Raw genomic sequence first — 92,865 nt, 5'->3', positions numbered from 1 at the left:
ACCGGTGGCAGAAGCCCAGACGCATCAGTGCCAGGCGTTCGAGCCCGGCTTGGAGCGTTGCCGAGGCCGGCAACGGGGTGGCGGATGCAGGCAGCGCGATCGGGAACATGGAAACTTGGACGGGGTCACGCCGGCCCAGCGCCAGCGCATGGCGCGCAGCCGCGGCCTCCACCAGCTCAAGGCTGTGCGTGGGCACCAGCGTGATGCTCGACGTGCGCCCCGGCGCGTGCCCGGATCGGCCCGCGCGCTGCACCAGCCGTCCCACGCCCTTGGCCGAGCCGATCTGCAGCACCTGCTCCACGGGCAGAAAGTCCACGCCCAGGTCCAGGCTCGACGTGCAGACCACCGCCTTGAGCAGGCCGGCCTTGAGCCCGTTCTCCACCCAGGCACGCACCTCCTGGCCCAGCGAGCCATGGTGCAATGCCAGGGTACCCGCCCAGTCGGGCCGTGCCTCCAGCAGCGCCTGGTACCAGCGCTCGGCCTGCGAACGGGTGTTGGTGAACAGAAGTGTCGCACCACCTTTCGGATGCCGGCTGTCACTTGCCACCGACTCACATCGCTGCGTTGCAGTCCTTGCCAATACTTCCGGTATTGGCTGCGGACTGCGCCTTGCGCTGTGAGCCGATGGCAGCGTGCCATCTTCGGCATCCGAAAGGTGGTGCGACACTTTGGACGACGCACACGCCTCGATGGACTCAACCACCTGCGGCAGCAGCGCCAGGCCCATGTGGCCGGCCCAGGCAAAGCGGTCCACCTTGGCGGGCAGCATCACGTCCACCCGTAGCGCCTTGTCAATGCGGCCCTGCACCAGCACGGCGGGCGGTGCGGCGGTGGCGCCCTGCACCGGGCGGGGCAGCAGCGTGTCCAGCGCCTCCTGCAGGTTGCCCAGCGTGGCCGACATGCCCCACACCTGCAGCGCCGGGTTCCAGCCCGACAGGCGCGCCAGCGCCAGCTGCGCCTGCACGCCGCGCTTGTTGCCCACCAGCTCGTGCCACTCGTCCACCACCACCAGCTGCACATGGCGCAGGCGCTCGTGGGCATCGGCCCGGGCCAGCATCAGCGACACGCTTTCGGGCGTGGTCACCAGCAGCGTGGGCAGACGGCGGTCCTGCGCGGCGCGCTCGCCGCTGGCCGTGTCGCCGGTGCGCAGGCCGCTGGTCCAGTCCGGTGCCAGGTCGGGCAGGGGGGCCTGCAGCGCACGCAGCGTGTCAGCCGCCAGCGCGCGCATGGGGGTGATCCACAGCACCGTGAGCGGCGGCGCTACAGCACGGCGTGTGCGCAGGGCCGTGCGCGCACTGGCGTCTGCCGTGGGTACCACGGGCGCGCCTGCCAGCGCCAGGTGCTGCAGCGCGCCCAGCCACACCGCATAGGTCTTGCCCGCGCCGGTGGTGGCATGCAGCAGGCCCGACCGACCCTCGCCCATGGCGCGCCACACCTCTTGCTGAAAGCCGAAGGGCTGCCAGCCGCGCGCGGCCATCCACCCTGCAGCCGCACTTGCGGCCACTGTGGGCAGCGGCTTGCGCGGGCGGCGGGCCGTGCTCATGCGGCGGCGTCCTGCCCCGGCAAAAGTGCCATCAGCGTCTGCAAGGTATCGGCCTCGGCCACGGTCTTGTCCTGGCGCCAGCGCAGCATGCGCGGAAAGCGCACCGCAATGCCGCTCTTGTGGCGCGGGCTCTTGCCGATGCCTTCGAACCCGAGCTCGAACACCATGGTCGCATCCACGCTGCGCACGGGCCCGAAGCTTTCGCGCGTGGTCTTGCGGATGATGGCGTCCACCTGCCCGATCTCCACGTCCGTCAGGCCCGAATAGGCCTTGGCGAACGGCACCAGCTGGCGCTCGGGGTCTTCGGGCGGCCCGTTCCACACGGCAAAGGTGTAGTCGCTGTACAGGCTGGCGCGGCGGCCGTGTCCGCGCTGGGCGTAGATCAGCACGGCGTCCACGCTCATGGGATCGATCTTCCACTTCCACCACACGCCCACGTCCTTGGTGCGGCCCACGCCATAGTGCGCCTGGCGGTTCTTGAGCATGAAGCCCTCGGTGCCCATGCCGCGCGCGGCCTCGCGCTGGCGCGCGAGATCTTCCCAGTCATTGCCCTGCAGCAGCGTGCTCAGGCGCAGGGTGTTTTGCGGCGCGGGTGCAATGGCAGCCGCGTCGGGCTGCAGCAGCGTAGCCTCCAGCAGTGCGCGGCGCGCCTGCTGGGGCTGCTGGCGCAGGTCCTGGCCCGCATGTTCGAGCAGGTCGTAGGTCACCAGCACCACGGGCAGCTCGCGCAGCAACTTGGGGCCCAGGGTCTTGCGGCCCAGGCGCTTTTGCAGGTCGGCAAAGGGGCGGGGCTGGGGCTCGTCGGGCAGCCACACGAGGATCTCGCCATCGATCACCGTGCCATCGGGCAGGGCCGCCATCGCGGCATCGGCCAGCTCGGGGAAGCGGTCGGTCACCAGTTCTTCGCCGCGCGACCACACCCACACCGCGCCGCCCCGGCGCACGATCTGCGCGCGGATGCCGTCCCACTTCCACTCCACCAGCCAGTCGCCGGGCGGGCCCAGCAGTGCGGGCATCTCGGCCACCGGCTGGCTGAACGGGTGGGCCAGGAAGAAGGGGTAGGGCTGGCCGGCCATGCCTGGGTCCGCCGCACTGCCCGTGTCGCCGTCCGCAGCTTCCTCCACAGGCGCCACCAGCGCGCTGTAGTCGCCCGCCTGCGGCTGCCGGCCGATCTGCGTGTAGCCCATGATCCGGTGGGCGATGCGCTTGGGATCCAGCGCGCTCACGGTGGCCAGCGCCTGGGTCACCTGCAGACGCGACACTCCCACGCGGAAGTTGCCGGTGATGAGCTTGAAGTACACGAAGCGCTGCTCCGGCGCCAGCATGTCCCACTGCGTGCGCAGCCGGGCATCGGCCTCCTCGGGCGGCAGGGCGCGCAGGGGCAGCAGCTGGGCCATCCACTCGGCCAGCGGCAAATCGACTGGCTGGGCGGGCGCAGGCAGCAGCAGGGCCAGCGTTTCGGCCAGGTCCCCCACGGCCTGGTAGCTCTCTTCAAACAACCACTCGGGCAGGCCCGACGCCTCCTGCGCCAGCGCCTTCAGGCGCTTGGTGGGCACCATCTGGCGCGGCTTGCCCCCCGCCAGGAAGTAGGTGGCCCAGGCCGCATCGGCGGGCGGCGCCACGCGCAGGTAGGCCACCAGCGCCGCCAGCTTGGCAGACTGCCCGGTGGTGGCATCGAGCGCCTGGAACAGCTGGGCAAAGGCCTTCATGCAGCGGCCTCGGGTGCCGGCGCATCGGCCTGTGCTGGCGGCGCAGCACCCGCATCGTCCTCGTTGTCGTCGGCGCCGTACTCGGTCGCGAACACCTGGGCATCGAGCCCCTGCTCGCACAGCCAGCGCACCATCACCTCGGTGCTGCCGTGGGTCACGATGATCCGCTCGGCCCCCGTGGCGCCGATGGCCTTCTGCAGGCTGGGCCAGTCGGCGTGGTCGCTCATCACGAAGCCCCGGTCCACCCCGCGGCGCCGGCGCGCGCCGCGCACCAGCATCCAGCCGCTGGCAAAGGCATCGGAATGCTCGCCAAAGCGCTTGAGCCAGGGCGTGCCAGCCGCCGAAGGCGGTGCCAGCACCAGCGCGCGGCGCAGCTCGGCCTTGGTGACCCCCGGGTCCGTCACGCGCAGCGTGGGCGGCAGCGTCACCCCTGCTGCGCGGTACACCGCATTGAGCGGGTCCACCGCGCCGTGCACGACGATGGGGCCGATGCCCGCGTCCACCCCGTGCAGCAGCCGCTGCGCCTTGCCGAAGGCATAGGCATACAGAACGCTGGCCTTGCCGGCAGACGCATTCGCGGCCCACCAGGCATTGATGTCGGCGAACAGCACAGGCTGCGAGGGCCAGCGGTAGATCGGCAGGCCAAAGGTCGATTCGGTGATGAAGGTATGGCAGCGCACCGGCTCGAACGGCGGGCAGGTGCCATCGTCCTCGAGCTTGTAGTCGCCCGAGGCCACCCACACCTGGCCGCCATGCTCGACCCGCACCTGGGCCGAGCCCAGCACATGCCCCGCCGGGTGCAGCGACAGGCGCACGCCGTGGTGGTCGATGGTGTCGCCGTAGGCCAGCGTTTGCAGGGCTATGTCCGCCCCCAGCCGGTTGCGCAGCGTGCCCTCGCTGTCCTGGTGCGCCAGATAGTGCGCCGAGCCCATGCGCGCATGGTCCGAGTGCGCATGCGTGATCACGGCCCGGTCCACCGGCCGCCAGGGGTCGATGTAGAAATTGCCGGCCGGGCAGTACAGGCCTTCGGGGCGGTGGACGATCAGGTCGCTGCTGGGCATGGGCGATGCATCGTAGGCGGCAAGCCAAAGCCGGGGAGCGGGCTAGGTTTTGTGAAACAGGATTTTGTCACTAGAATTTGAATGAAAATGGCCTCTAGCGCTTATTCCATAAGCGCTAGTAGCTATGAATATGTGAGTAACCTGATGATGACCATTCCTTTCGAGCCGAATGGCATCCCTTCACCCCATCTTCCTGCGCATACCCTCCCTGTCTGCAGGCCAACACCGCTTTTGTATGCACACCGAATTCGCCGGTCCGTCAGACGCGCCCGCCATTGCTGCGGTGCTGCGCGAGGCCGCGCAGTGGCTGGTAGACCACCAGCAACCGCTGTGGGCCGTGTCTGATTTCAGCGATGCCAGCGTGCAGCAGGATGTAGATGGCGGGCTGTATGTGGTTGCCAGAGCGGGCGGCGATGTGGCAGGCGTGGTGCGATTTCAGCGTGAGGACCTGGCCTTCTGGCCGGATGCCGAGCCGGGCACTTCCGCGTTTTTGCACAAGCTGGCAGTGCGGCGCGCCTGGGCGGGGCAGGGGGTGTCTGCTGCATTGCTGGCGTTTGCGCGCGAGCACGCCATCAAGGGGGGGCTGCGCTATCTGCGGCTGGACTGCGTGGCCGACCGGCAAGCGTTGCGCACGCTGTATGAGGGCTTTGGTTTTACCCTGCACGACTGTGTGTTCAAAGGCCGCAGAGAATTTGCGCGGTACCAGATCGTGTTGTAGGCCGCGCCTTTTTGCCATACAGCAAAGGAGCCATGTATGTGTCGTGTTGGTGTGTTCTTCCGGCTCTTCCTGTTCTTCGTGTCGTGTGGGTTGGTGGCTGCCATGGCGCCGTCTCTGGCGTCTGCCCAGGTGGCCGACAGCGCGGCCCCGCGCACCAACGCCTTCAACGACCCGTTCGTGCAGGTCACCAGCGCGCTCCCGCAATGCCCAGTGCCCGAGGGCCCGCTGTACACTGAGGCCGAGGTGCGCGAACTGGCCCATGTGCGCTCACAGCATGGCGGCAGCTGCCACCGCGTGGGGCGCTGCCGCCTGCCCAACTCGTATCTGTACGACGCAGAAATCATCCCGCGCGTTCAGCGCTACATCCGCGAGGAAGGCCGCTTTGACGACACCAGCGTGTGGGTGCTGGGCGAGCGGCGCCTGGTCACGCTCAAGGGCTGCGTGCAGTCACAGACGCAGTCCGAAGCCTTGGAGAAAGCGGTGTGGTTGGTGGACGACGTGATGGGTGTCATCAACCTGCTGCAGGTGGGCACTGCGCGTGGTGCGGCGCGGTATCCGCTGGCGGTGCCGTAGAAGTTTTCAACATGCACGGTTCCCTGCGCTTATCGCAGCCGCAGAGATTGCGCAATCGCCCTGGTGGCGGATGAATCACCGGCGCCACACACGACTTGGCGGGGCTTGGGCTGGCCCGCATCCTGCTGCATATTGCCGGTTCTCCATTCTTCATTCACGAAGGACCACTTCATGCAATTCAAGCTCTCCTTGCTGGCGGCCACCACCCTGGCCCTGGCAACCGTTGTGTTACCCACTGCGTCGGCAAAACCGTTCAAGTGGGCCGGCTCCAGCGACATCCAGACCATGGACATCCACTCGCAGAACAGTGCTCTGGGCAACGGCATCCATGCCGCGGTGTACGAGTCGCTGGTGATGTTCAACAGCCGCACCCTCAAGGTCGAGCCGCTGCTGGCCACGTCGTGGCAGCAGGTCACGTCGACACAGCTGCGCATCAAGCTGCGCCAGGGCGTGAAGTTCAGTGACGGGTCGGTTATGACAGCGGATGACGTGGTCTATTCGCTGCAGCGCGCGATGAGCAAAACGTCGACGTATTCCATCTACACCCAGGGCATGGACCGCATCGCCAAGGTCGATGGCGAGACGATTGACATCTTTTTGAAGAACCCCAACCCCGTTCTGCTCAACCAGCTGACCGAGCTGCGCGTGATGAGCAAGGCCTGGGCTGAAAAGAACAACGCCGTAGAGCCCAAGGACATCAAAGCCAAGGACGAAACCTATTCGCACCGCAATGCCATGGGCACTGGGCCGTTTGTGCTCAAGGAATGGGTGCCCGACCAGAAGATCGTGTTTGCTGCCAACCCCAACTGGTGGAACGCAGGCAAGGCCGAAGGCAACGTGACCGAGATCACCTACACCCCCATCAAATCCGAAGCCACACGCATCGCTGCGCTGCTGTCGGGCGAGGTGGACATGGTGCGTGACACCAGCATCCAGGACCTGGCGCGCATCAAGGCCAACCCCAACCTCAAGGTCATGGAGATGGTGGAGAACCGCACCGTGTACCTGGCCATGGACCAGTTTCGCGACGAGCTTGTGGGCAGCAACATCAAGGGCAAGAATCCGCTCAAGGACCTGCGCGTGCGCAAGGCGCTCTACCAAGCCATCGACAGCGCCACGCTGCAGCGCGTGACCATGCGCGGCATGTCCAAACCCACGGGCGCCATGGTGTCGCCGCTGGTCAACGGCTGGACAGACGCTGTGGACCAGCGCCTGGCTTACGACGCCAATGCCGCCAAGGACCTGCTGGCCCAGGCGGGCTACAAGGACGGCTTTGAGGTGGACTTTGCCTGCAGCAACAACGCCATCGTGCAGGACGAAGAGCTGTGCCAGGCCATCACCTCCATGTGGTCACGCATCGGCGTGAAGGCCAAGCTGCGCACGCTGCCCGCCGTCACCTACTACCCCATGGCCCAGCGGCATGAGGCCAGCATTGCCCTGCTCAGCTGGGGCGTGCCCACGTTCGATGCGCTGTACACCCTGCAGTCGCTCACCCGCACCAAGACCACCGGCGGTGACGGCAACTACAACCTGGGCCGCTACAGCAACGAACGCATGGACTACGTTGTGGACCGTGTGAAGACCGAAACCGACCTGCCCGTGCGCAACCGCCTTTTGACCGAAGGCCTGCAACTGCAAAACGACACCGTGGCCCACATCCCTCTGCACAACCAGATGCTGGCCTGGGCGATGAAGAAAAACGTGGAGCTGGTGCAGCGGCCGGACAACCGCATTGACTGGCGGCTGATCCGGGTGAACTGAGCTGCCTCGCTGACGCGCACGGCCTGATCGATGCAGGCAAGGCAGCTGCCCTGCCGATCTGGCGTGCGCTTGAGTGTGCCGGATGGCGCGGCAAAGCTTCGGCGCAGGGCGAACCGTTGCACCCCGGCGGGCGCCTATCGTGAAGGCCTTCGCAACCCAATGCCACGAGCCCACCATGATCACCTGCTTCATCCGCTACGAAATCGACCCCTTCCAGCGCGACCTGTTTGCCGAATACGCACGCCGCTGGGGACAAATCATCCCCCGCTGCGGCGGCCATCTGCTGGGCTACTTTTTGCCCCACGAGGGCAGCAACTACGAAGCCTGGGGGCTGATCGGATTTGATTCACTGGCTGACTACGAGGCCTATCGCGCCCGTCTGCGCACCGACGCCGAAGGCCGCGCCAACTTCGCCTGGGCGCAAGAGCAGCGCTTCATCCTGCGCGAAGAGCGCACTTTCACCCAGGGCGTCGAAGGCACGCTGGGCCTGCCCGCGCACACCACGGCGCTGCCGCATGCCGGAGCCCCCGCATGATGGCCGTGATCTTCGAAGTGGTTCCCGCACCCGGCCAGAAAGAGGCCTACCTGGCCGCCGCTGCTGCACTGCGCCCGTTGCTGGAGCAGGTGGACGGGTTTGTCTCCATCGAGCGATTTCAAAGCCTGAGCGAACCGGACAAGCTGTTGTCCCTGTCCTTCTGGCGCGATGAGGATGCGGTGGCCCGCTGGCGTCAGCAGGAGTCACACCGCAGCACGCAGGCAGCGGGGCGCGACCATGTCTTTGCGGACTACCGCCTGCGCGTGGCGGCCGTGGTGCGGGACTACGGGATGCACGACCGGACACAGGCGCCTGCGGATTCGCGGGCGGTGCACGGGCCGGGCTGTTGAACGCCGTCTTTCAGCGCAAACGGTGCGTTGCAACAACCTGCCCCAGCGGCGAGTACTCGATCCGCTGGTCCAGCACGCCATCCAGATCGGTGTCCATCTCGGCGTGGGTCAGCTGCTGGGTGCGGTAGTACTCCACACGCAAATCTTTGTGAGATTTAGGGTCCACCACACGTATCGTTTGCAGAACACCGTGGGGTAAGTAGTGACGCAACTCTGGATAGCCGTCGCCATCGGCGTCGATCTCCTGAGACTCCAAAACGTTTTTTGCAAACCGCATGCGGGCTTCAAAGCTGCCGTTGAAGTCGTCGTCTGACTCTCCGGTGGTCGCGGCGCCCTTGCTGTCGTACTTCACAACGTGGTCGATCTTCCCGTCGAAGTTCCGGTCCATCTCCATCTTCAGCGGGCGGCCGCTGACCGAGTAGCTCCACATCTCATCTGCCACGCCGTCGCGGTTGTTGTCCGCTTCGTCAGATATCAACGGTGCCTGCAGTGCGATCCACACACCCAGTCCTCCGATAAGGCCCCCCACTAAGGCGCTTGCGGCGACAGCGCTGCGAAAGCGCCGTTCGCGCACGGCGGGTTGCGCCTGCGCAGCAGCGTCAGTCGCTGGGGGTTGATTAGTTTCCCACTGCATCAATGCGGTGCGCGCTTGGACGTAGTCTGCTTCGTCCACCTCCAGACGAACAATGCCGGTCATGGGGAGGCCACCAATGGCCGATTGAGAGTAGTTCCCTTCGACGTGTGCGGCGATGCCCTGCTGTTCCAGCAAGGCCTTGAGCATGTGGGCTTCTATTGTGTTTGCGGGTTCGTAGACGGATCGCATGTGGAGGTGATGTGAGTATTTCGTGAAGGTTGGGCGTCTGCCCACAGGCAGTCAGTCACGCCGGTAGGCGCTGGCGCTATAGGTATCCCGAGCGCAGCGCGTGCGCCCACTCCGGGCGCAGGCGTTGTGCTGCAAGTTTTGCCATAGGCTCGTGGTCGTAGGGCACGCAACGGTGTTCGCATAGCCATCCGCGAGAACCCCGCTCGATGATGGCGTACCGTGCTTCGGGCGATCCTGTCTCTACCGCATGGACAACCGGATGGTCGTCGCGGTAGGCCTGCAAACCTACACTGCCCGGGTTGACCAGCAGTTGCGCGCCCAGGCGCACCGAGCGCGGAATATGGGTATGCCCACAGGCGATCACCGGCGAGGCCTCGCCTGCAGTGCGTTCTGCGATCTCCGCCGGGCGGGCCAGGCGCAGGGCCGATCCGTCCAGCGTCTCCAGCAGGTATTCATGGTCGCTGCGTGGCGATCCGTGACACAGGAACACCTCGTCGTCCAGACGTACGCAGGGCTTGAGCGTGCGCATCCAGGCAAACTCGGCGTCACCCAGTTGCGAATGCGCATAGGCATCCGAGGGGCCGCCGTGGCCGGGGCGCAGTTGAAGCACCTGCCGCTCGTGGTTGCCCGCCAGCGACAGCCAGCCAGATGCCATCAGCCATTGCGCCGTCTCGCGCGGCAGCAGCGGGCCGGAGAGGTTGTCGCCCAGGTTGACCACCTGGTCGGCGCCGCGGCGGTGGATGTCGGCGGCTACCGCTTCGAGCGCCGCGAGGTTGCCGTGGATGTCGGAGACGAGGGCGATGCGCATGGTGGGGGCTTCAGCAGGCTGGCACACCGCCACCCATGCCAAAATATGAATGAAAACAGCCTCTAGCGCTTATCCAATAAGCGCCACTAGCTATCAAAATAGTAGTTATTGATCAGCGCTTGCTTGGAGCATGCCGCAAGTTACAGCGCAAAAATCTTCCCGGGATTCAGGATGTTCTTCGGGTCCAGCGCCCGCTTGATGGCGCGCATCATGTCCACGGCCCCCACACCGGTTTCATCCAGCAGAAAGCCCATCTTGTGCAGGCCTACGCCGTGCTCGCCGGTGCAGGTGCCGCCCATGCTCAGCGCGCGGGCCACGAGCTTGTGGTTCAGGTCTTCGGCCGTCACACGCTCTTCAGGGATGTTGGGGTCCAGCAGGTAACCAAAGTGAAAATTGCCGTCGCCCACGTGGCCGACGAGGAAGTAGGGGATGCCACTGTCCTCGGCCTCTTGCACCGAGTCGAGCAGGCAGTCGGCCAGGCGGCTGATGGGCACGCAGGTGTCGGTGCTGATGGCACGGCAGCCGGGGCGGCTCTGCACGGCGGCAAAGTAGGCGTTGTGCCGCGCGGTCCACAGACGGGTGCGTTCCTCGGGTGTGCTGGCCCATTCAAAGGCATTGCCGCCGAATTCGCTGGCGATGTCCTGCACCGTCTCGGCCTGCTCCTTCACGCTGGATGGCGACCCGTGAAACTCCATCAGCAGCATCGGTTCTTCGCGCAGGGTAAGTTTGCTGTGGGCGTTGACCATGCGCACCGTGTGGTGGTCGATCAGCTCCACGCGGGCGATGGGCACGCCCAGCTGGATGGTCTGGATGGTGGTGCGCACGGCGGCCTCGATGCTCGGGAACGAGCAGATCGCGGCGCTCACCGCCTCGGGCAGCGGGTACAGGCGCACGGTGATCTGCGTCATGATGCCGAGCGTGCCTTCGCTGCCCACCATCAGGCGCGTAAGGTCGTAGCCCGCGCTGCTCTTTTTGGCGCGGGTGCCAGTGTGGATGACTTCGCCGCTGGCGGTGACCACCTCCAGTGCCAGCACGTTCTCACGCATGGTGCCGTAGCGCACGGCGTTGGTGCCACTGGCGCGCGTGGCGGCCATGCCGCCGATGCTGGCGTCGGCACCGGGGTCGATGGGGAAGAACAGGCCGGTGTCCTTGATGGCATCGTTCAGCGCCTTGCGCGTGATGCCGGGCTGCACGGTCACCGTCAGGTCTTCGGCGTTCACGATCAGCACCTGGTTCATGCGGCTCACGTCAATGCTGATGCCCCCCTGCACGGCCAGCAAATGGCCTTCGAGCGACGAGCCCGCGCCATAAGGGATCACCGGCACTTCGTATTGGCTGGCCAGTTTGACGGCGTCCACCACGTCCTGGGTGTTCTGGGCAAACACCACGGCCGAAGGAGGCGGCGCCTGGAAGGAGCCCTCGTCCCGGCCATGCTGCTCGCGCACCGCCTGGGCCAGAGAACACTGAGCACCGAAGCGGACCTGCAGCGCATCGATGAGGGCCTGCGGCACATCGCGCAGGTTGATTTCGGGCAGAAGGTGGGCGGCGGCGGTGGGGGCGTTCATGGTCTGGGTCTCCTGAAGAATGGTGTGCCTGGGGGGCGGGCCGTTGTCTCAGAAATGGCTGGATCTGCGGCCGGGGCGCGGCATACACTGATCTCACACTTTACTTCAGAGAGGGAAATCCTATGGCTACAGCCAGTGTGGGTACTTGCCTGTCAGGCGCCTGGAACCTGTTCAGCAAAAACGTCGTGACCCATGTCGTCGCCACCTTCCTGGTGGCGGTGGTGGTGGGCATCAGCGCGGGGCTGTTGGTGGGGCCGATGCTGGTGGGGTACATGCGCATGATTGCCAAAGAGCACAACGGGGAGCCGGTGCAGATCGGCGACGTGTTCCGCGGGTTCGATGATTTTGTGCCGGCGTTCGTGGCCGGGCTGATCAGCACGCTGGTGCTGACGCTGGGCTTCTTTCTGTGCGTGATCCCGGGGCTGCTCATTCTTGCGCTGCCCACGGTGGCGCTGTATCTGGTGGCGCAGGGCGAAAAAGACGGTGTTGCCGCGTTCAACCAGGCCTGGAGCATCGTCACGAAGAACCTCGGCTCTGCCTTTGTGTGCGCTTTCGTGCTGGGCATCGTGGGCAGTCTGGGGTCGCTGCTGTGCGGCGTCGGCGTTTTGCTGACAGCGCCGTTGTCGATGATCGGCTCGTACTACATGGCGCGCCAGCTGGTCGGCGATGAACCCGTCCGCATCGAGCTGCTCTGACGCGGCTCCCCGCGGCTGGGTGCCGCTGCGCACGCCACAGCGTTTGCAGCGCCTCGGCGCGGGGTTGCTGCTGTCCTCCGCGATGGCCGCCACACCGTGGTGGCTTGCCAACCGGCTCAGCGTGGGCTGCGCGTTTCGCGCACTCACCGGCCTGCCATGCCCCCTGTGCGGCGGCACGCACGCATGCGCGGCATTTGTGCAGGGCGATTGGGCCACGGCGTGGTCTGCCAATCCCGGTGCCGTGGGGTTGTTGGTGGTGATGGCCCTGGTGGCTGCGCAATGGGCCGCGGAAGGCCTGGTTGGCTGGCGCCGGGTGCGCCCCTGGCCCTGGGCGGGGCCGGTGGCGGTACGGGTGGTGATTGCCGGGCTGCTGGCGTCGTGGGCAGTGAGGCTGGCTGCCCTGATCTGAGCCCGGGCGCACCAAGGCTGGTGCGCAGCGCTCGCTGCCGGTGCGTGGCCGCTGTCCGCAAGATGTGGCCACACAGCCTTGATGCGCCACTGTGGTGCATCCAACTTGTATACCAGTTGGCACGGAACCTGCAATCGGTGGACAGCAATGACCACCGCCACCGAGATCAGCAACCGCATCATCGAAGCCGTGATGGCGCAAAAGCTCGCCCCCGGCTCCCGCCTGGGCGAGCAGCAGCTGGCCATGCTGTTCGACTGCAGCCGCACCATCGTGCGCGAGGCGCTCACGCGGTTGTCCACGCGCGGCATCGTTACCGTGAGCGCGCGGCGCGGCTGGTACGTGATCGAACCCTCGGAAGACGAGGCACGCGAGGCCTTCGAGGCCCGGCGGGTCATCGAACTGGGGCTGCTGCACCAGCTCAAGACGGTGGACAAGGCCGCGGTGCGCCAGCTCAAAAGCCACCTGCAGCGCGAAAAGGCTGCGCTGGCAGGCAGTGACATTGGTGCACGCAGTTTTCTGCTGGGCGACTTTCATGTGTGTTTGGCCGAGTGCCTGGGCAACACGCTGCTGGCCGACACGCTGCGCGACTTCACAGCGCGCACCACCTTGATCGCCATGCTCTACCAGTCGTCGCACGACGCCGCGCAGTCCTGTGCCGACCATGTGCGCATCGTCGAAGCGCTGGAGGCAGGCGACATTGCGCGTGCCGAATCGCTCATGTCGGACCACATCGGCACCGTGCAGTCGGCCCTGCGTCTGCAGGCCAGCAGCGACCCGCTGGCCGAGTTGCGCGATGCGCTGGCGCCGGTGCACAAAAGCCCCGGGCCTGCGGAGAGTTCTGCCCCACCGTTACCGCGCAAATCCAAAGCTGCGCAGGGCAGTGCAGCGACAACTCCCGCCAAGGCCTCGCGCAAACCCCGCCTACCCCGTCTACCCCGCAATTCCGTTTCCACCCCGCCCGCGTCACCCGACGACACATCCACCTACTTAGGAGCCTTGCTATGACCTCCCTCCGCGCCTCTGCTTCGACTTCCTCCCTTCGCCGCCTGACCCTGGGCGTGCTGGCCGCTGCGGGCTTGTCGGCCGCGCTCATGGCACCCGTCGCGCACGCACAGAACGCGCTGGACAACATCATGAAGGCCAAAGAGATCAAGATCGCCATCCCCACCGACTACCCGCCTTACGGCTTTGTCGGCACCGACCTCAAGCCCCAGGGCCTCGACGTGGAGATGGCCAACTACATCGCCGCCAAGCTTGGGGTGAAGGTTGAGCTGATCCCCGTGACCAGCGCCAACCGCATCCCTTACCTGCAAACGCAAAAGGCCGACCTCGTCATCTCCACACTGGGCAAGAACCCCGAGCGCGAGAAGGTGATCGACTTTACCTCCGCGTACGCGCCGTTCTTCCAGGCCGTGTTTGCCAGCAAGAGCCTGTCGATCAAGAGCTTTGCCGACCTGACCGGCAAGTCGGTGGCCGTGACGCGCGGCGCCATGGAAGACCAGGAACTGGCCAAGGTTGCACCCCCCGGCGTGGATGTGAAGCGCTTTGAAGACCACGCGGCCAGCATCTCGGCCTTTGTGTCGGGCCAGACGCAGGCCATTGCCACCAGCGCCTCTACGGCCGGCACCATCATGGTCAAAAACCCGAACCTGGCGACCGAATACAAGCTGCTGCTCAAAGACAGCCCCAACTTCATTGGCGTGGCGAAGGGTGAAGACAAGTTGCGCCTGCGGGTGAACGAGATCATTGCCGAAGCGCGCAAGTCCGGCGACATCGACAAGATGTCCAGCAAGTGGCTGGGCCGCCCCTCGGGCGACCTGCCCCTGTGATCACACGGTCCTCTGTCCGCTGAACCAACGGGCCCGCGGCGCGACAAGCGCTGCGGGGCAAACGCACCATGCTGATCGCGCTCGACTTTTCTGACGTGTTGTCCTCCTGGCCGCTGCTGGTGCGCGGCGTGGTGTGGACTATTGGGCTCACCGTGGTGGGCACGGCGCTGGGCCTGTTGCTGGGCACCCTGTGCGCCTGGGCGCGCGCCCGCAACCTGGGGTCGCGTGCGCTGCCACTGCGCTGGCTGGTGGCCAGCTATGTGGAGCTGGTGCGCAACACGCCCTTCATCGTGCAGCTGTTCTTCCTGTTTTTTGGCCTGCCTGCGATGGGGGTCAAGCTGTCGCCCGAACTGGCTTCGGTGCTGGCCATGGTGATCAACCTGGGCGCGTATTCGGCCGAGATCATCCGCGCGGGCATCGAGGCCACGCCCCGTGGGCAGATCGAAGCCGCCGAGAGCCTGGCGCTGACCCCGGGCCAGACCTTTCGCCGCGTGGTGCTGCCCCCAGCGCTCATGAAGGTGTGGCCCGCCATGGTGAGTCAGATCATCATCGTGATGCTGGGCTCTGCGGTGTGCGGGCAGATCTCCACGCCCGAGTTGAGCTACGCGGCCAACCTGATCTCCAGCAACACCTTCCGCGCGTTCGAGGCCTTCATTCTGGCCACGCTGGTATACCTGGCGCTGTCGATGCTCACCCGCCGCCTGCTCATGTGGGTGGGTGCTCGTTTCCTAGTCGGGAGGTAACACCCCATGGTCGAATTTTCGTTGTGGGACATCCTGCGCAACCTGCTGTTTGCAGCCCGCTGGACGGTCAGCCTCTCGCTCATCGCCTTCGTCGGCGGCGGCCTGGTGGGACTGCTGCTGCTGGTGCTGCGACTGTCCAAGCTGCGGGGCATGGACCGCGCCGTGGGCGCCTATGTACAGGTGTTTCAAGGCACGCCGCTGCTGATGCAGCTGTTTCTGGCGTACTTTGGCATCGCATTGTTTGGCATCAAGACCTCGCCGTGGACGGCTGCAGCCTTTGCGCTCACGCTTTACACCAGCGCCTATCTCACCGAGATTTGGCGCGGTTGTGTGGCCTCCATCCCCAAGGGCCAGTGGGAGGCCGCGCAGAGCCTGGCGCTGAGTTTTGGCGAGCAGTTGCGCCACGTCGTGCTGCCCCAGGCGCTGCGCATCGGGGTGCCGCCCACAGTGGGATTCTTGGTGCAGGTGATCAAGGGCACCGCGCTGGCGTCGGTGATCGGTTTTGTGGAGCTGACCAAGGCGGGCAGCATGATCTCCAACGCCACCTACCAGCCGTTTCTGGTGTATGCCTGCGTCGCTCTGCTGTACTTTGTTTTGTGCTTCCCGGTGAGCCTGGTGGCGCAGTCCCTTGAAAGGAAACTCCATGGCAATCGCCACTGAAACCGGCACCTTTACCACTTCACCCGCTGCAGATACCGCAGACACCGCACCCGTGGGTCGAACCATTGTCGACATCACCGCGCTGCGCAAGTCCTACGGGTCCAACGAGGTGCTCAAGGGCATCGACCTCAAGGTGCAAAAGGGCGAGGTGATTGCCATCATCGGCAAAAGCGGTTCGGGCAAGAGCACGCTGCTGCGCTGCGTGAACGGGCTGGAGGAGTTCCAGGAAGGCGCCCTGAGCGTCAATGGAAAAAAATTGCTGCACGAAAGCGCCACTGCCATGCGCGAACTGCGCCAGCAAGTGGGCATGATTTTTCAGAGCTTCAACCTGTTTCCGCACCTGAGCGTAGGCCGCAACATCATGCTAGCGCCCACACTGGTCAAGGCGCGCGACAAACAAGCCGCTACAGAACAGGCGCGCAAGCTGCTGGAGCGTGTGGGACTGGCTGAAAAGTTTGACGCCATGCCCGATCAGCTCTCAGGTGGTCAGCAGCAGCGCGTAGCCATTGCGCGCGCACTGGCCATGGAGCCGCAGGTGCTGTTGTGCGACGAAATCACCTCGGCGTTGGACCCGGAGCTGGTAGGCGAAGTGCTGCGCGTGGTGGAGTCATTGGCGCTGGAAGGCATGACGTTGATGATGGTCACGCACGAGATGGCGTTTGCTCGCAAGGTGAGCGACCGCGTGATCTTCATGCATCAGGGCCGTGTGCATGAACAGGGCACGCCCGCCGAGTTGTTTGGCAACCCACAGACGCCGGAGCTGCAGCAGTTTTTGTCGTCGCTGCACGATTGACGTGCCGGTTGACGAGCACCCGCTCATGCCGTCGCACACGTAGAAAAGCCTGCCCACGCCCTGGAGTTCCAGCGCGGGCAGGCTTCCGGGCCGAAGGCCCTCAAACGATGCGAGTAACACCTTGGCAAGGCAGATGCCAAGGTGCTGGTGTGTCAGTGATGGATCAGGAGTTGGCGCCCTTCCCAAACTCTTCGCGCGACAGCGTGCCGTTCTGGTCGGTGTCGAGTTCTTTGAACCGCTGGCCGATGGCTGGGAGCTTGGCGGTTTCCTTTGCGGTCAGTTGACCATCCTTGTTCGCGTCAGCGCGATCAAAGGCTGCGGTAGCCGCCAAAGGCGATGAATTCGAACCTGGGCCTGATGAAAATTTTGGGGCCGCCTGCGGAGAAGACTTTTCTGACGGCCCAAATTGAGGCGAAGGCGAGGAGGTCTGTCCTTGTGCCTGCAGTGCGCCCGCGCCGCCCAAAGAAATGGCTGCAAAGAGCATCACGCTGCGCGTGTCGAACCGGGTGCGTTGTTGCTGTGCTTTCATGGAAGCTAAGCTCCTTCGAAGTTGAACAGGGTTGCATTGCACCGCAGCATCGCCCGGGAGGCCAGCACTCTTGCCTGCTGTTGCGCAGACCTACATTTCCCAGCGCCGTGTAACCCGTAGGGCGTCGTTTATGTCGGTTTGCAGGGAGGATGTAGCCAAAAGTAGGTGGGCTTTGTCGTCGGAAAAAGCAGGTGCAATGTGGGCTGCGATGGTGTTTCCCCAGCGCCGCCGCTTGTGCGCTGGCTGACTGGCATGCCGGTGCAAGTCCTACAAGCCAAGGCTGTGCAGGCCAAAACAATGAACCCAAGCATTTCGCTTGTTTTCGAGTTTTGACCACCCAAGGAGCCTTCCATGCAAAAGCAAACCATCTTCGCCGCCCTGGCCACTCTGGCATGTACTGCGGCGCTGGCGCAAGCACCTGCCAGCGTCAATGCGCGGCCCCCGTCCGAAGTCAACCCCACCGCATCGGGTGGCGCTGCAGCCGCTAACGCCCAGAACAAGGTAGATATGCGGACCAGCCAAAGCAGCACTGCACCCGCGAACCCTGCCGCCGGTGATGGCCGAGCAGCGCCCGTGGCTGAGATTAATCCCAGCGCTGCGGGCGGCAAGGCTGCAGCTACAGCGCAAACACGCGTGAACACACGCTTGATGGACAGCAACGGCGATGGAACGGTGTCACGACAAGAATGGGACACTTACCATGCCAGCGCGTGGAACAGCATGCGACCCACCAACACGGGCGTCTCCACAGCGGACATCGACAAGCTCAACCGCACCCCGATGACGAACTGATCCAGCTACAAGGTGCGCCGCGCCTCACCCGCCATTGGAGGCGAAACGAGGTTCGACAAACACAGCCCTGCACACTGCGTGCAGGGCTGTGTTGCTTTTGGTGCCAGAGCGGCACGGGTTCCAATACCTACCCGCAAAGCGGGCGGTTGCAGCGGTGACGGAGAATCTCCCGATTGCTGACCACCTTGGTGGTACTTCCACCGAATCCACTCCCCACTCTCTGAGGCACCGCCATGGGAAACCGACTCACACAAATCGCCACCCGCACGGGCGATGCCGGCACCACCGGTCTGGGCAATGATCAGCGCGTCTCCAAGAACAGCACCCGCATCCACGCCATGGGCGACGTGGACGAGCTCAACTCCCACATCGGCCTGCTGCTGTGCGAACCCTTGCCCGACGATGTGCGCAGCCTGCTCGTGCAGGTGCAGCACCAGCTGTTCAACCTGGGCGGCGAGCTGTCCATCCCCGGCTACGAACTGCTCAAGGCCGAGGCCGTGCTGCAACTCGACGAAGCGCTGGCGCACTACAACGCATCGCTGCCACGCTTGCAGGAGTTCATCCTGCCCGCAGGCACCCGCGCTGCATCGCAGGCCCATGTCTGCCGCACCGTGGCCCGGCGCGCCGAGCGCGTGGTGGTGGGCCTGGGCAGCGAGGAAACCCTGAACGACGCGCCGCGCCAGTACCTGAACCGCCTGTCGGACCTGATGTTCGTGCTGGCCCGCGTGCTCAACCGCATGGATGGTGGCGACGACGTGTACTGGCAGAGCGAGCGCTTGGCCCGATCTCAGGCCGCGGACAACTGATCGCCACGGATCTGTTGCGCAGACCTCAGGCCATTCCCAGCATGCGCGCCAGGTTGTTGTCGCTGCGCTCCTGCTGCAGCGTGATGCTGTGCTCCAGCGCCAGCAGATGCGCTTCCATCTCGCGCGCCGCACCGTCGGCGTCGCCCTGGGCGATGAGATCCACCACGCGTTCATGCTCTTCGTGCTCGCACGAGGCCTTGCCGGGTGGCTCGTACAGCGCCACGATCAGCGAGCAGCGCGAGACCAGCTCCATCAGGTAGCGCTGCAGCACCGGGTTGCGTGCCAGCTCGGCCAGTCGCAGGTGGAAGGCACTGGCCAGCCGTGCCCAGGCGGGCTGCGTGAAGCGGTGCATGGCATCGTGCTCCTGCGCAAGCTGCTGGCGCAGCGAGGCGATGTCCTCGCGCGTCGCATGGCGCGTGGCCAGGCGCACGATGGAGCCTTCGAGCGCGCGGCGCGCCTCGAACACCTGGCGCGTCTCCTCGGGCGTGGGCTCGGCCACGATGGCGCCGCGGTTGGGGCGCAGGTCCACGATGTGGTCGTGCGCCAGCGCCTGCAGCACCTTGCGCACGGTGGCGCGGCGCACGTCGAACAGCTCGCACAGCGAGGCCTCGGGCAGCTTGGTGCCGGGCGTCAGGCGCTGGGTCATCACGCTTTCGTACACCGTGTTGTAGATGCGTGTTTCCACGTCGTCGCCCGTGCGCAGGCCCGGCAGGCCGGGCAGGTCGCTTTCCTGCAGTTGCGCGGCCGCCTTGAGCGGCACTGCCGCAGGGGATTGGGTCGAGGTGGTGGCCCGCAGTGGCTTGGCGCCGGCGCGGGGAGTTGTCTTGGTGGCCATGGTGTTCGCCCGGAATGCCTGCTGTCTGTCGTCGCGCGGCCCGGCGGATGTTGTTGCCCCCATTGTCGCGCCTTCAGAGCCTGCCGTCCTGCAGCGCTTGCCAGACCTGCACCGCCAGGCGCACCAGGGCCAGGTCGCTGCCCGCCGGGCCGATCAGCGACACCCCTGCGGGCAGGCCACCGGCCGTGGCCAGCGGCAGGCTCACCTGCGGCAGTCCGGCCAGCCCGGCAATGCAGCAGATGCGCAGGGTGCGCGCGCGGATGGCATCGATCTCGGTGCCGCCGGCGCTGCGCAGCGGCGCCACGCTGGCGGCCGAGGGAACGATCAGCACCGTGCCATTGCCGACGAGCGCACGCACCTGGGCGCGGGCGGCCTGGCCTGCGGCGCGCGCCGCCCCGGCGGCCTCGGCCGTGACCTCTGACGCGGCCTGCCAGCGGCCGGCAATGGCGTCTTCGAAGCCGGGCGCGTTGGCCGCGATCCATGCGCCATGGGCCTGCCAGGCCTCATGGGCGCCCCAGGCCACATAGTGGCGGCGCCAGTCCTCCAGCGAACTGCCCTGGGCTGCCGTTGCCGCGCCCGCCCCCTGGGGCAGGATTCTGGCGAGCACTTCCCCCACGCGGGGCAGCAGTGCGGCCACCTCGGCGTCGGCCACGGCAGCCGCGTCCAGCAGCACGACCGCGCGCGCCGCCGCGAAGGAGGTGGCAGGCAGCAGTGCCTGGGCCACACGTTCGAAGGTGCCTGCATCGTGCGCGAACCAGGTCGCGGTGTCGAAGCTGTCGTGCAGCGGCACCAGGCCTTCGCGCGACACCAGGCCATGCGTGGTGCGCAGCCCCCACACGCCGCAGTAGCTGGCTGGCACGCGGGTGGATCCACCCGTGTCGGTGCCCAGCGCAAAGTCCACCAGCCGCGCGGCCACTGCCGCGACCGAGCCGCTCGACGAGCCGCCTGGAATGCGCTCGGGCGCTGCGCTGTTGAGCGGCATGCCGTAGTGCAGGTTGTGGCCGTGGATGCTGTAGGCCAGCTCGTCGGTGACGACCTTGCCGCACAGCGTGGCGCCGGCATCGAGCAGGCGCTGCACCACCGGGCTGTGCCGGTCGGGCAGGGCATGGCTGGCCAGCCAGGCGGGGTTGCCCGCGCCCGTGGGCTGGCCGGCCACGTCGAACACGTCCTTGGCGGCAAAGCGCAGGCCGACCAAGGGGCCGTCGGGCGCCCCTTCGATCACGAAATGGCCATGGGGCACCCAGGCGTTGACGATGTCGGTGAAGGGCAGGCCGGGGGAAGCGATGGGGTGGTGCATGGGGCGGGGCTCAGGCAGAAGGGAACAGGGCATCCACGTGCCCGCAGATGGCGCCGGGCGTGGTGAACCACACGGCACCTGCATCGCGTGCGCGGGCCACATGCTCCAGCGCGCGGCGCAGGTGCCGCAGCCGGTACGGCTGGCCCACCAGATAGGGGTGCAGGGCGATGCCCATCACCAATGGCTGTGCGGTCGATTGCTGCAGCATCTCGTCGAAATTGTCGACAATCATCTGCGCGAAATCCTTGCCGTCGAGCTGGCGCGCAATGATCATCGGGATGTCGTTGAGCTCCTGGGGGTAGGGAATCGACCACAGCCGCTGGCCGCTGCGCGTGTGCATCGGCACGGGCTGGTCATCGTGCGCCCAGTTCAGGGTGTAGCGGTAGCCTGCCTCGGCCAGCAGGTCGGGCGTGGTGGGGCTCTCGGAGATCCAGGGCGAGAGCCAGCCCGTGGGCGCGCCGCCGCTGGCCTGTGCGATGCGTTCGCGGCAGGCGGACAGCAGCGCGGCTTCCTGCGCCTCGGCGAAGTCGCCCTGGCGCTCGGAATTGGTGTGGCCGTGGCCGATCAGCTCGTCGCCACGCGCTGTACAAGCGGCCAGCAGCTCGGGGCAGTGCTCGTACAGCGCAGTGTTCAAAATGCAGCCGGCCGGCAGGGCCAGCTGGTCGAACAGCTCCAGGCAGCGCCAGGCCCCCACGCGGTTGCCGTACTCGCGCCAGCTGTAGTTGAGCACGTCGGGCTCGGGTGATGCCGGGCCGATGCGCGCACCCAACCCGCCGCCAAAAGCGAAATGCTCCAGGTTGAAGCCCAGGTAGACCGCCAGACGCGCGCCGTTCGGCCAGGTGTAGTCGGGGCGGCGGGTGATGGGCGTGTAGCCGAAGCGCCCATGGGAGGGCAGGGGGCCATCGCCGTAGATGCTGGTGATCATGCGCCGGCACCTTGGGTGGGCGACCAGGGCGCGGCCAGGCCGGCACGCACCAGCAGCCATTCGGCGCTGTCGTTCCACACGTCCATGCGCACGATGAGGCCGCGCTGCAGCACGTAGCGGTCCACATAGCGGTTGCCCTCGAACGGCGTGCCATCGGGCCAGGCGCCGTAGAGCGTGCCCGTGTTGTAGACCACGGCCTCTTCGTGCGTGGCACCGGCCACGACGTCGGTGCTCTCGAACTTCTTTTTCACCCAGGCATAGCGCGTGGCGTTGAAGGCGCTGCACTCGGCCGGCTGGCGCATGGGTCGCCCACCCGTGAAGCGGATGGCCAGGCCCGGCGCGACGAAGCGGCTGGCGGCCGCAGGGTCCGGAATCATCACCAGGCGCAGGAACTCCTCGACGATGGCGCCGGCGTCCTGGGTGGGTGGTGTGTGTGCTTGCTGCTGCATGTTGGTGCTCCTGATCGCACCACCGGAGTGCGAAATATTGCGGGGGCTGCTTCGGGATGGGGCGGAACGCGGTGAACTGCCTCTGGTTTTTATTGTCAGCAAAGTGTGTGCCAGATTGTCGACAATGAAATATCAATAAAGTTGCCAATGGATATTGGTGTTTGTTGACATTGGCACGTTGCTTGCTGGTGGAGCCTCCCGAGGCGGACCGACACCCGCCCACCGATCCGTTCATCCCCGTCCACCCGCCACTGCAGGAGAACCGCCATGCCTTTCACCACCCGCCGCCGCTTTGCCGTCGCCACGCTCGCCACTGCGGCCTGGGCCGCCCTGGGAACCATGGGCGCCGCCCATGCCGCCGAACCGATCAAGGTCGGTCTGGTCACCGCCCTCTCGGGCCAGTCGGCACTGGCGGGGGACGCCATCACGCGCGGCCTGACCATCGCCATCGAGGAGATCAACGCCAAGGGCGGCCTGCTCGGCGGCCGCAAGTTCGAACTGGTGCGCCGCGACGACGAGGCCAACCCCGCCAAGGGCGTGACGGCTGCGCGCGAACTGATCTACAAGGAAAAGGTGGCCGTGCTCTTCGGCGGGCTGGACACGCCGGTCTCCATCGCCATCGTGCAGCTGGCCAACCAGGAGAAGGTGCCCTTCATGGGCCCCTGGGCCGCAGGCACGCCGGTCACCAAGAACGGCGCCAAGCCCAATTTCGCGTTCCGCGTCTCGGCCGTGGACGAGATCGTCGACCGCGGCATGCTGGCCTATGCGCAAAAGACCTTCAACGCCAAAAACCCCGGCATGATCCTGGTGAACAACCCCTGGGGCGAGTCCAACGAGAAGGGCCTGACCGCAGCGCTCACCGCCAAGGGCATGAAAGCCGCCGGCATCGAGAAGTTTGGCGACAGCGACGTGGACGTGGTGCCCCAGCTCACGCGCCTGAAGGCCGCCGGCGCCGACGCGCTGTTCCTGGTCGGCAACGTGGGCCCTTCGGCCCAGGTGGTCAAGTCGCTGGACCGCATGGGCTGGCAGGTGCCCATCGTCTCGCACTGGGGTCCTGCGGGGGGGCGCTTCACCGAACTGGCCGGTGCGAATGCCAAGAACGTGCATTTCGTGCAGACCTACAGCTTCTTCGGCAAGCAGGGCCCCGTGGGCGAGAAGGTGCTGGCGGCCCTCAAGGCCAAGTACCCCGAGATCAAGGGCCCCGACAACATCACCCCCGCGGTGGGTGTGGCCAACGCCTACGACGCCATGCAGCTGGCGGCGCTGGCCATCGCCCAGGCCGGCAGCACCGAGGGCGATGCCGTGCGCCAGGGCTTCTACAAGATCGGCAAGTACGACGGCCTGATCAAGGGCTATGACAAGCCCTTCAGCGAAGCCAACCACGACGCCCTGAGCGAGAACGACTACGTTTGGGCGCAGTTCATCGGCAACCGCATCCTGCCAGTCGGCCTCGAAAAATAAGCCCTGCACGCCTCGCGGTCCCGCGCCCTGCGTGGCGCGGGATCTCTCCTGCCTTTTCTCTCTTCTTCGATCACCACGATGCTCTTTCTCTCCGCCCTCATCAGCGGCATCGGCCTGGGCAGCATGTACGGGCTCATGGCCCTGGGCTTTCACGTCACCTTCGTCGTCTCCGGCACCGTGAACTTCGCCCAGGGCAGCTCCATGATGCTGGGCGCCGTGCTCACCTACGGCTTTGCCATGGTGCTGGGCTGGCCCATGGCGCTGGCGGTATTGCTGGCGCTGCTGCTGTGCGCGCTCTATGGCCTGGCCGTGGAGTTCTTCGCGGTGCGCCCCTTCGCACGCCGGGGCTCCGACGCCTGGCTCATGGCCACCGTGGCGCTGGGCATCGTGGTCGACAACCTGGCCATGTTCACCTTCGGCAAGGAGCCGCGCAGCCTGCCGTCGCCGCTGGCCCAGGCACCGATGACGCTGGGCGACATCGGCCTGGGCGTGTACCCGCTGCAGCTCCTCATCCCGGCCATCGGCCTGGTGCTGGCCGCCGTGCTGCACTTCGTGGCGCGGCGCACGCGCTGGGGCACGGCCATGCTGGCCGTGGTGCAGAACCGCGATGCGGCGCGGCTCATGGGCATCCCCATCGGGCGGGTGGTGTCGGCCGCGTTCGCGCTGTCGGCCGTGTTCGCCGGCGTGGCCGGCGTGCTCATCGCGCCACTCGTGAACGTGCAGTCCGACATGGGCACGCTGTTCGGCCTCAAGGCGTTTGCGGTCGCCATCCTGGGCGGCATCGGCAGTGCCTGGGGCGTCATGGCCGCAGGCCTGCTGTTCGGTGTGGCCGAGGCGCTGATCACCTCCACGCTGGGCTCGGGCTACACGCAGATCCTCACTTTCTCGCTCGTCATCGTGGCGCTGGCCGTGCGGCCCAACGGGCTCTTCGGGCGTGCCCTGGTGCGCAAGGTATGAAGACGATTTTCTCCTCCGTGCAGAACGCATCCTCCCTTCCTTCGTCCGCGCGCGGACTGGCCATGCCCACCCTGCTCGTGCTCACGGCGCTGGGCGTAGCCGTGGGCCTGGCGCTGGCCACGCAGGTCAATGGCTACTACGTCTTCGTGCTGGCCAACGTGGCGCTGCTCGCGTTGGTGGGCATCGGTCTGAACGTGCTGCTCGGCCTGTCGGGCCAGGTCTCGTTTGGGCACGTGGGCTTCTACGCCATCGGCGCCTACGCCGTGGCCATTCTCACCACCAAGGCCGGCTGGAGCTTCTGGGCCGCCTGGCCGGTCGCTGCCGTGATGGCCGGCGCCATGGGCGCGCTGCTCGCCCTGCCGGCGCTGCGCGTCAAGGGCCCGTACCTGGCCATGGTGACGATTGCCTTCGGCCTGATCGTGGAGCACAGCGCGGTGGAGATGCGCGAGCTCACCGGCGGGCAGAACGGCATCATGGGCATTGCCGCACCGGCATTGGGCATCGATGCGCTGCGCGGCGAGCGTGCCATCGCAGTGCTGGCCATCGTGGCCGTGGCGGTGGCGCTGCTGGCCTATACGCGGTTGTCGCGGGGCGCCTGGGGCGCCGCGTTGCGCGCGGTGCGCGACTCCGAGACGGCGGCCGAGTCCATCGGCCTGAACCCGCTGGTCGTGAAGACCGTGGCGTTTGCGGTGTCGGCCCTGCTCGCGGGGTTGGCGGGCGGGCTGTATGCGCCGCTGTCGGGCTTCGTCACACCGCACAGCTTCTCCTTCCTGCAGTCCATCCTGTTCGTGCTGGTGGTGATGATCGGCGGGGCGGGCAGCATCGCCGGGCCGCTGGTGGGCGCGGTCATCGTCGGCTTGCTGCCCGAGCTGCTGTCCAGCCTGGAGGAATACCGCCTGCTGTTCTTTGGCGCGCTGCTGCTGGTGGTGCTGTGGGTGGCGCCACAAGGCCTGGTAGGGCTGCTGGCGCGCCTGCACCGCAATGCGCCGGCCAGCGCGGATGCGGGCACCGCATCAGGCGCTGCCTTGCCCACCCTGAAACCCGAGGGCAGCCGTGCGCTGAGCGCGCAAGGCCTGTCCATGGTGTTCGGCGGCGTGCGCGCGGTGAGTGAGCTGTCGTTCGCCGTGCGGCCCGGTGCCGTCACCAGCCTGATCGGGCCCAACGGCGCGGGCAAGAGCACGGTGCTCAACATGCTCAGTGGCTTCTACACCCCCACCAGCGGCGGCGCGCTGCTGGGCGCCGAGCCGCTGCAGGGCCGGGGCGCCTGGCGCATCGCCCGGGCCGGTGTGGCGCGCAGCTACCAGACCTCGCAGCTCTTCGGCTCGCTGAGCGTGCTCGACAACGTCGCCCTGGCGCTGGCACGCGGTGGCCTGGGCCCCTTGCTGGGCGATGGCCGCGTATGCTCGCCCGGTGCGCGGGACGAGGCGCGCGCCCTGCTGGCCTGGTGCGGCTACCGGGGCGCCGTGCAGGTGCCGGCCGCCGACCTGGCCCACGTGGACCGGCGCCTGGTGGAGATTGCCCGCGCACTGGCCCTGCGGCCCGAGGTGCTGCTGCTCGATGAGCCGGCCGCCGGCCTGTCCACCGAGGACAAGGACCAGCTCTCCGCCCTGCTGCGCCGCATTGCCGACCAGGGCGTGGGCGTGCTGCTGGTGGAGCACGACATGGCGCTGGTGATGGGCCTGTCGGACCATGTGGTGGTGATGGAGTCGGGCCGCCACCTCGCCGAAGGCAGCCCTGCCGAGGTGCAGGCCCACCCCGCCGTGCGCAAGGCCTACCTGGGCGATGGCGCCGGTGGTGCCGTGGCGGTGCATGCCGCCGCAGCGCGGGCCCTGCTGGCCGATGCCCCCGAAGTGCTGGGCGTGGGCCGCCTCACCACCGGCTATGGCGCCGAGCCCGTGCTGCACAGCGTGGACCTGCGCGTGCGCCAGGGCGAGATGGTGGCGCTGCTGGGCGCCAACGGCGCGGGCAAGTCCACGCTGATGCGCACCCTGGCGGGCCTGCACCGGCCGCTGTCGGGCGGCATCCACATGGACGGCGTGGAGTTGGGCCCGTTGCGCGCCGAGCAGATCGTGGCGCGCGGCTTGGTGCTGGTGCCCGAGGGGCGCCAGGTGTTTCCCGAGCTCTCGGTGCTCGACAACATCCGCCTGGGCGCCTTCCTCCACCCCGAGGGTCGCGAGGCCCGGGTGGAGGAGATGCTGCAGCGCTTTCCGCGCCTGCGCGAGCGGCTGCACCAGCGCGCCGGCCTGCTCTCGGGCGGCGAGCAGCAGATGCTGGCCATTGCCCGCGCCCTCATGAGCCGCCCGCGCGTGCTGTTGCTCGACGAGCCTTCGCTGGGCCTGGCGCCCAAGGTCATCGAAGAGCTGTTCGCCTCGCTGGCGCGCCTGCGCGACGAATCCATGACCCTGGTGCTGGTGGACCAGATGGCGGCGCTGGCGCTGTCGCTGGCCGACCGGGCCTATGTGCTGGAAGGCGGGCGCGTGGTGGCCCAGGGCACGGCGGCGGAAATTGCCGCCAATGACGCCCTGACCCGCGCCTACCTCGGTGGTGGACATTGAATTGAACGCCATGGACGACCCCACTGCCATCAACCTGCCCGATGTCCTCGCCGAGGTCACCGCCGCCTTTGCGCGCTACGAGCATGCCCTGGTCCACAACGAGGTGGAGGTGCTCGATGCCCTGTTCTTCCACGGTCCGAACACCGTGCGCTACGGCGCCACGGAATGCCTCTACGGCATCGACGCGATCCGCGCCTTCCGCAGCGGCCGTTCGGCGGCCGGCCTGGCGCGAACGCTGCGCAACACCACCCTCACCACCTACGGGCGCGACTTTGCCACCGCCAGCACCGAGTTCACGCGCGAAGGCAGCGCGCGCACCGGCCGCCAGCAGCAGACCTGGGTGCGCATGCCCGGCCAGGGTTGGTGTGTTGTCGCAGCCCATGTATCGTTGATGGATTGACCGACAAACGACTGACCGACCGATACCCAGGAGACTTCTCGATGTTGCACAGCCTGCAAAGCCGCGGTGGCATGGTCACCGCCCCCCACCACCTGGCCGCACAGGCCGGCGCCGCCGTGCTGCGCGAGGGTGGCAACGCGGTGGAGGCCATGGTCGCGACGGCTGCCGCCATCGCCGTGGTCTACCCGCACATGAACAGCCTGGGCGGTGATGGCTTCTGGCTCATCCACACGCCCGGCACGGCGGCCCCGGTCGCAGTGCGCGCCTGTGGCGGCGCGGCGCAGGCGGCGGACGCGGCCTTCTACCAGGCGCATGGCGATGCGGCCATCCCCACGCGCGGGCCGCGCGCGGCGCTCACCGTGGCCGGTGCCATCGGCGGCTGGGCCGAGGCCCTGGAAGTGGCGCGCGCCTGGGGCGGCAAGCCGCTGCCGCTGTCCCGCCTGCTCGAAGACGCGATCCGCCATGCGCGCGAGGGCATGCCCATCACCACCTCCCAGGTGGAGCTGACGCGCGCCAAGTGGGCCGAGTTGGAGCATGTGCCCGGCTTCGCCGCCGCCTTCGCGCCCGAGGGCCAGCCGCACCGCGGCGACACGCTGCGCCAGCCGCGCATCGCCGCCACCTTGCAGCGCCTGGCCGAGGCCGGGCTGCACGACTTCTACCGCGGCGACCTGGCGCGCAGCATGGCACGCGACCTGCAGGCCCTGGGCAGCCCGCTGGCGCTGGCCGACCTGGAGGGCTGGCACGCCCAGCAGGTGACACCGCTGTCGGTGCAGTTGTCGGCCGGCCGCGTCTTCAACCAGCCGCCGCCCACGCAGGGCGTCTCGTCGCTGGCCATCCTGGGCCTGTTCGACCGCCTGGGCGTGGGCCAGGCCGAGGGCTTCGACCACGTGCATGGCCTGGTGGAATCCACCAAGCGGGTCTTCGCCTGGCGCAACCGGCACGTGGGCGACCCGGCCTTCATGCGCGCCGACCCGGCGGCTTTCCTGCAGGCGGCTTCGCTCGACGCCGAGGTGGCACGCATCGACAAGGTCCGCGCTGCGCCCTGGCCCGAACCCACGGAGCCCGGCGACACGGTGTGGATGGGCGCCGCCGATGCCCAGGGCAACGTGGTCAGCTACATCCAGAGCATCTATTGGGAGTTCGGCAGCGGCATCGTGCTGCCCGAGACGGGGCTGCACTGGCAGAACCGCGGCGCCTCGTTCACGCTAGGTGCCGGGCCCAACCAGCTGGCGCCCGGGCGCCTGCCGTTCCACACCCTCAACCCGGCGCTGGCGCATCTGAAAGACGGGCGCGTGCTGGCCTACGGCACCATGGGCGGCGAGGGCCAGCCGCAGACCCAGGCGGCGGTGTTCACGCGCCATGTGCTCTTCGGCCAGGACATGCAGGCCGCGGTGACCGCGCCGCGCTGGCTGCTGGGCCGCACCTGGGGCGACCATTCCACCAACCTCAAGCTCGAATCGCGCGCGGACCCGGCCCTGGTGGACCAACTGCGCGCCGCCGGCCACGACGTGCAGGTGGTGGGCGCTTTCGAGGACATGATGGGCCACGCCGGGGCGGTGGCGTTCCACCCCGACGGGCGCATCGAGGGCGCGACCGACCCGCGTGCCGACGGGATCTGCGCGGGGGTTTAGGGTTGGGTAGACGGCTTTAGCGCGGCGCCAGGATCGCCATCGTCAGCCGCGAAACGCAGGTCAATTCCCCCGCCTCATTCACCATCTCGATCTGCCACACCTGTGTGCTGCGGCCAATGTGCACCGGCCGCGCCGTGCCGGTGACCCAGCCACTGGTGGCAGAGCGCAGGTGGTTGGCGTTGATGTCCAGGCCTACCGCGTTGTGCCCCTCGGGGCTGGCGTAATACGCGCCGATGGAGCCCAGCGATTCGGCCAGCACCACGCTCACCCCGCCATGCAACAGGCCAAACGGCTGCACTGTGCGGTGGTCCACGGGCACGCGTCCCCGCACAAAGTCATCGCCCAGTTCGGTGATCTCGATGCCCAGGTGCTGGGCGGCGGTGTTGTGGTTGGCAGCGTTGAGCGCGGCGAGGGTGGCGGACTTTTTCCAGATGGGCATGGGAGGCAATCTCGGTCAGGCAGAAAGAGAATCAGTTCAAAGCGGGCCATTGTGCCCACTCGGCCCCTACAACTGCCGCACTGAGCCTCCGCGCTAAGGGACGCGGGGCGCTCTCAGCACCCATCACCCCACCATACGGCCGTTGGCGCCCATCACGCCCAGGTCCAGAAAACGCGAACCCACATACGGCGCGCCACCGGCATAGTCGATGGACAGACCGCCCAGATCATTGCTGCGGATGCCCGCCAAGGCGGTGCGCAGCTTGGCGCGGGTCAGGTCGCGGCCAGCGCGCTCCAGGCCGTCGGTCAGCACGCGGGCGTTCACATAACCTTCAAAGCTGCGGGCCGAGAATTCCTGGAAGCCCAGCGCGCGCATGGCTTTTTGGTAGTCGCGCACCACGGCCACGCTGGTGCGGCCGGCGTCTGGCAGCACCATCGACAGCGCAATGCCCGACGCCTTGCCGCCCAACTGGCGCAGGTTGTCGCCGCTCAGGGCCACACTGGTGGCGGCCAGCGGTGTGCTGGGCGACACCTTTTTGAACTCGTTGACCAGCGTGGCGGTGATGTCGCCTGCCGTGCCCAACAGCACGGCAGTGGCTTTGGCCGCAACGGCCTTGCCCACCACGTCGGCTACCTGAGCGCCCTGCGCATCCAGCTTGAAAGCCTTGGGCACTGGCTGCTTGGCGGCGGCCATGGCCTTGTTCACGTCGGCCAGAAACTCGCGGCCAAAGGCCGTGTCCTGGTACACGATGGCCAGGTCGGTCATGCCCATGGACACCAGCTTTTGCGTCAGGCGCTGGGCTTCATCAGCGTAGCTGGCGCGCACGTGGAACACCGAGCGGTACTCGGCCTTGCGCAGCGAGGTGGCGCCGCTTTGAGGGGCCACATAGGGAATCTGCGCCTCGTCCACCAGGGGCATGATGCGCTGGTTGTTGGCCGTGCCCATGCACGAGATCAGCGACACCACATTGGCATCGGCAATCAGCTTGCGCACGTTCTCTTCAGAGCGGGCGGCGTCATAGCCGTCGTCCATTGCCAGCAGCTTGATCTCGCGGCCGTGGATGCCCTTGGCGTTGGCCTGCGCAAAACCGGCGTCCAGCCCCTGCTTGAGTTCCTTGCCCAGGCTGGCCAGCGCACCGCTGGTACCCAGCGAGCAGCCAATGGTTACCACTTTGGCGTCCATGAGGTCTTGCACACCCACGGCGCGGGACGAAGTGGCCAACAGCAGGCCGGTGCTTGCGGCCACAAGGGATTGGGTGAACTGGCGACGTTGCATGGCAAAAACTCACAGACAAAAAGCAACCAGCCCCGGGTGGGGGCTGGTGGGGGTGGGCAGAGGGGAGGTTGATAGACCTAGGGAAAACCCTGATCTTATCTGCCCAGGCTGGCAATTGGCTGTCAGGAACCAACGGAATGGGGACACCCGGCGCGGCAGGTGCGGTACAGCGACACCAGTCCGTTCGGGCTTGGCCTGTGGGCGGGCGCATCTCGACCACCGGTTAGCATCGGCGCCAGTTGCAGGTGCGCGGCATGGCTGGCGCATGCTGCGCCCCCGCCCTTCAACGTTGACCCGTTCATGAACTCTGCACCGTCCTGCCCGTCCTGCCGTCAGCCGATGCAGGTCCACCGGTTCACCAGCAACCAGGGCGAACCTCTGGAGCTGGACATCTGCTTTGCCTGCCAGGGGCTGTGGTTTGACCGGCATGAGAACCTCAAGCTGTCGCCCGCATCGGTGGTGGAGCTGTTCCGCGTGCTGCATGAACACCGCACCGACCAACACCAGCCCCTGGCCGACCCCATGGCCTGCCCGCGCTGCAACACCACCCTGGCCAAAGGTTTTGACGTGGTGCGCAGTGGCCGCTACATGATTTACCGCTGTGGGCGCCAGCACGGGCGGTTCAGCGCGTTCTCGTCCTTCATGGTCGAAAAAGGCTTTGTGCGCCACATGACGCGCCCCGAGATCGACGACCTGGCCAGACGCGTGGGCGCCATCTACTGCACCAGTTGCGGCGCCCCGGTGGACATCCGCAAGGACCACGCCTGCCCCTATTGCCGTGCCGCTTTTTCCCTCATCGACCCCCAGGCCGTGGTCAACGCCCTGGAGGGCTACGCGCAAGCCAGCGCCCGGGTGCCTGCGGGCACGCCGTCGTCCCCGCAGGTCGACATTGGCGATGCCTTGGTCGCCCTGGAGCGCGACCGCACACGGGCGGAGCGCGAGCGGCAGAAAAAGGCGTTCACCAGCACCGCCGACGCGTCAGATGCCGGGTTCACCGGCGACCTGCTGGCCGCGGGGGTGGAGATGGTCTGGGCGTTGATCAAGACCAGAAGCCATTGAGTCTGCTCACGCTGCGGTGAACCGCAGCGCGGGGCCGCCCCATACACGCTCGCTGCGGGCGGACATTGCCCACGCGCAGGGGGATGCGTCCACAATGGGGCAGGCCTGCGCCCTGGGCCTCCCGCATCCCACCCACCGTGGCGCCTCTTCGCCACCCGAGGAGAGCCCCATGCCGCAGCCGCCGCCCCCCAGCCGACGACGCTCCGCCTACCCACTGCGTGCACAAAGCACGCCCGCGCAACACGAGGATGGCAGCACCGACCAGCCCTGCCTGCTGGAGCGTGCCCAGCTCCACGCCGTGCCCAGCACCTTGCTCATCCCCCTGGCGGCCCGCGCGCATGGCGGGCGGTACTTTGCGTGGCTGGCCTGCCAGGACGCGGTCGCCACGAAACTGCTGGCTGAGCTGGGCGCAGACGTCAACGCCTACCTGGACGACCTGCCCACGGTGCTCAACGTGCTGTGGCGCACGCGGGCGATCAAAGAGGTGGGGCGGGCATTTTTTGCCGATCATCCGCAGGCGCTGGGCGTCAACCTGGGCTGCGGGCTCACGCACCATTTTCAATGGCTCGACGCGGGGGCCAACCACTGGCTGGACGCAGACCTGCCGGAGGTGATGGCGCTGCGCGAGCAATTGCTGCCGCTGTGCTGCCCACGTGCGCGGCATGCCCAGGTGGACCTGACCCAGCCCGGCTGGTGGAAGCGGCTGGGGCTGCCAACGAAAACCGATGCGCAGCCGGTGCTCCTGGTTTGCGAAGGTGTGCTGATGTACTTGCAGCCCGCGCAAGTGCACGCCGTGCTGGCCGAGTTTGCGCAATGCGCGCCTGCAGGTTCGCGCATGGTGCTGGATGTGCTCACGCGCCAGGCGGTGGGTCGTGCATCTGCCAATGCCAGCGTGGGGCTCACCGGGGCAGAGTTTTGTTGGGGCGTCGGCCGCATGGCCGAGCTGGAACAGGTGCATCCGCGCCTGGCGCTGCTGCGCGAGCAGAGCGTGTCGGAGTGCTACGGCTGGACGGGCATCGCGCTGGACATGTTGTGGCGGCCCTGGCTGGGTGCGCCGCTGTATGGCATGGCCACACTGGGTGTGGAGGATGGCTCCGCCTGAGCCGCGACCCGCTCGGTGTCACCGCCGGAGGCTGCAACTCTTCGATGCCGTCCAAGCCTGCGCAGGCAGGCTTGGAGCCGCGGCATCTCAGCCCCTGAGGGGGACGCCACCGGTGGCCTGGCAAAGCCAATCCCCAGTGGCACCGGCTTGCGCCGCTCCGGTTGCGAATGACGTGCTACTGCCTGGGCGCCAGTGCGCGCACCCATCGTGGCGGTTGGCCCGTCAACTGCCCCACGATGGCCGCCTGCAGCGGCGGCAGGCGCCGCGCGCCCTGCAGCACCCATTGCCGCAGCAGGCGCGGCACCGGGCGCGGGTCGGTGTACAGCCGCACGATGGCGTTGGTGCCCTGGTACATGGGCCAGGCGTGCCGGTGGTGGCCGCGGGCGTACGAGGCCAACGCGTCGGCGCTGCCGATGTCCTGCCTGCGCTGCCGGGCGGCCACCAGCGCGGTGGTCAAACGCTCGACACCGGCCAGGCCCAGGTTGTAGCCATGCGCGGTCACCGGGTGCATGCCCACGGCAGCGTCGCCGAGCAGTGCGCAGCGCGGGCCCACAAAGCGCTGGGCATACACGGCGACCAGCGGGTAGGCGTGGCGCTCACCCACCAGCCGCATGGGCCCCAGCCGCGTTTTGAACTGCGCCTGCACCTGGGCCGCAAAGGCCTCGGGGTTTTGGGCCATCAGCACAGCGGCGTCGGCCGCAGCCGCTGTGACCACCACGGAACATAAGGCGTGCCCGTCCAGCGGGTCATCGGGCAGCGGCAACACGGCCAGCGTGCGTTCGTAGCCAAAACACTCGTGCGCCACGCCGCCATGGGGCAGCGCATGGCGCATGCGGCAGACGATGACGGTGCGGCCAAAGTCCGTCATCTGCGCGCCGATGCCCAACTGGCGGCGCGTGGCCGAAAAGCGGCTGTCGGCGGCTACCAGCAGCGGGGCGTGCAGGCGCTCGGTTGGGGTGCCGCTGGTGGCGTTGTCGGTTGATGCGGTCACGCAGTCCAGTTCGGCCTGCGCGCCCAGCGTGGCCACACGGGTGACCTGGGCGCGGGTGACGATGCGTACGCTCGGTGTGCGTGCGGCCACTGCGTAGGCGCTGCGGCGCAACGCGTGGTTGGACACGATGAAGCCCAGCGGCTCCGTAGCCGCAGCGCCGACGCACTGGTTGCCCGGCGCGCTCCGTGATGCACTCAGCTGCAACGCACTGTGCTGACCCAGCGGGCCGTCGTGCACCTGCGCCTCGCAGATCGTGCCCACCTCATGGTCGGCCAGCTGCGCCCAGGTGCCCAGCCGCTCCAGCGTGGCGCGGCTGGGGTGGGTCAGCGCAATCTCGCGGCCATCGGGCGCGGGCTGGGCCAGGGCGCTTTCGGGCTGCTGTTCCACCACCGTGGCGGTGAAGCCTGCCTGCGCCAAAGAGATGGCCAGCGACAGGCCCGCCGGGCCGGCGCCGACGATGAGAACGTCGCTGTGAAGGGTCATGGCAAGAACAACGCAAAGAAAGGGGTGCGTGCCATTGTGGGCGGGTGGGGTGGAGCAGGCTTTGCCCTGCATCAACCTGCCCCGTCAAGCGAATGACGCTATAAATTAAATAGCTATCAGCGCTTATTGGATAAGCGCTAGAGGCCAAAAACACTTGAAATTTGGCCGCCAGACAACCGACGGGCAAGCCTCTCAGGTCTTGGCTGTTTTGCGCGGTGTCTTGCCCGCTTTCTTGCGTGCGGGCGCCGACTTCTTGCCGCCGCGCAAATGCAGCACCCAGGTCACCACCAGCCACAGGTACGACACCAGCACGCTGTACGCCGCCACCCACGCCAAGGAACCCGGCGCCGCGATAAGGGAGCGCGGGTTGGCCAGGGTCTTGAGCAACTGCAGCGTGCCCGTGCCCAGCACCGGGTTGGCCTGCGCGCTGCCCGAACGCGCCATGCGGGCCGCCATGAAGATGAAGAACTCCATCAGCAGCGCGCCCACCACAAAACACGCCAGCAGCGCCATCAAGTGCGCCAAGGCCCGCCGGTCGCCCTTGGCCAGAAAGTAGATGGCCGACACCAGCACCAGCGCGGGCAACAACCAGACCAGTGCGGGCCAGGCGGACATGAGCATTTGCATGGGGGAGGGCGGGTTCGAGTGAGCAGGGAGGGGTGTGGCCACCTCGCGGCGCGGGCTGCGCCACGGGGTTTGGCTGCGGATCATAGACGCAGCCGCGGGCCGTGCTGCGCCGCCCCGCGGGTTGTCCAGCGCCCCGGTTTCGACGACGATGCGCCGCTGCTGCCTACAAGCCTTCTCCATTCCCCCAAGGACCGTGCCCATGAAAGCCAAAGAACGAGATGCACTGCTGTACCTGTTGAAAACCCGCTTCACCCAACACCCCCAGCGGCACCCGGGCCTGGACTGGGCCAAGGTGGCGGCCCAACTGGATGGCAACGCCGCGGCCCTCAAGGCGCTGGCGCTGATGGAGGCGTCGGGCGGTGAACCCGATGTGATCGGCCATGACGGGGCCCGTGGCGAGGTCCTCTTTTGTGACTGCGCTGCCGAGAGCCCGGCCGAGCGCCGAAGCCTGTGCTATGACTGCGAGGCCCTGAACGCGCGCAAGGAGAACAAGCCGCAGGGCAGCGCGTTGCAAATGGCTGCCGAGATGGGCATTGCTCTGCTGGATGAGGACCAATACCGCGCACTGCAGGCGCTGGGCGAGTTCGACGTGAAGACGTCCAGCTGGTTGGCCACACCGCCCGCGGTGCGTGCACTGGGCGGTGCGCTGTTTGGCGACCGGCGCTATGGCCGCGTGTTCGTCTATCACAACGGTGTGCAGTCGTACTACGCGGCGCGGGGGTTTCGGGGGTGTCTGTGGGTGTGAGAAAGCGCGGTCTGCCGCAGCAGGGCGGCCCGCGTGCAGCGGGGTTTGAATGCTATAATTTGTATAGCTGTTGGCGCTTATGCAGCAAGCGCTAGAGGCCAAAAACACTTAAAAATATCAACCCGCCGCCAAGGCGATGTACTCGCACCCGCGCCCGCACCGTGGCCCCCAAACGACATCACAGCGCCCCGATGCCATGGGTGTTTGCAGCAGCAGCAATCCGCAGAAGCCCAGGGTTGCTAAGAGCGGCTCACAAAACTCAGCGAAGCGGTTCTGGCTAGGCGCTGCGTCGCAGGCAGTACGGCTAGTACGACAAGGCGCGGCAACGACGCCAGAAGAGTTTTGTTAGCCAATGGGATGGACGCCCCCACCCTAAACGGCATCGAAAGTGCCACAGTGGAGATGTCAGTTCTTCCACTTGAACCAGCAGGAGCGTCCACCATGAAGATTACAACCATTGGCATCGATTTGGCCAAGAATGTGTTTCAGGTCCACGGTGTGGATGAGCACGGCAAAGCCGTGTTCAACAAGCCGCTCAAGCGCGAACAGATGGCCGCCTTCTTCGTGAACCTGCCGCCCTGCCTGATTGGCATGGAAGCCTGCGGCAGTGCCCACCACTGGTCGCGCAAGCTTCAGGGCATGGGCCACACCGTGCGCCTGATGGCACCCCAGTTCGTCAAGCCTTATGTCAAGACCAACAAGAACGATGCGGCCGATGCGGCTGCCATCTGCGAAGCCGTCACCCGCCCGAGCATGCGCTTCGTACCGATCAAGAACGTGGAGCAGCAAGGCGTGCTGGCCCTGCACCGGGTGCGCCAGGGCTTTGTCAAGGCCCGCACTGCACAGGCCAACCAGATCCGGGGCTTGCTGGCCGAGTTTGGGGTGATCGTTCCCCAAGGCATAGGCCACATTACCCAACGGGTGCCAATGCTCATTGAGGATGCCGCCAACGAGTTGCCCGGCGTGTTTCGACTGTTGATACAACGTCTGCTCGACCATCTCAAGGAGCTTGACCGCCAAGTGCAGGAGCTGGAGGCACAAATCGTGGCCTGGCACCGCCAAAGCGACTTGAGTCGCAAACTCGGGCAGATCCCCGGCATTGGCCCCATCACGGCCTGCGCGCTGGTGGCCTCGCTGGGGGATGCAAAGAACTTCAAGGATGGTAGGCAGGTGGCGGCCTGGCTGGGGCTGGTGCCACGCCAACACTCCAGTGGGGGCAAACAAAACCTGCTGGGTATCAGCAAACGGGGCGACACGTATCTGCGAACCTTGTTGATCCACGGTGCGCGCTCAGTGATCTATCACGCGCAGAACAAGGGACAGGGCAGCGCGCAGTGTGGCTGGCTCCATGGTGTGCTGCAGCGGCGCAACAAGAACGTAGCGGCGGTGGCGCTGGCCAACAAGAATGCCCGCGTGGTGTGGGCCTTGCTCGCGCATGGCAGGAGCTACGAGGCGGGCTACGTACGAGAGTCGGTCTGAGCAACCAGCGCCGGCACGACAAGAACGAGGAGCGGGAGAAAACCAACCGATTGCTCAAGCAATCATGAAGTGATGGCAAGACAGGTCAGACCGTGGTGGATGAAATCCGATTAGAGCGTGGCACTTCGAGTGCGTTGAGCCGATAGGACCTCCATCAGCGACTCCCATCAGGGACCGTGGCTCGCGCCACAACAAGTCCGGATATACGGGTGCAATCTTTACCTTCTTGGCAGCAGTGAGTGAGGGCTTGGCTTATTCGGGGCGTCCATATACGCTCTAAGCGTGCTGTCAATTCGGGGACGGCCCGGCATGGTCAGCCTGGGGGCGCACTGGTACGCTGCGTCGCCATGGAGACAACCACACCCACCACCCCGCCCTTCATCCCCCAGATCCGTCTGTACCAGAACTGGCTGCGCGACGAGCGCGGCCTGCAGTTCGACAGCTACGACGCGCTGTGGCGCTGGTCCACCACCGATCTGGACGCCTTCTGGCAAAGCGTGTGGGACTACTTCCAGCTCGAATCCCCCACGCCCCACACCGCCGTGCTGGGCAAAAACACCATGCCCGGCGCGCAGTGGTTCCCCGGGGCGCAGTTCAATTACGCCCGCCAGGCGCTGCGGCATGTGGATGCCGCGCACGCCGCAGGGCTGCCCGCCATCATCAGCCGCAACGAAAAAGGCCACCACCGCGAGCTGAGCTGGCCCGAGCTGCGCCGCCAGGTCGCGTCGCTGGCGTTGCACCTCAAAGCCCAGGGCATCCAGCCCGGTGACCGCGTGGCCGCCTACCTGCCCAACGTGCCCGAGGCCATGATCGCCTTCCTGGCCACGGTCAGCATTGGCGGCGTGTGGAGCATTTGCGCGCCCGACATGGGCACACACGCCGTGCTCGACCGCTTCCGCCAGATCGAGCCCAAGGTGCTGATCAGCGTGGACGGCGTGACCTACGGCGGGCGTGACCACGACCGCACGGGCGTGCTGGCCGAGCTGCGCGCCGACCTGCCCAGCGTGCAGCATGTGGTGTTGCTGGGCACCCTCGATGCTTCTGTTTCGATAGCTGGTTGCGCAAGCTGGACAAGCGCTACGGCCCGAAATGATGCAGAAACTGCGGCATTCGAGCCGATGTGGCTGCCGTTTGACCACCCGCTGTGGATCGTCTACTCCAGCGGCACCACGGGGTTACCCAAGCCCATCGTGCACGGCCACGGCGGCACGGTGCTGGTGGCGCTGCAGCTCAAGGTGCTGCACAACGACATCGGCTGCAGCTACGCGCCCAACAGCTTGGGCGAGCGCTACCACTGGTACAGCTCCACGGGCTGGGTGATGTGGAACGCGCAGCTGTCGGGCCTGCTGTCGGGCACCACCTGCGTGATCTTTGACGGCAATCCCGGCGGCAGCAAAGACCACCCCGACTGGGGCGTGTTGTGGCGCTTTGCGGCCGAGACGGGCGTGACCTTTTTCGGTGCGGGCGCGGCGTTTTTTGCCAACTGCAAGAAGGCGGGCATCACGCTGGCGGACCATGGCGACCTGAGCCGCATCCGCGCGTTGGGCACCACGGGATCGCCGCTGTCGCCCGAGGTGCAGCAGTGGGGCACAGCGCAGTTCGAGGCATTGGGCACGTCTGATATCTGGTGGAACAACATCTCCGGTGGCACCGACTTTTGCGGCGCCTTCATCGGCGGCCACCGCGAAATGCCGCAAGTGCCCGGCGAGATGCAGTGCCGCATGCTGGGCGCGGCGGTGGAGTCCTGGAATGCCGAGGGCTTGCCGGTGATGAACGAGGTGGGCGAGCTGGTCTGCGCACAGCCCATTCCGTCCATGCCCCTGTACCTGTGGGGCGACAAGGATGGCAGCCGCTACCTCTCAAGCTACTTCGACATGTACCCCGCAGGCCACGGCCGCAAGCCCGGTGGTGGCGACGGCCCCCCGAGCATGGGCGCAGTCTGGCGCCATGGCGACTGGCTCAAGATCGGCGCCAACGGCGGTTGCGTCATCTATGGCCGCAGCGACGCCACCATCAACCGCCACGGCCTGCGCATGGGCACGAGCGAGATCTACAGCGCGGTCGAATCCCTGCCCGAAGTGCTCGACAGCCTCGTGGTCGACCTGGAATACCTGGGCCGCGAAAGCTACATGCCGCTGTTCGTGGTGCTGCGCCCCGGCAGCGTGCTCGACGACACGCTTCGCGGTCGCATCAACGGCGCGGTGCGCACGGCGCTGAGCCCGCGTTTTGTGCCCGACGATATTTTTGCAGTGGCCGAAGTGCCGCGCACGTTGAGCGGCAAGAAGCAGGAGCTGCCGATCAAGAAGTTGCTGCTGGGCCAGCCCATCGAGAAGGTGGTCAACAAGGACGCGATGGCCAACCCCGGGTGCCTGGACTGGTACGTGGCGTTTGCCGCCGAGCGCAAGGGGCAGCCCGTCTGAACCACCAAACCACTGAATCAACGGGGCCGCTTGCACCGCGCCGGGTACAACAGGCGGCCATGCCCTACACGCGGCGGGTGCCGTGGGGGCCAGACTAGATCGGGCAGCACCACGGTGCGGCCCGCCATAATGCGCGACCCCGCCACGCGCCTTGCAGGAGAAACTTGCCCATGACCACACCCTCCCATCCCAAACGTTTTTCGATGATCCGCGAGTTCCATCTGGCCGACTGGTTCACGCTGGGCAACGCCGTCTGCGGCGTGGGCGCGCTGTTCTCGGTGATGTCGTACCTGGAGACGAACGACGTGCTGCACGTGTACTTCGCGTGCGCCTTGGTGCTGGCAGCCCTGATTTTTGATGTGCTGGACGGCCGCATTGCGCGCTGGCGCCAAAAGAGTTCGGCCATGGGCCGCGAACTGGATTCGCTGGCCGACGTGATCTCGTTCGGCGTGGCGCCCGCCATCATTGCCTACGGTTGTGGCATGCAGGGGCTGTACGACCGCGTGGTGCTGGCCTACTTTGTGGCCTGCGGCGTATCGCGTCTGGCGCGTTACAACGTCACCGCCGAAACCCTGTCGGGCGAGGACGGCAAGGTCAAATATTTTGAAGGCACGCCCATTCCCACGTCCATCGTGCTGGTCGCGCTGATGGCGCTGGCAGCCTATATGGGCGCCGTGCGCGAGAACCTGTGGTTTGGCCAGGTGGTGCTGGGCGGCTTCACGCTGCACCCACTGGTGCTGGTGTTTGCGGTGTCGGGGTCGTTGATGATCAGCCGGATTCGCATACCGAAGTTCTGACCCCCGGGGTTACGTGGAGCCTCGGGCTGCCGCCCCTGCCACTGCACTGTTCGCCGGGTCGGTTTTCCCTTTTTGATCTTCTTTGGGTCTGCCCGCCATGTCCCTGCAAAAAATTGCTGCTTTTTCTGACGGCGCTGTGGGTGGCAACCCCGCCGGTGTCTGGATGGGCGAGGCCCTGCCAACGCCCGCAGAGATGCAACGCATCGCGGCCGACGTCGGGTTTTCGGAAACCGCGTTTGCCGCGCCACAGGGCAGCGGCTGGCGCGTGCGCTACTTTTCGCCCGAGTCCGAGGTGCCGTTTTGTGGGCACGCCACCATTGCCTTGGGCGCCGCGCTGGCCCAGCGCGCGGGCGATGGGGTGTTTGCCCTGTCGCTGGCGCACGCCCAGATCACGGTGGAGGGGCGCCGCGACGGCGATTTGGTGCAAGCCGCGTTGCAGTCGCCGCCCACACGCAGCGGGCCGCTGGCTGATGGGCTCCTGAACCGCCTCCTCACGCTGTTTGGCATCGCGCCTGCCGACCTCGACCCGCGCATTCCTCCCGCGCTGATCCACGGCGGCGCGGACCACGCCGTGCTGGCCCTGCGCAGCCGCGCGGCGCTGGCGGCCATGCACTACGCGTTGGACGCAGGCCGCACGCTGATGCTGGACGCGGGGCTGGTCACCATCGTGCTGGTGGTTGTGGAGTCAGACCAGTTGCTGCACACGCGCAACGCGTTTGCCTCGGGCGGGGTGCTGGAAGACCCGGCCACGGGCGCTGCGACGGCCGCCCTCGCGGGCTATCTGCGCGACCTGGGCTGGCCGCATGACGGCGCCATCGATGTGGTGCAGGGGGAAGACATGGGCATGCGCTCGCGCTTGCGGGCCGAGATCGAGCCGGTGCCCGGCAGCTCCATCCGCGTATCGGGCACGGCGCGGTGGATGCGCGGTGATGAATAGATAAATGTGAATACTATGAAAATAGTAGCTACTAGCGCTTGCTGAATAAGCGCTAGAGCCTGTTTTGACTCATATTTTGAATCCTGCGCTGCATCAGGCTGCCGCCGCAGGCCGCCGGTTCACCAGCACGATGCCCGCCGCCACCAGCACCAGCGCGGCCACCAGCCCGGGGGTGATGGGCTCGCCCAGCCACCACGCGCCAAACAGCAGTGCAAACACGGGTGTCAAAAACACAAACACCGAAATCTTGGTGGCCGGGTAGTGGGCCAGCATCCACATCCAGGCCAGGTAGCTCACAAACGCGCCCACCAACGCCTGCACCAAGAGTGAGCCCCAGGCAAATGCGCTGAACTGCAGCGTCCAGGTTTCCCCCAGCGCCAGCGACAGCCAGGGCAACGCCAAGGCGCTCACCCCCACTTGGTACAGCAGTTGTTTGGCAGGCGCCACGCGGGCCAACGGCGTGGTGCGGATGACCACGGTGGTCAGCGCCCACATCAGGCCCGCCGCCAGCCCCAGCAGGTCGCCCAGCCAGGCCTGCGGCAACGCGGCGTTGGCGGGGCCCAGCAGCCCGTCGCCCAGCGCCAGCCCCACGCCCACAAACGCAGCCGCCAGGCCCAGCCACTGCCAGCCCTTGAGCCCCTCGCCCGGAATAAACCGTGGCAGCAGGATGGCCACCCAGAACGGCGCGGCATACAAAAACACCGTGAGCCGCGACGCGGTGGTGTATTGAAGCCCCAGGTAGATGCACGCAAATTCGCCCGCAAACAGCACACCCGCCAGCAGCCCGGCGCGCAGGGCGCCCACAGGCTCGGCGGCGCTGGACAGCCGCACCCCGCGCCACAGGCACCAGGCCGCTACCGCCACCGTGGCTATCGCAAACCGGACAAAGGCCTGAAACGCGGGCGCCACCTCGGCCACGGTGGCCTTGACCAGCACTTGCTGAAAGCCCCAGAACATGCAGCAGGCCAGCAGCAGGCAGACGGCGAGGGAGTCGATATGGGTTTTGCGGGAGGACAGGGGCATCGGGCGATTATCGAAGGGACGCACCGTGTGGCCAGTCGCCAGCGTGCCGCGGACGGGGTGCAGGTTGCTTGCTGCAGCCTCGGGTTGGTTCAGGGTTGGTCCTACAAGCGCTGTGACGTTGGCAGCACGCTGTGGGACGAAGGCGAGGGTTAAGGTCTTGCCTGGGGTCAGCCCGTGGCGTCTGCCTCGGCTTTCAAGCCGTTTTCCGGACACCGGCCCCCAAGGAGCAGAGATGAAAGACCCGAACCATTCCCCCAAGCTGGTTGACTTATGGCGCAAGCGCTGGTGGTCGGGCGCCGCCGTGCTGGCACTGGCAGGGGGGTTGATAGGGCTGTGGGTGTGGACTCAGCAGGTCGGTCAGACAGCGACGCCCCCAGGCGATGCGCCAGCGCCTCAAGTCTCGCAGGCACCGCCCGTGCCACTGCGGGCGCAGTTTGGCGATGAACCCGCCTCGGCAGATGCCCGCCAGATCGCCAGCTGGGCTTTGCATTCAGGGGACAACCAAAACCTTGCGGTGGTGGTGGTCGACAAAAAGGATGCGAAGGTCTACGTGTTTGACCGCGACGGCGAACTCCAGGGCGCCGCACCTGCGTTGATGGGGTCGGCCGTCGGCGACCACAGCGTTCCCGGTGTGGGCGACAAACCGGTGGCCCAGGTGCTGCCCGAAGAGCGCACCACACCGGCAGGCCGGTTCATCGCGGAAGTCGGCTTGAACGCCAATGGCGAAGATGTGGTGTGGGTGGACTATGGCGCGGCGGTGTCCATGCACCGGGTGCGGGCCAACGTCAAAGCCGAGCGTCGGCTGGAGCGGCTGGCCTCCAGCACCGCTGCGGACAACCGCATCTCCTTCGGTTGCATCAACCTTCCGGTCTCTTTCTACGAAAAAGTGCTGAGCCCCCTGGTGCGTGGCACGGGCGCGGTGGTGTACGTGCTGCCCGAGACCCAACCGGCAACCGCACTTTTTGGCGCCTATGACGTGCCTGCGCGGTGATGCCCATGGACCCACGGCGTGCGCGGGCGTGTTGCACAGGGTGTTTTCGGCGTTTGATGGCAAAACCCACGCCGAACAGGCCCGTCCCTGTCCCACACGCGCTGCGGTCTCGGGCTGACGTGGCGCCCGCCGCAAACAACTAGTCTGGGTACAGCTGGCGACTTTGCTGGCGAGTTCCAAATTCACCACACACTCAAGGAGTCTCCACATGACTGCATCGAACACACTGAAGACATTGCTCGCGGGCCTGGCTACCGTCGCCGTTGTTGGTACCGCCATCGCGCAGGGCACACCACCCACCACCGCAAGCCCCAACGCCGCCACGGGCGCTGGCCAGCAAAGCTCGCAAGGCACGCCGATGGGCACCACAGGTGTTGGCGGAGGGGGCGCGGCGACGCCGACCACGCAAGCCGCTCCGGCGCCTGCCACTCCGGCACGTGCCGCTGCGGCCCCCGTAACCACAGACACGACCATGTCGAGCTCCGGCGGTGCAACGACCCGCCCCATGCGCGCTGACCGCAACTAAGCCGGGAACCGGGCGACAACAAGAATGCCGGGTACGCCCGGTTTTTTTGTGCGTGCGGACGCGCGAATGGCCAGCGAAGATGCAGTGAACAAGCGCTTACGTGGCCCCACGGTACACTTTGCGCCTTCTGAAACAGGTTCCCGCGCTCCATTCCACGCCCCCTATCCATGGCCCTTACGACGTCGGCCCAGGCCCGCACCAGCTTTGACCTGAAAAGCGCCTCGCTGCCCGTGGTGGCCGTGGTGCTCAAAACCACCGACGCTGCATTGTTTGCAGCCGATCTGGCCGACCGCGTGGCAGACGCCCCGGGATTTTTTGACCACGACCCGGTGCTGATTGACCTGGCGCCCGTGCGCGAGGCCGAAGAACCCATCGACTTTGCCGCCATCGTGGCCCTGCTGCGCAGCCACAGCACCCTGCCCGTGGCGGTGCGCGGCGGCAACGCAACCCAGATGGAAGCCGCGCGCGCTGCCGGCCTGGCCGCAGCGCCCGATGCGCCCCCCGCCCGCGTTGAGGCGGCTGCAGCCGCAGAGGTGCGCGAAGTGGTCCGTGAAGTCGAGGTCGAAGTGGTGCGCGAAGTGCCTGTGGCCGGACCCGGCACCATGGTCATCGACAAACCGCTGCGCTCCGGCCAGCAGGTGTATGCGCGCGGCGGTGACCTGGTGGTGATGGCCGTGGTCAGTTTTGGCGCCGAGGTGATTGCCGACGGCAACATCCATGTGTATGCCCCGCTGCGTGGCCGTGCCATTGCCGGGGCGCGTGGCAACACCGAAGCCCGTATTTTTTCTACCTGCATGGAGCCGCAACTCGTCTCTATTGCAGGCATTTACCGCACCACCGAAACCGCGCTGCCCGAAGAAGTGGCTGGCAAACCGGCCCAGGTGCGGCTGGAGGGCGAAAAGCTCATCATCGAGCCGCTGCGCAATCCTGTTCGTATCAACCCCAGAGAGAATTGATTAAACCCATGGCCAAAATCGTCGTCGTGACCTCCGGCAAGGGTGGTGTGGGCAAAACCACCACCAGCGCCAGCTTTGCCACCGGCCTCGCCCTGCGCGGCCACAAGACCGCCGTGATCGACTTTGACGTCGGCCTGCGCAACCTGGACCTCATCATGGGCTGCGAACGCCGCGTGGTGTATGACCTCATCAACGTGATCCAGGGCGAGGCCAACCTGAACCAGGCGCTCATCAAGGACAAGCAGTGCGACAACCTGTTCGTGCTGGCCGCCAGCCAGACGCGCGACAAGGATGCGCTCACGCAGGATGGCGTCGAGAAGGTGCTTAAAGACCTGGCGGCGATGGATTTTGAGTACATCGTTTGCGACTCGCCCGCCGGCATCGAAAGCGGCGCGCTGATGGCCATGCACTTTGCCGACGAGGCGCTGCTGGTGACCAACCCCGAAGTGTCCAGCGTGCGCGACTCGGACCGCATTCTGGGCATGCTGGGCAGCAAGACCAAGCGTGCCATTGACGGTGGTGAGCCCATCAAAGAGCACCTGCTCATCACACGCTACAACCCCAGCCGCGTGCAGGACGGCCAGATGCTGAGCCTGGAAGACATCCAGGACATCCTGCGCATCAAGCTGATCGGCGTGATCCCGGAATCGGAAGTGGTGCTGCAGTCGTCCAACCAGGGCACGCCCGCCATCCACGCCAAGGACACCGATGTGTCGGAGGCCTACAAGGATGTGATCGACCGCTTTCTCGGCGCCACCGACAAACCCCTGCGTTTCATCGAAGCGGAAAAACCCAGCTTCTTCAAGCGCCTGTTCGGGAGCAAATAAGCCATGGCTTCTTTCCTGTCCTTCCTGCTCGGCGAGAAGAAGAAAACCGCCAGTGTTGCCAAAGAGCGCCTGCAGATCATCCTGGCGCACGAACGCAATGGCCGCAACGCGTCCGAACCCGACTACCTGCCCGCGCTGCAACGCGAGTTGGTGGCGGTGATCTCCAAATACGTCAAGATCAACCCTGAAGACCTCAAGGTGCACCTGGAACGCCAGGACAACCTGGAAGTGCTGGAAGTCAAGATCGAGCTGCCCGACACGGTGCGCTGAGGCGGTAGCCCGCCCCGATGACAAGCCCCACCCGCTTTCGGCGGCGTGGGGCTTTTTTGCGCCCGCCGGGTTCGGAAATTGCTAGGGAATTAAGGGTTAACCCTAGGATTTCCCATGGTCTCCGAAACAAGCTGGAAACTCAGCGGGCAGCGCGCCCGCAACCACGAAGGCGTCACCCGCGGGGCGCGGGCGTTTTGCGCATTGGCCGCGGTGCTGGCGTTTGGCTGGTGGGCGCAGTGGCAGACCGAGCTGATGCCGGTGCTGCTGGGAGTGATCGCCAGCGCCCTGACCGAAACCGACGACAGCTGGCGCGGGCGCCTGCGCGCGCAGTTGCTGGCACTGGGGTGTTTTTGCCTCATGGCGCTGGCGGTGTGGGCCACGGTGGCCACGCCCTGGGTGCTGATGGTGGTGATGGCGGGGGCCGCCTTTGCCTTGACCCTGCTGGGGGCGTTGGGTGAGCGCTACCGCGCCGTGGCGTTTGGGTCGCTCGTTCTGTTCATTTATGCCGCGTTGGCGGCGCACACCAGCCAGGTGGCAGCAGTGCAGGCCACGCCGCTGATGCTGGGCGGCGCTGTGTGGTACGGCCTGGTGTCCGTCGTGTGGAGCGCGGTGATGCCCCGCGCGCCTGTGCGTTACCGGCTGGCCAGGTTGTATGCGGTGCTGGGCGAATACCTGCGGCTGAAGGCGCTGCTGCTGGAGCCCGTGCGGGAGACGGACCTGGAGGGTCGCCGCATGGCGCTGGCGCTGCACAACGGCCGGGTGGTGGACGCCCTCAACGCGGCCAAAGAAAGCTTGGCCAGTCGCATTGGTCGTGGCGCGCCACCCGCCTGGATGCACACCGCCATGCACCAATACTTGGCCGCGCAAGACCTGCACGAGCGGGCGAGTTCATCACACGAGCATTACGACCTGCTGGCGCAGTCGTTCTTTCACAGCGATGTGTTGTACCGCTGCCAGCGGGTGCTGACGCTGCTGGGCGAGCAGGCGCTGAAGCTGTCGGTGGCGATTCAGGAGCAGTCGTGGCCGCAGCACTGGGGGGTGACCAGCCGGGCCATCGAAGACATGCAGGCGGCCATCGCCCACCAGGATGCGAGCGCGGCAACGGATGCGGCAGCGGCCTGTGGTGCTGATGCTCCGGTATCTTCGGCCCGGCCCTTGCGCTCTCTGCACGCCCTGGGCCACAACCTGACCGCCATGGCGGGCGTGTTCGCCGGTGCGCTGAGCCCGCGGGAAAAGGGGGTGGAAGACACCGCCGACAGCGGCGTGGACTACGCCCTGCTGGATCGGGAGCCGCGCACCCTGGGCGATGCCTGGGCGCGTGTGCGGGCGCAACTGCATGCCCAGTCGCCCTGGTTGCGGCACAGCGTGCGCCTGAGCCTGTCCCTGGTGGCGGGTTTTGTCGTTATGCAGGCCACGGCAGACCCGCATGGCTACTGGATTTTGCTCACCATCGTGTTTGTGAGCCAGCCCCAGTACGCCGCGACCCAGATGCGGCTGGTGCAGCGGGCCAAGGGCACGGCGTTGGGGTTGGCGCTGGGGTGGGCGGCGATTCAGCTTTTTCCCGCAGCGCTCGTTCAAGCGGGATTTTTGGTGTTGGCCGGGGCCTTGTTCTTTGGCACGCGGCACACCCGCTACGTGCTGGCCACGGCGGCCATCACCACGTTGCTGTTGCTGGGTTTTCACCAGATGGGCATGGCCCAGGGGGTGATCCTGACCCGATTGCTGGACACCGCAGCCGGGTGCCTGATTGCCGCTGCGGCCTCGTGGCTGGTGCTGCCTCACTGGCAGTCACGCCAATGGCCGCATCTGGCAGCGCAAGTGTTGCAGACGCAGGCCTTGTACCTGCGCGAAATTCTGGCGCAGTACCAGACGGGCAAACGCGACCATCTGGTGTACCGCCTGGCACGGCGCAATGCGCACAACGCCGATGCAGCGTTGTCCCATTCGTACAGCGCCATGCTCAAGGAGCCCCTGCGCGTGCGGGGCAACGCCGCGGTGGTCGGCAACTTTCTGCGGCTGTCGCACACCCAGCTCAACTACCTGTCGGCCCTGGGGGCGCAGCGTGCCAGCGGCGCGCTGGAGCCTATGGACGATGCAACGCAACAAACTGCGCGGCAACTGCTGGTATCGCTGCAGCACCTGGCGGGCGAGCTGGAGAGTGCCCAGCAACAATTGCCCAGTGCGGCGACAACCAGGGCGCGTGCTGCCCCGGCGGTTGCGCAGGTGCTGCGCGAGTTTGGTCCCCTGGGTGTGTTGCCGCCAACGGCTCATGCAACGGCGCCCCACAGCCTGATGGCTGCGCAGCTGGCGCTGGTGGGCAAGGTGTTTCCGCAGTTGCAGGAGCAGGTTTGGCAACTGGTCGATCATCCCTTGCCGGGGCCTGCGGGTTCTGCGGCGGCTGTCGGTTCAGTGGGCCAGCGGTAGGCCCGTTTTTTCTGCGGCGATGACTTACCAGCCCCAGAGCAGGCGCTTGGCGATCCAGCCCTTGGGGCCGCCGTCTTGCTGCACTCTCACCCAGTCTGGGCGTCGCTCCAGCGTGCGCAGCACCTCGCCGTGTTCCGCCCGCCCCACCACGCGGCTGCGGGTGCCGGGGGCGCTGCGAATATTGGCCACGCGGCTCTTCACAATGTGGTGGGGTGTTTTGTTGACCAGCGGCCGGTAAACCCAGCCGGTGTCATTCTCAAAGTCGCGCACCTTCAGCCATTGACCGCTGCGCCCCGTGACTTCCAGCGGAAACCCGTGGCTCAGTGACCACAGTGTGGAATGCTGGGTTCCCGCACCGGACCGCATATTGATCTCCGGTTTGGCCACACTCACCATCTCTCGGGCGTGCGCGCCCGCGCCACAGACGGCGAGGGTGATGGCAATCAGAAGTTCGGGGAGGCGTCGGGGCAAAAGCATGGGGCTCCAGTTCAATACAGGGCAGACCGCCCGGCGCGCGCCCATCGCGCACCGCAGCGGCAGCCCCCGCATTTTTTCAGCCTCAGACTTCTTGTCAAAGTGCGGGCCTTGCCGCACCGCGCTGCATGGTTATGCGGCGCGCTGTTTGCAGACTACAGCGGATGCTCTGTGTAAAAACGGCCGCCGTGGTACAGCAGCGGCGGCACGCCTGCGCGGTGACTGCACCGCTCGACCTCGCCCACAAAGATCACGTGGTCGCCTTCTTCGTAGCGGCTGCGGTTGAAGCATTCAAAAGTGGCCGCGCAACCCGCCAGCACTGGCGCGTCGCTGATGCCGGGGCTGTGTTCCACGCCGCTCCAGCGGTCGACACCCCGTGCGGCAAAACGCTCGGCCAGCGCTTTCTGGTCGGCGGCCAGCACATTGATGGCGTAGTGAGACCCGTTGGAGAACACCGGCAGGGAGGCCGCGGCACGTGCCAGGCTCCACAGGACCAGCGGGGGGTCGAGCGACACCGAGTTGAAGGAGTTGGCTGTGAGCCCGATCAGTTCGCCTTGCGCATCGCGTGCGGTGACGATGGTCACGCCCGTGGCAAACATGCCCAGTGCATCGCGAAACTCGCGGGTGGAGAAACTGGGCGGGCGGGCAAGGGCAGGGCGGGGCAGGGGACGGTTCACAAAAAGCAGGGCGGGGCCGCCATCAGCAGGGGATGGAACTATTATGGAGCGCTGCCCGCGGCTGCGCTGTTGCGGGGTTTACATCTGTTTGTCACCGCATGGCCCTTCTTCCCACCTTCACCACCCTGGGCTCTGGCCCGACCGTGCTGATGCTGCATGACGCAGACGGCGACCACCTCACGTTTGCTCCTCAGGTCGAGACATTGGCCAGCGCGGGTTACCGCGCCGTAGCCTGGGACATGCCGGGGTATGGCTACAGCGCGCCGATTGAGCCCTACACCTTCAAAAGCTTGGCAGAAAGCTGCCTCACGCTGATCGACGCGCTGCAAGGTGGACCGGTCACCCTGGTGGGGCATGGCATGGGTGCCATGGTGGCGCTGGAGGTGGCGGTGCGCAAACCATCGGCCGTTGGGCGGCTGGTGCTCTGCGCGGGCGGGCCCGCACTGGATGCGCAGGCCACCGAAGACTGGGTGTCGCCCCGCCTGCAGGCGCTGGACGCAGTATTGGCTGCCGGAGGCGGCATGGAGGCACTGGCGCAAATGCTGGTGCCGCAGTTCGTCGGCACTGGCGCCCTGCCCGAAGGCGTGCTGCTGGCGAACCACGCGCTGTCCAAGGTGTACGCGGGCAGCTACCGGCGGGCGCTGGAGGCGATGCCCACCTTTGCCCGCGGGGCTGAGGCGCTGGCGCGCCTGCATGTGCCCACCTTGCTGGTGGGGGGTGAAGATGATCGCTGCACGCCCACCATCGCCCTGCAAGCGCTGGCCCAGGTGCTGCCGGATGCCCGGCATGTGAGCCTGCCCCACGTGGGCCATTGGCCGCAGCTGGAAGACCCCGAAGGCTTTGACGGTGCGTTGCTGGATTTTTTGGCCACCCGGCGGATACTGCATTGACCAAGGACTGGAGCCCGTCGGTGCAGGAACCGAAACCGTTGCGCAGCGGCGCTCGTTTTTTGATTCCAGGCGGGATGGCACCCACTCTGGCAGGCGCCCTGCTGGTTGGTTTGGCCGCAGTCGGTGTGTGGATCGCACCGGGGGGCGGTGATCTGGAGCGCGGGGTGACCGCGCAAGGTACCAGCGCAGGGGTTTTGAAGCCACCTTCCTCTGACGCACCACAGGCCAGCTCGGCGGCCGCTTTCCCGGCGGCCTCCGCCCCCCGCGCGGCGGAAGTTTCCGGCCCAGGGGCGTGTGATTTGTTGCTGCATCGCATGCCGACGGTGTCGCGCACGCAATGCAACGAGGCCCGTCTTGTGCCCAGTGGTGCCCGTTCGGTGCAGGGCACGCCGTTGTTCTGGCGCGATGTGCCGCCTGCGATGGTTCGCCAGGATGCGACCGAGGCGCCGCTGCGTGTGATGGTGGTCGGGGCCATCCATGGGGATGAGTTAACGGCGGCCTCGCTCGCGCTGCGCTGGATTGCGCTGGCCGAACAGGCGGGCCGACCGGTGCACTGGCGGTTTATCCCGGTGCTCAACCCCGATGGCCTGTTGGCCAAGCCCGCGACACGGGTCAATGCCAGCGGGGTAGACCTGAACCGCAACTTCCCTACGCCCGGCTGGGCGCAGGACGCCCCCCGGTACTGGGAAAAACGCACCCGCCGCGACCCGCGCCGCTGGCCGGGGCCTGCGCCGCTGTCGGAGCCGGAGTCCGCGTTTTTGCACGCGCAGATGGCAGAGTTTCAGCCCCAGCTCATCGTCAGCATCCATGCGCCCTATGGGGTGCTGGACTTTGACGGGCCTTTGGCGCCCCCCGCGCGGTTGGGGCGCCTGTGGCTGGACCAGGTGGGCATCTTCCCGGGCTCGCTGGGGCACTATGGGGGTGTGCACCGGGGCATGCCGGTGGTGACCATCGAGCTACCTCATGCCCTCGATATGCCGCAGGAGGCGGAAATTCAATCCATGTGGCAAGACCTGCTGCGCTGGATGGGTGAGCACTGGCCACAGGTAGACCCCGGGCCCTCGTCCTCGCGTTAGATCGGGGGCACGGTCACTGGGCCCCGGGCGTCCGTGAAATGGGTAGCCGCTGCCGCAACGGCTTGTGCATCGGCCTGCACCGCGCCGGGTGGCCCGCCTTTGCCCCACAGCGCGCCGCCCCAGCGCATGTTCAGGAACTGGGCGCACAACACGACGGAGTCGATCATCGGCTGCGCTTTGGCGCGGTCGCCGCTGGTGGTGATGAGCGACAGTGTTTTGCTGCCCATGGGTTCTTTGAAGGCCAGGCCCGGAACGCGCATCCAGGCGCTCCAGTGGTCCAGATAGGTCTTGAGCGGCGAGGGAATGCTGAACCAGTAAACGGGTGCCACAAACACGATGTGGTCGGCCGCCAGCGTGGCGTTCAGCAAGGTTTTCATGTCGCCTTCGGGCGGCGCGTAGGTGCCCGCGGTGTGGCGCTGGTCCACAAAAGGCGGCAGATCCATGCGTGCCAGATGCAGCCAGGTTTGTGTGGCCTCGGCGGGCAGGGTGGCCGCTGCCTGGCGGGCCAGCCATTCGGTGTTGCCGACCTGGCCGGGCTCGCGGGTGGAGGTGGTGAGGAAAAGGGTGTGGTGTGCAGACATGGCAGGGATCGTAACGGCCCCTGCCGGTGCTTGCGGGCATTCAGGTGGCCGCGAAGGTGCGCGGTGCCCGCACCGTTTCGGCGCCCAGAAAGCCGAAGTTCATCGCAGGTTGTCCACCGCTGATCAGCTCAGCCAAGGCTTTGCCAGAGCCCGCGCCGTGGGTCCAGCCCAGCGTGCCGTGGCCTGCGTTGACCCACAGTTTTCCCAGCCGTGTGCGGCCAATGAAGGGGATGTTGGTCGGCGTGGCGGGGCGCAGGCCGGTCCAGTATTGCGGGTCACCGCCTTGCTCGGGCGTGCGGGTGTCGCACACGCCGGGCAGGATTTCTTCAATGCGGCGCGACAGCATGTGGCAGCGGGCCTTGGCCACCGCGTTGTCGAGCGACAGGTCATACCCACCCAGTTCGATGGTGCCCGCCACGCGCAGCACATTGCCCAGGCGGCTCATGGCGATCTTGCGCCCGTCGTCGATGGTGGACACCTGGGGCGCTGCCTCCGGGCGGAGTAATGGAAAAGTGGCGCTGTAGCCCTTGCCGGGGTAAATCGGCAAGTCCACACCCACGCTGCGCAACAGCGGCGCACTGTAAGAGCCGCAAGCCACAACGATGGCGTCACCTTTCAAAATGAAGTCTTTTTTGCCTCCAGCGCTTGACTGGATTGGCGTGACAGCTACGGAATCAATAGCATTGCCGATTTTGTTCAAGCGCAGCACATCGTGGCCGTACAGAAACTGCGCGCCGCGCGCCGCGCACCGGCGGGCCAACTCCTGGGTGAACACGCGGGCGTCGCCGCTTTCGTCGGTGCTGGTGTACGTGCCGCCGGTGATGTGGTCGCCATAGGCCTTGAAGGCGGGTTCGATCTGGAGCAATTCTTCGCGGCTGACCAGGCGGCGCTGCACGCCATGTTTGCGCATCAACTCCACAGCGTGGCCTGCAGCGTCAAACGATTTCTGGTCGGTGTAGAAGTGGGCAATGCCACGTTCCAGCCGGTTGTAGTCAATGCCGGTGGTGGCGACGAGGTCCTTCAGGGCCGCATGGCTATAGGCGCCCAGCGCCACGATCTGCTGCACATTGCGCTCAAACGCGGCGTCGTTGCACTGCGCGAGGAACTGCAGGCCCCAGCGCCATTGTTGCCATCCTTCACCAAAGGGCATCTGCGGCCGGAACAGCAGCGGCGCTTCCTTGTCGAACATCCACTTGAGCGCCTTGAGCGGCGCTTCGCGGTTGGCCCAGGGCTCGCAGTAGCTCACCGAGATCTGCGCCGCATTGGCAAAACTGGTTTCGAGCGCTGCATCGGGCTGACGGTCGACCACGATGACCTCGTGGCCGCGCTCCAGCAGGTGCCACGCCGTGCTGATGCCGATGATGCCGGCGCCCAAAACAATGGTTTTCATGGCGCGGAGTGTGCGCGACATTGCGCGCAACTAAAAGCAAAATTAAACTTACTCCAAAAACATCAGCGCACCTAATAAAGCGCGCTTCGGAGACCCCCCTTTTGTTCAAGCGAAAGACCATGAGCACCTACGATCCTGCCGCCCTGGAATGCCTTGCCGCCATCGTGGAAGAAGGCGGATTCGAGCGCGCCGCCCAGCGCCTCAACGTCACACAGTCCGCCGTCTCGCAACGCCTGCGAGCCCTGGAGGCGCAGGTGGGCTCCGTGCTCATCGTGCGCAGCCGCCCGCTGCGGCCCACATCGGCGGGGCAACTGCTGCTCAAGCACACCAAGCAACTGCGTCTGTTGCGTGCCGACCTGGAGCGCGACCTGCACGAACTGGCGCCCAGTGCACCGGGCAGCACGCGCGAGGACGAGCGCATTTCCATCGCCATCAATGCCGACAGCATTGCCACCTGGGCCATGGGGGCGCTGCACGACCTGGTGCGCCAGCGCCTGCCGCTGGAGATCATTGCCGACGACCAGGATTTCACGCAGGAGTGGCTGCGCTCAGGCCAGGTTCTGGGGTGCGTGACCACCCTCAAGCAGGCCCTGCGGGGCTGCAAGATGGTGCCGCTGGGGGCCATGCACTATGTGGCGGTGGCGTCTACCGCTTTTGCCCAGCAATATTTGCCGCAGGGGCTGACCCCGCACAACTTTCGGGAGGTGTCGTTTCTGTCGTTCAACCGCAAGGACGATATGGCGGCGGAATTCGTCGCGCGCGCGTTCGGTTTGAAGCGTGTAGCGCTCAACCATCTGTTCGTGCCCGGTACCGAGGCGCAAATGCGCGCGGTGGCCGCGGGCTGGGCGGTGGGTGTGGTGCCAGAGCTGATGGCGCGCACTGCAATAGCCGATGGCAGCATGGTGGACCTGGCGCCGGGCCGGACGCTGCCGATTCAGCTGTACTGGCACTGCTGGAACCTGGAGTCCGAGCTGCTGGATGTGCTGTCGGCAGCGCTGACGGGTGCGGCAGCGGTTTCATTGGTAGCGTGACACGGCCCGTCAAACGGTTGCCCGCGGCACGATTCCTGCAGACCAAAACGTGAACGACGTAGTTGCATTGCAACTTAGTCATTTATTTTTTTACTGCAATGTATAAAATGAACGCTATGCAAACGCCGCAACCCAAAATCTCGTTCAAAGAACAGATGCACCAGGCCCGCGAGGACGCCATCCTCCAGTCCGCCTGCCGTCTGCTGGGCGAAAAAGCCTTCGACGCCATGACCATGGACGACGTGGCCAATGCCGTGGGCATTGCCAAGGCCAGCCTGTACAAACATTTTTGTAGCAAGGAAGAGCTGTGCAGCGCAGCGATGGTGCAGATTCTTGGGCGCGTCCAGACTTATCTGGCCAGCCTGCCCGCAGAAATGCCCCCCATAGAGAAGCTGCATGCGCTGGTGCGCTGGTCACTGGAACGGCTGTTGACCAACGAGATGCCGCTGCTTCCCAGCCGCAACTCCACCTTGCGCGCGGTGCTGATGGCCAATAAAGACTATCTCAATGGTCTGGTGGCGGTCAGCGACCAGATCGGCGAATGGATCACGCAGGCCCAGGCACAGGGCGTGATCAGCGCCTCTTTGCCGCCGCTGGTGGTGCTGTACACCTTGTATGCCCGGGCTTGCGACCCCGTGGTGAGCTTCCTGAAAGAAGGTGGTCAGTATTCGGACGACGAAATTGTGGACTTGGTCGTACGCACCTGCTTTGATGGGTTGGCCGCACGCTAACGGCAAGCGTTTGCTCGCCGGTCATCGTAAAAAAGCCCGGCATGCCGGGCTTTTTTACGGGGCAGTTCTGCCATAACGTCTATGGCGTGCGCGTGCTACTTGGGCAGGATCACCTTGTTCACCACATGGATCACGCCATTGCTAGTGAACACATCGGCGGCAACGATGTTGCTGGTGCGCTGGTTTTGATCGGTGATGACCAGGCTGGAGTTGACCGTGAAGGTTTGCCCTTGCACTGTTGCGATGGCCGTGTTGACAGGCACTTCCGCCTTCAGCACGCGGGCAGGAACGAGGTGGTAGGTCAGCACCGAAGTCAGCAATGCCGTATTGGCCAGCAGCGCCTCTTTGGTCACACCCAGTTCTGCCAGCAGCGCGGCAAACGCCGCATTGGTGGGCGCAAACACGGTGAACGGCCCGGTGCCTTGCAATGTGCTCACCAGTCCCGCAGCCGCTACGGCTTCTACCAAGATGCTGAAGTCTGGCAAGGCCATGGCGGTGGCGACGATGTCTTTGTCCGCAGGCAGCAACACGCGGTCGACCAGGTGGACCACGCCGTTGCTGGCCTGAATATCGGTAGCCGTGATGGTCGTTACACGGTTGCGCCCATCGGTGATCTTGAGGCCATTGGCCGACTCGATCTTGAAGAAGCCACCCGACACCGGAGTGATCGCCTTGCCCAGAGGCACGTCATTGCGCTGGACCTTGCTGCCCAGCACGTGGTACGTGAGCACCGCCGTCAGCAGGGGCTTGTTGGCCAGCAGCGCATCTTTGGTCACGCCCAGTTCGCCCAGCAGCGCGACAAAAGTCGCGTTGGTGGGGGCGAACACGGTGAGCATGCCGGTGCTCAAGGTGGGCGCAAGGCCTGCTGCAACCACGGCTTCCACCAGGATGCTCAGGTCAGGGTTGTTTTGTGCCAGTTCGACGATGTTCCGTTCGGGATCATCGTCGCTGCCCCCGCAGGCTTGCAGCAGGGCGGTGCTGGATCCCAGCGCTGCGGCCAGCAAAACGGTACGGCGGTTCAAAGCGGTGTTCATGGTGGCGTCTCCATTGCAAATGGTTGGATGTGCAGCGCCTTACTTGGGCATCAGCACCGTGTCGATGGCGTGGATGACGCCATTGCTGGCCGCCACATCGGTAGCGATGACCTTGGACTGGTCCACCATCACCCCCATGTTGGTGGACACGGTGATTTCCTGGCCCTGCACGGTCTTGACCTTGCCCGCTTTCACATCTTTTGCCATCACCTTGCCGGGAACCACGTGATAGGTCAGCACCTTGGTCAGCGCTGCCTTGTCGGCCAGCAAGCCATCCAGTGTGGCTTTGGGGATTTTTGCAAAGGCTTCGTCAGTGGGCGCAAACACCGTGAACGGGCCGGGGCCTTTGAGGGTGTCCACCAATCCTGCCGCTTGAACGGCAGCCACCAGGGTTTTGAAGTTGCCCGCCTTCACAGCGGTATCAACGATGTCTTGTGCCATGGCGCTGAATGTGGCGCCAGCCGTCAGGGCCAATGCAATCAAGGTTTTCTTCATGGTCGTTCCTCTTGGGTTAGATGGAAATGACACGCCAAGATGGGCGCAGGCGAAATATATAACCGTTTGGTATCAATGTAAACCAATGGGTTATGTAAAAACCAATTGGTTTTATTTGGGCGTAAAAAAACCCTGCGCCAAGGCAGGGTGGTGGGCGGCGGCTGGTTAGCGCACGATCAGCACGGGCACCTTGCTGTGCGCGAGCACCTGGGTGGTCACAGACCCCATGACCAGCGTGGCCAGGGCGCCATGTCCGTGTGAGCCCATGACCAACAGGTCGTATTTGCCGGTATCGGCCACCTTGGCAATGTTTTCGCCCACGGTGCCTACTTTGACGCTGCGCTTGGCCTGCACGGCGTGGCGAGCCAGAAATTTGCACACAGGCGCGAGGATTTTTTCAGCCTCATCAGCGTGGTAGCTGTCCACCACCTCTTTGCCCAGCGCTGCACGGGCACGCGCGGGGAGGGGCGCTTGCACTGTGAGCACGGTGTAATCGTGGGTTTCACCCAGAAGTTCAGAATGGGTTGCCAGATAAGCCAGCATTTTCTTGGTGTAGGCGCTGCCATCGACAGCAAGCAGGATCTTCATGGTGTTCTCCGAAAAAGGATGACTCAGACTACTCTGCGCCGGTCTGTATTGTCTTGACCTGGGTCATGTTTTGTTCCTGCGCGCGCCGGGGCATGGGAACTCCCGTGTGGCCATCATACGGTGATGCAGCACTGCGGCTGGAACGTGGCCTGCTCGCCTTTTCGGGCGTACCCCAGTGGGTTGGCCACCACACGGCATGCCCATGGCGTGCCGTTGTCGTGGTGCCCTTGCACCGTGTAGTCACTCGGTGCGTGCAGGTGCCCGTGGAGCCACAGTGTTGCGTGGGGCAGCATGTGGTCCAGCGCATTGCAAAAGCCCGCCGTGCCAGGCACGAGTCCATAGCGTGGGTCGGCGCTGCGCAGGCTGGGTGCGAAATGGGTCACCACCACGGTGTCTCCATCAAACGGCTTGGCCAGCGCATTGGCCAACCACTCCTGGCAGATCAGACCTTGCTCGCGCATGGGTTCCGCCAGAAAGGGCTCTGCATGGCGGGTGCCGTCGGTCTTGCGCAGATAGTAGTTGGCGGCCCGAAAGGCCTTGTCTCGCAGCTTCAGCCGTCGACCCAGATCGGCCGCGCCCTCGTGGTCTGCCAGCGCATCAAAGTCGGTCCAGAGGGTGGTCCCCACAAACCGGATCCCCTGCAGTTCCAGGGTCTCGCGCTCCAGCCATGCAATCCCCAGGCGGTCGCAGGTAGCGCGCAGGCGCTCGTGCGCCGTGTCAAAGTCCTGGGCGTCGTATTCATGGTTGCCGGGAACAAACAGCACGGGAGCGGGCCACCCCGCGTACTGCGGAAGCGGCGAAAACCGCGCCAAGCCAAAGTCGTCGTCACCGAGTTGTGACCCCTCCTGGTACGAACCGATGTCACCGGCCAGCACCAGGACATCGGCTTCGGGCGCTGGTACGGGCGCAAAGTGAGGATGCGCCTCCAGATGAAGGTCAGACAGCAGTTGAATTTTCATGAACCGCGCAGTCTACGGTGTGTGGCGATGGCGCTTGCGAACGCTTGGCAACCTCTCAGCGTTGAGAAAACTCACGTTTCGTCAGGGGAACGTTCTGCGCGCCGAGCGAGACAGTGCACCCAGCAGCCAGTTCATCGCGGTTTGCTGCGGGCCGCGCCTGCGCCACAAGGCGTCCACATGCACGGCGGGCACATCCAAGGGCAGGGTGCGTTGCACCAGAGCGTCCTCGATGCCCGTGACTGGCACAAAATGCTTGGGCAATACGGTCAACAGGTCTGACCCACACACCACGCGCCCGGCGGTAAAAAACTGATTGACGGTAAGCACCACCCGGCGCTCCCGTCCCAGCGATGCCAACGCCTCATCGATGAAACCGAAGGGCCGCCCAGAAAAACTCACCAGCATGTGGCGCGCCTCACAGTAGGCATCCAGAGTCAACGGCGCAGCGGCCAGGGGGTGGCCCTGCCGCATGACGCAGACATACTCACCGTCATAAAGCCGTCGGCTCTCGTACGCCACCACACCGCCCGACTGCGCCCGCGCGGTGAGATCTGCGAGCGCCGCTGGAAAGTAGCCCACGGCCATGTCCGCCGCCTCGTCCTCCAGCAGGCGGCGCGGGTCGCGCGTGGTCAGTGGTAGCACCCGCACCGAGATACCTGGCGCCTCGCGCTCAATGATTTCGACCAGCGCGGGTATCAAGGTCGCGGCTGTCGCGTCCGCCATGGCCAGCACAAACGTGGACTCCGCCGTGGCCGGTTCAAAGCGCCCCGGCGCAAGGGATTCCTGCAGCTGCGTGAGCGCCTCGCGAACAGGGGGCCAAAGCGCCAGTGCGCGAGGCGTTGGCTCCACCCCCTGACCACTGCGGACCACAAGTTCGTCGCCCACGACCTCGCGCAGCCGTCGCATCGCGTTGCTCACCGCGGGTTGGGTAATGGAGAGCTTGTGCGCCGCACGCGTCAGGCTGCGCTCTGCCATGACCTCGTCGAAAACACGCAGGAGGTTCAAGTCCAGGGAGCGGAAGTTCAAAGGGCTCATGGTGTATTCATCATCATCGTGAATATTGATGATTCAACATATAAATTTGAATGGATAAGGGGTAAACCCTAATATTGCGACATCGCCCCGGCAATCTCGCCACAAGCGTTTGAAAGGGAACCCCTCATGACCGCCTTTGCACACGTTGACTATCCCACCGAACACCCTGGCGTAGAGCGCGCTGAAAACGTGGTGGCGGCATTTCGGCGCGCTGTGGCTCGTTTCGATGGCGCGCGGGGCGCAGGGGCGCTCTTGTTGGCTGCCGGTGTGGCCGGATTGCTGGTAGTGGCCAACCAAGTGGTGGACTCCTGGGTCGAAGGGCACCTTGTGGCCGCGTGGATGGTGTTGTGGGTGATCGCGTTCGCTGGTATCGCGATCTTCAGTGCACCCGCGCGAAGCGCAGGCGTCGCTCTGCGTGCTGCCGTTGCGCGCTGGGCTGAAAGCCGCCGTTTGGCCATGGAGGACGAAAAGACCTGGCAACTGGCGGTGAAGGATGAGCGTGTGATGGCTGACATCTCGCACGCTTTGGACCGCCGAGCCGTGGACGACATCCGCAAGTACTTCTGAGGTACAGGCCCGGAGCACCTGGGCAGATGTCAAAAAAAGGCTGTGGCAATGGATGCCACGGCCTTTTTTGTTTCCGACTCCAAGGTGCAGCGGCCGGTTCGCAAAGGACACATCACCAAGGTGAATGGCTGAGATTCAAAATATAAATTTGAAGATATCAAGGGTTAACCCTAATATCCCCCATCGCCCGGCATTTTCGCCACAAGCGTTAGACAAGGGAATCACCATGACCAGCTTTGCACACGTAGACCACCCCACCGAACATGCCGGCGTTGTACGCGCCGAAAACGCAGCCGCCGCCCTGAAGGGCATCGCCGCCAACTTTGACGGAGCCCGTGGCGCTGCCTCGCTCTTGCTGGCGGCCGTGGTTTCCGCGCTGTTGGTGGTTGCCAACCAAATGATTGATACGTGGAGCGAAGGCCACCTGCTGGCTGCGTGGATGGTGTTGTGGCTGGTGGCGTTTGCCGGCCTGGCTTTGCTGACTGCCCCGGCACGTCGTGCAGGCGTTGCCTTGCTGTCGGCCGCTCAGAACTGGGCGCAAAACCGCCGCAACGCAGCGCAGGACGAGCGCACTTGGCAAGTCGCGCTGAAGGATCCGCGCATCATGGCGGAACTGAACCACGCCATGGGCATTGCCACGGTGAACGACCTCCGCGGCTACCGTTAAGAAGCCGATAGGCCGGATGCGCAGAGTGGATAGACAGAAAGCCGTGGTTATTCCACGGATTTTTTGTTGGGCAGTCGAGCTGTAGCAAAGCAAGGCTAACAAGATTTGGACACGCATCAACCCGAAGTCCCATGGACGTAAAAAAGCCGCCCTACATTGCGCAGGGCGGCTTTCATCCTTTTAACGGCAAAGGGTTGCTCAGGCGTTCAGACGCTTTTCCAGCTGCGCCTTGGTGTCCAGCAACTCTTTGGGCAAATGGTGCGCCAACTGGTCAAAGTGGGCGTCGTGGAGCTTGAACTCCTCCGTCCACGCGGCCTTGTCAATGCTGGTCACGGCCTGGAACTGCGCGCTGTTGAAATCGAGGCCCGTCCAGTTGATTTCCGCATATTGCGGAGCCACACCAAACATGGTTTCCTGGCCCTGGGCCTGGCCTTCGATCCGGTCAATCATCCACTTGAGCACGCGCATGTTGTCGCCATAGCCTGGCCAGACGAACTTGCCCGCCTCGTCTTTGCGGAACCAGTTGACGCAGAACACCTTGGGCAGCGCCTTGCCGGTGGCGGCGATCTTGTCTTCCATGTTCAGCCAGTGCTGGAAGTAGTCGCTCATGTTGTAGCCGCAGAACGGCAGCATGGCGAACGGGTCGCGGCGAACCACGCCCTGGGCGCCAAAGGCGGCGGCCGTGGTTTCGCTGCCCATGGTTGCAGCCATGTACACGCCTTCCGTCCAGGTGCGTGCTTCGGTGACAAGCGGTACCGTGGTGGAACGGCGGCCACCAAAGATGAACGCATCAATCGCCACGCCGTTCGCATCGTCCCATTGCGGGTCAAGCGCCGGGTTATTGAGGGCGGCCACGGTGAAGCGCGAGTTGGGGTGGGCGGCTTTGGCGCCCGTTTCCTTGGCGATCTGGGGAGTCCAGTCCTTGCCTTGCCAGTCGATCAGGTGGTCGGGCAACTTGCCAGTGTCCTTTTCCATGCCTTCCCACCAGACATCGCCGTCATCGGTCAACGCCACGTTGGTGAAGATCACATCTTTGTTCAGCGACAACATGCAATTGGGGTTGGTGTGCATGTTGGTGCCGGGGGCCACGCCAAAGTAGCCCGCCTCGGGGTTGATGGCAACCATCTTGCCGTCGGCATTGGGCTTGATCCAGGCGATGTCATCGCCAATGGTGGTGACCTTCCAGCCTGCAAAACCAGCCTCGGGAGGCACCAGCATCGAGAAGTTGGTCTTGCCGCAGGCACTGGGGAAGGCAGCTGCCACATGGTATTTCTTGCCTTGCGGGTTGGTCACGCCCAGGATGAGCATATGCTCGGCCAGCCAGCCCTGGTCGCGGCCCATGGTGGACGCGATGCGCAGCGCCAGGCACTTCTTGCCCAGCAGCGCGTTGCCGCCGTAGCCGGAGCCATACGACCAGATTTCGCGCGTTTCGGGGTAGTGCACGATGTACTTGACCTTGGGGTTGCAGGGCCAGCTCGTCGTGTCCTTTTCGCCTTTTGCTAAGGGCGCGCCCACGGTGTGCATGCAGGGCACAAATTCGCCCTCCACGCCCAGCACGTCGTACACAGCCTTGCCCATGCGGGTCATGAGGCGCTGGTTCACGGCGACGTAGGCGCTGTCGGTCAGTTCCACGCCAATGTGGGCAATGTGGCTGCCCAGCGGGCCCATGCTGAAAGGCACCACATACATGGTGCGGCCCTTCATGCAGCCGTCAAACAACGGCTGCAGCGTGGCGCGCATCTCTGCAGGCGCCATCCAGTTGTTGGTAGGGCCTGCGTCTTCCTTGGCGGCCGAGCAAATGTAGGTGCGGTCTTCCACGCGGGCAACGTCCGACGGATCGGACCAGGCCAGGTAGCTGCCAGGGCGCTTGGAAGGGTTGAGCTTCTTGAAGGTGCCTGCATCAACCAGCTGCTGGCAAAGCCGGTCGTACTCTTCTTTGGAGCCATCGCACCAATAGAGATTGTCGGGCTTGCACAAAGCCACCATGTCGGCCACCCAGGCAAGCAGCCGGGCATTTTTGACGTATGAGGGGGCGTTGAGATTCAGGCCCTGCATTGTGGGTGCGTTCATCGGGGAGCTTCCTAAGTTGAAAATCAGTTTTTTCAAAGGAAGCGGACCCGGCGGATCGCGGCAAGGCCTGGCGCATGTGCGGATGCTGAGCGCTGCCTTTGAAAAAACGGCTTTCGTGCTCAGTCGGCGGGCGGGTGCGTGTGTCAGCCCCACGGGTGGAGGCTGGTTCCACGCATTCGCGGGTCGGCTGGAATGTCAATTTTATGAATCTGCCGCCCGCTTGTCTGTCAGACTGGGGTCAAAATCATGCAAAAAAAGTATGACTTTATGCGTTCTGAGGTGGCGGTTATCGAACCTCAAACCACCGTTGGAAGCGGTTTCCAGCGTTCGTAGCCTGCCTTGCGCAGGGCGCAGGCGGGGCAGGTGCCGCAGCCGTAGCCCCAGGCATGCAAGGTGTCGCGCACGCCGTGGTAGCAGGTGTGTGAGTCCTTCACGATGACCTCGACGAGTGCTTGCCCTCCCAGCGCGCGGGCCATTTCCCAGGTCTCCGCCTTGTCCAGCCACATCAGCGGTGTGTCGAAGGTAAAACGCTGCCCCATGCCCAGCGACACGGCCACCTGCAACGCCTTGAGAGTGTCGTCACGGCAGTCGGGGTAGCCTGAAAAGTCGGTTTCGCACATGCCGCCCACCAGCGTGTGCAGCCCGCGCCGGTAACCCACGGCCGCCGCCAGATTGAAGAACAACAGGTTGCGCCCCGGCACGAAGGTGTTGGGCAGGCCTGCCGCAGTCATCTGGATCTCGGTGTCGCTGGTCAGCGCCGTATCGCTGATGTGGCCCAGCACCGCCAGGTCGATCATGTGGTCATCACCCAGCTTGACGGCCCAATGTGGAAACTGCGCGCGCACGGACGACAACACCGTCTGGCGGGCCTGCAGCTCGACATGGTGGCGCTGGCCGTAGTCAAAACCGATGGTCTCCACATGGGCGAAATGCTCCAGCGCCCAGGCCAGGCACGTGGTGGAGTCCTGCCCACCAGAAAAAAGAACAAGGGCGTGTCCGGATCTCATGGAGTTCTCCTGAAAAAGGGGGCGAGGCAAAAAAAAACCCCGCACTGCGGGGTTGTGACGATGACCAGAGCGATCAGGCCATGTAGACGGCAATAAAAGCCAACAAAAACATCATGATGCCGCCAACCACAGGCAGGACCACGGGCATCAGGTGCACCACGTTTTCCACGGCGTCGGCCGGGTGTGTTTCGGGGGTGTGCGAGGTGTTGTGGTCGGACATGGGGTGGGCTCCAGATGCTTAAAACTTGCGCAATTCTAGCTGCCACCGCGGGCGCAGCGCCAAAACCCCTGCGTGGGCTCAGATCAGGTCGGCCTCCATGCCCGCAGAGCGCAGTTGCTGCAGCACATCGTCCACATGGCTTCTGCCCCGGGTTTGCAGCACCAGTTCTATCTCTACATTCTGGGCGGCCAGCATGGTGAAGGCCCGCTGGTGGTGCACCTCCTCAATGTTGGCCCCGGCATCGGCCACGGTGGCCGTGATGCGCGCCAGCACGCCGGGCACATCGCGCGCGCTGACCTTGATGCGCGCCAACCGCCCCGACCGCACCATGCCGCGTTCAATGATGGCCGCCAGCAACAGCGGGTCGATGTTGCCGCCGCACAGCACCAGGCCCACGCGCTTGCCTTTAAAGCGGTCTGGGTAGCGCACCAGCGCAGCCAGTCCCGCGGCGCCTGCACCTTCGACCAGGGTCTTTTCGATTTCGAGCAGCATCAGCACCGCCTGCTCGATGTCCCCCTCGTCCACCAACACCAGGTCGTCCACCAGACGCTTGACGATCTCCTGCGTGATCTTGCCTGGCGTGCCCACTGCAATGCCCTCGGCGATGGTGGAGGTGCCTTGCGGGTGTTGGGTGCCCTTCACCGCATTCACCATGGCCGGAAAACGCGAGGTTTGCACCCCCACAATCTCGATGCCGGGCTTGATGGCCTTGGCCGCCGTGGCCACGCCGGATATCAACCCGCCCCCGCCCACCGCAATGATCAGCGTGTCCAGGTCAGGCACTGCCTGCAGCATCTCCAGCCCCAGCGTGCCCTGGCCTGCGGCCACACCCTCGTCGTCGTAGGGGTGCACAAAGGTCAGCCGCTGTGCATCGGCCAGTGCATAAGCGTGGGAGCGTGCCTCTTCCAAAGTGTCGCCATGCAGCACCACCTCAGCACCAAAACCGCGCGTGCGCTCCACCTTCACCCCGGGCGTAAAGCGCGGCATCACGATCACCGCCCGCAGGCCCAACCGCTGCGCGTGGTAGGCCACGCCCTGCGCATGGTTGCCCGCGCTCATGGCCACCACCCCGCGCGCGCGTTCCTCGTCGGACAGCAGCGTGAGCCGGTTGCAGGCACCGCGTTCCTTGAACGACGCGGTGAACTGCAGATTCTCGAATTTGAGGAAAACCTGCGCACCCACAATCTGCGAGAGCGTTTTGGATTCCACACAAGGGGTGTCCAGCACATGGCCTTGCAGGCGGATGGCGGCGTCGCGGATGTCTTGGAGGGTGAGCATGGCGCGATTGTGGCGCCAATGCCACCCAGGCCGCTATAGAAGAAACCGGGCCGCAGCGCTCTTCACGCCAGCTCCTCCAGGAGTTTCGCTTCCATTTCTATGCGTCCTTGATGGAGGCGGTGGGTTGGCAGCATGACGAAGTCCACCGCCTGCTTGTTGATAAAGGCGATGCGATGCCACCGCTCGATGGGAAGCTGCATGAGGTCTATGCCCAGTGCGTTTTCGGTATCTTCCAACAAGGGTTCGAAGGTGTTGAACAGTTCCTCGGGCGAATCAATGTACACGCTGCGGCATTTGCCGTTTGAGAGTTGGTAGGTGGCCTGCGTTGCCAGGGCGCATATCTGATCAGTGACTTCTTGGTTCTTCGCTTTTTCTGTTTCCAGGTTTTCCGGCGCGATCTTTCCCTGGGCCACAAGCTCGTCGTATTGCGCGTCCGTGATCATGATCTGATCGCTTACGCGCTGGACATCTTCTGGACTGAAATCTTCCAAGCCCTCGCTGTCGCAAGCGATGGCCTCCACAATCTCCCAGTCACGGGCGTCGGGCATTTGCAGCTGCACGTAGTTTTCATAGCCACCATGTTCCGGGCCATAGTCGTCGCAGGCCTCGCTCGAAAAATACAAGTCAGCCACGGCTTGCGCACGAATGATGACCGTCTGGTTTGCCAAGCTCTCGATGGTGACGAATGGACGGGCCATTTGGAGATCTCGATGCATGCGCGAAAACGCTCCATCGGAAATCGATAGCAACAAAGGCTTGCCGCCGCCATGGAAATGGATGGCGACTTCACCGTAGTAATTCAGGTCTTCACCAACCGAGTCGTCATAGAAGCCAGCCGTGATCGGCGGATGGGTGCCTTGCAATATATTCTCGCTGACTTGCAGGGCCTTGGCCAGTTTCTTGAGCTTGTCTTCCGGGACTGGGGCTGCGCCACTTTCCCAGCGTTGATAGTTGGGTTGTGAAACCCCAACGGCCTTGGCCAATTCGGCCTGCGTCAGACCCGCTTTGACCCGGTATTGCTTAAGCTTGATGGTCATGCCGACCCTTTTTATACGTATGATAAACGTATATTATGAGAGCTGAGGGCAGCCTGTGGAAGCACTTTGGATCTCGCGCGGAGGGCTCAGTGCAGAAGGTTAGTCAGTCGTGGTCCCCAGTACCCAAGTGGAAAGGTCAGCGTCGCCAGAAGGCTTGAAGGCTTGCAAATAACAAATGGATCACGCCCACAAGCGCACCTATCAATAGCACCACTTGTTGCCACGTTCCGCACTGTGGGTACTACGGTGCGAGGCCGTCCACCGTGGCAATCACGCCACCTCCCAGGCACACCTCACCGTCATACAGCACCGCGCTCTGCCCGGGCGTCACGGCCCACTGGGCCTCGGGGAACTGCAGCGCAAAGCCATCGGGTGCAGCCTCCAGCGAGCAGGTGGCATCCTGCTGGCGATAGCGGGTCTTGGCGGCATAGGCGCCCGGCGCGGGCGCATGGCCAGCACACCAGCTCACGTCCTGTGCCACCAGGCGGTGCGACAGCAGCCAGGGGTGGTCATGCCCCTGCACCACGCGCAAAGTGTTTTTGGCAATGTCTTTGCGGGCCACAAACCACGGCTCGTGTTCGCCACCGCCGCGCTGGGCGCCTTTTTCTTTGACCCCGCCAATGCCCAGGCCCTGGCGCTGGCCCAGGGTGTAGAAGCTCAGCCCCACATGCTGGGCCAGAGTGCGGCCCCGGTCGTCCTGAATGGGGCCGGGCGCGTGGCTGATGTAGCGGTTCAAAAATTCACGAAACGGCCGCTCGCCGATGAAGCAGATGCCGGTGGAATCTTTCTTCTTGGCGTTGGGCAGTTTGATTTCTTCGGCAATGCGGCGCACCTCAGTCTTGTGCAGCTCGCCCACAGGGAACAGCGTTTTGGACAGCTGTGCCTGGTTCAGGCGATGCAGAAAGTAGCTTTGGTCCTTGGACGGGTCCAGCCCTTTGAGCAATTCGAACAAACCGGTACCCGTGTTCTGACGCACGCGCGCGTAGTGACCCGTGGCGATCTTCTCGGCGCCCAAGCGCATGGCGTGGTCCAGGAAGGCTTTGAACTTGATCTCTGCGTTGCACAACACATCGGGGTTGGGCGTGCGCCCCGCCTGGTACTCGCGCAGAAACTCGGCGAACACCCGGTCCTTGTAGTCGGCGGCAAAGTTGACGTGCTCGATCTCGATGCCGATCACGTCCGCCACCGCAGCGGCGTCCACGAAGTCGATGTTGGACGAGCAGTATTCGCTGTCGTCGTCATCTTCCCAATTTTTCATGAAGATGCCGACCACTTCGTGGCCCTGTTGTTTCAGAAGGTGGGCGGTGACGGCCGAATCGACCCCGCCGCTCAACCCCACGACGACTCTTTGCTTGCTGCTCATCCTCCGATTATCGGCGTTGGGTGGGCAGCGCTACGTACCGGGCGCGGGCGACCCTGCTGCCTGCTGGGGTGCACATCCGCACGCACCAGGCCATCGTTCAGTAGCTGGGCCAGCCACTGGCTCAGTGCGGTAGCGCCTCCGTCCCAGAGCCCCACTTCCAGCAGCGCAGCGCAGGCGCTCTGCACCGACTCGCCCGCCTGCAGGCATCGCACCCATGCGGCCTGCGCGCCATCCAGCGTCTGAAAGTGCGGCTGAAAGCCCTTGCGCCAGACCAGCAGCGTGGCGGGTGCGGGCAGCGCCACAGCCTCGGGCACCTCGTCGTCCGTGTGGATGGCGTTCCACAGGCTCACCACGTTGGTGGTCACCGTGCGCAGCAAGGCGCTGGGATGCAGCACATCGGCGCGGGCGGTCCAGTCGCCAGACGCCTGTGCGCCATCCCTATCCAGCACCGGCACATCTGCACCTTCAAACCGGGTGCGCAGGTCCCAGTCCAGCTGGGCCAGTTCGTACAGCTCGGGGTTGTCAGGGTACGCCGCGCGCAGCGTGCCCACCAGACCTTGGCCATAGCGGTTCAGGCTGCGCGTGCGCGGCGGATGGGCCACGGCAAAGGCGCGCGCATGGGCCTCGAAGGTGTCCGATCCCATGTAGAGATTGGTCTTGGCGTAGGTGTCGGCCAGCACTTCGGCCAGCCGCGCGCGGTAGGCGTGGCGGTAGATGGGCAGGCGCCCGGTGACGAGTTCATCGGGCCGTTCGGGGGGCAGCGCATCGGCCAGCACGCAATCGGCAAAGTGGCGCTGCACCGAAGCCAACCCGGTCGGGTCTGCCGTGGGTGCCAGGGTGATGGAGGTGACCGCGACTGGCTCGGGTGGGGCCACATGCTCGGCGGCAATGCGCCGGGCGATGGCCATTTCATCGAGCAGCTCGGCCAGCGGCGGTATGTGGTCGTCGCGCTCGATCATCGCGGCCACGGCGCCAAAACGCTGGCAGGCCTGCGCATACAAATCCCACACCGGCTGCGCCACCGGGTGGTCGTGCGTGTCGATGATGTAATCGCCGTTGTCGGAGTGCCCGGCCAGATGAATCTGCTGCACGCGGTGCGCGGGCAGGGCATGCAGGTAGGTCAGCGGGTCAAACCCGTGGTTCACGCTGCTGACGTAGATGTTGTTCACATCCACGAGCAGGAGGCAGTCGGCCTCTTGGGCGATGTGGGCCAGAAACTGCCATTCACTGGCGCTGTCATGCCGGTAGCGGATGTAGCTGGACACGTTCTCCAGCACCAACCTGCGGCCCAGCACGTCCTGTGCGCGACGGATTTGCGCGATGACGTGCCGTGCGGACTCGTCGGTGTAGGGCAGCGGGTACAGGTCGTGCAACTGCTCGGGGCCAGGGCCCGTCCAGCACAGGTGGTCGGACACCCACAGCGGTTCAATGCGGTCCGCCAGAGCCTTCACGCGCTGCAAATACGGCACATCCACGCCCTGCGACGCACCAATCGACATGGCGACGCCATGCATGGCCACGGGGTAGTCGCGCCGGATGGTGTCAAGCATGGCCAGCGGTTTGCCACCGTCGATGAGGTAGTTGTCGGTGATGATTTCCAGCCAGTCCAGCGGCTGCTTGCTGGCCAGGAAGTCGGCGTAGTGCTGCGTGCGCAGCCCCAGGCCAAAGCCTGTGCCGCGCGTGGCGATGGGGTCATGTGCCATGGCGAAAGCTTAGATTTGCGCTGGGCTGTGCGCAGGGCTCAACCTATGAAACTGGCGCATGCGAAGCCAGTGCCACCGTGGAACTGGCTTTGCCAGGCCACCGGTGGCGTCCCCCTCCCGCACAGCGAGAGAGGGGGAAGCGGCAAAGCCGCTCAGGGGGAGCTTCACTTGATATCGCCGATGGTGCCCTTGTCCATCAGGCATTGCGCAGCGGTCTTGGCCTTGAAGCCGTGGCCCTTGCAAGCGTTTTGGCCCTTGCAGGCGTGCTCGGCAGTGGAGCAGTCGCTGTTGCCTTTGCAGTCGTGCACGTTGTAGCAATGCACCTTGTCGTTGGCGCCAATGGCGGCGCCTTTGGAGCCCTTGGGCGCATCGGCTGCGAAGCTGGTGGATGCCAGTGCCAGCAGGGCGGCAGACAGAGCGAAGGAAGCAGTGGACTTGGCTTGGGTGGACAGCATGGTGGGTAACTCCGTAAAGGTAGGGTGGTGAATCAAAGGGGTAGATCGCGCTGCACATTGCCGCGCTCTCTGCCCTGTAATTCGCCTCCCGCGCGCTGCGGGTTACATGCAGTCCGAAATAAATTTCACCGTGCCTAAAAATGGCTTACCAAAACCGAAGCCATTGGTGGGCAGCGCTTGCTCACTGCGCGGCGGGCTCGGTCACCGAGATGTCGGTGTGCACCAGGGTCAGCGGAAACCGCTGTCCCGCCAAGTAGTCTTCCAGGCAGCGCAGCAGCAGCGGGCTGCGGTGGCGCTCGGGGCAGGCGCGGATCTCGTCGGCCGTCAACCACAGCGTGCGCACGATGCCGGTGTCCAGCGTGCGCCAGTCGTGGTGGGTGCCCAGCGTGCCGACAAACGCAAACCGCATGTAGGTGATGTCGTCCCCCGTGCGGGTTTTGGTGAAGCGGTTGAGGTACACGCCGATCAGCGCTGTGGGCACAAAATCGTGCGCGGTTTCTTCCAGCACCTCGCGGGCGCAAGCCTGGATAGGCGACTCGCCCGGGTCCAGATGGCCCGCGGGGTTGTTGAGCTTGAGGCCATCCGTGGTTTCTTCCTCGACCAGCAGAAAGCGGCCATCGCGCTCGATGAGCGCGGCCACGGTGACGTTGGGTTTCCAGCGGTGGGGCATGGCGCGCATTATGACGAGGGGAGGTGACGCGAGGGATGTCCTGCATAACCCTCGCGAGTTGGTGGTAGTGCGGATCGGGATGGTTCGCAAGGCGCCTTTTGGCAGCCAATAGCCCAGCTATTGGTAAGAAAAGCAACGCAGCGGACCGCCCGAGGCCGTGCTATCACCGACCGCAGGGAGTTATGCAGGCCATCCCCCTTCCTACAGGCTGCGTGTCATATAGACAGCGCCCTCGCCATAACTGGCAAGGCGTTCCCGCTGCGCCACATCTTCCAAGGGTTGCAGCACATAACCATGGCGCTCCCAGTACGCCTGCGAGCCTTGCACCGAAACCAGCGCGCTGTGCCGCAGGCCTTGCGATGCCGCCTGCGCCCACAGCGGCGGCAGCAGCGCGCGCGCCAAGCCTTGCCCTGCGTTGGCGGGCAACACGGCCATGTCGTGCAGGTACAAGGTGTCGGGCTGCGCCACGGCCTCAAAGTCTCCATGCAGCGGGGTGACCTTGCCTCGCACGGAGCGGTACGCCGCCAGATACGCACAGAACACGCCCCCGCGTTCCAGCACCAGCGAGCAATTGGCCGGGCTGGCGAGGCGGCGCGCAAACACCTCGCCGCTTTCGACAAAGCCCTCGCCATAACAGGCCAGCTGCACGGCCAACAGATCCGCCAGGTCGCTCAGCGCCAGCGGGCGCACCACCACAGACATGGGGAAGAAAGTAGCTCGGTCAGTGCGGCAGCACGGGCGCCTGCACAAAGTCGTCGAGCGACAGGCCTTTTTCTTTGAGCAGCGCCTCCAGCACCGGCTGCAGACGGCCCAGACTCTCTTGCACGGCTTCGCGCACGGTGTCTACCACCACCTGGGTGCTGCGCTCGATCTCGATGTTCAGCGGGTCGCCCACCTTTTTGTTTTCAAACACCGTGGCGCGCCGCGTTTCGGGAATCATCCAGATCTCGAACCAGCCCTCTTGCCGGTTCACCTCGGCCACCGTCAGGCTGGCGCCATGGATGGCGATGTAGCCCTTGGCAAAGATGTAGCGGCGAAACGCCTCGGGCACGGCCACGCGCCACACCAGGTTGTTGTCGAACTCGCGCCGCTCAATCAGCGTACCGGTGAAGTCCACATGGCCCGAGAGCGGGTGGCCGCCGATCTCGGCACCATCCTTGGCTGCGCGTTCCACGTTCACACGGTCGCCCTGCGCGTAGCTGCCCAGCGTGGTGATGTTCAGGCTCTGTTGCATCACATCAAAGTTGGCCTGCGTGGGCGAGAGGATTTCCGTCACCGTGAGGCACACGCCATCGGTGGACACGCTGGCGCCAATCGCCAGGTCCTGGCAGAAGCCCTCGGGGAAGTCGAGCGTGAAGGTGCGCAGGCCTGCGCGGTCGTGGATGGCGGCGATGCCTGCCGTGGCTTGGACGATGCCTGTGAACATGGTGGCGCGGCTTCCGGGTGCGTTGGAATGGGAACCGGGAATTTTGCCACCCGGCCCCCACCGCGCGCTGGCGCCGGGTTACTTGGCGCGCAAGAGTTCGCCGACTTCCAGCAGCACCAGCTCGTTGTCATCCGCCTTGTTGGGGTCGCGGCTGCTGCTGAAAGGCAGGTTGTTGTCGTTGCCCACCACGATGTGCGTGCTGTCCACGATGTCCACGTTCTCGATGGTGAAGAACGGGAAGGTCAACACGCCGTTGTTCAGTGGCTTCTTGGCCAGGCGCTTCGGGTCCTGGATGTTCATGAGGTCGATGTAGCCCACTTTGCGGATCTCGCCGCCGACGTTGGCGTCGCTCATTTCGACCTTGTAGACGCGCTTGAACTGGGCGAGATCGTGAAAGCAATCCGTGCGCTTCTGGTCCGCGGGGCAGGCCTTGTCGGTGGTGCCTTCGCCGTTGTCGCGCTCAATGATCAAGCCCATGGTGTTGTCGATCATGTTGAAGTCGCCAATCGCGTGGTGATTGGCTTCCATCACGTACTTCCAGTGGCGGCCGGTCCATTGCTCGGACTTCACATCGAATTCCAGCACGCGCAGATATTGCTTGCCGCCCACGTTTTCATACGCCTTGGCGTCCTCGTTCCACAGCGCGCCTTCAAGCAGTGCATAGAGCTTGCTGCCGTCCTTGCTTGCGGCCATGCCTTCGTAACCCTTGGAGCGCTTGACCGCGAATGTGGTGGGCTTGGCGTCGGGCGCGCCGGGCAGCAGCACACCCGGTGCGTCGGGCGAGCGCACGACCTTGCCGTCGACCAGGGTGTCAAACACGCCCAGCACCTTGCCGTTCAGATCGGCCTTGATGAGGGAGGGTCCGAACTCGTCGCCAATCCACAACGCGCCGCCTGCAAACTGAAAACTCTCGGGGTCAAAGTCGGCGCCGGTCAGGTAGCGTTTGTCGGTGCCTTCGTGCGTGATGCGAAACGGAATCTTCTTGTCGGGGTCGTGCAAAAAGATGGTTTTCTGGCGGTTGAACTGGCCGCTTTGGAAGTCCACCGTGTAGTGGCTCAGGTGCAGCATGAAGTCCGGCGAATTGGCTTTGGAGCCTGCGCCGTTGTCCGTCAACAGCCAGAACGAGCCATCGGCCATGCGCTTGATGCCCGAGTGGCCTTGCACCGGCTGGCCCTGGAAGGGCACCGACACGCCCGTGTTGCGGCCACCCGAAAGGCCGGGCACGGACCCCACGGCATCCACCCGGCGTGGCGTGGTGAATTTGCCGCTGACCTGCAGGTCTTGCGGCGCGTCCTTGGGGGCCGCAATCAACGTGAGCGCGGGCAGCACGGCGTGGCCTGCCAGCGTGGCCGGATACGCCTGCTGGGCAAACGCGGAGGAACAGGCTGCGCACAGCAGTGCGGCAGCAACAAGCGTGGGGGAGAGTCGGAACATGGTCACGGTAGGGGTACCCAAGAGGAAACCCGCAACCATGCCGTCCCCCCGTGACGGGGTGGTGAACGCGCCATGACGTTGCCGTGACATGACCCGATGTGGCCATCGGCGGCCAAACAACCAAGCGACGTGGCGCACGGCAAACCCCTAGTGTCCCGAGTCGGAAATTCGTTGAATAAATCTACCGACAATCCCCGCCATGCGTCGTTGCAAATGCTCGCCATGCGCCCGGCATGTCTGCGCTTTGCGCCTAGCATGGCAGCGATTTCGGCAGATTTCTTTCTTCAACGAACTTCCAACTCAGGACACTACGCTCGCGCAGCTTCTGCCTGTAGATCCTCTACCGCTACCTGGTTGCGCCCACGGCTCTTGGCCTGGTACAGGGCCTTGTCTGCCTCGCCAATCAGCGCCTGGGCGCTTACTACGACGCCCCGCTGGATGCTGGCCACACCGCTGCTGATGCTGACCCACGCGCCCGTCGAGCAGCGCTGGTGCGCAATCTGCAAATCGGCAATGGCCTTCTGCGCGGTGAGTGCAATGTGCACGGCGCCCTCGCGGTCGGTGTCCGGCAGCACCAGCGCAAATTCTTCGCCGCCATAGCGCGCGGCCAGGTCGGCCGGGCGCTGGCAGCAGGTGGCCAGCGCACGGGCAATCTGCTTGAGGCATTCATCCCCGGCCTGGTGTCCGTACGCGTCGTTGTAGTCTTTGAAGTGGTCCACATCCACCAGCACCAGCGCACAGTGCCGCTGGTGGCGCGCCGCAATGGCCAGGTGCTCCGCCAGGTGGGTGTCAAAGGAGCGGCGGTTGGCAAGCAGGGTCAGCCCGTCTTTCATCGAGATGTGCCACAGCGCGTCGTTGGCGGACCGCAGTTCGGCCGTGACCTGCATCAGCCGCGCGTGGTGGCGCGCGTTCTCGCTGAGCAGCACGATCAGCAAAAAACCCGCTGCCAGCAAACCGTAGATGCGGCCCACATACCAACCCAGGTCGTAGCGGCCAGTGTTGAGCACGGCCGACAGCGCAAGGTCAAAAATCCACACACACATCACCACCAGCAGCCAGATATCGAGCACCGTGTGCGGCTTGCGGCGCCACAGGTGCACCAGCGCCGCGATGCTCAACAGCCAGATGGCCAGCAAAAAAACCTTGCCCACCACAGTGGTGCGGTTGCCCGCCAAAAACACGGGCAGCAGCCCCTGCCCCGCGGTGGCGAAGGTGGTGAACAGCGCTACGACCACCACCACAGCCAACACCATGGATGCAATACCACGCCAGGGCGGTGCACGCTCTACCCACACCAGGACGGGCGCACGCGATGGCCCCCCTTTGCAAAACCCATAGGCCACCACGGCCAGCGGAAACCCCGTGTGCCAGAACATGTACAGAGCCGACGAGGTCTGCGCGCCCGAACCGAGCAGCCCCGTCGGGGCAAACAGGCCCGGAAAGATGAGGGCGTAAGCGGTGGTGGCAGTGGCAGTGAACAGGTAGCCGCCTGCCAGCACCAGCAAGCCCCCCGTGCGCAGCACCCGGAACTGCCCAAACAGCAGCACCGCGGTGATGAGGTCGCAGATCACCAGTGCGGTGACATAGATCGGGATGAAGACAGGGACGGGAACCAGGGGCTTTCTGGCAAACCACACCGCCACAACAAACAGCGCGGCGGACGCCAGAATCGTGGCAAAAGCGAACCCCGTCTCCCTGGAGCCCGCAGGCTCATTGGAGAGGTACGCCGAAGGCGACCGAAGGGTGTGTGCGTTTTCCATGGGTGGTTGGCAAAAGCCACTCCGACCGACGGTCAATTCCACACGAAGCTTACGCTTTTGTTACAAAAAAATCCATCCGGACCCACCCTTTTTTGACGCGGGTCCGGCGCCACTCCGAGGTAGATGACCGTTTGTGTCTCCCCTCCGGCCACTTCACATTTGATAGCTAATAGCGCTTATCCAATAAGCGCTACAGGCACTTTTTATTCAAATTTCAACACCACTCAGACCAATCGCTGCAAGGCTTTGCGCCGCCACACGCCATGGAAATACCAGGCCTGCAGTACCAGCGCGCACAGGTACGTGGCGGGGTAGGCCGCCCAGGTGGCCACCAGGCCAAACTGCCGCCCCCACAGCCAGCCCAGCGGCACGATCAGGCAGGCCAGGCAACCCAGCGAAATGAGGGTGGGCACCAGCACCGTGCCGCTGGCACGCATGACCCCTGAATACACGCTGGCCAGCCCAAAAAACACCGCACCCCACACGGTGATGTGCAGCACACGTCCCGCGATGTCGATCACTCGCGCATCCACCACGAACAGCCCCACGATCCAGGGCGCGGCCACAAACACCAGCACCGCCAGACCGCCCGTGAGCAGCAGGTTCATGCGCATGCCGGTGCGCGTGACGGCGGCCACCTGCTGGGCCTGACCCGCGCCAATCGCCTGCGCGGCAAACACCGATGCCGCCATGGCCACGGCCATCGCAGGGAACAACACGTACGACATGACCTGGCTGGCCGCGCCCCAGGCCGCCGTGGCTGCCGAGCCGTGCGCGTTGACCAGGCTCAGCAGCCCCAGGTCGGCCAAAGAGCCTGTGATGAAAAACAGCCCCGTGGGCACACCCAGGCGGACGAGGGTGCGCAGCAAGGCTGCGTCCAGCCGCATCTGCCCTGCCAGCGCCCGCGTGGGGGCCAGCACATGGGCGCGGCGCCGCAGGTGCCAGGCCGTCCAGCCCAGCGACGCCAAGGTGGCCAGCAGCAGCGCCAACACCCCGCCCAGAATGCCCAGCGCGGGCAGGCCCACGCCAGGCAGGCCGCGGATGAACAGCGGCGCCAGCACCACCGTGGCGGACAGCGACACCAACAGCGCGCGCAGCGGCGTGACCGTGTCGCCCGTGCCGCGCAGCAGCGCCGCGGTCAGCATCGAGGTGAACAACACCGGGAACAGCAGCACCATTCCCCGCGCATAGACAACGGCCTGCGGCAGCACATCGGCGGGCGTGCCCAGCGCCACCATCACAGGGCGCGCCACCGCCACCCCCACGGCTGCCAGCACCAGGCCCAGCAGCACGCCCACACACAGCGTGGTGCCCGCCACGGCATGCAGCCGCGCGTGGTTGCGCGCGCCCCAGGCCTGGCCGACCAGGATGGACGCGCCGGTGCCCAGACCAAACACAAACGCGCTGAACAACAGGAACAGCGGCATGAACGACGCCACCGCCGCCAGCGAACCCGCGCCCAGCAGCCGCCCCACGTAAATGTGGTTCACCGTGCCGGTGAGCGCCTGCAGGATGTTGGTGAGCACCAACGGGCCGAGAAAGATGAGAAAGCGGCGGTCGAGAGATGGCGAAGCGGGCAGCACTGGCGGCACCGACACCGGGCTGCTGGGATGGGTTTTGTCCGTCATGGCACTGCGCCCGCAGGGTGAACGGATGTGGATACGCCATCGTCGATGTGCACCGGCGTGCCCACCGCCACCCGGTCAAACAGGTCGATCACATCGGCATTGGTCATGCGCACGCATCCGTGGGATGCCGGCACGCCCATGGGCAATCCGTCGGGGCAGCCGTGCAGGTAGATGTAGCGGCGCAGCGTGTCGACCGCGCCGCCCCGGTTGATACCAGGCTCGCAGCCGGTGAGCCACAGGATGCGGCTCAAAATCCAGTCGCGCCCCGGGTGCGCTGCGGCCAGCGCGGGCGAATAGATCTCGCCCGTGGCCCGGCGCCCCACAAACACCGTGCCCGGCGCGCAGCCCGCGCCCACCTTGGCGCGCACCCGGTGGTGGCCGCGCGGCGTGCAACCGCTGCCGTGGACCTCGCCCACACCGTTGAGCGCGGTGGACACCGGGTAGCTGCGCAGGGTGGCGCCGTCGTGCACCAGGCGCAGCTGCTGCAGGGCGATGTCGATGTGCAGCCGGGTGCCTTGCATCGTGGTTCAGCGCGCAGCCACCAGCCCGGCGCCATGCCCGCGCGTGAAGGCCTCTTCAAACACCGAATAGCCCGACCAGTCGCTGTGCGCAAACGCGAGCCGTGCGGTGGCGGGGGTGGGTATCCAGGCAGATCGCTCACCATTTGATAGCTGCTTGCGCTTACCAGATAAGCGCTGGAGGCCAATTTTGCTTAAAAACTGCTGTATGCCCGGCACCGGGATGGACATGGCATGGCCGTAGCGGGTGATGTCCACGCGCGTGGCGCGCTGGCGCAGGTCGGGGTGCGGCACGGCCAGTGCGGCCAGCGCCGCGTCGGCCCACTGCTGCCAGGGCGCCGTGGCCAGTTGCTGGCGGGCATCGGGCACATCGCCCAGCGCCTGATAGTAGGTAAGCACCGTGGGGCCAGCGACGGCAGTGCGCGGGTCCAGCCGCTGGTGCCCTGCGTTCACGTAACCCAGGCCGCCTGCGGTGGGGTCGGCGTACAGCACGTTGTCCCACGCGGGGGCGGCGCCGGGGCGGTCGGTCAGCGGGGTGTCGATGTGGATGTTGGCCACCAGCCAGGGCGCCCACTGCAGGCGCTGCGCGGCGCCGGTCAGAAACGCGGGCGGGTTGTGCACCACGCGCGCGGCCACAAACACAGGCAGCGCCACGATGCAGCGCGGTGCCTGCCAACGCTCCACGCTGTCGGTGGTGTGGTTGAAGGCGTCCACCTCCACGCCGTGGCGAGTTTCGGTGATGCGCAGCACGCTGGTGGCGGTGCGCAACTGGCCGCCGCCATTCAGGGTGTTGGCGAGGGGCTCGGCCAGGCGGTGGGTGATCCAGCCATTGCCTTCGGGCCAGGTGAGCACGCTTTCGCGGGCTTCGTCCACGGCCTCGCCGGGGGCATGAAAACCGTGGCGGCTGGCAAAGTAATGGATGCCCGCCCAGGCCGACACCCGGTCGACGCCCGCGCCGTAGTCGTCGCGGCAGCAGTAGTCCAGGTACCAGCGCAGGTGGGCGTCATCCAGGCCTTCTTGCGCCAGCCAGGCACTAAAAGTCATAGCATCCAGCGCTTGATGGGTAAGCGCTAGCGGCTGTTTTGAGCCCCAAAGTTTGAGGGCGGGCATCGCAAACCGGGCTGCCTTGGCCTCCCGATTCACCACCTGCGCAAAGCGGCGGTATTGGTCCAGCGTGGCTTCGCCCACACCGTGCACAGGCAGCAGACCCTCTTGCCACTCGCCCTCAAAAAACAAGCGCTCTTGCGGGCTGTGGCACAGGTGGCGCTCGTCGTATTGCCAGCGCCCGGCCACCCGGCGGCGCAGGCCCAGTTCTTCCAGCAGGTCCTGCACCTCGCGCGCATCGTCGCCGGGCACGGGCAGGTAGTGCGCGCCCAGCGGGCAGGTGATGCCGTTGACCATGCCGCCCCGGCTGTTGCCGCCCGGTGCGTCCTCCAGCTCCAGCAGCGCAAAGTCGTCCACGCCCGCCAGCCGCAGCGACCGCGCCGCAGCAAGCCCCGCCACACCCCCGCCCGCGATGATGACCTGCGCGCGGCGCACCACCGTGGGGGCGGGCAAGGTGCCGGTTTTGAGCAGGTCGCGCAGCTGGTGGCCCCGCGCCATGTCGATGCCGGTGAAGCCGCCTTCCAGCGTGCGCGCCGCCTTTTCGCAGCCCGGCAGCAGTGCCCCGCCCAGGACGGCACCGCTGGTTTGCAACCAACGCCGACGCGACAGCGCGGCACCGATGGGGGAGGGGTGAAGAATTGCGGGCATGGGGCGCTTACTCTAAGGCACACGCCGGACCCCGGTCGAGCGCGTGTTGCCCCCTGGCGTCCGCAGCACCGCAGGGCCGCCGGGTTCAGTCCGGCCAGCGGGCCTGGATGTCCAGCAACGTGGGCATCTGCGCAATGAACACCTCGACCATGGCCGGGTCGAAATGCAGCCCGGCTTGCGCTTGCAGGTGCGCCACGGTGGCGTCAATCGGCCAGGGCTCCTTGTAGGGGCGGCGCGCGGTGAGCGCATCAAACACATCGGCCAAAGCCACGATGCGCGCCTCCACAGGAATGGCCTCGCCCACAAGGCCGTGGGGGTAGCCGGAGCCGTCCCACTTCTCGTGGTGAAACAGGGCCACCGTGCGCGCCAGGCGCAGCACGCCCGAGGGATGTTCGCCAATGATGTCGGCGCCGATCTCGGGGTGGCGGCGCATCACGTCCCATTCTTCCGCGGTGAGCTTGCCGGGCTTGCGCAAGATGGCATCCGGGATGCCGATCTTGCCCACGTCGTGCATCGGCGCGGCGTTGAGCAGATCGTCCGCCCAGGCGACCGAATACCCCAGCGCCAGCGCCAGCACCTGGGCAAAGTGGCTCATGCGGATGACGTGCATGCCGGTCTCGTTGTCCTTGAATTCGGCCGCGCGCCCCAGGCGCTGCACGATCTGCAGGCGGGTTTCGCGCAGCTCTTCGGTGCGCACCAGCGACAGGTGGGTGCGCACCCGCGCGCGCACCACGGGCGCACTGATGGGTTTGGTGATGTAGTCCACCGCGCCCGCATCAAACCCGCGCGTTTCCTCGGCGGTGTCTGTCAGCGCGGTGACGAAGATCACGGGGATGCCTGCCGTGTCGCGGTCTGCCTTCAGGGCAGCGCACACGGCATAGCCGTCCATGCCCGGCATCATCACGTCCAGCAGGATGAGCTGGGGTTTTTGTTGTTGGGCAATCTGCAGGGCGCGGGCGCCATCGGTGGCAAACAGCAGGCGGTAGTCGTCTTGCAGCACGTGCCGCAGCACCTGCAGGTTGGTGGGCTCGTCGTCGACAAGCAGCAGACGCGGGCGGTGGTCTTCGGAGGGCATCATGGGGCGGGCATCTGCTCGACGTGCGTGTGCAAGGTGCGCAAGGCGTTCAGCGCGTCGTCAAAGTCAAAACGGTCGAGGGCTTCGCGCAATCCGTCCAGGCAGGTTGCGGAAAGGTGCTGTTCCAGAACGGCCAGCGGGCCATCAGGCAGTTCTCCCGTGGCCAGCGCGCTCGTCATGGCGTTCAGCGCGGCCAGCACCTCGGATCGTTCGGGCGCGCCCAGGGCGTGGGGCAGGGCGGGGGTGTCGGCCGGGCTGGCGTCGGGGGCGTCCAGGCTGGCCAGCGCGTGGCGCACCTGGCCCAGCGCTGTGTCCAGCTCGTCAATCAGCACCGGGCGGGCACTGGCGTGGGCGGGGTGCGCAGCGGCGGCCTCCAGGCGTTCGGCCAGGCGCTGCACGGTGGTCAGCGCCAGGTTGCCCGCGGCGCCGCGCAGCCGGTGGGCGGCGGCGGCCAGGGTCTGCACGTCGGCCGCAGCCGCATTGGCGCGCAGGGCATCGAGGGTGGCGTCCGACTCCTGCAGGAACCGGGCGATGGCTTCGCGCAGGTAACGCGCCTGGGTCCACAGCCGCACGCCGCGCTCCCAGTCGATGGCTGGCAACGCCGGGGCGCTGCGCCCGTGGGGCGTGTCGGCCGCCAGGGGCGCCGAGCCGGTGATGGGCAGCGCATCGTCGGCCAACCCGTGCAGGCCGATGGCGCGCGCGATCTCGCCCACCAGGCGCAGCGGCTCGATGGGCTTGCTGGCAAATCCGTCCATGCCGGCAGCGCGCGCGTTGCGGCGGTCTTTCTCCAGCACGCTGGCAGACAGGGCCACGATGGCGGTGGGCTTGCGGCGGTGGTCCTGCTCGAAGGTGCGCATGTGGCGCGTGGCCTCCAGGCCGTCCATGTCGGGCATCTGCAGGTCCATCAGCACCACGTCGAAGCGTTCGCGTTCAAAGGCCAAAACGGCATCGGCACCGCTGTGGGCCAGCACCACCTTGTGGCCACCGCGCTGCAAGATGATGTCCAGCAACTCCAGGTTGGCGGGCACGTCGTCCACCGCCAGCACGCGCAGCGGGGGCAGCGCCAGGCGGGGCTTGGTGCGCACGGCGGCTGCCGTGGGGGCGTCCCCGTCTTGCCCGGTGGCCACCTGCAGTGGCAGCCGCACGCTGAAGTTGCTGCCCTGCCCCACCTGGCTGGCCACGGCGATGCGACCACCCATCAGCTCCGTGAGCTGGCGCGCAATGGTCGTGCCCAGGCCTGTGCCGCCATAGCGGCGGGTGGTGGATGCGTCCGCCTGGGAGAACGGGTCAAAAATGCGTTGCAGCCCAGCGGCGTCGATGCCGATGCCGGTGTCGATGACCTCCAACAGCAGTGGCCCGTCGCCGCCCGACACGCGCAGGGTGACACCGCCCTCGTGCGTGAACTTGATGGCGTTGCCAATGAGGTTGAGCAGCACTTGCTGGATGCGAAACGCATCGCCCTGCCAGAACTCGGCCACGGTGGGTGGGTAGTCCAGCACCAGGGTCAGGCCCTTTTTAGCTGCGGTGATGCGCAGCGAGGCCAATATCTGGTCGCACAGCTCGCGCAGGCTGAAGGCCTCGATCTCCAGCTCGACCGCGCCTTTTTCGAGCTTGGCGGTGTCCAGGATGTCGTTGAGCAGGCGCAGCATGGAGCGCGCCGCGTGGTGCACCGTGCCCAGGTGGCGGCGCTGCGTGCTCTCCAGTTGCGAGTCAAGCAGCGCCTCGGTGAAGCCGATGATGGCGTTCATGGGGGTGCGGATCTCGTGGCTCATGTTGGCCAAGAACGTGCTGCGCGCTGCGGCAGCTTGCTCGGCCCGGTCCTTGGCGGTGCGCAGGTCTTGTTCCATCGCCCGGCGCTGGCTCAGGTCGGTGGCGAACTTGATGACCTTGAACACCTTGCCGCTGGCATCAAAAATGGGGTTGTAGGTGGCTTGTATCCAGACCTCGCGTCCGTCTTTGCCAAACCGCTGGAACTCGCCCGCTACAAACTCTCCCTGCCCCAGGCGGCGCCATAGCGTTGCGTAGTCGTCGCTTTGCACAAACTCGGGCTTGCAGAACAGGGCATGGGGCTGGCCAATCAACTCGTCCATGGTGTAGCCGGTCAGCGCCAGAAAATTGGGGTTGGCGGTGATGACACGCCCCCGGAGATCGAACTCCACGGTGGCCTGCGAGCGGCCAATGGCCTGCACCGTGCCCGCAAACTCGGCATTGCGCGCCTTGATGTCGGTGACGTCCAGGATGACACCGTCGATCCAGCGCATGGCGCCATCCGCATCCGGCACACCGCGGCCGCTTTCCGACATCCAGCGCGTGTGGCCGTCGCGGGTCTTGATGCGAAATTCCACCTGGTAGGGCCGTCCGGTCTGCAGCGCGTGTTCCACATCCAGCGCGATGTGGGCGGCGTCCTCGGGGTGGGTGATGTCGCCAAAATGAATGCGGCCCTGCACAAAATCATCGGCCGTCCAGCCGGTGATCTGCACCACCGCATCGCTGATGAACAGCATGGGCCAGCTGCCACTGTTGAGACAACGAAACGCCACACCCGGCAGGTTGCTGACCAGCGAGCGCAGCTGCTCTTCGCCCTGGCGGCGCGCGCGCTCCAGCACCTTGCGCTCGGTCAGGTCGGTCAGAAAACCCACAAACAGCGGTTCGCCCGGCTGTTCCACCCGCCCCACGGCCAGCCGGATGGGCACAAGCGAGCCATCCTTGCGCACCGCTTCCACCTCACGCGCCGCGCCGATGATCTTGGTCAGGCCGGTGTCGAGGTGGTTGCGCAGGTAGCCATCGTGCGCATCGCGGTGGGGCGATGGCATGAGCATGTGGATGTTCTGGCCCATCACCTCGTCGGCCGTCCACCCCAGCAGCCGTTCGGCCGCGCCGTTGAACAGCCGCACCGTGCCCAGCGCGTCGATGATGATGATGCCGTCCACGGCTGTGTCGACCAGCGCACTGAGGCGCGAGGCATTGGCCCGGGTTTCGCGCAACAGCTGGCGAAACCGGATGCTCACGTTCACCCCCGTGATGATCAGGCCCGCGACCAGTGTCACCATGGCAATGGCCAGCGCCAGAAACACCGAATGCGCGCCGGTGGCGGCCGGTTCGGCCACCGGCGACACCACACGCAGCGCCGCCATGGCGATGTAGTGCATGCCCGCAATGGCCAGCCCCATGACCACACCGCCCACTGCGGTCGCGGCCCAGCGCGGAATGCGCGCCATGCGGCTGAGCCGAAAGCGCACCCACAGCGCCAGACAGGCCACCACCACCGCAAACACGAGCGATGCCAAAAACCCCGGCACGTCGTAGCGCATGATCGACGCAAACTCGGACGCGGCCATGCCCGTGTAGTGCATCACGCCAATGCCTGCACCCACCAGAGCGCCGCTGATCAGCAATGAGCGGGTACTGACCTGCGCCTGCGCCAGCACGTTGAGCGCCACCCACGACGCCAGCAGGCTGGGGATGACCGAGCCCATGGTGATCCACGGGTTGAAGTTGCCCGACGCACACAGCTCGAAGGCCAGCATGCCGACGAAATGCATGGCCCACACCCCACCCCCCAGAGCCACCGAGCCCGACAGGATGACCAGACGGCGGGTGGAAGTATCTGGCGCACGCAGCGCAAAGCCCGCCAGGTGGAGGGCCATGATGGAGGACGCAATCGCCAAAGCCACCGACACGGCCACCAGCCAGGGGTCATGGCTCCAGAACACGTCCATCACAGCCTGTTCGGCACTGACAACAAAGAACCGGTCAAGCATGTGCGCAATAGGTAAACAATGGCGTCCATTGTGCCGAAGCGCCATCCGCACCGTTGATGAACCGCCGCAACCCGTTGGCCTTCGCCCACATGACCGGGGGCTCAGGGTCGAGAAACTCTCGATTTTTCAGTGCGTGGTGCGGCCCCATTCCCGTTCATAGGTGTGCACCAGCGCCTGGTTCGACAGCCGGTTCACCTCACCCGGCACCCGCGCCATGTCAAGGGGAAAGTCAAACAGCAGCGGCAGCGTGTCGGCACTCAAGAACCGCAAATCAGCGGGCAGCGCATCGGGCAGGCGCCAGGGGCGGCGGCTGGCGATGATGAAGCCCCATTCGCCAAAGCTGGGCACATGCGCGTGGTATGGCGCGGTGCGCAGGCCCACCGATTCGATGGTCTGCGCCACCGTCCAGTAGCTTTGCCGCGCAACCAGGGGCGAGGTGGTCTGCACCACCGCATAACCGCTGGCGGTCAGGCGCCTGTCCAGCAGCGCATAAAAGCTGTTGGTGTAGAGCTTGCCGATGGAAAAATTGGTGGGGTCGGGGAAGTCCACCACGATGACATCAAACGTGTCTATCGCCCCCACGCTCCCCGCTTCGCGTGGTTCGCTGCCCCCCGAGGGGGCCTTCGCGCCTTCGGGCGGCCGGGCGGCGCTCACGCTGCCCTCCTGCAACCAGCCAAACGCATCGGTATTGACGATCTTCACCTTGGGGTTCTGCAGCGCATGACCATTCAACGCGGCGAGCGTGGGGTTCTCGCTGAAGATCCGGGTCATGGCCGGGTCCAGCTCGACCAAGGTCACGGATTCCACGGACGAGTACTTCAATATTTCGCGCACCGCCATGCCGTCGCCACCGCCCAGCACGGCCACCTTCTTCGGCGCACCGTGGGCCGCCATGGCGGGGTGCACCAACGCCTCGTGATAGCGGTATTCGTCGGCCTGCGCAAACTGCAGATTGCCGTTCAGGTACAGCCGGTGCCCGGCGCGCCCTTGTGTGACCACGATGCGCTGGTAGGACGACGCGGTGCTGAACACGATGCGGTCCTGATAAAACTTGTCTTCGGCAAAGGTAGTGATGTGCTCGGCCCCCGCCAGCGCCGCCAGCAAAATGCCCAGCACCATCACACAGGCCGCCAGGTGCGCCTTCAGCCGCCGCAGCTCGCGCCGGAACAGCCACACCGCCCACAGCGCCACGGCAGCGTTCATCACCCCAAACAGCAGCCCGGTGCGAATGAGCCCCAGATGCGGCACCAGCAGCAACGGGAACGCCATCGACACCACCAGCGCGCCCAGGTAGTCAAACGTGAGCACCTGCGAGACCAGGTCCTTGAGCGCCACGTTGCGCTTCAAGATGCGCATGACCAGCGGAATCTCCAGCCCTGCCAGCATGCCCACCATGAACACCATGCCGTACAGCAGCAGGCGAAAAGCCCCCGGCGCGTAGGCATTGGCCAGGAACAGCGTGGCGGGCAGCATCCCGCCAATCAGCGCCACCATCAACTCGATGCGCAAGAAGTGCGCAGGCAGCTGCCGCTCAAAGTACCGCGACAGCCACGAGCCCACGCCCATGGCAAACAGGTAGGTGCCGATGATGGTGCTGAACTGCAGCACCGAGTCGCCCAGCACATACGACGCCAGCGCGCCAGCCGCCAGCTCGTACAGCAGCCCGCACGCGGCCACCACAAACACGCTGGTGAGCAGGGCGACTTCGATGGGGCGGGGGCCGGAGGGGGCGCCCGGGGCTTCCGTCACGGAAGTGGGGGATGGCGGTTCAGATGACAAAACAAGGCAATCAGTCGTCAGCGCACCCTGTGGTGCACTACTTCATTCGGGCGGACAAGGGTGTCAGTGAATGGCAGCCGCCACGATGATGCTGATGCCCAGACACATCGCGGCCACCACCATGGCCAGGGCCTTGTTCTGCTTTTCGACAATCTCTTGCCACAGGTCGTAGGGCGTGATTTTGTCGACGATGACAAAACACACCCAGAAGATGACCACGCCAATCAGCGCATACAGCATGGACCCGAGGAAGGCTGCGGGCCGGAGCCATTCGATTCCCATCATGAGGTGATCTCCTTGAAAACGGTAGGGTGCAAGTGGGTGCCAGAAATGGGTGAGCGGGGACGGTCTACTTGTGGCTGCCGCCCGACGAGTACCCGCCAAACGAGCCGCCCGAGCTGCGGTAGCCGCTGCCGGACGAGCCCGAACAGTTGCTCAGGATGATCAACAGAATCAGGATGACCACCGCAAGCAAAATGATGGTGGCACAGCCCAGGCCCGACTTGGCGGTGAAGGGGCCGGGGTCGTCGCGCTGGAGCGCATCTTTTTTGTCTTCGAGCTTGAAGGCCTTGACCACGGTGTCGCTGGCGAGCTTGTCGCCGGACGACCAGGTGATCTCATTGGGGCTTTGCTCCATCGACAACAAGCCCTTGGCGCTGGCGAAGTCGCGGTTGGTGGTCTTCTGGCCGCGCGTGACCTGCCAGTAGAACTCGCCCAGCACATAGGTGGTTTCGGCCTCGTAGGTGTATTTGAGCTCGTACTTGGTACCCATGTAGGTGGCCGAGCGGCCCGTGGCCGCCATCTGCGGCGCGCCCGTGGTGGGGCGCACCATGCTCCAGCCGTCCTCGGCATCCACCAGAAACGCAAAGCCACGCTTTTGGTTGTAGAGCAGGTATTCGCTCCAGCCAAAGTGCTCGTCGTCGCCGGGCTCCACGCCCATGCGGTGCTGAAAACCCACCACCTGCCAGTGCACGCCCTGCAACTGGCCCTTGGCGCCGAGCGGGATGAGCGGCTGCACGGGCTCGTCCTGCTCGGCCGAGCGCAGTTCGCCACCCACGCCGCTGCTGACGTCGATGACGCTGGCGCACGAACCGCAGGTGATGCTTTTGGTGTTGGCCAGTTGCACCTGCACGGGCGCGCCACAGTGCGGGCAGCTGAACTGGCGGCCTTTTTCGTCCTTGGCGGATTCGTCTTTGAGGCCCTGCAAGTGCAGGTCTTCCAGCAGCACCGACTTGCCGCGCTCCACGCTGGGGGGCGTGTGGCCATAGTCGATGCTGACCACTTCACCTTCGGCACTGCGCAGCTCGACCATGTCGAAGGGCTGGCCCAGCGGCGGCAGTTTGGGCAGCTCGCCCTGGGCCGAGATCAGCGATGCCTGGCCCGTGTAGGCCACGCTGTAGGGTTTGCCGTTGATGGCGGTGGTGGTGCCGATGCGAAAGCGCTCGGGCGCAGGCATTTCGCGACCGGGGTCAATGGGGCGCGTGAAGACATAGGCACCGTTGTCCTCGCCCAGCGTGGCCAGGGTGCCGTCGTTCAGGAAGGCGGCCCATTCGGTCCAGACCCCTGCATCGCCTTTGTATTGCAGGCGACCCACCAGGGTGAAGGGCACATCCTTGCCATCGAGCTGGATGCGCCCGCTGGCCATGAGCTGAAGCGGGCTGTGGTCGTCGAACAGCTCGGCCATCTTGCCCACGCGCTGCAGCACGTCGCCATTGCGCACGACGGTGCTCTGGCAATAGCCGCAGACGGCGTGCGTGGACTGCGCGCTGCGGAATTCAACCGGCGCGCCGCAGCCCGGGCAGGGCGCGCGGTAAGAACGCTGTGTGGGGTCGGTGGCCATCAGGCGGGGCGGGCTGCTTGCGCCGTTCAGCACGGCATGGTTTGAAGCCTTTTTGGCCTCTAGCGCTTATCCCTCAGGCGCAAGCAGCTATTTTATTTATAGCAACCAGGTTCAGACCAGCTTCTTGAGCAGCTCGGCCTTCTTGGCGTCGAACTCTTCCTGGGTCAGGATGCCCTTGGACTTGAGTTCGCCCAGCTTCTCCAGCGTGGCCATCACGTCCTCGGGCTTCACGCCCAGGGGTGCGGCGGCCGCCTGCGCCGCTGCGGCAGCCGCAGGGGCCACCGGGGTCTGCAGGCCTTGCTGCAGGTTTTGCGCCAGCACCTGGCCCAGCGCCACGCCAGCGCCCAGGCCCATGGCGTCACCCGCAATGCCGCTGCCACCACCACCGCCGCCTTCGGCAAACTTGGGGATGGCCTGCGCCGTCTGGTACTGCATGAACTTGGCCATGTCGTTGCCGACCATGCCCATGCCGATCTTCTGGTCGAGGATCTTTTGCAGCTCTTCGGGCAGCGAGACGTTCTGCACCGTGAGGGATTCGATCAAGATACCCAGCTTGGCAAAAACCGGTGCCAGCTCCTTGACCATGGCCTCGGCAAACATCACCTGGTTGGCGGCCAGGTCGAGAAACGGCAGGCCGCTGCCCGCGATGGCGTTGCTGATGTTCTGCAGCACCAAGCCGCGCAGCTGGCCTTCCAGGTCGGCCACGGGGTAGGACTCGCGCGTGCCCGAGATCTCGGTGTGGAACGCTTTGGGGTCGGCAATGCGGAACGCGTAGTTGCCGAATGCGCGCAAGCGCACGGCGCCAAAGTCCTTGTCGCGGATGGTGATGGGCTGGGGCGTGCCCCACTTTTGGTCGATCTGCTGGCGCGTGCTGAAGAAGTACACATCGCTCTTGAAGGGGGACTCGAAGAGCTTGTCCCAGTTCTTCAGATAGGTCAGCACCGGCAGCGTCTGCGTGGTGAGCTTGTAGGTACCGGGGGTGAACACGTCGGCCACCTGGCCTTCGTTGACGAAGATCGCCATCTGCGACTCGCGCACCACCAGCGTGCCGCCGTTCTGGATTTCCATGTCGCGCATGGGGAAGCGCCAGGCCAGCGTTCCGTCCCCCTCTTCGGTCCACTGAATGATGTCAATGAACTGTTTCTTGATGAAGTCCATGAGGGCCATGTGTGCTCCCGGCGTAGTGAGGGGTTGGGCAAAAGAGCGGCCATCATAGCAACGGGGGCTTTGCGCACAGAGGCATTTTTTCTGCCCCCAGATGTGAACTGGTTCACGCACAGAACCGGTCTGTTTGGGATAGACGCATTGCGGGGCGGACGGGCGGCGTCTTGATAGTTCCTATCTCGGCTTTAGCCATGATCAATTGGGCAATGCTATTGAGAATAACTACCATTTCAACATCCCTGCAACCAATGCAGGCCCTGTTGAAGACGTGAAAAGGAGTACGCCATGTCCCGCATCCGCCGCACCGCCCGCCAGAACAAGACCATGCTGATGAAGACCGGCAGCTACTACGTCATCCACATCTGTGTGGCCGCCCTGGTGGCCTACGCCGTCACCGGCAACCTGTGGGCCTCGCTCACGCTGAGTTTGCTGGAGCCCACCGTGCAGGCGGTGGCCTTCTTCTTCCATGAAAAGGCCTGGGACCGGGCTGCCCGGCGCACGGCCAACGAGGCCGCCGCAGCACAGACATCCAGCGCTGCGTTGCAGCCTGCCTGAACCGATCCAAAGGAGCCCAGCATGTACAACATCCCTTTGCGGAGCCGCACTGCGGCGGGCCTGGCTTTTCAGCGTTGGCTGGTGCACCGGCTGGCCGGGCTGGCATCTGCGGGTTGATTGCAGTTGAAACCGACGGAGGCCAGAAACAACAACGCCCCGAATCGCGGGGCATTGTTTTTAGGGGATGCGCCAAAAAAGGCGCTCAGCGCATCAGGCCTTCACATCCAGCAGCGAGCCCATCATTTCATCCTGCGCCTTGATCGTCTGCAGGTTGGCCTTGAAGGCGTAGGTCGCAGACATCTGCTCTACGGCCTCTTGCTCCAGCGCGACGCCGCTGGTCTGGGGTTCGCGCTGCACCGTGGCGTTGACCCCGGCGCTATCGGCAGCGGCTTCCTGCTGCACCACTTGGCGGCGGTAGTTGGGGGTGTTCATGTTGGCCACGTTGTTGGCCGATGCATCCAGCCGCAACTGCGCGGCCTGAATGCCTGAACTGCCAATTGAAGAAATGCTTGCCATAAGGTGACCCCGAAAAAACAACAACGGCATAAAGAACCCGGACTAGGGATTGTCCTCCCGTACAGCGCCAAAAACAAGGCTGGCCACTAGCCTAAGGCACAACCCCATACTGGGGAAAGTCGCACCCGCTACTACAAAACAACAGAAGGCTACCGCCACATTTTGTTACTTAGAATCCAGACTCACCAATAAATCTACCGTCTGGAGGGAATTTGAAAAAGACAACGATGTTGCTTGCAGTGCTGCTTTCTGCTTGTGGTGGAGGCGGTGGCGACAACCCCACTGCTCCTGCTCCTGCTCCTGCTCCCGGTAGCGTCACGCTTTCCTTCACTCCTAGCATGATCGATTTGACTCAAGTGGAAGGGGAGCATCGGTCGGTGACGGTGACAACCAAACTTAGTCAGCCAATTTCTGAAGATGTGCTCGTCGATATACGTCTGCCCAACCATTTCGAGCAAAAAGCGCCTACCGAGAAGATCGACGGACAAACGTTTCGCACTACCTTGAACTCATCGACTGCATTGACGCCAGGGGTTCAGTCTGGACAGATAACGGTGAAGTTGTATGGGTGTGCGAGTGGCTGCGCAAACGCTCGTGAACTCAGTGCCGCGCAAATTCCGTATCGCATTCAGGTGAGCTCATCCCAGGGGAATCTCACTCCACTGCAGCGCTTGGATGGTGTTAGTGCTTGGGCGTCTCGTTACGGCAATGGAGCAAACTCAAGCTATGTGCCAACTACAGTCAAACTCAACCCCGCATCGTTCAATTTACGATGGAAAACGACTGATACTAGTTTCGTATCGAGTCCACTAATTTTTAACGGTCACATAATCGCTCATACTGGGTCAAAATTGGAAGCGCTGCGTGAGTACGATGGGACACGCATATGGAGTGTCACTTCTAATCCCACGTCAGCAGATGAACCCATTGTAGTGGGAAATAGAGTATTTGTACCGGAATATCTAGGATTTGACAACGCAATAACTAGCTACGAGATTTCAACAGGGCAAAAATTTCTTTCCATCCCATTTGTTAAAGAGGCGCCTCCCCAATTGCACACTGATGGAGAATCAGTATATTTCGACTCCATTCAGAATCCAGGTGGCCAACTGCGTTATCAATTGACGCGTACGGACCCAACGACTGGCGTTACCCGTTGGCAGGTCCAGCCCGATCTCGGGGCAGCACCTCGCAGGGTGGCGACTGACGATCAGTATGCTTATGCTTATATGTTCAACAAGCTTCGCGTATTCCGAAAAAGTGATGGGGCTGAGGCATTTTCGGTAGATCACGAGCTTGGGGAAAATTCAACGTCCCGCCGACTGACAGCCATGGTTGATAGTTCCCAGCGCGTTATCGGAGGCTGGTATAGCTGGAGTCACGCGTATCTCAGTAGTTTCTCCATTGCCAACAAAAAGCAACTGTGGTCTGTTAAAGATGGCTTCAGAAGTTTGCCCAGCCTTGCGCATAACATGCTCTACGCGGTAGCGACGCAAATTAACAGTACTGAACGACCATCACTGCAAGCGCGATCGGGGGATACAGGCGCCATTACTTGGAGTGTCCTGCTGCCCGACAAGGTGGATCCAAATCAAGACGTGATGTATGAAGTCGTTACTGTCGGGGATATCATTTTCGTCTCGTCGGATCGTCGAGTTGGAGGCGCGACCTACGCAGTCGACCGCAACACGCGCCAGATCGTTTGGACTTACCCGGTAACGGGTAAGCTGGGTGTTTCTGAAAACGGATCTCTACTAATTCAATCGCCGAGTGGCAATTTGCTGGCATTTAATCTTCGGTGACATACGTATCGAATCCGGCGCCCGAGGCGGGAGCGCACTCAGTTTCGGCGTCGTAGGCGATGCTTATTCAGCAAAAGCTGGGGACGGCGCGGAATAACACCGCGCACCCACCTCGGTACTCTATGTGTCGATGCGTCTGGCGGCTTGGGCCATTACAGGCAGCAACGATTACATGATTTCGCTTTGGCTTTTAAATGATGTCAGATTCGCTTTGGCCGAGTAGAGAGCCGACGCCTGCTCCGACGCCGCGTAGGGCTCGGTTGTAGCCGAGTCATCCAGGCTCAACATCGCGGGTTGCATACGAGAGTTGCCAATGGCGAAGAGGGAAATCATGGGTCGACGTCATGACCCCGACGGATGATGAGACGCGGTGCGATTTGGGGGAGCACGACGATGCACCCGGGTGCGTCGTCAACCATGCGCCTGGATCAGGCATTGCGCAAACGCCTGCGCCGCCCGCGGCGGCTGGGGCGACTTGCGCAGCACGCTCACAAACTGGCAGCGGTAATGGAACTGCGCGGGCAATACTGCCTGCATCAGCCCCTGGCGCTCGAAGCCTTCGGCATAGTGGTCTGGCAAGAAGCCCAGGTAGCGGCCTGAGAGGATCAGCGTGGCAATCGACTCCTGGTCAAACCCCGTGGCTTTGCGCGGCAGGCGGGTGCTGTGGCTCAGCTCCATGTTGGGCGAGTGGTAGCCCAGCCCTGCAAACTGGTACGCGCGCAGGGATTCCCAGGTGAGCGCGGCGTGGTCGGTGCCAAATAAGGGGTGTCGCGCACCGCAGTACAGCAGCATGGTTTCGGCGAACAGGTCGGCGTAGACCAGGCTTTGCGACGTGCGGTGCGCCGGAATGATGCCCACATGGAAGCTGCCGTCGATGAGCCCGCGCTCGATGGCCGGGATGGACACCACATGCATCTGCAGGCTGACCTCGGGCGCCTGGCTGGCAAACAGCGCAATCGCGTCGCCAATGTGCGCGGCCGGGTTGCTGGCGGTTTTGTCGAACACCGCCACCTCCAGCCGCCCGCCCATGCGGCGGTGGATGTCGTCGATGCTGCTGCGAAACGCGTCCACGGCGGACAGCAGGCGCAGGGTTTCGTCGTACACGCGCTGGCCCTCGGCCGTGAGGGCAAAACCCGCCCGGCCCCGGCGGCACAGCGTGAGGCCCAGGCGGGTTTCCAGGTCCTTCATGTGGCGGCTGACGGTGCTGGTGCCGATGTTCAGCTCCAGCTCGGCGGCCGACATGCCGCCGCACTCCACCACGCTCTTGAAGACCT

The 92,865-nt window shown here is 65.2% G+C and carries 89 protein-coding genes and 1 pseudogene; 41 read left to right on the top strand and 49 right to left on the bottom strand.

The window, feature by feature from the left end:
* The 3 genes from ACK41V_RS07580 to ACK41V_RS07570 form a co-directional block, all read right to left on the bottom strand.
* The coding region (locus ACK41V_RS07580) for a DEAD/DEAH box helicase (RefSeq protein WP_409780077.1) at positions 1-1,543 on the bottom strand (1,543 nt) is incomplete at its 3' end.
* The gene (locus ACK41V_RS07575) at positions 1,540-3,252 is read right to left on the bottom strand and encodes an ATP-dependent DNA ligase (protein ID WP_409780074.1); all 1,713 of its coding nucleotides are present in this window, start codon (positions 3,250-3,252) and stop codon (positions 1,540-1,542) included. The genes ACK41V_RS07575 and ACK41V_RS07580, both read right to left, overlap by 4 nt.
* Positions 3,249-4,313, bottom strand: a complete 1,065-nt coding sequence (locus ACK41V_RS07570; protein WP_409780071.1) for a ligase-associated DNA damage response exonuclease — start codon at positions 4,311-4,313, stop codon at positions 3,249-3,251. Before ACK41V_RS07570 ends, ACK41V_RS07575 begins: the two co-directional genes overlap by 4 nt.
* Before the next feature lie 169 nt (positions 4,314-4,482).
* Here ACK41V_RS07570 and ACK41V_RS07565 point away from each other — a divergent pair, with 169 nt between their 5' ends.
* The 5 genes from ACK41V_RS07565 (at position 4,483) to ACK41V_RS07545 (ending at position 8,250) form a co-directional block, all read left to right on the top strand.
* Positions 4,483-5,031, top strand: coding sequence for a GNAT family N-acetyltransferase (locus ACK41V_RS07565; protein ID WP_409780068.1), 549 nt, complete (start codon positions 4,483-4,485; stop codon positions 5,029-5,031).
* Positions 5,032-5,067: 36 nt separating this feature from the next.
* On the top strand, positions 5,068-5,604 hold the full coding sequence (locus ACK41V_RS07560) for a BON domain-containing protein (RefSeq protein WP_409780066.1): 537 nt from the start codon (positions 5,068-5,070) through the stop codon (positions 5,602-5,604).
* Positions 5,605-5,775: 171 nt separating this feature from the next.
* The gene (locus tag ACK41V_RS07555; protein WP_409780063.1) at positions 5,776-7,365 is read left to right on the top strand and encodes an ABC transporter substrate-binding protein; all 1,590 of its coding nucleotides are present in this window, start codon (positions 5,776-5,778) and stop codon (positions 7,363-7,365) included.
* Positions 7,366-7,540: 175 nt separating this feature from the next.
* Positions 7,541-7,900 carry an NIPSNAP family protein gene (locus ACK41V_RS07550; protein ID WP_409780061.1) on the top strand — a complete coding sequence of 120 codons (360 nt, stop codon included), beginning with the start codon at positions 7,541-7,543 and terminating at the stop codon, positions 7,898-7,900.
* Positions 7,897-8,250 (top strand): antibiotic biosynthesis monooxygenase family protein, encoded by a 354-nt coding sequence (locus tag ACK41V_RS07545; protein WP_409780059.1) that lies wholly within the window; start codon positions 7,897-7,899, stop codon positions 8,248-8,250. Before ACK41V_RS07550 ends, ACK41V_RS07545 begins: the two co-directional genes overlap by 4 nt.
* Before the next feature lie 10 nt (positions 8,251-8,260).
* Here ACK41V_RS07545 and ACK41V_RS07540 read toward each other — a convergent pair whose 3' ends face one another.
* The 3 genes from ACK41V_RS07540 to ACK41V_RS07530 form a co-directional block, all read right to left on the bottom strand.
* Positions 8,261-9,073 (bottom strand): DUF2007 domain-containing protein, encoded by an 813-nt coding sequence (locus ACK41V_RS07540; RefSeq protein ID WP_409780056.1) that lies wholly within the window; start codon positions 9,071-9,073, stop codon positions 8,261-8,263.
* A 76-nt stretch (positions 9,074-9,149) separates the two neighbouring features.
* Complete coding sequence (locus ACK41V_RS07535; RefSeq protein WP_409780053.1) at positions 9,150-9,881, bottom strand: metallophosphoesterase family protein; 732 nt, start codon at positions 9,879-9,881, stop codon at positions 9,150-9,152.
* Between the two features lie 140 nt (positions 9,882-10,021).
* A complete protein-coding gene (locus ACK41V_RS07530; protein ID WP_409780051.1) occupies positions 10,022-11,446 on the bottom strand; it encodes an FAD-binding oxidoreductase in 1,425 nt (474 codons plus the stop codon).
* Between the two features lie 122 nt (positions 11,447-11,568).
* Here ACK41V_RS07530 and ACK41V_RS07525 point away from each other — a divergent pair, with 122 nt between their 5' ends.
* The 7 genes from ACK41V_RS07525 to ACK41V_RS07495 all read left to right on the top strand — a co-directional run bounded on the left by ACK41V_RS07525 (position 11,569) and on the right by ACK41V_RS07495 (position 16,575).
* Positions 11,569-12,141 (top strand): hypothetical protein, encoded by a 573-nt coding sequence (locus ACK41V_RS07525; protein WP_409780048.1) that lies wholly within the window; start codon positions 11,569-11,571, stop codon positions 12,139-12,141.
* Positions 12,113-12,550, top strand: a complete 438-nt coding sequence (locus ACK41V_RS07520) for a DUF2752 domain-containing protein (RefSeq protein WP_409780045.1) — start codon at positions 12,113-12,115, stop codon at positions 12,548-12,550. Before ACK41V_RS07525 ends, ACK41V_RS07520 begins: the two co-directional genes overlap by 29 nt.
* 147 nt (positions 12,551-12,697) lie before the next feature.
* Positions 12,698-13,555 (top strand): GntR family transcriptional regulator, encoded by an 858-nt coding sequence (locus ACK41V_RS07515; protein ID WP_409780042.1) that lies wholly within the window; start codon positions 12,698-12,700, stop codon positions 13,553-13,555.
* A complete protein-coding gene (locus tag ACK41V_RS07510) occupies positions 13,552-14,379 on the top strand; it encodes a transporter substrate-binding domain-containing protein (RefSeq protein WP_409780040.1) in 828 nt (275 codons plus the stop codon). Before ACK41V_RS07515 ends, ACK41V_RS07510 begins: the two co-directional genes overlap by 4 nt.
* 68 nt (positions 14,380-14,447) lie before the next feature.
* Positions 14,448-15,122, top strand: coding sequence for an amino acid ABC transporter permease (locus tag ACK41V_RS07505; RefSeq protein WP_409780037.1), 675 nt, complete (start codon positions 14,448-14,450; stop codon positions 15,120-15,122).
* Between the two features lie 6 nt (positions 15,123-15,128).
* Positions 15,129-15,782 carry an amino acid ABC transporter permease gene (locus ACK41V_RS07500; protein ID WP_409780034.1) on the top strand — a complete coding sequence of 218 codons (654 nt, stop codon included), beginning with the start codon at positions 15,129-15,131 and terminating at the stop codon, positions 15,780-15,782.
* Positions 15,766-16,575, top strand: coding sequence for an amino acid ABC transporter ATP-binding protein (locus ACK41V_RS07495; RefSeq protein ID WP_409780031.1), 810 nt, complete (start codon positions 15,766-15,768; stop codon positions 16,573-16,575). Before ACK41V_RS07500 ends, ACK41V_RS07495 begins: the two co-directional genes overlap by 17 nt.
* A gap of 163 nt (positions 16,576-16,738) precedes the next feature.
* On the opposite strand, the gene ACK41V_RS07490 is transcribed toward ACK41V_RS07495, so the two are convergent.
* The gene (locus tag ACK41V_RS07490; protein WP_409780028.1) at positions 16,739-17,104 is read right to left on the bottom strand and encodes an EF-hand domain-containing protein; all 366 of its coding nucleotides are present in this window, start codon (positions 17,102-17,104) and stop codon (positions 16,739-16,741) included.
* A gap of 351 nt (positions 17,105-17,455) precedes the next feature.
* Here ACK41V_RS07490 and ACK41V_RS07485 point away from each other — a divergent pair, with 351 nt between their 5' ends.
* Together ACK41V_RS07485 and ACK41V_RS07480 are read left to right on the top strand one after the other, a co-directional pair.
* The gene (locus ACK41V_RS07485) at positions 17,456-17,896 is read left to right on the top strand and encodes a hypothetical protein (protein ID WP_409780025.1); all 441 of its coding nucleotides are present in this window, start codon (positions 17,456-17,458) and stop codon (positions 17,894-17,896) included.
* A 233-nt stretch (positions 17,897-18,129) separates the two neighbouring features.
* On the top strand, positions 18,130-18,702 hold the full coding sequence (locus tag ACK41V_RS07480; protein ID WP_409780022.1) for a cob(I)yrinic acid a,c-diamide adenosyltransferase: 573 nt from the start codon (positions 18,130-18,132) through the stop codon (positions 18,700-18,702).
* A gap of 25 nt (positions 18,703-18,727) precedes the next feature.
* Here ACK41V_RS07480 and ACK41V_RS07475 read toward each other — a convergent pair whose 3' ends face one another.
* The 4 genes from ACK41V_RS07475 to ACK41V_RS07460 form a co-directional block, all read right to left on the bottom strand.
* Positions 18,728-19,537, bottom strand: a complete 810-nt coding sequence (locus ACK41V_RS07475; protein ID WP_057266787.1) for a GntR family transcriptional regulator — start codon at positions 19,535-19,537, stop codon at positions 18,728-18,730.
* Positions 19,538-19,610: 73 nt separating this feature from the next.
* Positions 19,611-20,834 (bottom strand): amidase, encoded by a 1,224-nt coding sequence (locus ACK41V_RS07470; protein WP_409780019.1) that lies wholly within the window; start codon positions 20,832-20,834, stop codon positions 19,611-19,613.
* 10 nt (positions 20,835-20,844) lie between these two features.
* Positions 20,845-21,759, bottom strand: a complete 915-nt coding sequence (locus tag ACK41V_RS07465) for a polysaccharide deacetylase family protein (RefSeq protein ID WP_409780016.1) — start codon at positions 21,757-21,759, stop codon at positions 20,845-20,847.
* Positions 21,756-22,208, bottom strand: coding sequence for a nuclear transport factor 2 family protein (locus ACK41V_RS07460; RefSeq protein WP_409780013.1), 453 nt, complete (start codon positions 22,206-22,208; stop codon positions 21,756-21,758). The genes ACK41V_RS07465 and ACK41V_RS07460 overlap by 4 nt, the downstream gene beginning before the upstream one ends.
* Before the next feature lie 267 nt (positions 22,209-22,475).
* Here ACK41V_RS07460 and ACK41V_RS07455 point away from each other — a divergent pair, with 267 nt between their 5' ends.
* The 5 genes from ACK41V_RS07455 to ACK41V_RS07435 all read left to right on the top strand — a co-directional run bounded on the left by ACK41V_RS07455 (position 22,476) and on the right by ACK41V_RS07435 (position 29,212).
* A complete protein-coding gene (locus ACK41V_RS07455; RefSeq protein WP_409780010.1) occupies positions 22,476-23,669 on the top strand; it encodes an ABC transporter substrate-binding protein in 1,194 nt (397 codons plus the stop codon).
* A 78-nt stretch (positions 23,670-23,747) separates the two neighbouring features.
* Positions 23,748-24,626 (top strand): branched-chain amino acid ABC transporter permease, encoded by an 879-nt coding sequence (locus tag ACK41V_RS07450; protein ID WP_409780007.1) that lies wholly within the window; start codon positions 23,748-23,750, stop codon positions 24,624-24,626.
* Positions 24,627-24,688: 62 nt separating this feature from the next.
* On the top strand, positions 24,689-27,181 hold the full coding sequence (locus ACK41V_RS07445) for an ATP-binding cassette domain-containing protein (RefSeq protein ID WP_409780086.1): 2,493 nt from the start codon (positions 24,689-24,691) through the stop codon (positions 27,179-27,181).
* Between the two features lie 10 nt (positions 27,182-27,191).
* Complete coding sequence (gene hpxZ, locus ACK41V_RS07440; RefSeq protein ID WP_409780004.1) at positions 27,192-27,581, top strand: oxalurate catabolism protein HpxZ; 390 nt, start codon at positions 27,192-27,194, stop codon at positions 27,579-27,581.
* A gap of 41 nt (positions 27,582-27,622) precedes the next feature.
* On the top strand, positions 27,623-29,212 hold the full coding sequence (locus tag ACK41V_RS07435) for a gamma-glutamyltransferase family protein (protein ID WP_409780083.1): 1,590 nt from the start codon (positions 27,623-27,625) through the stop codon (positions 29,210-29,212).
* A 16-nt stretch (positions 29,213-29,228) separates the two neighbouring features.
* On the opposite strand, the gene ACK41V_RS07430 is transcribed toward ACK41V_RS07435, so the two are convergent.
* Together ACK41V_RS07430 and ACK41V_RS07425 are read right to left on the bottom strand one after the other, a co-directional pair.
* A complete protein-coding gene (locus ACK41V_RS07430; RefSeq protein ID WP_409780001.1) occupies positions 29,229-29,651 on the bottom strand; it encodes a hotdog fold thioesterase in 423 nt (140 codons plus the stop codon).
* A 123-nt stretch (positions 29,652-29,774) separates the two neighbouring features.
* Positions 29,775-30,926 carry an ABC transporter substrate-binding protein gene (locus ACK41V_RS07425; protein WP_409779998.1) on the bottom strand — a complete coding sequence of 384 codons (1,152 nt, stop codon included), beginning with the start codon at positions 30,924-30,926 and terminating at the stop codon, positions 29,775-29,777.
* A 230-nt stretch (positions 30,927-31,156) separates the two neighbouring features.
* Here ACK41V_RS07425 and mbnA point away from each other — a divergent pair.
* The 3 genes and pseudogenes from mbnA to ACK41V_RS07410 all read left to right on the top strand — a co-directional run.
* Positions 31,157-31,219: pseudogene (mbnA, locus tag ACK41V_RS07420) on the top strand (methanobactin); the annotation flags it as partial.
* Positions 31,220-31,226: 7 nt separating this feature from the next.
* Positions 31,227-31,985, top strand: a complete 759-nt coding sequence (locus tag ACK41V_RS07415) for a zf-TFIIB domain-containing protein (RefSeq protein WP_409779995.1) — start codon at positions 31,227-31,229, stop codon at positions 31,983-31,985.
* 169 nt (positions 31,986-32,154) lie between these two features.
* Entirely contained in the window at positions 32,155-33,087 is a 933-nt protein-coding gene (locus ACK41V_RS07410) for a class I SAM-dependent methyltransferase (protein WP_409779992.1), read from the top strand.
* Positions 33,088-33,262: 175 nt separating this feature from the next.
* Here the strand turns inward: ACK41V_RS07410 and ubiM are convergent, their stop codons facing one another.
* Positions 33,263-34,561: a 5-demethoxyubiquinol-8 5-hydroxylase UbiM gene (gene ubiM, locus ACK41V_RS07405; protein WP_409779990.1), complete on the bottom strand. Its 1,299-nt coding sequence runs from the start codon at positions 34,559-34,561 to the stop codon at positions 33,263-33,265.
* Between the two features lie 192 nt (positions 34,562-34,753).
* On the bottom strand, positions 34,754-35,188 hold the full coding sequence (locus tag ACK41V_RS07400; RefSeq protein ID WP_409779987.1) for a hypothetical protein: 435 nt from the start codon (positions 35,186-35,188) through the stop codon (positions 34,754-34,756).
* A gap of 199 nt (positions 35,189-35,387) precedes the next feature.
* Between ACK41V_RS07400 and ACK41V_RS07395 the strand changes: the two genes are divergently transcribed.
* The 5 genes from ACK41V_RS07395 to ACK41V_RS07375 all read left to right on the top strand — a co-directional run bounded on the left by ACK41V_RS07395 (position 35,388) and on the right by ACK41V_RS07375 (position 41,566).
* Positions 35,388-35,933, top strand: a complete 546-nt coding sequence (locus ACK41V_RS07395; RefSeq protein ID WP_409779984.1) for a DUF4256 domain-containing protein — start codon at positions 35,388-35,390, stop codon at positions 35,931-35,933.
* A gap of 441 nt (positions 35,934-36,374) precedes the next feature.
* A complete protein-coding gene (locus ACK41V_RS07390) occupies positions 36,375-37,412 on the top strand; it encodes an IS110 family transposase (protein WP_409779981.1) in 1,038 nt (345 codons plus the stop codon).
* Between the two features lie 347 nt (positions 37,413-37,759).
* Positions 37,760-39,832 (top strand): acetoacetate--CoA ligase, encoded by a 2,073-nt coding sequence (locus ACK41V_RS07385; protein WP_409779978.1) that lies wholly within the window; start codon positions 37,760-37,762, stop codon positions 39,830-39,832.
* Positions 39,833-40,002: 170 nt separating this feature from the next.
* The gene (gene pssA, locus ACK41V_RS07380; RefSeq protein ID WP_409779975.1) at positions 40,003-40,629 is read left to right on the top strand and encodes a CDP-diacylglycerol--serine O-phosphatidyltransferase; all 627 of its coding nucleotides are present in this window, start codon (positions 40,003-40,005) and stop codon (positions 40,627-40,629) included.
* Positions 40,630-40,726: 97 nt separating this feature from the next.
* Positions 40,727-41,566 carry a PhzF family phenazine biosynthesis protein gene (locus ACK41V_RS07375; protein WP_409779972.1) on the top strand — a complete coding sequence of 280 codons (840 nt, stop codon included), beginning with the start codon at positions 40,727-40,729 and terminating at the stop codon, positions 41,564-41,566.
* A gap of 93 nt (positions 41,567-41,659) precedes the next feature.
* Here ACK41V_RS07375 and ACK41V_RS07370 read toward each other — a convergent pair whose 3' ends face one another.
* The gene (locus tag ACK41V_RS07370; RefSeq protein WP_409779969.1) at positions 41,660-42,589 is read right to left on the bottom strand and encodes a DMT family transporter; all 930 of its coding nucleotides are present in this window, start codon (positions 42,587-42,589) and stop codon (positions 41,660-41,662) included.
* Between the two features lie 232 nt (positions 42,590-42,821).
* Between ACK41V_RS07370 and ACK41V_RS07365 the strand changes: the two genes are divergently transcribed.
* The 6 genes from ACK41V_RS07365 (at position 42,822) to yccS (ending at position 48,583) form a co-directional block, all read left to right on the top strand.
* Positions 42,822-43,580, top strand: coding sequence for a hypothetical protein (locus tag ACK41V_RS07365; RefSeq protein WP_409779966.1), 759 nt, complete (start codon positions 42,822-42,824; stop codon positions 43,578-43,580).
* Positions 43,581-43,788: 208 nt separating this feature from the next.
* The gene (locus tag ACK41V_RS07360) at positions 43,789-44,106 is read left to right on the top strand and encodes a proteophosphoglycan ppg4 (RefSeq protein ID WP_409779963.1); all 318 of its coding nucleotides are present in this window, start codon (positions 43,789-43,791) and stop codon (positions 44,104-44,106) included.
* A gap of 167 nt (positions 44,107-44,273) precedes the next feature.
* The gene (minC, locus tag ACK41V_RS07355) at positions 44,274-45,062 is read left to right on the top strand and encodes a septum site-determining protein MinC (RefSeq protein WP_409779960.1); all 789 of its coding nucleotides are present in this window, start codon (positions 44,274-44,276) and stop codon (positions 45,060-45,062) included.
* Between the two features lie 8 nt (positions 45,063-45,070).
* Positions 45,071-45,889: a septum site-determining protein MinD gene (gene minD / locus ACK41V_RS07350; protein ID WP_409779958.1), complete on the top strand. Its 819-nt coding sequence runs from the start codon at positions 45,071-45,073 to the stop codon at positions 45,887-45,889.
* A 3-nt stretch (positions 45,890-45,892) separates the two neighbouring features.
* Complete coding sequence (gene minE, locus ACK41V_RS07345) at positions 45,893-46,159, top strand: cell division topological specificity factor MinE (protein WP_056163087.1); 267 nt, start codon at positions 45,893-45,895, stop codon at positions 46,157-46,159.
* 114 nt (positions 46,160-46,273) lie between these two features.
* Positions 46,274-48,583, top strand: a complete 2,310-nt coding sequence (gene yccS, locus ACK41V_RS07340) for a YccS family putative transporter (protein WP_409779954.1) — start codon at positions 46,274-46,276, stop codon at positions 48,581-48,583.
* A 24-nt stretch (positions 48,584-48,607) separates the two neighbouring features.
* On the opposite strand, the gene ACK41V_RS07335 is transcribed toward yccS, so the two are convergent.
* Both ACK41V_RS07335 and ACK41V_RS07330 read right to left on the bottom strand, forming a co-directional pair.
* A complete protein-coding gene (locus tag ACK41V_RS07335) occupies positions 48,608-49,060 on the bottom strand; it encodes an SH3 domain-containing protein (RefSeq protein WP_409779951.1) in 453 nt (150 codons plus the stop codon).
* Between the two features lie 152 nt (positions 49,061-49,212).
* Entirely contained in the window at positions 49,213-49,734 is a 522-nt protein-coding gene (locus ACK41V_RS07330) for a flavin reductase family protein (RefSeq protein ID WP_409779948.1), read from the bottom strand.
* Positions 49,735-49,832: 98 nt separating this feature from the next.
* Here ACK41V_RS07330 and ACK41V_RS07325 point away from each other — a divergent pair, with 98 nt between their 5' ends.
* Complete coding sequence (locus ACK41V_RS07325) at positions 49,833-50,624, top strand: alpha/beta fold hydrolase (RefSeq protein ID WP_409779945.1); 792 nt, start codon at positions 49,833-49,835, stop codon at positions 50,622-50,624.
* A gap of 74 nt (positions 50,625-50,698) precedes the next feature.
* A complete protein-coding gene (locus tag ACK41V_RS07320; protein WP_409779943.1) occupies positions 50,699-51,700 on the top strand; it encodes a M14 family zinc carboxypeptidase in 1,002 nt (333 codons plus the stop codon).
* Here the strand turns inward: ACK41V_RS07320 and ACK41V_RS07315 are convergent.
* Complete coding sequence (locus ACK41V_RS07315; RefSeq protein ID WP_409779940.1) at positions 51,697-52,281, bottom strand: flavodoxin family protein; 585 nt, start codon at positions 52,279-52,281, stop codon at positions 51,697-51,699. The genes ACK41V_RS07320 and ACK41V_RS07315 overlap by 4 nt on opposite strands.
* A 40-nt stretch (positions 52,282-52,321) precedes the next feature.
* A complete protein-coding gene (locus ACK41V_RS07310; protein WP_409779937.1) occupies positions 52,322-53,671 on the bottom strand; it encodes a D-amino acid dehydrogenase in 1,350 nt (449 codons plus the stop codon).
* Positions 53,672-53,790: 119 nt separating this feature from the next.
* Between ACK41V_RS07310 and ACK41V_RS07305 the strand changes: the two genes are divergently transcribed.
* Both ACK41V_RS07305 and ACK41V_RS07300 read left to right on the top strand, forming a co-directional pair.
* Entirely contained in the window at positions 53,791-54,702 is a 912-nt protein-coding gene (locus tag ACK41V_RS07305) for a LysR family transcriptional regulator ArgP (RefSeq protein WP_409779934.1), read from the top strand.
* A gap of 107 nt (positions 54,703-54,809) precedes the next feature.
* Positions 54,810-55,433 (top strand): TetR/AcrR family transcriptional regulator, encoded by a 624-nt coding sequence (locus ACK41V_RS07300; protein WP_409779931.1) that lies wholly within the window; start codon positions 54,810-54,812, stop codon positions 55,431-55,433.
* Positions 55,434-55,528: 95 nt separating this feature from the next.
* Here the strand turns inward: ACK41V_RS07300 and ACK41V_RS07295 are convergent, their stop codons facing one another.
* From ACK41V_RS07295 to ACK41V_RS07275, 5 genes are all read right to left on the bottom strand, one after another.
* Entirely contained in the window at positions 55,529-56,467 is a 939-nt protein-coding gene (locus tag ACK41V_RS07295; RefSeq protein ID WP_409779928.1) for a fasciclin domain-containing protein, read from the bottom strand.
* Between the two features lie 39 nt (positions 56,468-56,506).
* Positions 56,507-56,962, bottom strand: a complete 456-nt coding sequence (locus tag ACK41V_RS07290) for a fasciclin domain-containing protein (RefSeq protein WP_409779925.1) — start codon at positions 56,960-56,962, stop codon at positions 56,507-56,509.
* Positions 56,963-57,127: 165 nt separating this feature from the next.
* The gene (locus tag ACK41V_RS07285; protein ID WP_409779922.1) at positions 57,128-57,550 is read right to left on the bottom strand and encodes a universal stress protein; all 423 of its coding nucleotides are present in this window, start codon (positions 57,548-57,550) and stop codon (positions 57,128-57,130) included.
* 113 nt (positions 57,551-57,663) lie between these two features.
* Positions 57,664-58,509, bottom strand: a complete 846-nt coding sequence (locus tag ACK41V_RS07280) for a metallophosphoesterase (RefSeq protein WP_409779919.1) — start codon at positions 58,507-58,509, stop codon at positions 57,664-57,666.
* Between the two features lie 81 nt (positions 58,510-58,590).
* Positions 58,591-59,544 (bottom strand): LysR family transcriptional regulator, encoded by a 954-nt coding sequence (locus ACK41V_RS07275; protein WP_409779916.1) that lies wholly within the window; start codon positions 59,542-59,544, stop codon positions 58,591-58,593.
* Between the two features lie 126 nt (positions 59,545-59,670).
* Between ACK41V_RS07275 and ACK41V_RS07270 the strand changes: the two genes are divergently transcribed.
* On the top strand, positions 59,671-60,111 hold the full coding sequence (locus tag ACK41V_RS07270; RefSeq protein ID WP_409779913.1) for a hypothetical protein: 441 nt from the start codon (positions 59,671-59,673) through the stop codon (positions 60,109-60,111).
* 226 nt (positions 60,112-60,337) lie between these two features.
* Entirely contained in the window at positions 60,338-60,778 is a 441-nt protein-coding gene (locus ACK41V_RS07265) for a hypothetical protein (RefSeq protein ID WP_409779911.1), read from the top strand.
* 198 nt (positions 60,779-60,976) lie between these two features.
* On the opposite strand, the gene ACK41V_RS07260 is transcribed toward ACK41V_RS07265, so the two are convergent.
* The 22 genes from ACK41V_RS07260 to ACK41V_RS07155 all read right to left on the bottom strand — a co-directional run bounded on the left by ACK41V_RS07260 (position 60,977) and on the right by ACK41V_RS07155 (position 88,721).
* Complete coding sequence (locus ACK41V_RS07260; protein WP_409779908.1) at positions 60,977-62,848, bottom strand: phosphoenolpyruvate carboxykinase (GTP); 1,872 nt, start codon at positions 62,846-62,848, stop codon at positions 60,977-60,979.
* 296 nt (positions 62,849-63,144) lie between these two features.
* Entirely contained in the window at positions 63,145-63,855 is a 711-nt protein-coding gene (gene queC, locus ACK41V_RS07255; RefSeq protein WP_409779905.1) for a 7-cyano-7-deazaguanine synthase QueC, read from the bottom strand.
* A gap of 73 nt (positions 63,856-63,928) precedes the next feature.
* Complete coding sequence (locus tag ACK41V_RS07250; protein WP_409779903.1) at positions 63,929-64,075, bottom strand: hypothetical protein; 147 nt, start codon at positions 64,073-64,075, stop codon at positions 63,929-63,931.
* A gap of 78 nt (positions 64,076-64,153) precedes the next feature.
* Positions 64,154-65,353: a threonine ammonia-lyase gene (locus ACK41V_RS07245; RefSeq protein WP_409779900.1), complete on the bottom strand. Its 1,200-nt coding sequence runs from the start codon at positions 65,351-65,353 to the stop codon at positions 64,154-64,156.
* A gap of 62 nt (positions 65,354-65,415) precedes the next feature.
* A complete protein-coding gene (locus ACK41V_RS07240; protein WP_409779898.1) occupies positions 65,416-66,390 on the bottom strand; it encodes a helix-turn-helix domain-containing protein in 975 nt (324 codons plus the stop codon).
* 241 nt (positions 66,391-66,631) lie between these two features.
* Complete coding sequence (mnmA, locus tag ACK41V_RS07235; protein ID WP_409779895.1) at positions 66,632-67,753, bottom strand: tRNA 2-thiouridine(34) synthase MnmA; 1,122 nt, start codon at positions 67,751-67,753, stop codon at positions 66,632-66,634.
* Positions 67,750-69,456, bottom strand: a complete 1,707-nt coding sequence (locus tag ACK41V_RS07230; protein WP_409779892.1) for a DUF692 family multinuclear iron-containing protein — start codon at positions 69,454-69,456, stop codon at positions 67,750-67,752. The genes mnmA and ACK41V_RS07230 overlap by 4 nt, the downstream gene beginning before the upstream one ends.
* Before the next feature lie 164 nt (positions 69,457-69,620).
* Positions 69,621-69,911: a hypothetical protein gene (locus ACK41V_RS07225; protein WP_409779889.1), complete on the bottom strand. Its 291-nt coding sequence runs from the start codon at positions 69,909-69,911 to the stop codon at positions 69,621-69,623.
* A gap of 181 nt (positions 69,912-70,092) precedes the next feature.
* Positions 70,093-70,581 (bottom strand): NUDIX hydrolase, encoded by a 489-nt coding sequence (locus ACK41V_RS07220; protein ID WP_409779886.1) that lies wholly within the window; start codon positions 70,579-70,581, stop codon positions 70,093-70,095.
* A gap of 201 nt (positions 70,582-70,782) precedes the next feature.
* Positions 70,783-71,283 (bottom strand): GNAT family N-acetyltransferase, encoded by a 501-nt coding sequence (locus ACK41V_RS07215; RefSeq protein WP_409779883.1) that lies wholly within the window; start codon positions 71,281-71,283, stop codon positions 70,783-70,785.
* Positions 71,284-71,302: 19 nt separating this feature from the next.
* Complete coding sequence (locus ACK41V_RS07210; protein WP_409779881.1) at positions 71,303-72,007, bottom strand: riboflavin synthase subunit alpha; 705 nt, start codon at positions 72,005-72,007, stop codon at positions 71,303-71,305.
* A gap of 78 nt (positions 72,008-72,085) precedes the next feature.
* On the bottom strand, positions 72,086-73,441 hold the full coding sequence (locus tag ACK41V_RS07205) for an esterase-like activity of phytase family protein (protein ID WP_409779878.1): 1,356 nt from the start codon (positions 73,439-73,441) through the stop codon (positions 72,086-72,088).
* Between the two features lie 308 nt (positions 73,442-73,749).
* Positions 73,750-75,201: a GGDEF domain-containing protein gene (locus ACK41V_RS07200; protein WP_409779875.1), complete on the bottom strand. Its 1,452-nt coding sequence runs from the start codon at positions 75,199-75,201 to the stop codon at positions 73,750-73,752.
* 224 nt (positions 75,202-75,425) lie between these two features.
* Positions 75,426-76,829 (bottom strand): MATE family efflux transporter, encoded by a 1,404-nt coding sequence (locus ACK41V_RS07195; protein ID WP_409779872.1) that lies wholly within the window; start codon positions 76,827-76,829, stop codon positions 75,426-75,428.
* Complete coding sequence (locus ACK41V_RS07190) at positions 76,826-77,350, bottom strand: L,D-transpeptidase family protein (RefSeq protein WP_409779869.1); 525 nt, start codon at positions 77,348-77,350, stop codon at positions 76,826-76,828. The genes ACK41V_RS07195 and ACK41V_RS07190 overlap by 4 nt, the downstream gene beginning before the upstream one ends.
* A 6-nt stretch (positions 77,351-77,356) precedes the next feature.
* Positions 77,357-79,099, bottom strand: a complete 1,743-nt coding sequence (locus tag ACK41V_RS07185; protein WP_409779866.1) for an FAD-dependent oxidoreductase — start codon at positions 79,097-79,099, stop codon at positions 77,357-77,359.
* Positions 79,100-79,184: 85 nt separating this feature from the next.
* Entirely contained in the window at positions 79,185-80,174 is a 990-nt protein-coding gene (locus ACK41V_RS07180) for a two-component system response regulator (protein WP_409780080.1), read from the bottom strand.
* On the bottom strand, positions 80,174-83,935 hold the full coding sequence (locus ACK41V_RS07175; protein ID WP_409779863.1) for a PAS domain S-box protein: 3,762 nt from the start codon (positions 83,933-83,935) through the stop codon (positions 80,174-80,176). The genes ACK41V_RS07180 and ACK41V_RS07175 overlap by 1 nt, the downstream gene beginning before the upstream one ends.
* A gap of 126 nt (positions 83,936-84,061) precedes the next feature.
* Complete coding sequence (locus ACK41V_RS07170; RefSeq protein ID WP_409779860.1) at positions 84,062-85,684, bottom strand: polyamine aminopropyltransferase; 1,623 nt, start codon at positions 85,682-85,684, stop codon at positions 84,062-84,064.
* A 93-nt stretch (positions 85,685-85,777) separates the two neighbouring features.
* On the bottom strand, positions 85,778-85,999 hold the full coding sequence (locus tag ACK41V_RS07165; protein ID WP_409779857.1) for a DUF350 domain-containing protein: 222 nt from the start codon (positions 85,997-85,999) through the stop codon (positions 85,778-85,780).
* A 64-nt stretch (positions 86,000-86,063) separates the two neighbouring features.
* Positions 86,064-87,554: a DUF4178 domain-containing protein gene (locus ACK41V_RS07160; RefSeq protein ID WP_409779855.1), complete on the bottom strand. Its 1,491-nt coding sequence runs from the start codon at positions 87,552-87,554 to the stop codon at positions 86,064-86,066.
* A gap of 111 nt (positions 87,555-87,665) precedes the next feature.
* Positions 87,666-88,721, bottom strand: a complete 1,056-nt coding sequence (locus ACK41V_RS07155; protein ID WP_409779852.1) for an SPFH domain-containing protein — start codon at positions 88,719-88,721, stop codon at positions 87,666-87,668.
* A 282-nt stretch (positions 88,722-89,003) separates the two neighbouring features.
* Between ACK41V_RS07155 and ACK41V_RS07150 the strand changes: the two genes are divergently transcribed.
* Positions 89,004-89,273: a DUF2061 domain-containing protein gene (locus ACK41V_RS07150; protein ID WP_409779845.1), complete on the top strand. Its 270-nt coding sequence runs from the start codon at positions 89,004-89,006 to the stop codon at positions 89,271-89,273.
* Positions 89,274-89,483: 210 nt separating this feature from the next.
* On the opposite strand, the gene ACK41V_RS07145 is transcribed toward ACK41V_RS07150, so the two are convergent.
* The gene (locus tag ACK41V_RS07145) at positions 89,484-89,789 is read right to left on the bottom strand and encodes a flagellar basal body protein (RefSeq protein WP_409779842.1); all 306 of its coding nucleotides are present in this window, start codon (positions 89,787-89,789) and stop codon (positions 89,484-89,486) included.
* A gap of 212 nt (positions 89,790-90,001) precedes the next feature.
* On the opposite strand from ACK41V_RS07145, the gene ACK41V_RS07140 reads away from it, so the two are divergent.
* The gene (locus ACK41V_RS07140) at positions 90,002-91,591 is read left to right on the top strand and encodes a PQQ-binding-like beta-propeller repeat protein (RefSeq protein ID WP_409779839.1); all 1,590 of its coding nucleotides are present in this window, start codon (positions 90,002-90,004) and stop codon (positions 91,589-91,591) included.
* 411 nt (positions 91,592-92,002) lie between these two features.
* On the opposite strand, the gene ACK41V_RS07135 is transcribed toward ACK41V_RS07140, so the two are convergent.
* Positions 92,003-92,865: LysR family transcriptional regulator (locus ACK41V_RS07135; protein WP_409779836.1), on the bottom strand; the 863-nt coding region annotated here is incomplete at its 5' end.

This window comes from Acidovorax sp. (genome assembly GCF_046291265.1).
Taxonomy (GTDB): Bacteria; Pseudomonadota; Gammaproteobacteria; order Burkholderiales; family Burkholderiaceae_C; genus Acidovorax.
Note: the sequence above shows the minus strand (reverse complement) of the source record. Positions and strands in the feature narration are given on the sequence as shown.

Bases quoted from the DNA above. Each gene is read 5' to 3' on its own strand.
- ACK41V_RS07575 (WP_409780074.1), bottom strand. From the start codon at position 3,252: ATGAAGGCCTTTGCCCAGCTGTTCCAGGCGCTCGATGCCACCACCGGG.
- ACK41V_RS07570 (WP_409780071.1), bottom strand. From the start codon at position 4,313: ATGCCCAGCAGCGACCTGATCGTCCACCGCCCCGAAGGCCTGTACTGC.
- ACK41V_RS07565 (WP_409780068.1), top strand. From the start codon at position 4,483: ATGGCATCCCTTCACCCCATCTTCCTGCGCATACCCTCCCTGTCTGCA.
- ACK41V_RS07560 (WP_409780066.1), top strand. From the start codon at position 5,068: ATGTGTCGTGTTGGTGTGTTCTTCCGGCTCTTCCTGTTCTTCGTGTCG.
- ACK41V_RS07555 (WP_409780063.1), top strand. From the start codon at position 5,776: ATGCAATTCAAGCTCTCCTTGCTGGCGGCCACCACCCTGGCCCTGGCA.
- ACK41V_RS07550 (WP_409780061.1), top strand. From the start codon at position 7,541: ATGATCACCTGCTTCATCCGCTACGAAATCGACCCCTTCCAGCGCGAC.
- ACK41V_RS07545 (WP_409780059.1), top strand. From the start codon at position 7,897: ATGATGGCCGTGATCTTCGAAGTGGTTCCCGCACCCGGCCAGAAAGAG.
- ACK41V_RS07540 (WP_409780056.1), bottom strand. From the start codon at position 9,073: ATGCGATCCGTCTACGAACCCGCAAACACAATAGAAGCCCACATGCTC.
- ACK41V_RS07535 (WP_409780053.1), bottom strand. From the start codon at position 9,881: ATGCGCATCGCCCTCGTCTCCGACATCCACGGCAACCTCGCGGCGCTC.
- ACK41V_RS07530 (WP_409780051.1), bottom strand. From the start codon at position 11,446: ATGAACGCCCCCACCGCCGCCGCCCACCTTCTGCCCGAAATCAACCTG.
- ACK41V_RS07525 (WP_409780048.1), top strand. From the start codon at position 11,569: ATGGCTACAGCCAGTGTGGGTACTTGCCTGTCAGGCGCCTGGAACCTG.
- ACK41V_RS07520 (WP_409780045.1), top strand. From the start codon at position 12,113: ATGAACCCGTCCGCATCGAGCTGCTCTGACGCGGCTCCCCGCGGCTGG.
- ACK41V_RS07515 (WP_409780042.1), top strand. From the start codon at position 12,698: ATGACCACCGCCACCGAGATCAGCAACCGCATCATCGAAGCCGTGATG.
- ACK41V_RS07510 (WP_409780040.1), top strand. From the start codon at position 13,552: ATGACCTCCCTCCGCGCCTCTGCTTCGACTTCCTCCCTTCGCCGCCTG.
- ACK41V_RS07505 (WP_409780037.1), top strand. From the start codon at position 14,448: ATGCTGATCGCGCTCGACTTTTCTGACGTGTTGTCCTCCTGGCCGCTG.
- ACK41V_RS07500 (WP_409780034.1), top strand. From the start codon at position 15,129: ATGGTCGAATTTTCGTTGTGGGACATCCTGCGCAACCTGCTGTTTGCA.
- ACK41V_RS07495 (WP_409780031.1), top strand. From the start codon at position 15,766: ATGGCAATCGCCACTGAAACCGGCACCTTTACCACTTCACCCGCTGCA.
- ACK41V_RS07490 (WP_409780028.1), bottom strand. From the start codon at position 17,104: ATGAAAGCACAGCAACAACGCACCCGGTTCGACACGCGCAGCGTGATG.
- ACK41V_RS07485 (WP_409780025.1), top strand. From the start codon at position 17,456: ATGCAAAAGCAAACCATCTTCGCCGCCCTGGCCACTCTGGCATGTACT.
- ACK41V_RS07480 (WP_409780022.1), top strand. From the start codon at position 18,130: ATGGGAAACCGACTCACACAAATCGCCACCCGCACGGGCGATGCCGGC.
- ACK41V_RS07475 (WP_057266787.1), bottom strand. From the start codon at position 19,537: ATGGCCACCAAGACAACTCCCCGCGCCGGCGCCAAGCCACTGCGGGCC.
- ACK41V_RS07470 (WP_409780019.1), bottom strand. From the start codon at position 20,834: ATGCACCACCCCATCGCTTCCCCCGGCCTGCCCTTCACCGACATCGTC.
- ACK41V_RS07465 (WP_409780016.1), bottom strand. From the start codon at position 21,759: ATGATCACCAGCATCTACGGCGATGGCCCCCTGCCCTCCCATGGGCGC.
- ACK41V_RS07460 (WP_409780013.1), bottom strand. From the start codon at position 22,208: ATGCAGCAGCAAGCACACACACCACCCACCCAGGACGCCGGCGCCATC.
- ACK41V_RS07455 (WP_409780010.1), top strand. From the start codon at position 22,476: ATGCCTTTCACCACCCGCCGCCGCTTTGCCGTCGCCACGCTCGCCACT.
- ACK41V_RS07450 (WP_409780007.1), top strand. From the start codon at position 23,748: ATGCTCTTTCTCTCCGCCCTCATCAGCGGCATCGGCCTGGGCAGCATG.
- ACK41V_RS07445 (WP_409780086.1), top strand. From the start codon at position 24,689: ATGCCCACCCTGCTCGTGCTCACGGCGCTGGGCGTAGCCGTGGGCCTG.
- hpxZ (WP_409780004.1), top strand. From the start codon at position 27,192: ATGGACGACCCCACTGCCATCAACCTGCCCGATGTCCTCGCCGAGGTC.
- ACK41V_RS07435 (WP_409780083.1), top strand. From the start codon at position 27,623: ATGTTGCACAGCCTGCAAAGCCGCGGTGGCATGGTCACCGCCCCCCAC.
- ACK41V_RS07430 (WP_409780001.1), bottom strand. From the start codon at position 29,651: ATGCCCATCTGGAAAAAGTCCGCCACCCTCGCCGCGCTCAACGCTGCC.
- ACK41V_RS07425 (WP_409779998.1), bottom strand. From the start codon at position 30,926: ATGCAACGTCGCCAGTTCACCCAATCCCTTGTGGCCGCAAGCACCGGC.
- ACK41V_RS07415 (WP_409779995.1), top strand. From the start codon at position 31,227: ATGAACTCTGCACCGTCCTGCCCGTCCTGCCGTCAGCCGATGCAGGTC.
- ACK41V_RS07410 (WP_409779992.1), top strand. From the start codon at position 32,155: ATGCCGCAGCCGCCGCCCCCCAGCCGACGACGCTCCGCCTACCCACTG.
- ubiM (WP_409779990.1), bottom strand. From the start codon at position 34,561: ATGACCCTTCACAGCGACGTTCTCATCGTCGGCGCCGGCCCGGCGGGC.
- ACK41V_RS07400 (WP_409779987.1), bottom strand. From the start codon at position 35,188: ATGCAAATGCTCATGTCCGCCTGGCCCGCACTGGTCTGGTTGTTGCCC.
- ACK41V_RS07395 (WP_409779984.1), top strand. From the start codon at position 35,388: ATGAAAGCCAAAGAACGAGATGCACTGCTGTACCTGTTGAAAACCCGC.
- ACK41V_RS07390 (WP_409779981.1), top strand. From the start codon at position 36,375: ATGAAGATTACAACCATTGGCATCGATTTGGCCAAGAATGTGTTTCAG.
- ACK41V_RS07385 (WP_409779978.1), top strand. From the start codon at position 37,760: ATGGAGACAACCACACCCACCACCCCGCCCTTCATCCCCCAGATCCGT.
- pssA (WP_409779975.1), top strand. From the start codon at position 40,003: ATGACCACACCCTCCCATCCCAAACGTTTTTCGATGATCCGCGAGTTC.
- ACK41V_RS07375 (WP_409779972.1), top strand. From the start codon at position 40,727: ATGTCCCTGCAAAAAATTGCTGCTTTTTCTGACGGCGCTGTGGGTGGC.
- ACK41V_RS07370 (WP_409779969.1), bottom strand. From the start codon at position 42,589: ATGCCCCTGTCCTCCCGCAAAACCCATATCGACTCCCTCGCCGTCTGC.
- ACK41V_RS07365 (WP_409779966.1), top strand. From the start codon at position 42,822: ATGAAAGACCCGAACCATTCCCCCAAGCTGGTTGACTTATGGCGCAAG.
- ACK41V_RS07360 (WP_409779963.1), top strand. From the start codon at position 43,789: ATGACTGCATCGAACACACTGAAGACATTGCTCGCGGGCCTGGCTACC.
- minC (WP_409779960.1), top strand. From the start codon at position 44,274: ATGGCCCTTACGACGTCGGCCCAGGCCCGCACCAGCTTTGACCTGAAA.
- minD (WP_409779958.1), top strand. From the start codon at position 45,071: ATGGCCAAAATCGTCGTCGTGACCTCCGGCAAGGGTGGTGTGGGCAAA.
- minE (WP_056163087.1), top strand. From the start codon at position 45,893: ATGGCTTCTTTCCTGTCCTTCCTGCTCGGCGAGAAGAAGAAAACCGCC.
- yccS (WP_409779954.1), top strand. From the start codon at position 46,274: ATGGTCTCCGAAACAAGCTGGAAACTCAGCGGGCAGCGCGCCCGCAAC.
- ACK41V_RS07335 (WP_409779951.1), bottom strand. From the start codon at position 49,060: ATGCTTTTGCCCCGACGCCTCCCCGAACTTCTGATTGCCATCACCCTC.
- ACK41V_RS07325 (WP_409779945.1), top strand. From the start codon at position 49,833: ATGGCCCTTCTTCCCACCTTCACCACCCTGGGCTCTGGCCCGACCGTG.
- ACK41V_RS07320 (WP_409779943.1), top strand. From the start codon at position 50,699: ATGGCACCCACTCTGGCAGGCGCCCTGCTGGTTGGTTTGGCCGCAGTC.
- ACK41V_RS07315 (WP_409779940.1), bottom strand. From the start codon at position 52,281: ATGTCTGCACACCACACCCTTTTCCTCACCACCTCCACCCGCGAGCCC.
- ACK41V_RS07310 (WP_409779937.1), bottom strand. From the start codon at position 53,671: ATGAAAACCATTGTTTTGGGCGCCGGCATCATCGGCATCAGCACGGCG.
- ACK41V_RS07305 (WP_409779934.1), top strand. From the start codon at position 53,791: ATGAGCACCTACGATCCTGCCGCCCTGGAATGCCTTGCCGCCATCGTG.
- ACK41V_RS07300 (WP_409779931.1), top strand. From the start codon at position 54,810: ATGAACGCTATGCAAACGCCGCAACCCAAAATCTCGTTCAAAGAACAG.
- ACK41V_RS07295 (WP_409779928.1), bottom strand. From the start codon at position 56,467: ATGAACACCGCTTTGAACCGCCGTACCGTTTTGCTGGCCGCAGCGCTG.
- ACK41V_RS07290 (WP_409779925.1), bottom strand. From the start codon at position 56,962: ATGAAGAAAACCTTGATTGCATTGGCCCTGACGGCTGGCGCCACATTC.
- ACK41V_RS07285 (WP_409779922.1), bottom strand. From the start codon at position 57,550: ATGAAGATCCTGCTTGCTGTCGATGGCAGCGCCTACACCAAGAAAATG.
- ACK41V_RS07280 (WP_409779919.1), bottom strand. From the start codon at position 58,509: ATGAAAATTCAACTGCTGTCTGACCTTCATCTGGAGGCGCATCCTCAC.
- ACK41V_RS07275 (WP_409779916.1), bottom strand. From the start codon at position 59,544: ATGAGCCCTTTGAACTTCCGCTCCCTGGACTTGAACCTCCTGCGTGTT.
- ACK41V_RS07270 (WP_409779913.1), top strand. From the start codon at position 59,671: ATGACCGCCTTTGCACACGTTGACTATCCCACCGAACACCCTGGCGTA.
- ACK41V_RS07265 (WP_409779911.1), top strand. From the start codon at position 60,338: ATGACCAGCTTTGCACACGTAGACCACCCCACCGAACATGCCGGCGTT.
- ACK41V_RS07260 (WP_409779908.1), bottom strand. From the start codon at position 62,848: ATGAACGCACCCACAATGCAGGGCCTGAATCTCAACGCCCCCTCATAC.
- queC (WP_409779905.1), bottom strand. From the start codon at position 63,855: ATGAGATCCGGACACGCCCTTGTTCTTTTTTCTGGTGGGCAGGACTCC.
- ACK41V_RS07250 (WP_409779903.1), bottom strand. From the start codon at position 64,075: ATGTCCGACCACAACACCTCGCACACCCCCGAAACACACCCGGCCGAC.
- ACK41V_RS07245 (WP_409779900.1), bottom strand. From the start codon at position 65,353: ATGCTCACCCTCCAAGACATCCGCGACGCCGCCATCCGCCTGCAAGGC.
- ACK41V_RS07240 (WP_409779898.1), bottom strand. From the start codon at position 66,390: ATGACCATCAAGCTTAAGCAATACCGGGTCAAAGCGGGTCTGACGCAG.
- mnmA (WP_409779895.1), bottom strand. From the start codon at position 67,753: ATGAGCAGCAAGCAAAGAGTCGTCGTGGGGTTGAGCGGCGGGGTCGAT.
- ACK41V_RS07230 (WP_409779892.1), bottom strand. From the start codon at position 69,456: ATGGCACATGACCCCATCGCCACGCGCGGCACAGGCTTTGGCCTGGGG.
- ACK41V_RS07225 (WP_409779889.1), bottom strand. From the start codon at position 69,911: ATGCTGTCCACCCAAGCCAAGTCCACTGCTTCCTTCGCTCTGTCTGCC.
- ACK41V_RS07220 (WP_409779886.1), bottom strand. From the start codon at position 70,581: ATGCCCCACCGCTGGAAACCCAACGTCACCGTGGCCGCGCTCATCGAG.
- ACK41V_RS07215 (WP_409779883.1), bottom strand. From the start codon at position 71,283: ATGTCTGTGGTGGTGCGCCCGCTGGCGCTGAGCGACCTGGCGGATCTG.
- ACK41V_RS07210 (WP_409779881.1), bottom strand. From the start codon at position 72,007: ATGTTCACAGGCATCGTCCAAGCCACGGCAGGCATCGCCGCCATCCAC.
- ACK41V_RS07205 (WP_409779878.1), bottom strand. From the start codon at position 73,441: ATGTTCCGACTCTCCCCCACGCTTGTTGCTGCCGCACTGCTGTGCGCA.
- ACK41V_RS07200 (WP_409779875.1), bottom strand. From the start codon at position 75,201: ATGGAAAACGCACACACCCTTCGGTCGCCTTCGGCGTACCTCTCCAAT.
- ACK41V_RS07195 (WP_409779872.1), bottom strand. From the start codon at position 76,829: ATGACGGACAAAACCCATCCCAGCAGCCCGGTGTCGGTGCCGCCAGTG.
- ACK41V_RS07190 (WP_409779869.1), bottom strand. From the start codon at position 77,350: ATGCAAGGCACCCGGCTGCACATCGACATCGCCCTGCAGCAGCTGCGC.
- ACK41V_RS07185 (WP_409779866.1), bottom strand. From the start codon at position 79,099: ATGCCCGCAATTCTTCACCCCTCCCCCATCGGTGCCGCGCTGTCGCGT.
- ACK41V_RS07180 (WP_409780080.1), bottom strand. From the start codon at position 80,174: ATGCCCTCCGAAGACCACCGCCCGCGTCTGCTGCTTGTCGACGACGAG.
- ACK41V_RS07175 (WP_409779863.1), bottom strand. From the start codon at position 83,935: ATGCTTGACCGGTTCTTTGTTGTCAGTGCCGAACAGGCTGTGATGGAC.
- ACK41V_RS07165 (WP_409779857.1), bottom strand. From the start codon at position 85,999: ATGATGGGAATCGAATGGCTCCGGCCCGCAGCCTTCCTCGGGTCCATG.
- ACK41V_RS07160 (WP_409779855.1), bottom strand. From the start codon at position 87,554: ATGGCCACCGACCCCACACAGCGTTCTTACCGCGCGCCCTGCCCGGGC.
- ACK41V_RS07155 (WP_409779852.1), bottom strand. From the start codon at position 88,721: ATGGCCCTCATGGACTTCATCAAGAAACAGTTCATTGACATCATTCAG.
- ACK41V_RS07150 (WP_409779845.1), top strand. From the start codon at position 89,004: ATGTCCCGCATCCGCCGCACCGCCCGCCAGAACAAGACCATGCTGATG.
- ACK41V_RS07145 (WP_409779842.1), bottom strand. From the start codon at position 89,789: ATGGCAAGCATTTCTTCAATTGGCAGTTCAGGCATTCAGGCCGCGCAG.